This window comes from Maribacter zhoushanensis (genome assembly GCF_029350975.1).
GTDB classification, from domain to species: domain Bacteria; phylum Bacteroidota; class Bacteroidia; order Flavobacteriales; family Flavobacteriaceae; genus Maribacter; species Maribacter zhoushanensis.
This window is the reverse complement of record NZ_JARKMR010000004.1, coordinates 144,854-260,196: the sequence shown is the minus strand read 5'-3', so window position 1 is coordinate 260,196 and position 115,343 is coordinate 144,854. Positions and strand designations below refer to the sequence as shown.

The 115,343-nt window shown below is 35.0% G+C and carries 71 protein-coding genes (1 of these 71 cut by a window edge); 25 read left to right on the top strand and 46 right to left on the bottom strand.

Translation table 11 applies throughout. The features are described from left to right. The 4 genes from PXD56_RS14530 to udk form a co-directional block, all read right to left on the bottom strand. A protein-coding gene (locus PXD56_RS14530; protein WP_276494066.1) for a ParB/RepB/Spo0J family partition protein crosses the window boundary here: on the bottom strand, positions 1-525 show its 5' portion. 384 nt of this gene lie to the left of the window's left edge; 525 of the gene's 909 nt are visible here — the first part of the coding sequence; its start codon is at positions 523-525; its stop codon lies beyond the left edge, outside the window. Positions 526-527: 2 nt separating this feature from the next. Continuing rightward, positions 528-1,301 (bottom strand): ParA family protein, encoded by a 774-nt coding sequence (locus PXD56_RS14525; RefSeq protein WP_276494065.1) that lies wholly within the window; start codon positions 1,299-1,301, stop codon positions 528-530. 189 nt (positions 1,302-1,490) lie between these two features. Then, positions 1,491-1,823, bottom strand: coding sequence for an FtsB family cell division protein (locus PXD56_RS14520; protein ID WP_276494064.1), 333 nt, complete (start codon positions 1,821-1,823; stop codon positions 1,491-1,493). Beyond that, a complete protein-coding gene (gene udk / locus PXD56_RS14515) occupies positions 1,823-2,437 on the bottom strand; it encodes a uridine kinase (RefSeq protein WP_276494063.1) in 615 nt (204 codons plus the stop codon). Before udk ends, PXD56_RS14520 begins: the two co-directional genes overlap by 1 nt. Before the next feature lie 106 nt (positions 2,438-2,543). Between udk and PXD56_RS14510 the strand changes: the two genes are divergently transcribed. Next, positions 2,544-3,773, top strand: coding sequence for a multidrug effflux MFS transporter (locus PXD56_RS14510; protein ID WP_276494062.1), 1,230 nt, complete (start codon positions 2,544-2,546; stop codon positions 3,771-3,773). 133 nt (positions 3,774-3,906) lie between these two features. Here the strand turns inward: PXD56_RS14510 and acs are convergent, their stop codons facing one another. The 9 genes from acs to nagB all read right to left on the bottom strand — a co-directional run bounded on the left by acs (position 3,907) and on the right by nagB (position 16,256). After that, on the bottom strand, positions 3,907-5,814 hold the full coding sequence (gene acs / locus PXD56_RS14505; protein WP_276494061.1) for an acetate--CoA ligase: 1,908 nt from the start codon (positions 5,812-5,814) through the stop codon (positions 3,907-3,909). Between the two features lie 71 nt (positions 5,815-5,885). Next, positions 5,886-7,580 carry a sodium:solute symporter family protein gene (locus tag PXD56_RS14500; protein WP_276494060.1) on the bottom strand — a complete coding sequence of 565 codons (1,695 nt, stop codon included), beginning with the start codon at positions 7,578-7,580 and terminating at the stop codon, positions 5,886-5,888. Positions 7,581-7,613: 33 nt separating this feature from the next. After that, positions 7,614-7,874: a DUF4212 domain-containing protein gene (locus PXD56_RS14495; protein WP_276494059.1), complete on the bottom strand. Its 261-nt coding sequence runs from the start codon at positions 7,872-7,874 to the stop codon at positions 7,614-7,616. Between the two features lie 130 nt (positions 7,875-8,004). Then, entirely contained in the window at positions 8,005-9,081 is a 1,077-nt protein-coding gene (locus PXD56_RS14490; protein ID WP_276494058.1) for an anhydro-N-acetylmuramic acid kinase, read from the bottom strand. Then, complete coding sequence (locus PXD56_RS14485) at positions 9,068-9,922, bottom strand: CPBP family intramembrane glutamic endopeptidase (RefSeq protein ID WP_276494057.1); 855 nt, start codon at positions 9,920-9,922, stop codon at positions 9,068-9,070. The genes PXD56_RS14490 and PXD56_RS14485 overlap by 14 nt, the downstream gene beginning before the upstream one ends. Before the next feature lie 4 nt (positions 9,923-9,926). Beyond that, positions 9,927-11,483: a glycoside hydrolase family 3 protein gene (locus tag PXD56_RS14480; RefSeq protein WP_276494056.1), complete on the bottom strand. Its 1,557-nt coding sequence runs from the start codon at positions 11,481-11,483 to the stop codon at positions 9,927-9,929. After that, positions 11,476-12,750 (bottom strand): MFS transporter, encoded by a 1,275-nt coding sequence (locus tag PXD56_RS14475; RefSeq protein WP_276494055.1) that lies wholly within the window; start codon positions 12,748-12,750, stop codon positions 11,476-11,478. Before PXD56_RS14475 ends, PXD56_RS14480 begins: the two co-directional genes overlap by 8 nt. 1 nt (position 12,751) lies before the next feature. Then, on the bottom strand, positions 12,752-14,269 hold the full coding sequence (locus tag PXD56_RS14470; RefSeq protein ID WP_276494054.1) for a glycoside hydrolase family 10-like protein: 1,518 nt from the start codon (positions 14,267-14,269) through the stop codon (positions 12,752-12,754). Positions 14,270-14,327: 58 nt separating this feature from the next. After that, the gene (nagB, locus tag PXD56_RS14465; RefSeq protein ID WP_276494053.1) at positions 14,328-16,256 is read right to left on the bottom strand and encodes a glucosamine-6-phosphate deaminase; all 1,929 of its coding nucleotides are present in this window, start codon (positions 16,254-16,256) and stop codon (positions 14,328-14,330) included. Positions 16,257-16,461: 205 nt separating this feature from the next. Here nagB and PXD56_RS14460 point away from each other — a divergent pair, with 205 nt between their 5' ends. Then, the gene (locus PXD56_RS14460; protein WP_276494052.1) at positions 16,462-17,211 is read left to right on the top strand and encodes a DeoR/GlpR family DNA-binding transcription regulator; all 750 of its coding nucleotides are present in this window, start codon (positions 16,462-16,464) and stop codon (positions 17,209-17,211) included. A 4-nt stretch (positions 17,212-17,215) separates the two neighbouring features. Next, positions 17,216-18,028, top strand: coding sequence for an N-acetylmuramic acid 6-phosphate etherase (murQ, locus tag PXD56_RS14455; RefSeq protein WP_276494051.1), 813 nt, complete (start codon positions 17,216-17,218; stop codon positions 18,026-18,028). 89 nt (positions 18,029-18,117) lie between these two features. Here murQ and PXD56_RS14450 read toward each other — a convergent pair whose 3' ends face one another. Beyond that, positions 18,118-19,239: a PQQ-dependent sugar dehydrogenase gene (locus PXD56_RS14450; RefSeq protein ID WP_276494050.1), complete on the bottom strand. Its 1,122-nt coding sequence runs from the start codon at positions 19,237-19,239 to the stop codon at positions 18,118-18,120. Positions 19,240-19,365: 126 nt separating this feature from the next. On the opposite strand from PXD56_RS14450, the gene PXD56_RS14445 reads away from it, so the two are divergent. Both PXD56_RS14445 and PXD56_RS14440 read left to right on the top strand, forming a co-directional pair. After that, entirely contained in the window at positions 19,366-27,930 is an 8,565-nt protein-coding gene (locus PXD56_RS14445; RefSeq protein ID WP_276494049.1) for a T9SS type B sorting domain-containing protein, read from the top strand. Positions 27,931-28,119: 189 nt separating this feature from the next. Continuing rightward, the gene (locus tag PXD56_RS14440; RefSeq protein WP_276494048.1) at positions 28,120-28,833 is read left to right on the top strand and encodes a carboxylesterase family protein; all 714 of its coding nucleotides are present in this window, start codon (positions 28,120-28,122) and stop codon (positions 28,831-28,833) included. Positions 28,834-28,846: 13 nt separating this feature from the next. Here the strand turns inward: PXD56_RS14440 and PXD56_RS14435 are convergent, their stop codons facing one another. The 6 genes from PXD56_RS14435 to PXD56_RS14410 form a co-directional block, all read right to left on the bottom strand. Beyond that, a complete protein-coding gene (locus PXD56_RS14435) occupies positions 28,847-32,218 on the bottom strand; it encodes a VCBS repeat-containing protein (protein ID WP_276494047.1) in 3,372 nt (1,123 codons plus the stop codon). Positions 32,219-32,524: 306 nt separating this feature from the next. Continuing rightward, complete coding sequence (locus PXD56_RS14430) at positions 32,525-34,216, bottom strand: RagB/SusD family nutrient uptake outer membrane protein (RefSeq protein WP_276494046.1); 1,692 nt, start codon at positions 34,214-34,216, stop codon at positions 32,525-32,527. Between the two features lie 4 nt (positions 34,217-34,220). Continuing rightward, positions 34,221-37,391 carry a SusC/RagA family TonB-linked outer membrane protein gene (locus PXD56_RS14425; RefSeq protein ID WP_276494045.1) on the bottom strand — a complete coding sequence of 1,057 codons (3,171 nt, stop codon included), beginning with the start codon at positions 37,389-37,391 and terminating at the stop codon, positions 34,221-34,223. A 410-nt stretch (positions 37,392-37,801) separates the two neighbouring features. Next, a complete protein-coding gene (locus PXD56_RS14420) occupies positions 37,802-38,980 on the bottom strand; it encodes a THUMP-like domain-containing protein (RefSeq protein ID WP_276494044.1) in 1,179 nt (392 codons plus the stop codon). A 6-nt stretch (positions 38,981-38,986) separates the two neighbouring features. Beyond that, positions 38,987-40,087 (bottom strand): AI-2E family transporter, encoded by a 1,101-nt coding sequence (locus PXD56_RS14415; RefSeq protein WP_276494043.1) that lies wholly within the window; start codon positions 40,085-40,087, stop codon positions 38,987-38,989. Between the two features lie 3 nt (positions 40,088-40,090). Then, on the bottom strand, positions 40,091-40,741 hold the full coding sequence (locus PXD56_RS14410) for a DUF4159 domain-containing protein (RefSeq protein ID WP_276494042.1): 651 nt from the start codon (positions 40,739-40,741) through the stop codon (positions 40,091-40,093). A gap of 36 nt (positions 40,742-40,777) precedes the next feature. Between PXD56_RS14410 and PXD56_RS14405 the strand changes: the two genes are divergently transcribed. Then, positions 40,778-41,569, top strand: a complete 792-nt coding sequence (locus PXD56_RS14405) for a DUF1223 domain-containing protein (RefSeq protein WP_276494041.1) — start codon at positions 40,778-40,780, stop codon at positions 41,567-41,569. A gap of 2 nt (positions 41,570-41,571) precedes the next feature. Here PXD56_RS14405 and PXD56_RS14400 read toward each other — a convergent pair whose 3' ends face one another. Next, complete coding sequence (locus PXD56_RS14400) at positions 41,572-42,279, bottom strand: 16S rRNA (uracil(1498)-N(3))-methyltransferase (RefSeq protein ID WP_276494040.1); 708 nt, start codon at positions 42,277-42,279, stop codon at positions 41,572-41,574. A gap of 17 nt (positions 42,280-42,296) precedes the next feature. Continuing rightward, entirely contained in the window at positions 42,297-43,325 is a 1,029-nt protein-coding gene (gene tsaD / locus PXD56_RS14395) for a tRNA (adenosine(37)-N6)-threonylcarbamoyltransferase complex transferase subunit TsaD (protein WP_276494039.1), read from the bottom strand. 44 nt (positions 43,326-43,369) lie between these two features. Here tsaD and PXD56_RS14390 point away from each other — a divergent pair, with 44 nt between their 5' ends. From PXD56_RS14390 to PXD56_RS14375, 4 genes are all read left to right on the top strand, one after another. After that, positions 43,370-47,839 carry a translocation/assembly module TamB domain-containing protein gene (locus PXD56_RS14390; RefSeq protein ID WP_476703481.1) on the top strand — a complete coding sequence of 1,490 codons (4,470 nt, stop codon included), beginning with the start codon at positions 43,370-43,372 and terminating at the stop codon, positions 47,837-47,839. A gap of 162 nt (positions 47,840-48,001) precedes the next feature. Beyond that, positions 48,002-48,988: a 6-phosphofructokinase gene (gene pfkA, locus PXD56_RS14385; protein ID WP_276494037.1), complete on the top strand. Its 987-nt coding sequence runs from the start codon at positions 48,002-48,004 to the stop codon at positions 48,986-48,988. Between the two features lie 23 nt (positions 48,989-49,011). After that, on the top strand, positions 49,012-50,013 hold the full coding sequence (gene gap, locus PXD56_RS14380) for a type I glyceraldehyde-3-phosphate dehydrogenase (protein ID WP_276494036.1): 1,002 nt from the start codon (positions 49,012-49,014) through the stop codon (positions 50,011-50,013). Positions 50,014-50,100: 87 nt separating this feature from the next. Then, the gene (locus PXD56_RS14375; RefSeq protein ID WP_276494035.1) at positions 50,101-50,952 is read left to right on the top strand and encodes an N-acetylglucosamine kinase; all 852 of its coding nucleotides are present in this window, start codon (positions 50,101-50,103) and stop codon (positions 50,950-50,952) included. A gap of 4 nt (positions 50,953-50,956) precedes the next feature. On the opposite strand, the gene PXD56_RS14370 is transcribed toward PXD56_RS14375, so the two are convergent. Both PXD56_RS14370 and PXD56_RS14365 read right to left on the bottom strand, forming a co-directional pair. Further along, positions 50,957-51,337: a RidA family protein gene (locus PXD56_RS14370; RefSeq protein ID WP_276494034.1), complete on the bottom strand. Its 381-nt coding sequence runs from the start codon at positions 51,335-51,337 to the stop codon at positions 50,957-50,959. 18 nt (positions 51,338-51,355) lie between these two features. Then, the gene (locus PXD56_RS14365) at positions 51,356-54,118 is read right to left on the bottom strand and encodes a putative LPS assembly protein LptD (protein ID WP_276494033.1); all 2,763 of its coding nucleotides are present in this window, start codon (positions 54,116-54,118) and stop codon (positions 51,356-51,358) included. Between the two features lie 104 nt (positions 54,119-54,222). Here PXD56_RS14365 and PXD56_RS14360 point away from each other — a divergent pair, with 104 nt between their 5' ends. The 9 genes from PXD56_RS14360 (at position 54,223) to PXD56_RS14320 (ending at position 65,192) form a co-directional block, all read left to right on the top strand. Next, on the top strand, positions 54,223-55,539 hold the full coding sequence (locus tag PXD56_RS14360) for an N-acetylmuramoyl-L-alanine amidase family protein (protein ID WP_276494032.1): 1,317 nt from the start codon (positions 54,223-54,225) through the stop codon (positions 55,537-55,539). A gap of 47 nt (positions 55,540-55,586) precedes the next feature. Continuing rightward, a complete protein-coding gene (locus PXD56_RS14355) occupies positions 55,587-56,552 on the top strand; it encodes an MlaD family protein (protein WP_276494031.1) in 966 nt (321 codons plus the stop codon). Between the two features lie 111 nt (positions 56,553-56,663). Then, positions 56,664-57,989 (top strand): 4Fe-4S dicluster domain-containing protein, encoded by a 1,326-nt coding sequence (locus PXD56_RS14350; RefSeq protein ID WP_276494030.1) that lies wholly within the window; start codon positions 56,664-56,666, stop codon positions 57,987-57,989. A gap of 8 nt (positions 57,990-57,997) precedes the next feature. Beyond that, on the top strand, positions 57,998-58,789 hold the full coding sequence (locus PXD56_RS14345) for a (Fe-S)-binding protein (protein ID WP_276494029.1): 792 nt from the start codon (positions 57,998-58,000) through the stop codon (positions 58,787-58,789). Positions 58,790-58,805: 16 nt separating this feature from the next. Next, entirely contained in the window at positions 58,806-59,288 is a 483-nt protein-coding gene (locus tag PXD56_RS14340) for an ABC transporter ATPase (RefSeq protein WP_276494028.1), read from the top strand. 94 nt (positions 59,289-59,382) lie between these two features. Then, positions 59,383-62,292: a serine hydrolase domain-containing protein gene (locus PXD56_RS14335; RefSeq protein ID WP_276494027.1), complete on the top strand. Its 2,910-nt coding sequence runs from the start codon at positions 59,383-59,385 to the stop codon at positions 62,290-62,292. A gap of 19 nt (positions 62,293-62,311) precedes the next feature. Next, on the top strand, positions 62,312-63,451 hold the full coding sequence (gene bshA, locus PXD56_RS14330; RefSeq protein WP_276494026.1) for an N-acetyl-alpha-D-glucosaminyl L-malate synthase BshA: 1,140 nt from the start codon (positions 62,312-62,314) through the stop codon (positions 63,449-63,451). Further along, complete coding sequence (locus PXD56_RS14325) at positions 63,444-63,890, top strand: hypothetical protein (RefSeq protein ID WP_276494025.1); 447 nt, start codon at positions 63,444-63,446, stop codon at positions 63,888-63,890. The genes bshA and PXD56_RS14325 overlap by 8 nt, the downstream gene beginning before the upstream one ends. 120 nt (positions 63,891-64,010) lie before the next feature. Then, positions 64,011-65,192, top strand: a complete 1,182-nt coding sequence (locus PXD56_RS14320) for an OmpA family protein (RefSeq protein ID WP_276494024.1) — start codon at positions 64,011-64,013, stop codon at positions 65,190-65,192. Between the two features lie 117 nt (positions 65,193-65,309). Here PXD56_RS14320 and PXD56_RS14315 read toward each other — a convergent pair whose 3' ends face one another. The 17 genes from PXD56_RS14315 to PXD56_RS14235 form a co-directional block, all read right to left on the bottom strand. Beyond that, the gene (locus PXD56_RS14315; protein WP_276494023.1) at positions 65,310-65,987 is read right to left on the bottom strand and encodes a fibronectin type III domain-containing protein; all 678 of its coding nucleotides are present in this window, start codon (positions 65,985-65,987) and stop codon (positions 65,310-65,312) included. Next, entirely contained in the window at positions 65,984-69,367 is a 3,384-nt protein-coding gene (locus PXD56_RS14310) for a PQQ-dependent sugar dehydrogenase (protein ID WP_276494022.1), read from the bottom strand. Before PXD56_RS14310 ends, PXD56_RS14315 begins: the two co-directional genes overlap by 4 nt. Positions 69,368-69,565: 198 nt before the next feature. Then, a complete protein-coding gene (locus PXD56_RS14305; protein ID WP_276494021.1) occupies positions 69,566-70,543 on the bottom strand; it encodes an MraY family glycosyltransferase in 978 nt (325 codons plus the stop codon). Positions 70,544-70,565: 22 nt separating this feature from the next. Continuing rightward, positions 70,566-72,281, bottom strand: a complete 1,716-nt coding sequence (locus PXD56_RS14300) for a carbamoyltransferase family protein (protein WP_276494020.1) — start codon at positions 72,279-72,281, stop codon at positions 70,566-70,568. 27 nt (positions 72,282-72,308) lie between these two features. Next, entirely contained in the window at positions 72,309-73,220 is a 912-nt protein-coding gene (locus tag PXD56_RS14295; protein WP_276494019.1) for an NAD-dependent epimerase/dehydratase family protein, read from the bottom strand. After that, a complete protein-coding gene (locus tag PXD56_RS14290; RefSeq protein ID WP_276494018.1) occupies positions 73,217-73,990 on the bottom strand; it encodes a glycosyltransferase family 2 protein in 774 nt (257 codons plus the stop codon). The genes PXD56_RS14295 and PXD56_RS14290 overlap by 4 nt, the downstream gene beginning before the upstream one ends. An 18-nt stretch (positions 73,991-74,008) precedes the next feature. After that, entirely contained in the window at positions 74,009-75,088 is a 1,080-nt protein-coding gene (locus PXD56_RS14285) for a glycosyltransferase family 4 protein (RefSeq protein ID WP_276494017.1), read from the bottom strand. Between the two features lie 79 nt (positions 75,089-75,167). After that, positions 75,168-76,391 (bottom strand): glycosyltransferase, encoded by a 1,224-nt coding sequence (locus tag PXD56_RS14280; protein WP_276494016.1) that lies wholly within the window; start codon positions 76,389-76,391, stop codon positions 75,168-75,170. A gap of 5 nt (positions 76,392-76,396) precedes the next feature. After that, positions 76,397-77,428, bottom strand: a complete 1,032-nt coding sequence (locus tag PXD56_RS14275) for a hypothetical protein (RefSeq protein ID WP_276473081.1) — start codon at positions 77,426-77,428, stop codon at positions 76,397-76,399. Positions 77,429-77,654: 226 nt separating this feature from the next. Next, positions 77,655-78,815, bottom strand: coding sequence for a glycosyltransferase (locus PXD56_RS14270; RefSeq protein WP_276494015.1), 1,161 nt, complete (start codon positions 78,813-78,815; stop codon positions 77,655-77,657). Positions 78,816-78,837: 22 nt separating this feature from the next. Further along, positions 78,838-79,704, bottom strand: coding sequence for a glycosyltransferase family 2 protein (locus tag PXD56_RS14265; protein WP_276494014.1), 867 nt, complete (start codon positions 79,702-79,704; stop codon positions 78,838-78,840). 30 nt (positions 79,705-79,734) lie between these two features. Further along, on the bottom strand, positions 79,735-80,925 hold the full coding sequence (locus PXD56_RS14260) for a hypothetical protein (RefSeq protein WP_276494013.1): 1,191 nt from the start codon (positions 80,923-80,925) through the stop codon (positions 79,735-79,737). A 135-nt stretch (positions 80,926-81,060) separates the two neighbouring features. Then, positions 81,061-82,227, bottom strand: coding sequence for a glycosyltransferase (locus PXD56_RS14255; RefSeq protein WP_276494012.1), 1,167 nt, complete (start codon positions 82,225-82,227; stop codon positions 81,061-81,063). Next, a complete protein-coding gene (locus tag PXD56_RS14250) occupies positions 82,227-82,931 on the bottom strand; it encodes a CatB-related O-acetyltransferase (RefSeq protein WP_276494011.1) in 705 nt (234 codons plus the stop codon). Before PXD56_RS14250 ends, PXD56_RS14255 begins: the two co-directional genes overlap by 1 nt. Before the next feature lie 28 nt (positions 82,932-82,959). Then, complete coding sequence (locus PXD56_RS14245) at positions 82,960-84,399, bottom strand: lipopolysaccharide biosynthesis protein (RefSeq protein ID WP_276494010.1); 1,440 nt, start codon at positions 84,397-84,399, stop codon at positions 82,960-82,962. A 479-nt stretch (positions 84,400-84,878) separates the two neighbouring features. Next, positions 84,879-85,994 (bottom strand): GDP-mannose 4,6-dehydratase, encoded by a 1,116-nt coding sequence (gmd, locus tag PXD56_RS14240; RefSeq protein WP_276494009.1) that lies wholly within the window; start codon positions 85,992-85,994, stop codon positions 84,879-84,881. 233 nt (positions 85,995-86,227) lie between these two features. Continuing rightward, positions 86,228-88,159 (bottom strand): Ig-like domain-containing protein, encoded by a 1,932-nt coding sequence (locus tag PXD56_RS14235; RefSeq protein WP_276494008.1) that lies wholly within the window; start codon positions 88,157-88,159, stop codon positions 86,228-86,230. A 306-nt stretch (positions 88,160-88,465) separates the two neighbouring features. On the opposite strand from PXD56_RS14235, the gene PXD56_RS14230 reads away from it, so the two are divergent. Beyond that, on the top strand, positions 88,466-89,359 hold the full coding sequence (locus PXD56_RS14230) for a polysaccharide deacetylase family protein (protein WP_276494007.1): 894 nt from the start codon (positions 88,466-88,468) through the stop codon (positions 89,357-89,359). Between the two features lie 9 nt (positions 89,360-89,368). Further along, entirely contained in the window at positions 89,369-90,304 is a 936-nt protein-coding gene (locus PXD56_RS14225) for a nucleotide-diphospho-sugar transferase (RefSeq protein WP_276494006.1), read from the top strand. 78 nt (positions 90,305-90,382) lie between these two features. On the opposite strand, the gene PXD56_RS14220 is transcribed toward PXD56_RS14225, so the two are convergent. The 5 genes from PXD56_RS14220 to PXD56_RS14200 all read right to left on the bottom strand — a co-directional run bounded on the left by PXD56_RS14220 (position 90,383) and on the right by PXD56_RS14200 (position 106,379). Beyond that, a complete protein-coding gene (locus tag PXD56_RS14220; protein WP_276494005.1) occupies positions 90,383-96,733 on the bottom strand; it encodes a T9SS type B sorting domain-containing protein in 6,351 nt (2,116 codons plus the stop codon). Positions 96,734-96,948: 215 nt separating this feature from the next. Then, on the bottom strand, positions 96,949-98,274 hold the full coding sequence (locus PXD56_RS14215; RefSeq protein WP_276494004.1) for a UDP-glucose dehydrogenase family protein: 1,326 nt from the start codon (positions 98,272-98,274) through the stop codon (positions 96,949-96,951). A gap of 74 nt (positions 98,275-98,348) precedes the next feature. Beyond that, a complete protein-coding gene (locus PXD56_RS14210) occupies positions 98,349-99,623 on the bottom strand; it encodes a nucleotide sugar dehydrogenase (protein WP_276494003.1) in 1,275 nt (424 codons plus the stop codon). Positions 99,624-99,706: 83 nt separating this feature from the next. Further along, entirely contained in the window at positions 99,707-100,732 is a 1,026-nt protein-coding gene (locus PXD56_RS14205) for an NAD-dependent epimerase/dehydratase family protein (protein WP_276494002.1), read from the bottom strand. Positions 100,733-100,817: 85 nt separating this feature from the next. Then, positions 100,818-106,379 (bottom strand): PKD domain-containing protein, encoded by a 5,562-nt coding sequence (locus tag PXD56_RS14200; protein ID WP_276494001.1) that lies wholly within the window; start codon positions 106,377-106,379, stop codon positions 100,818-100,820. Between the two features lie 460 nt (positions 106,380-106,839). Between PXD56_RS14200 and PXD56_RS14195 the strand changes: the two genes are divergently transcribed. From PXD56_RS14195 to PXD56_RS14180, 4 genes are all read left to right on the top strand, one after another. Continuing rightward, entirely contained in the window at positions 106,840-108,780 is a 1,941-nt protein-coding gene (locus PXD56_RS14195; RefSeq protein WP_276494000.1) for a polysaccharide biosynthesis protein, read from the top strand. A gap of 35 nt (positions 108,781-108,815) precedes the next feature. Further along, positions 108,816-109,586, top strand: coding sequence for a polysaccharide biosynthesis/export family protein (locus PXD56_RS14190; RefSeq protein ID WP_276493999.1), 771 nt, complete (start codon positions 108,816-108,818; stop codon positions 109,584-109,586). Between the two features lie 20 nt (positions 109,587-109,606). After that, a complete protein-coding gene (locus PXD56_RS14185; protein ID WP_276493998.1) occupies positions 109,607-111,985 on the top strand; it encodes a GumC family protein in 2,379 nt (792 codons plus the stop codon). A 188-nt stretch (positions 111,986-112,173) separates the two neighbouring features. Continuing rightward, a partial coding sequence (locus PXD56_RS14180) for a galactose oxidase-like domain-containing protein (protein WP_276493997.1) occupies positions 112,174-115,343 on the top strand: 3,170 nt, incomplete at its 3' end.

Genomic DNA, 115,343 nt, shown 5'->3' with positions numbered 1-115,343 from the left:
GCGTAAATAATTGGCAATAGTAGATCTCTTTTTACCAACACGTTCACTAAGTCTTTCTTGTGTAAGGTTAATTTCATCAATAAGACGTTGGTAAGAAAGAGCAATTTCTATAGGGTCTAAATCTTGACGTTGAATGTTTTCAACCAAAGCCATCTCTAAAGACTCTTGGTCATTTGCAATACGTATATAAGCTGGTATAGTTTCTAAACCTAAAAGTTTAGAAGCACGATATCTTCTTTCTCCAGATACAAGTTGGTATTCGTTAAAGCCTAATTTTCTAACTGTAATTGGCTGAATAACCCCCAATTCTTTAATAGAGGCGGCTAGTTCTTTTATGTTTTCATCATTGAAATTAGAACGTGGCTGAAATGGATTTACTTCAATGTGTTCTAAATCTAACTCTATTATATTACCAACAACTTTATCGGCATTCTTATCTGATGCCGTGTTTATATCATTTTCCGGGTCTTTCAAAAGAGCCGAAAGTCCTCTACCAAGAGCTTGTTTCTTTGTCGCTTTTGCCATACTTAAACCGTCTGCTTATTTTTTTTGACTATCTCGTTAGCCAAGTTCAAATAATTTGTTGCTCCTTTACTGGCAGCATCATATTTGATTATACTTTCTCCATAACTAGGAGCTTCACTTAATCTAACATTACGTTGAATTACAGTTTCAAAAACCATGTCACCAAAATGCTTTCTTACCTCATCAACTACTTGGTTAGATAAGCGTAATCTAGAATCGTACATAGTTAACAGCATGCCTTCAATATCCAATTCGGCATTATGTAGTTTTTGTACACTTTTTATCGTGTTTAACAGCTTGCCCAATCCTTCTAACGCAAAATACTCGCATTGTATAGGTATTACAACAGAATCTGCAGCTGTCAATGCATTTAATGTCAATAGCCCTAAAGATGGGGCGCAATCTATTAAAATATAATCGTAATCATCTTTAAGCTCGGTAATGGCTTTTTTCATCATATACTCGCGCTCATCCTTGTCAACCAATTCTATTTCAATGGCAACAAGGTCAATGTGTGCGGGGATAAGGTCTACGTTTGGTGATGTTGTAGAGATGATGGTTTCTCTGGCTGTTTTAGTATGTTCCAATAATTGGTACGAGCCTAATTCAACGCCGTCAACATCTATACCTAACCCAGAAGTGGCATTCGCCTGAGGGTCGGCATCTATTAATAATACCTTTTTTTCCAATACACCTAGCGAGGCAGCTAAGTTTACCGAAGTAGTAGTTTTACCTACACCGCCTTTTTGGTTGGCTATAGCAATAATCTTGCCCATGTTCAAAGTAAGTTAGGTGGTAAAAATACAATTATTTATGGGGCTAATGAAAGCTTTTTGTTAACACTGAGTGAATAAGCCCTTTGTTTTCATTAATAAAGCGTTAAACTTTTAATTGTGAATTGATTAGAACCAAGCTTAGATTGTAGTATGTTAAAAGGGATAAACTTATTAAAAGGATATTAAAAACTATTCTTTCTCTTTAGTTTTTAAACTGTCCTCGTATTCAATAAGGTAAATTTCTTCGTTCTTTTTCTTTAAATAGTATTCCTCTCTGGCAAAACGCTCAAGTTCATCTTCATCAGATAGTTTTTCTATAATTTTTTTATCACGGGCAATTTCTTCCTTTAAAAAATCTTGGGTTTTTTCTAGTTTCTTGATTTCTTTTCTTAATTCTAGATGAATTAAAAGGGAGTTTGTATCAAAGAAAAGCATCCAAACAACAAAAACGGAGAGCACCAATACATACATATTGGTCATGATTTTAAACCATTTTTTTTGTTTTAAGTCTTTGAATGCCATTATGCTTGCATAAATTTTTCGTTGATAATGCTCTTGACTATTTCAACGGCAACAGTGTTGTATTTATTATTCGGTATTATAATATCTGCATACTCTTTTGTAGGTTCTATAAATTGCTCGTGCATGGGCTTGATTACAGCTTGGTATTTCTCTATTGTTTCATCTAGATCCCAACCTCTTTCGTTAACGTCGCGCTTTAATCTTCTAATCAATCTTTCGTCAGTATCTGCATGTACAAAGATTTTAATGTCGAACATTTTACGAATAGCACTATTGGTCATTATCAAGATACCTTCAACGATTATAACCTTTGTAGGATGTGTAGGTACAGTTTTGGCAGTACGGTTACATTCTAAAAATGAATACACGGGTTGCTCAATAGATTCACCGTTTCTTAATGCAATTAAATGTTGCTCAAGCAATGCAAAATCTATGCTGCTAGGGTGGTCAAAATTTGTTTTACGCCTTTCTTCTAAAGATAGATGAGAAAGATCGTTATAGTAAGAGTCTTGAGAAATTACACCTACTTCTTGATTTGGTAATTCATTAATAATTTGATTTACTACTGTGGTTTTTCCACAACCTGTTCCACCGGCAATACCTATAATCAACATACATTGTAATTTAATGCAAAAGTACATATTTGAATTTCAAAAAGCATAATCTCAAAAATCAACTTTTAATAACATTGCATGAATTGTTAAGCCGTATTTTTGCAGGATGCAGAATGAACAGGTAAAACCTAATTTTGAGTTTGTTGCCTTAATGGCTTCTTTAATGTCTATCGTAGCATTGACTATTGATGCTATTTTACCCGCAATGGCAGATATTGGCGTGTCTATTAATAGTTTGGATCCTACCCGAAATCAGTTACTGGTTACCATGATTTTTTTAGGATTGGGAGTAGGGCAGTTGTTTTTTGGTCCGCTGTCAGATAGTCTGGGTAGAAAGCCAATTGTATACTTTGGCTTTACCGTGTTTTTGATTGCTAGTATTATCTGTTTGTTGGCGCCAAACCTAGAGGTAATGTTAGTTGGTCGTATTTTGCAGGGTATTGGTCTTTCTGCACCAAGAACTATAAGTATTTCTATTATTCGTGATACTTACCGTGGTGATTATATGGCAAAAATAATGTCTTTTGTTACTGCATTTTTTATTCTAGTTCCTGTGGTTGCACCTGCTATCGGTAAAGCTGTTATGGGTATTACGGGTTGGCAAGGTATCTTTTACATGCAATTATTTTTTGCTTTGTTAGTGGGGTTATGGTTTTATAAAAGACAGGAAGAAACACTAAAGCCGGAGTATAAGGTTCCTTTTTCATTCAATGTTTTTATTAGAGGGACTAAAGAAATTTTTAAATACAAGGAAACAGTATCGTGCACCATGATATCAGGATTGATTACGGGATCTTTTTTAGTGTACTTGAGTTCTGCTCAACACGTTTTTGAAGAGCTATATGGGTTAACGGAAACATTCCCCTATGTTTTTGCCGGTTTGGCACTTTCTGTAGGTTTTTCTACACTAATGAACGGTACTTTGGTATTACGCTTTGGAATGCGAAATTTATCATTCACAGCTTTAGTGGCTTTTACCGTTATTGCCCTGTCGTATAGTTTATTGTTTTTGGGCTCTAAAAATCCAAGCATTACTATTTTATTGATATTCTTATCACTGCAGTTTTTGTGTTTAGGTTTCATATGGGGAAACATGCGTTCTATTGCAATGGAGCCTATTGGTCATATTGCAGGTATTGGTGCGGCAATTACCGGTTTTATTTCTACCATACTTTCTATTCCAATATCAATTTTTGTAGGTAGCTTTATTGAAGATTCAGTTTGGGCACTATTTGCAGGTTTGGGTGTCTGCGGGTTAATATCAATAATCTTATTTATGACTTTTAAAACTCGTCCGCTTTTTGCTAATAATCGTGCGTTTTCTAATCAGTCTTAGTACTTTCTTATCTGAATCTTTTGCATAGCATTATTTGAGTCTATGTTTCCAATAAAATAAAAATCCATCAAGTTCAATGTTATATAAACTTGATGGATTTCAAATAAAATATTATTGTAGATCGAACTCTTGATTACAAGGAGTTATCCATAATTTCTTGAACAATTTCCGGATTTAATAAGGTGCTTGTGTCCCCTAAATTACTTGTGTCGTTGCTTGCTATTTTACGTAAAATTCTACGCATAATTTTACCGCTACGTGTTTTTGGTAATCCGGATACGAACTGAATCTTATCTAGTTTTGCAATTGGCCCCACATGCTCTGTGATCTGTTGGTTGATTTCTTTTCTTAAGTTATCGCGATCTCTACTTTCACCTGTTTCCTTTAAAATAACGTATCCGTAGAGTGCATTTCCTTTTACATCGTGCGGGAAACCTACTATTGCAGATTCTGCCACAGCTTGGTGCTCGTTAATAGAATCTTCTATTGGTGCGGTTCCTAAATTATGACCGGATACTATAATTACATCATCTACACGACCTGTAATTCTGTAATAGCCTACAGCATCTCTTAAGGCACCATCACCTGTAAAATACATGTTTTCATATGCTGAAAAATAGGTGTCTCGGTAACGGTCGTGGTTACCCCAAATAGTTCTGGCTATAGATGGCCATGGGAATTTTACACATAATCTACCTTCAACCTGATTACCTTTTATTTCTTTCGCATTCTCGTCCATTAATGCTGGTTGAATACCAATAAATGGTAATGTAGCATACGTTGGTGTGGTTGGTGTTACATATGGTATTGGCGTAATCATAATACCACCTGTTTCTGTTTGCCACCAGGTATCTACAATTGGACTATTCTTTTTACCTACGTTATTATTGTACCAATGCCATGCCTCCTCGTTTATAGGCTCGCCTACAGAACCTAAAACTTTAAGGCTGGATAAATCGTGTTTTTCAAGAAAATCTAAATTTTCTTTAGCAAGTGCTCTAATGGCTGTTGGCGCCGTATAAAACTGATTTACTTTGTGTTTTTCGACAACTTCCCAAAAACGACCAAAATCTGGATAAGAGGGAACCCCTTCAAACATTAAAGTTGTGGCGCCATTTGCTAACGGTCCGTAAACAATATAAGAGTGTCCGGTTATCCACCCGATGTCCGCAGTACACCAATATACATCATGTTCTTTGTATTGAAATACGTTTTTAAAGGTGTAAGCAGTGTATACCATATAGCCTGCCGTGGTATGTACCATTCCTTTGGGTGTACCCGTAGATCCTGATGTATATAAAATAAATAACGGGTCTTCGGCATCCATAACCTCGGCAACACAATCTGCATATGCTTCATCTAACAATGGTTGTAGCCATTTGTCCCTATTTTCTAGCATATCAATTTTAGAACCGGTACGTTTTACGACTAAAACATTAGCTACACCTGGGCAACCTTCCAAAGCTTTATCCACGATACCTTTTAGGTCGATGGATTTATTTCCTCTAAAAGAACCATCTGATGTTAATACGACCTTACAATCAGAGTCGTTAATACGCGTTGCTAATGCATGTGAAGAAAAACCTGCGAATACAACGGAATGTATGGCTCCTATACGTGCACATGCTAAAAGTGCTACAGATAACTCAGGGATCATTGGTAAATAAATACATACACGATCACCTTTTTTAACTCCGTGGTCCAATAACACATTCGCCATACGACAAACACGTTCATGCAATTGCCTGTACGTTATGTGTAGTGCTTCTTCGTCTGGATTGTTAGGTTCAAAAATTATAGCTGTTTTGTTACCTCTTGTTGGTAAATGGCGGTCTAAACAGTTTTCTGTAATGTTTAGTTTTGCACCTTCAAACCATTTTATTTCTGGTTTTTTAAAATCCCAAGCTAACACATTATCCCATCGCTTACGCCAAACAAAATGCTCCTCTGCAATTTCTTCCCAGAAAGCTTCGGGATTACGAACCGATTTTCGATAGACTTGATAATATTCCTCCAGATGTTTAATGTGATAATTACTCATGGTATGCGTTAATTTAATATGCAAAGGGTGTTGATGTCCTTTGGTTGTTGTTGAATATTGATTTGTTACTGTTAATGTCCCGTAGCTTCACCTGCACCACTGGGTATTCTTATGTTTTCTACAATTTCTTGAACATCTGTAGGTGGTTCTGGTGTAAATTGAAGAACAATGATTGCTACAATAAAGTTAGCAATCATAGCAATACTACCAAAGCCTTCAGGTGAAATACCAAACCACCAATCTTCAGGGGTTCCGCCACCGAACCAGCCAAATTTAAATTTGGTCATGTAGAATAACATTAGAACTATACCGACTACCATGCCGCTAATAGCCCCTTCTTTGTTCATTTTTTTATAAAAGATACCTAGCACAATGGCAGGGAAGAAGGAGGCTGCTGCCAAACCGAAGGCTAATGCTACTACCGCAGCTACAAAGCCTGGCGGATTTATACCAAAATAACCTGCGATAACTACAGCAACTGTTGCTGCACCTCTGGCGACCCATAATTCTGCTTTGTCAGAAATATTCGGTTTAAATACTTTCTTCACTAGGTCATGAGAAACCGATGCTGAAATTACTAGCAACAACCCCGCTGCCGTTGAAAGCGCTGCTGCCAATCCGCCAGCTGCTACCAAAGCAATTACCCAAGCTGGTAAATCTGCAATTTCAGGATTTGCCAATACCATAATATCATTATCTATGGTCAATTCATTTTTAGATATATCTGCTACATATTGAATTTTACCATCATCGTTCTTATCCTCAAAAGAAAGTAATCCGGTTTCTTCCCAGTTTTTAAACCAAACCGGCATATTGGAATATTCTTCGTTGCTAACTGTGTTAATTAGATTTGTCTTTGCAAATACAGATACCGCTGGTGCCGTGGTATAAAGAATAGCGATTAGCAACAATGCCAACCCTGCAGATTTACGGGCATCTTTTACTTTCTTGACCGTAAAGAAACGAACAATAACATGTGGTAATCCTGCGGTACCTACCATTAACGCTAAAGTAATGGCAAAAATATCGGTTACAGATTTAGAGCCATTGGTGTACTCGTTGAAACCTAGTTCTGTTGATAGTCCATCTAATTTATCCAATAAAAAAGTACCGGATCCATCATTAAGAGTTGCACCCATACCTAGTTGTGGAATAGGGTTTCCTGTCATTTGGATGGATATGAATATTGCGGGAACCATAAAGGCAAAAATTAATACGCAATACTGAGCAACCTGAGTATAGGTAATGCCTTTCATTCCGCCTAAAACGGCATAAAACAAAACTATTATCATACCAATAATAACACCGGTATTAATATCTACTTGCAGGAATCTTGAAAAAACAACACCAACACCTCGCATTTGACCTGCTACATATGTGAAAGAAACAATTAGTGCACAAATTACCGCAACAATACGTGCTGTTTTTGAATAGTATCTATCGCCTATAAAATCAGGTACCGTGAATTTGCCAAATTTTCTCAAATATGGAGCTAACAATAAAGCCAGTAATACATAGCCGCCTGTCCAACCCATTAAGTATACAGAGCCATCATAGCCGGCGAAGGAGATAATCCCTGCCATTGAAATAAATGATGCTGCAGACATCCAATCCGCTGCTGTTGCCATACCATTTGCAAGTGGTGAAACGCCGCCGCCAGCAACATAAAAGTCTTTTGTAGATCCGGCTCTAGACCAGATTGCGATACCTATGTATAGTGCAAATGTGAGTCCGACTAAAATATACGTCCAAGTTTGAACAGTCATAAATTTGGTTTTTGGTGGTTGAAGGTTTTGGTGTTATTCGTCATATCCGTATTTCTTATCTAATTTGTTCATGAGCCTTACATAGACAAAAATCAAAATAACAAATACATAAATAGAACCTTGTTGCGCAAACCAAAAGCCTAGTTTAAAACCTCCAATTTTAATAGTGTCCAAAGATTCTTTGAAGAGTATTCCCGCGCCAAACGAAACAAGAAACCAAATTGCTAGTAAAATGAATAAGTACCTAACATTTTCTTTCCAGTAGGCTGATGCTTTCTTTTGTTTTTCTGACATTTTCGATACGATTTTAATGGCGTGAATACCCTTGTTTTTCAACAAGAGTGAATCAAATAAAAAATACTAAAGCAGAGGGGTACCTCTGGAATTTTAAATCTCGATTATCGAGTAAATTAGGTAAAAAACTTTAATTGGGTATGAACAATACTCCACTTGAAGAGTCTTTTTTTGCCCCGGTAACAGAAGAGAGTACATTTGTTAATTGCTCTACTCTTAATACACCCATTAATGCGAATACCAAAGCTTCTTTAAATTCAATAATTATTTTTTCTGGTACAACCACTTTTGTGGTAAAACCTAGTTTTTGTTGTAGCATCTCAATTAAAAAGGAGTTCAATGCGCCACCACCTGTAACCAATACTTGTTGTTCTTTTTTTATAAAATTTAATTGAATCTGTTGCGCAACTTTATCGCATATATGGTGAATACTGGTGTGTAATAAATTCTCAATAGTATCATCTGTATTTTCCACAATAGGTACCACTTCGTCTAAAAACCATTCATAACCAATAGATTTTGGGTGTGGCAATAAGTAGTATTTAAGACTATTTAATCGCTCTAACATTTCTTGGTTTATGCTTCCGGTTCTGGCGAGATTGCCATCTTCATCATATTCTAAATCTACCTTTCTGGTAATGTAATTTAGAATCATATTTGCTAAGCCTATATCATAAGCTATTCTTTTATCCTTAACATCAAAAGAGATGTTACTAATACCGCCTAAATTCAAACAGAATTCATAGTCATTAAAAAACATGCGGTCACCTATAGGTACTAGAGGAGCGCCCTGACCACCAAGCGCCAAGTCATTTGTTCTAAAATCAGCTATGACTTTAATTCCGGTTGTGTTTGCTATATGTTGCCCAGAACCTACTTGAAAAGTAAGTCCCATTTCTGGTCTGTGATGTGTGGTATGCCCGTGACTGGCTATATAATCGACCTCTAAATTATTTTGATTAATAAATAAAGAGGTTTGTTCACCAAGCCAAGTGCCGTAGGTGTTATGTAATTCAATAAGTTTTTCTCCGGATAAACTAATGGCATTCTTAAGCGTATTCAGCATTTCTGTTGAATAGTTCACACTTTTGGTTTCTTTGATATCAAAATGCCAAATGTGATCTTTCTCCCAAATGTGACAATAGGCTAAATCTAGACCATCTAATGATGTGCCTGACATAAGACCGATAATATTATATGTTTTCATTAGTAAGATGTTGCGTTTTCTTTTTTACTTGATAATAATAAATGATAACGGCCAATAACGTTGCTTCTGTGAGCAAAGAAAAAATTGAACCTTCAAAGCCAAATTGACCTCCGTTGATTTTGTTATTTTCTGGAATTGTAAATTCAATTATACTATAAATGTCTTGCCCACTAACATTGAACCCGAACAACGATTGAAACAAGTTCCAACTAAAATGAAATGCTATTGGGTACCATAAATTTTTTGTATACATATAAGAAGCACCCAACGCTAAACCGGCTAAGAAAAGCCCAAGTAAACTAAATAAACTTATATTAGGATTGGCGCCATGTACTAAGGCGAAAAGTGCAGAAGTAATTATTAATGCAACATATTTGTTAAATGAGAGCATTAGGTTCTTTTGAATATACCCTCTAAACAGCACTTCTTCTAAAATTGCTACTAATATAAATAATAGTATAGTGTAAACCAGTTCTAAAAAATCAAATTTAATTGCAGTAAAGATAATTTCTTCAGATACAATTAAACCTAAATAGGCTACGCCCATAATGACAATTCCAAGTAGGGTTCCTATTATAATATCTTTTTTTCTGTCTTTTATTTGAAGTCCAACTTCGATAAAATTCTGCGTATCCATATATTTCATGAAAAGCCAAACTAAAAAAAGAGTGCCTAAAAATGAGAAAAATGTCATTATCAATTGTTGAAGAGAGGTTTCTTGGAAATCTCTATCACCAAATGGAATACCGGCAACTAAGGAACCCGCAACTTGAAATATACTAAGTATTAGAATGTACGGAATTATAAGAGCGAATATTCTACTCCATCCATTATGATTCATATTTTTATTTTAATGTTACTGGCAATTTCCCTACTGCTTCAAGATTGCCTAAAAAATGTTCAGTTGCCACATCTTGAAACTCTTTGAAATTTTGATAGGCTATTACTGTCGCTGTTGTTCTTTCTGTATTGAAAAACTTTAACGCATACGGATTTCCAAAGTGATACATTACAACATTTTTAGTAGCGATTAGTTCGTTGATGAAATCTATTTCCTCATCAAAAAAGCCGAATTTGTTAGTCGGTTTTATTTGTGGGGGAGTTAAAAGCAAAAGAATCTCTGTTTCGTTTTTAACTTCCTTTTTCATCGCTACAATGTTTTCTAAAATGTCTTTTTTAGTTTGGTCTGTCCCAAATCTTTTAATAGTTAATGTGCAGAAAATTGTTCCCCTAAAATGTGCAATTTCAGTGGCAGAACCGTGATGTAAAGTGATTGATTTTTCGGCTATTTTTCTATTTAGAGTAGAAGGGGCGGTTAATTCTATTTCCAAACCTTCTTCAGTAATTGCTTTTTCCTTTAATTGCCAAATACGCTCTATACTTTTATTGATTTGTTCTTTTGATGCATTTTTTAATATGAATTGTATTCCTTCTTCAATATGCTCCGCAAAACATAATACGTCGTTACCGGCATCAAAAGCAAGCCATTCTAGTTCGCCTTTAGTCGGATAATTTTTAGAAACGGCATGCATATTTAAAGCGTCGGAAATTACAACTCCGTCAAAACCCATTTCATTTCTTAGCACTCCGGTTATAATATCTTTATTGATACTTGAGGGTAGTTCAGGAGTAGTAGTTAAAGCAGGAACGGATAAATGACCTACCATAACTGAATCTACACCTTGGTCAATTAATTTTTGAAATGGATAGAGCTCATTTTCCATTAGGTCAGTTTTAGACTTATCAATTACTGGTAAACCTAAATGAGAATCTGTTGCCGTATCACCGTGACCTGGAAAATGTTTAATGCTTGTAAGTAAGTTTTCTATCTGTGTGCCTTTAACAAAAGCAGTTGCCATGGCAACAACATTATCCTTGTCATCACCAAAAGAACGATAGCCAATAACAGGGTTATTAGGATTCACGTTTACATCTACCACGGGAGAAAGGTTCCAGTGTATACCGGCTGCTTTGCAATCTTTAGCTATCTGCTTGCCCACTTCAAAGACTAAATCTTTGTTTTCTGAATTTGCCCCTAAAGTTATAGCGTACGGGTATTGTGGAGTGTTTTCTATTCGCATAGCCAAGCCCCATTCTGCATCAATAGAAATTAATAGGGGATAGGTAGCTGCTTTTTGATATCTCTTGATGAGGTTTTTTAAAGTGTTGAAACTATTTTCATTGATAACTATTTTCTTCTTGCCTTCAAAATTGGTAGCAGCACTGGCTCTGGAGTGAAAAAAGCAGAGTCCGCCAACGTGGTGCTCAGATATTACTTTTTCTAATTGCTGAATATCTTCCTCAGTATCATTTATAAATGCAGCAGGCATAAATAGTTGTCCAACTTTCTCCGTTAGGGAAAGCTTTTCTATTGCTTCAATTGTAGGTATAAATTTATTCATTGGGGACTGTTGTTTTTTTGCCGAAATCTGCCGGGTAAGAAATGAATTTTAATAAGAATAGCGCTGGTAAGGCAGCAATGACTACCCAAACAAAAAAGCCATCATACCCCAGCCATTGTTGAATATAACCGCTTACCATACCGGGTAACATCATGCCCAATGCCATAAAGCCTGTAGCAATGGCATAATGTGATGTTTTAGACTTACCATCTGCAATATAAATGAGGTACATTAAAAAGGCGGCGAAGCCGAATCCATAGCCAAATTTTTCAAAAATTACGGTTGCCGTTACTGCGTAAATATTAGTAGTATTTGTGATTGCCAATACAGCATATAAAATGTTGGGTAGATTCAAAGAAAGTACCATTGGTAGCATCCATTTTTTTAATCCGTCTCGAGAAATAAGTATACCTCCTAATATTCCTCCTATGGAAAGAAAAATAACTCCCGCAGTACCAAAAATGGTTCCTAATTGTTCTGTTGAATATCCGAGACCGCCTTTGTCGGGAGAGTCCAGTAAAAACGGCGATGTCATTTTTACCAATTGTGATTCTCCTAAACGGTAGCTTAGAATAAAGGCTAGAGCAATACCGATACCTGGTTTTTGGAAGAAGGAGGCAAATACCTCTAAGAAACCTGCAGGTTTTTCTTTTTCTTCGGTGTTTTCTATTTCATATTTTGGAGTAACAAAGAAGTTGGCAACGGTCATAATCAACATTAAAAAAGCTGCTGCAGACATGGTTATACTCCAAGCTTTGGTATTGTCACCATATTTATTTTCTAAAAAACCGGCAAGTACCACTATTAATCCTTCGCCCGTAACCATGGCAAGTCGGTAAAAAGTACTTCGCATTCCCACGAAAAAAGATTGTTTTTTTTCGGTCAGCCCTAGCATATAATACCCATCTGAAGCAATGTCATTTGTAGCCGAGGCAAAAGCAGCTATCCAAAAACAGGCTAATGATGAAATGAAAAACATATTGGTTGGTAGGGTGAGCCCAACGCCTAGTAGCGCAATGGCGATTAAAAGCTGCATGCTTAAAAACCATTTACGCTTAGTACTTTTTAAATCTACAAACGGACTCCATAAGGGTTTTAATACCCATGGCAAATATAAAATACTGGTGTAAAGCCCAATATCTTCATTACTAACACCTAGTTTTTTATACATGATTACAGATACCGTAACCACCAATACGTAAGGTAAACCTTGTGTGAAATATAACACAGGTACCCATGCCCAAGCTCCTTTGTCTTTTTGTACCATATTATTTATTCACTTGTTTTAAATTGAAAATTATAGGTGTGGTTTCTTTACCATAGACGTCTAAAAAGGTAATGGCGTTATATTTTTTTCTCAATTGCTCTAGAGGAATACGTACGGTTTTTGAGTGGTTGTCCACATAAATTTTGTGACGTAATTTCTTAATGTCATAAGTTTTTTTTACTCGAATACCAGAAGTGTAAAACAATGCAAACCGTATCTCGTTTAAATCATTAAACTCAAGAATAAGCTCAGAATCTGTCTTGGAAGTGGCTAATAACTTTGGGGTTCTCGTAGTATGATTTTTTGATAATGTAGAAACAGGATTCAATGCCGGTTTTTTGTAATACTTTTTGTGCATATATTCAACCACATCGTCATTGTCTTTCATTAGCGACTTTGCACTAAACATTATGTTGCCTTGAATTTCAGGAGTTTCACGGGCAAGTTCAATCTGATTTGGAATTTCCTCAATATCATCCCATGCTTTGTCGCTGTTGTTTCTAATCTTGTATGGACCATTGCCCACATAAAGGTTGGTGTTGTAATTGTTTTTTGACCACCAGTCTACAATTTTTCTATGCGAGGCTACCGGTAATTCCATGCTCCAATAGACTTGGGGAGCTAGATAATCTATCCATCCTTTTTGCATCCAAAGTAATGGGTCTGCATATAAATCTTCATAAGTGGTTTGCCCTGCTTTGGTGTCAGAGCCTTTTGGATCTGTAGAATTGTTTTTCCAAACTCCAAACGGACTAATACCAAACTGAACCCATGGTTTAATTGATTTAATAGTTTCGTGAGATTGTTTTACGAGTGAATCAATATTGCTACGTCGCCAATCATCAATGGTCTGCCCTTGCTCAGCATAGGTTTCAAATGCTAGGGAATCATTAAAAACAGCATCTTGGATAGTGTACGGATAGAAATAATCATCAAAGTGAATGGCATCTACATCATAGGAAGAAACCAGTTCTTCAATGATTTTGGAAAAGTGATTACGAACTTCAGGTAATCCTGGGTTATAATAGTTCTTTTTCCCATAATGAACTATCCATTCTGGGTGAGTACAGTAGTCATGCGTTTCTGATAGAACTTCAAAATTCTCATCAAAAGTTGCTCTGTATGGGTTTAACCATGCATGGAATTCCATACCTCTTACATGAGCTTCGTTTATCATCCAATCAAGAACATCTGTATTCCATTTTGGAGGTGTACCTTCTTTGCCTGTTAGAAACCTAGAATATGGTGCATAGTCAGATTGATAAAAGGCATCACCTGCAGCTCTTACCTGAACTATTACAGCATTGTAATTCTCCTTTTCGTAAAAATCTAAAATTTTAAGGTAGTCGGCTTTTTGCTTATCTGCAGTGTCATTGCCATTTTTGGGCCAATCAATATTGACCACGGTAGCAATCCAAACCCCTCTAAATTCTCTCTTTGGATATTTCTCATATGATTTGAAAATTCCGCAAGAATTAAGAAGTAATAATAGTACGAGTAGCGTTAGTTGTTTAGTCATAAATATAAAAAAGACCCATTTTAAAACTAAAATAGGCCTTTTAATTCAAATTTAGTTGTTAGTTAAATTTATGTCTTACAAAGGCTTCCATTGCTGCATATGATGATAAGCCCATTGCTTTATATTTATTAGCGGTATCTCTGTTTCTTTCTTCTGCACGCATCCAGAATTCTCTAGAATCATCACCTTGGAACATTACGCCGTCCTTCTGAGATTGGTGACAGAAAATAGCATATCTTTTTTTCAATACTTGCCCCGGACTCATAGGTACTGCCATTTCAATTTCATTAATATCCCATTCATGCCAAGCCCCTCTGTATAGCCATAACCAGCAGTCTTTCATAAATGATTCTGATTTCAATTCTTCGCATGCTGCAAAGACAGCATCTAAACAAACTTTGTGGGTGCCATGTGGATCAGCTAAGTCGCCAGCAGCATATATTTGATGAGGTTTTATCTGTTTGATAATATCTATAACGATGTTAATGTCTTCATCAGATAAGTTCTTTTTCTTGATCGTTCCTGTTTCATAAAATGGTAAATCTAAAAAGTGAACGTTTTCATCTTGCAGCCCCATATATCTAGTAGCAGCATAAGATTCTCCTCTTCTAATTTTTCCTTTTAGATTTCTAACTTCTGGAGCATCTATGCGAGTTTCATTCTTTTCAGAAATTGATTTTATAATATTCTTTGCCTCATCTGACGGATTAATCTGCATAGCTATTTCTGCATATTTTCTAGCATCGGTGTCTGATACCGCAATGTTACCTGAAGTTTGGTAAACGATATGCACATCATGACCTTGTTCTACCAATCTATCAAAAGTTCCGCCCATGGAAATAACGTCATCATCGGGGTGTGGACTAAAAATAATAACTCGTTTTTTAGCAGGTGTTGCTCTTTCAGGTCTATGGGTGTCATCTGCATTTGGTTTGCCACCTGGCCATCCTGTAATGGTATGTTGTAGCTTATTGAACATTTCAATATTCAGATCATAAGAATCAGCTAAGGCCAATAGATCGGCCATACCGTTATCGTTGTAATCTTTATCGGTTAGGCTCAATATTGTTTTACCCGTGTTTTCACAGAGCCAAACCATGGCTTTCGCTTTTAGTTCCTCCGTCCATTCACAGGCATCTACCAGCCAAGGCGTTTTGTTTTTTGTTAATTGGCTTCCTGCACCGGTATCTAAAACAAAAGTACAATTGTCATGTTCTTGTAAATAGGTTGCTGGAACATGAGATGAGATATCGCCCTCAATGGTCTTTTTTATAATTCCTGCTTTGTTTTCACCCCATCCTAATAAAACAATTCTTTTTGCTTTTCTTACCGTAGCAATGCCCATGGTAATTGCCTTTCTAGGAACATTAGCTATGCCTAAAAAAGCAGGTGCGGCATCTACACGTGTAATGTGATCTAGCGTGATAACTCGTGTTCCCGAATTAAAATGTGAGCCAGGTTCGTTAAAGCCAACATGGCCTGTTCTACCAATTCCTAACAATTGAAAATCTAAACCGCCATATTCTTTTATTTTGCGATCATAACTTAGGCAATACGCAATTGTCTCTTTACTACTAACCGTACCATCTGGAATGTGGATATTTTCCTCTGGAATATCTACATGGTTAAAAAGATGCTCGTGCATGAAGTAAAAATAACTCTGTATGTTATTTGGCTCCATTGGTAGATATTCGTCTAAGTTAAAGGTGACTACATTTTTAAAACTTAATCCTTCTTCTTTATGCATTCTAACCAATTCTTCATATACTCTAATAGGGGAAGACCCGGTAGCTAAGCCTAAAACACAATTTCTTTTTTGCCCTTGTCTCTTTTTTATCAATGCAGCAATTTCATGAGCAACTACTATTGAAGCTTCATTGGAATCTTCGAAAATTACATTATGTATTTTTTCAAATCTTGTTTCTTCAAACTGACCAATGGGTTTGTGGCTGATGTCAAATTTGGATTTTTTTGCGGTATTTTTCATGAGCTAGTGGTAGGGTTTTGAATTTTTGAATCCATGCAAATATATGCGTTATTTTGAATATTTGCTGTTTTATGCCATAAATTATGCTGTATTTTGCTGTTAATTAATCTTTAAATTCTATTTACATTATATTAACGTCATAAAACAGCATGCGTTAAAAATCCCTATCTTTGTATGATTCATAAGTAAAAAAGAGGTTTTTTAAATGCTAAAAGAAGAACGGCAGCAGACTATATTAAGTGAGGTAGATTTGCATAATAGAATTCTTATAACGGATATAGCCGAGGCTTTAGATGTTTCTATTGATACTATAAGAAGAGATGTTAAGGAGCTAGACGCTGAAAAAAAACTGCGTAAGGTACATGGTGGCGCAATCTCTATGGGGTTTATGACCAATAGTGCCAGAAACACCAATATTTATAAGTTAGCCGATAAGGCTGCCATTGCTGCTAAAGCTGTTGGTATGTTGAGAGATGGTGCAGTTATTTTTTTAGACGGTGGTACTACCTGTATGGAACTTGCCAGGATTATACCTGAGAATTTAAACCTTACTTGCTTTACCATTAGTCTGCCAGTTGCTATGGAGCTTTCTCATAAAGCAAATATCAACGTAATTTCAATTGGGGGACAAATTTCTAAAGAAGCACAGATCGCTATTGGCGCAAATGCCATTCATCATATTTCTGAAATACGATTTGATTATAGTTTTATAGGTACAGGGTATGTTGATGCAACATATGGTCTAACGGAGTTTGATTGGGATATTGTTCAGATAAAAAAAGCGGTAATAAAGGCATCAAAGAAAACTGTGTTATTATCTATTTCTGAAAAACTAAATTCTCAACATCGTTATAAGACATGCGATATTAACTCTATCAATACAATGATTACCGAGTTAAAGCCCGATGATAACTTACTAAAGGCTTTTAAAAATCACGATATTAAAATTTTATAATTATATGGATTACAAAAAAATTACTGAGACTCCGTCTAATCATGACAATTTAGAGTTGATGGATACCACTACTATTCTTCAAAAAATGAATGAGGAGGATAAGAAAATAGCTGATGCCGTAGAAAAAACAATTCCACAGGTTACTAAACTAGTAGATGCTTTGACTGAAAGATTTAATAAAGGCGGGAGACTTTTTTACATTGGTGCCGGTACTAGTGGTAGATTAGGAATTCTAGATGCTTCTGAAATTCCGCCAACTTTTGGTATGCCACATGAACGTGTTGTGGGTTTAATTGCTGGTGGAGATACTGCGATAAGAAAAGCCGTAGAAAATGCTGAAGATGCTACTAAGCAAGCATGGTTAGATTTAAAAAAACATGATATTAATGCTAATGATGTTGTTGTAGGTATTGCGGCATCGGGTAGTACACCATATGTAATTGGTGGTTTGGAAGATGCTAAACAAAATGGAATTTTAACTGCAGCGATTACGAACAATCCAGGTGCGCCCATTGCTAGAATTGCGGATATTCCTATAGAAATCAATGTTGGCCCAGAATTTCTAACCGGTAGTACTAGAATGAAAAGTGGTACTTCGCAAAAACTGGTTCTTAATATGATATCAACTGCTTTAATGATAAAAATAGGTAGGGTTAAGGGTAATAAAATGGTGAATATGCAATTGAGCAACGACAAGTTGGTTGATCGTGGTACACGTTATATCATGGAGGGGCTCGACATAGAATATGCAGCAGCTGAGGCTTTATTAAAAAAGCATGGCTCTGTAAAGTTGGCTATTGATGCCGGTAGGGGATAAGTAGCTTTTCTAATAGATTGTATACCTTAAAAAGGTCTGTAACCAAATTCTCTGGTTACAGACCTTTTTTTATACTATTATGTTGGTGTCTAATTTTTCGGTATTAGTTTATAGATACCCTTACCTTCAACGGCTACATAAATATACCCATCAGGTCCTTGTTTTACGGCACGTACTCTACCTAAACCAGGCATTAGTTTTTCACGCAAAATTACTTTTTCTCCATCCAGGACCAATCGTTCTAAATATTGAAAAGCTAGGGACCCAACTAATAGGCTTCCTTTCCAATTTTTATATTTATCGGTTGTTACGAACTCCATGCCGCTAGGTGCAATAGACGGTACCCAATAATGTATGGGTTGTTCCATTCCTTTCATTTCAGTTTTATCTGTAATAGGTGTACCGCCATAATTGATTCCGTAGGTCACTAATGGCCATCCATAGTTAGCGCCTTTTTTAATACTATTTATTTCATCACCACCTCTTGGACCATGTTCGTTATCCCAAATTTCTCCGGTAACCGGGTGCTTTGTCAATCCTTGTGGATTTCGGTGTCCATAGCTGTAAATAGCAGACTTTGCACCCTTGACATCAATAAATGGGTTATCTGTAGGAATGCGCCCATCATCATGTAAACGGTAAATTTTACCACCGTCTCTTTTAATGTCTTGCGGATTAATATCTCTATCTCCTCGTTCACCAATTGAAAAGAATAGATATTCGTCATTATCAAAAGCAATTCTAGATCCAAAATGTTGCCCTTTGGTAGTATTGGGCGTTGCTTTATAAAGTACTTGTTTTTCGGTCAAAGAATTATTCTTCAATTTTGCTCTCATAATTGCTGTATGTCCTCCCTTTTCATCCCCTTCCGTTGATGCGTAAGTGAGGTAAATCCATCCATTTTTTGAATACTCTGGATGAAGGGCTACATCCAATAACCCACCTTGACCTCTATTATATACCTTAGGAATATTACCGATTAGAGTTTTTTTTCCGTTTGCAAAATGAATCAATTTCCCTTCTTTTTCGGTGATTAAAATACTTTTGTCAGGAAGGAAGGTGAAGCCCCATGGAATCTGTACCTCATCGACGAACAGCTCAGCTGTAAAAACAGACTTTTTTGGGGTAGTTACCTTGTTGTCAGTATTTTGTGCGCAAGAAAAATTTAGCGTTACAACGAATAAAAGGTTGACTATAATACTATTTTTCATATACAGGCGTTAGAAATATATTAGAGAACACATGATTATTTAAAAGTTAAAATATAAGCAAAAAATTACACCAAAGAACTAATTAGATCCCAAATCGACTTTGTTCTTAAAAACGAAACTTAACCTATGCTTCCAAAACAACAGCGGTATGCGCTGTATGTACTATTTCTGATTGTTCTTTCAGTAATTGGTACTACGGCTTTAGCCAACTCTAAAGTAACTACTTTATACGAAAAGGTGGCTCATGTAATCGAAAAGGCTGTTTCGGTTTCTACCAACAACCAAACAACATTAGAAAATAAAATTACATCCAAGTCTAGCTTAGCGGCTCCGGCAATGTTTACTACTGTTATAGTAGGAGCAGATGATACGGAAACTTGTAATGACAACGGATTTACGATTGCACGGTTTAATCTATGTGGTGATTATGATGATCGTTTAATTAGTTTGTCTGGCGGCCCGTATAGTTCGGTTTCATGGGAGGTACTAGGTGGTTCTTGTTCTTCAGATGTAAATACCGAATGTCCAAATACAACAAGTTCTTGTTATTCTTCAGTTGGTTCTGGTCAAACATTTAATATAGACGCTAGCTCTGTACCTTCAACTTCAGGTGCAGAATATAAAGTTGTTGTAGATGGACAACCATACTACTTTAAAGTAAAGAAAAGTACCATAACACAAACATATCAAAAACAAGATTATATCTGTGGTGTAGATGGTAGAATTCAAATTACCAATCTTTCTAGTGCTTATGAGTTTAGTATTGACGGAGGTTCTTCTTGGCAAGGTGCTATTTTTTCTAACTTAACTCCTGGTACATATAATATTTTAGCAAGATTAAAAAATACGGCAAATACTTGTGAGTATCCTTATGAACCTATAGTAATAGAAGAAAAGGAGATTGAAATTACTACTACTTTTACAGATGCTTTATGTAGTGGAGATACGGGTACTATTACGGTAACCGCTTCTAATGTTCCCGGACCTTATAAATATACATTATTGAATTCTAGTGGGGTTGCCCAAGAATTTACTGCATTTATTTCAACAAACCCTTATACTTTTTCAGCAGTAGGTTTTGGTACTTATACGGTACAAGTTGAAACCCAACAGTGCACTGGTGATCCTTTAAACGGTATAGATCCGCCAAGACAAAGTTTAGATATCAACGGAAATCCCATGACAATTGGTGCAGGTGCATCAGCTTTAGATGCTTCTACGGAGGTAAATAGTAGTTTTGGTTGTTCTAATATTTCTAGTGTAGATATTACTTTAAATACATCAGGTGGTTCTGCTCCCTATACCTTTACGGTAAATGGTGGACCGGTACAACCTTCATTTGGAGATGCCGCTACAGATTCTGGTTCAACAACGTATACGGTGAACACCGCAGGAACGTATGATTTTGTAATTACAGATAGTAACGGTTGTATTATTAATGCTTCTTCAGATGTAGAAGATTTATTACCACCGGATGTAAGTGTTGCCGGTATTGATGGTACTTGTAGTAACGGAGGTGCAAAATTAGAGTTTACTATAAATAATGGTAGAGGTTATAATATCTCATTTAGAGAAAGTGCTTCTGAACCATGGGTAAGTACACCACAAATTTCAGTAGCTGCAGGTACGTATGCTGATATTGAAGTAAGGTATCAACAAGGTGCGTTTGAGTGTACATTAGATTTGCCATCTGTAACGGTTGATACTGTAGGTTCATTAACGGGTAGTGCCACAAAAGTTTCTGATGTAACATGTTCTGGAGCAGGAAATGTAGGTGGACAAATTGATTTTGTTGGTCCTTTTTCCGGTGGTTCAGGTAGTGGATATGTATTTAGTATTGATGGAGTTAACTTCTCTACAATAACTTCTTATACGGATTTAGCTGCGGGTACTTATACTCCTATTATTCGTGATGCAGGTGGATGTAGATTAGAATTGACAGCAATTGAAATTTTAGATGTTGATCCACCTACAGACTTAGATTTTGCACAGAGCAATACTAGTTGTGCTGCGGGTACTACAGATGTTCAGTTGACACCAACAAGCAACGCTGCAATCAATAGATATGAAATTATTAGTCCGGCTTATGTTGATAACGGTACTAATGATACATTTACTGGGTTAATGACTTCTCAGGCATATATTTTTCAGATTACTGATGTTAATGGATGTTCTTACACAGAAGGTTTTAGACCTGTAGAAATCAGTTCTATTAGAGTTCAAGTTAAATCAGGTGGAGACTTAAGAGTGTGTAACGGTGCTACCGATGGTAGTGGAACTTTTATAGTTGACGGTTTCGCAAACAATTATACTTTTGATATTAATGGTGGTGCAACTAGTGCTCCACAAAGTGATCGTGAAGTAGACTTGCCATTATCTGGAGCAGATACTTATACAATTACGGTAACTGATGCTGATACAGGTTGTACAGATACTATTTCTTTTGATATAAATGAAGCGCCGGTTTTAGATTTATCTACTAGTACGGTAACAGCTATGAGCTGTGCCAATGGAAATTTAGGAGCGGTAAGAGCGGAAGCAATTGGAGGTTGGGGTACATATAGATACACTTTAATCCAGCCTGTAGGACCACAAATAGGACCAAAATCAGGAAGGACTTTTAGTAACCTTTCTGCAGCGGGAACATACACATTAACTGTTGAAGATGCTGAAGGTTGTACAGATACATTCACATTTGATTTAAATCCTATTGATGCACCAAGTATAGCATTAGATGGTCCGTCTTCAGATTTTTGTTTTGTTGCAGGTACTGGAGCAACTGTAGCGGTTACTTCTACAGCGGGTACAGCAGCAATTGGAACACATCAATATAGAATTAATGGAGGGGCACTTCAACCAACTCCAACTTTTGCCGGACTTTCTCCTGGTAATTATACGATTGAGGTTGTTGATGGTAATGACTGTTCAGATAGTCTTTCGGTAACAATTGCCCCACAACTGAGAGTAAATACAAGTATTGTAGCTGAAATACCTTGTGGTGGAGCTGATGGTAGAATTGAAGTAAGTGTTAATGGAGGTTACACTTCTGGTGCTGGGGCTAAACAGTATGAAGTTAGTTCTGATGGTGGTGCTACTTTTGGTGCGGCAATTCCACTTACAACCAATACTTTTGATTATAATACTAATGTACCTGGAGATTATGTTTTCAGAATTACGGATAATAATACGACAAGTAGTGGTTGTGTAGCACAGTCCGTTGCTATCACCTTAAATCCTCCTCAAAATATTGCTGCTGCATCTTATGTTGCTAGACCGGTTAGTTGTAGTTCAACAAATAACGGTTCTGTAACTATTATACCAGATGCTACTAGCGGAGTACCACCATACGAAGTTAATTTCAACGGAACGGGATGGGCTTCAGAAACGGTATATTCCAACTTAACGGTAGGTACATACTCATACTTGGTTAGAGATGCCAGAGGTTGTGAAACCCCGGCCGATACTTTTGATATTGTATTGGATAACACCCCACCACCTGCAACTACGGTCTCTGAAGTTCAAGCGGTTTGTGGCGGTAGCGGACCAGTTAGTGGTGGTGTCAGTATTGATGCTGTAACTGACGGTACGGCAAATTATACATTCATAGTTGAAGATAATACAGGGGTAGAGATTACGAGAATGGAAGATGTTGATCCTACTGCATTACCTGTACAAATTTTAGATCCACTTCTAGTAACAGGAGATTATACGGTAATAACAATTGATGCAAATGGTTGTACGGATATTGATACTGTTTCTATTACTTCTAACGAAGTAGTAATTACGCCAATACCACCACCAGCACCGGCAGATTGTGATGATACTGCTTTTACGTATGCAGTTACCGTAAGTGGAGGTTCTGGGACCTATCAAATAAGATTAATAGATCAACCAGGTTTTTATAACTTGAATGATACGCCAACGGTTAACGATCATACTTTTAGTAATACTTCAGATGGTATTCAGTACGGAGTAGCTTATACTGTTGTTGTTTTAGATGTTGTTACAAACTGTACGTATGAGCAGGAAATTCCTCCTGTAGATGCGCCTTCAACATTAGATGTTACAGCAACTTCAACGCCGGGGGCATGTGATGTAAACAGAAATGGAGAAATAGCTTATGAAATAATAGGGTATACAATTGGTGATAATTTAAGAATAGAATTAATAGATAATTCAGACGGCTCAAGTATTATACTTGAAAATTCTGTAACAACGACAGCATTACCTTATACAGGTACATATGCAGAATTACCGGGTAGCTATCAGATATTGGTTGAAAACTTAACCGATACTTGTACAGATGCCTCAGGCGTAATCATAGAACAAAATTTACCTGATATTGATATTTTGCAGGAAGTTCCTGCAAACTGTAATGCATTTGGTCAGGTAACCGTTCAGGGTAGAGGTGGTTCAGGTGGACCATACGAATTTGCCTTTATGGATACAGGTGTGCCTCCTTCTGGTTGGACGACGGATACAACGTTCTCGGCAGCTGATGGTACTTATGATGTTTATGTAAGAGACGCAAGTGGTTGTACTTCTTTTGATATAGCTACTATTATTTCATTAGATCCAGATTTACCAATTCCAACATTTGCAGTAGTAAATCAATGTGATCCTACGTCAACTGCTTTTGATATTACGGTGAGAGTACCTAGTTCTGTTAACACTCCAAGATTCACTTTGGGTGGTGATGAGCAATTACCAACTGTAGTCGGTTCATTTTGGGAATATACTTATGTTGTTAGTAGCCCTGGTGATTATGTAGTAGATGTAGTAGATGCCAATGGTTGTACTAGTGAAGGTATTGCTACGGTTTACGATTTCTTATCGGCTACTGGTAGATTTTCAACAGATAGTACTTGTAATGACGCAGATGGGGAAATTACAATTTCAACTACTGGAGGTAGTGGTGATTTTGAATTTGAGTTAACAGGTGTTGATTATAATTCAAATGCCGTTGGACCCTTAACACAAAATAATAATCCAGTTTTTACAGGGCTTGCTCCTGGTACTTATGAGGTTTTAATAACTGACAATATAGTTAACGATGGTGCTGGTTTCTGTGAAACTACGGTTACAAACATTGTTCTAAATCAAGCTGCACAACCAGTAATTGTTTCAGAAGAAGCAATTGATATTAGTTGTAGAGATGAAAATGATGGGTCTATAGAGGTAGTAGTTGGTCCGGCAAATGCGTTGGTGCCATTTACATCCCAAGACACTCCTATAACTTATATCTTAAATGATGTTAGTTCGGGAACTACAGAGGTGACAAGAAATAATACTGGTGCTTTTTCAGATTTACCAGCAGGTGATTATCAAGTTCAGGTGGTAACGGCACGTAATTGTGAGGTGCTATCTGCTGTACATTCAATTACAAATCCTGATGCATTTAGCATTACGGCAAGTGCTGCAGATTTTGCTTGTGAGCCAGGTGCAAATAGATATAGTTCTACAATCATCAACGTAAATGTAGTAGATGCAGGTACTGTTGGTTCAGGATATCAATATAGTATCACTGGTTTTGAAAATTATCAACCTGGTAATACATTTGAAATTATTGATGACGGTAGCGCACAAAATATCACTGTTTATGCTATTGATGGAAATGGTTGTCAGACTACATTTGACGTTCCTACTATCAATCCACCTACAGATGTTGTTCCAACTATTGTTGAAGTAGATATTTTAAATTGTAGAGATGATGAGCGTGTACGTATAGAAGTAGCGGGTACAACTGATTTTACGGTGAATACGGTTTCGGTTACTGCGGTTGCTCCAGTAACGAATACAGCAGGTAACAACTATGTTGATGTGTTCTTGCCGGATGTAGGTGATTACTTGTTCGAGATTGTTGATAATACCGTAGGTTGTACCTATCCAATGCCTGTGCATACGGTAAATACTCCTATTGCTCCTACAGTATTAATTAGCGAGGCTAAACCGGTTAGCTGTGCGGTACCTGGTAATGATGGTGCTTTGTTCATTACGGTTAGCGATTATGTAGGTGTATTTGATTACATCGTTTATGAGGCTACCGATGATGCTAGAACAACACCTTTGGCTTCAGGAACTTTTGATACCAATAATTTCCCTGATATCAATGGTGACGAAGCTAGAATAGATAATCTAATAGGTGGTAACTTAATTGTTGATATAATTTCTATAGATACACCGTTCTGTTCAGGTACCAGTAATGTTACCAATATCAGAACTCCTAATGGTGAACTTCAAGTTACTGCAGAATCTATAGGTAATGTTAGTTGTACTAATAATACCGGTGAAATTATAGCTACCGGTACTGGTGGTTGGGATACTACTGCATATGAGTACAGATTGTTAATGAGCACTGATGGTGGTTCTAGTTATACTACTGAAGTAGCTACATTCTCTAACGATAATGAGTTTACAGGTTTGTCTTTCGGTTTTTATGAAGTAGAAATCAGGGATGTGGAAGGTTGTACAAATACTGTTGAAATAGAATTGGAAGAAGTTCCTCAAATTATTGCAGGTATAAGAGAGCCACAAACTTTAGATTGTCCTAATGGTAACAATGCAGTATTAGAAGCTTATGATACTACTTCGGGTGATGCTATTACTGCTACGCCTGGTGCAAGCGGAGGTTTTCCTGGTGCTGGTTACAATTACACTTTATTATATTTAAGTGGTGATGATAACACAGCTGTTGTGTCTGAAAGTGGATTGCAAAATACACCAACTTTCATTGGTGACAGTGGTGGTTATATTAGTGCTGGTTGGTATGCAATAGAAGTATCTTCTAGTTTTGGGTGTTCATTTGTAACTGATGCTTACTATGTTGATCCCCCACCACCAATTCAACCATTATTGGTACAAACAAGAGTACCTGGTTGTGGTGGAGATGGTGAAATGAGAATGACTGTTGAGAATCCTGATCCTTTATTTACTTATGAATATTTAAGAGTTGAAAATGGAGTGACCATTGGTACTTATCAGCCTATGACGAGTAATTCTGTAACTATTACAGGAGTTCAGGGTATTACATATCAGTTTGATGTAAGAAAAGTAAATGGTGCGGGTGCTTGTCCTGCAATTCGATCAAATGGTATTACCATGACCGATGCTACAGGTATTACTTTACTTCCAAATTTGCCGGATGATATTTCTTGTGCATCTGAATTAGATGGTAGAATAGAGTCATTTGTTAACGGTGGTGTAGGTGCAGATTTATTTTACCTGTATGAAGGTGATCCTGTAGATGCTTTTAATCCTGCTGCAACAGCAACGGTAATTAGAGGTCCTCAAGATAACGGAACATTTGAAGGTCTTCCTGAAGGTACAGAATATTATATAGCGGTAACTAGTGGAGCTACTTGTATGGATATTGCTGGTCCTTTTGAAATAATTAGACCTGATCCTATTATCTTCGATGCAGTTCCAACAAATGTTACTTGTAACGGTGAAGAAGATGGTACCATAACAGTATCTGTAAGTGCTGGTGGCGAAGGCTTAATTCAATTTGCAATTGCACCAAACTTCAATGAATTCTTTAGTGATGCCGATAATCCGGGTACGTATACTTTTGATGAACTTGCGGCTGGTACTTATGAGATTTTGATTAAAGATGACAATGGCTGTTTTGAAAAAGATTTTATTACGGTAGAGGAGCCAGACCAATTACAAGTAATCAATATTGAGACAACAGATGAATTATGTATTGGCGCCAATGATGGTACCGTAGTTTTTGATATTGTTGGTGGTACTCCTTTTGATGATGTTTTAGTTAATCCTACTCCTTATTTTGAGTATAAAATTGAAATGATTGATCCGGTAGACGAAACGGGAACGGCAGTTTTTGCTCCTTATAACGGAGAAATTATAGAGGATTTACAGGGTGGAGCGTCGTATATTATATATATACAAGATGCCAACTTGTGTACAGCATCAGAGTTGTTCACTATTGATATTGGGGTAGATTTAACTGCAGAACCACAAGTACAATACGGTTGTGAGGGTATTTTCCCGAATAGTACAACAACTATTCAGTTAGATAATACCAATTTGCTATCTGAGTTAATGTTTGCATTAGATCCTATTGATCCTACCGATGCGATAACCGCAAATGCAAATGATGAGTATGTATGGGGAGATTTACCGGCAGGTGATCATACGGTTTATATTTATCACGAAAACGGATGTACTAATTTTGTGGAGTTCAGTATTGATGCATACGAGCCTTTAAGCTTAGTAGTTGATAAAACAGGACCAAATGAAGTTCAAGCTTTTGCAGAAGGTGGTTATGGAGACTATGAATTTTTCTTTAACGGACAATCTTACGGTGCCGAAACTACATTTACAACCAATGAAAGCGGAATGGTAAATGTTCGTGTAAGAGATGCAAGAGGTTGTGAGCTAGAATTGAGTGTACCGTTCGAATTTACAGGTATGCTAGAATTCCCTAATTTCTTTACTCCTGATGGAGATAACCTTAATGATATTTGGTCACCAAAGAATAGAGATCTTTTTGATGGTGTTGAGGTTAGAATATATGACCGTTATGGTAGAGTAGTGGCTGTATTAGATGAAGTTAGCGGTTGGGACGGTACCTATGAAGGTAAAGAAGTGCCAACAGGAGATTACTGGTACGTGGTAAATGCTAATAGCAATGAGCTGAAGTATGTAGGTCACTTTACTTTATACAGATAAATAAAACAGAAAAATATATTTGAAAAAGAGGATGCATTTTGCATCCTCTTTTTTTGTTTAAAAATGTAACGATTAAGTTTTTGAAATCTTTACCGTCTAACTTTCTGAACGCGAATTAACCTAAAACTACAATTACTTTTAAGGAACTTGTTTTTAGGGTACATTTGATAGCAAATTAAGATTTCACAGATGAGGGCAATTGCATATATTATTTTATTGGTTATTTTTCAAAGTTGTGCATCTCAAGCAAAGCCTGTTCTAATAGATTCAGCTATGCAAACGAACGTAAAAGAGAATCTTGCCTATTATCTTTATTACCCTGAAGACTATGAAGAGGAACCTGAAAAAGAATTTCCAATTCTATTGTTCTTACACGGTGGTGGTGAGTCTGGTGATAGTTTGGTTACTGTAAAAAGAAACGGTCCGCCAAAATTAATAGTGCAAGGTAAAAAATTTCCTTTTTTGATATTGGCACCGCAGAACCCTAATGCGAAAAAGTGGTGGAATACAAGAGCTGTAAAACAGTTATTAGATTCTATTGTGGAGACTAATAGGATAGACAAACGTAGAATTTATTTAACCGGATTAAGTAGAGGAGGAGGAGCTGCCTGGGAATTGGCAGTTCAATATCCTGATACTTTTGCCGCTATGGCGGTAGTATGTGGCATGGCACCTTTACCTTATGCCTCTTGGATAAATAGGAAAATGCCTATGTGGGTTTTTCATGGAGAGAAAGATAAATCTATTCCCTTTTCCGAATCAGAAAATATGGTCGCCAAATTAAAGGAAATGGGCTATGAGGTCATCTTTACTAGATATCCTAACGTTGGTCATAACGCATGGATTAAAGCCTATGAAACCGAAGCTTTATATGATTGGTTTGTTGATCAAGAGTTGAGGTAAAGCCCTATTTTTCTTAATTCTTCTGAAATACCTTAATTGAATCTCTATTTTGAGTGACTATATAATATGGCTTTTCTTTAATGTCACTGTTGACCTTTACAATACTTTTTGAATCTCCAGGTACCAAAAATCCGCTTTTAGATGTCTCAATAGATTTGAACTTTCCCTTTCCATCATTCTCTAATAATAGCCCATTAAATGCATCATTTCTACCTATAAAAACTTCATTTCCAAAATTGTTGCCAACCAACAAAAGATCTTTGTAGCCATCATTATTATAATCCAAAAATGTAATTCCGTTTATTGGGGCTACTTGAGCTTCAATAGGCAGTGGACTATACTTAAATGTACTATCGCCATTATTTTCTATTATTATACTATTATCAAAATTTCCAATCAATTTAGTAGAACCTTCTAATTCATCATCAGTGAATAAAGTAGAAATCGTTGCTTTAGAATATGCCTTGAATGTGTTGAATTTTGCTCTAAAAATTGGACTTTGTCCGTTTAAGTCTCCCCAAAAATTTACAGGAAATGCTTTGTAGGTAGGTTTATCAAAACTGTCTTTAAAATAAGCGAACATTACGGGGTCTATAGTGCCGTTGTCATCAAAATCTTTTGCGACTACGGTAACTGGTCTTTCTTCCGAAGGTTGATAAAAATTATTCATACCTAAATTACCTACTACAAAATCTATATCGCCATCATTATCTATGTCGGTTTGTGCAATGCTTTCCCACCAACCCGAAAGTTTTTCAATACCTGTTTTATCCAGTTTTTTGAAATTGGCACCATTATTTTTAAAAATAGAAATGGGCATAAATTCACCAATGACTATTAAATCATCATAACCATCTAAATCAATATCTGCCCAAACAGCATCTGTGACCATACCTACGTTACCTAAATCAGGTGCCATACTTTTAGTTACATCTTCTAGTACACCATTGTGGTTTTTTAATAGAAAGCTTTTTTCGGTATTAGGGTATTGTGAATAAGGAGTTCTACCACCAACAAACAGATCAACGAATCCGTCTTTATTAAAATCTGAGACGGTTACGATTGATCCGCTAGTATTAATTGTAGGCATCTTATTCGTTGCAACCTCAAAGTTTCCTTGACCATCATTTACTAATAAACGATGATTGTAATTAGTACTCCCTTGATTAAATTCATTACTACCAGAGACTAGGTACATATCTAAATCACCATCGTTCTCTAAATCGAACAATGCAATACTTTCCTCTTCATATGTTTTGTTTTCTTCATCATCAAATAAGTTTTGTTGAGTGAACTTACCTGTTGAGTTTTGAAAGAATATTTGAGGTGACTTACCGGAAGAACTACCAATGATAAAATCTTCAAAACCATCTCCATTCATATCTCCCACGGCTGTTATAGGACCATTTTGAGTTAATTTATGTGGTATTGTTCGTTGAATATTGTAATCAATGAAATCTTTTTCTTCATGTATGTATGACAATCCTAAATCGCTTGAAACCTCTTTAAAAATGGTATTTTCTTTTTTAGGAACAAATGGAAAACTTAATTTTTCTTGGGCTATTGAAATTGCATCTTCGTAGTCAAGAATTATTCTTTGATTTGCTTTAACATTAGATATTTTTTGAAACTTATAATCTGGCCATAGTATTTCAATTGATGTTATTTGTTTTATGTTTCCTAGACCAAAATGCATGATATCTTCAACGGTAGACATATAGCCTCTATAGGTATGATGTTCCTTATATTGAAATGTATTATCATCAAACCTTAAAACAATTTTTGCACCTGTTTTTTGAGATTTTGAAGGGGAATCTTTAAGGTCTACACTTAAGTAATTATGTTGACCATCTTTTAGGTCAGTTTTGTTTTGAAAGATTAATGCTTCGTCGTTTATATTATTGACGATATAATCTAAATCACCATCATTATCTAAATCAGCAAATGCAGCGCCATTAGAAAAAGATGCTATTCCAATGCCCCAATCTTCACTAACATCTGTGAATTGATTGTTGGTATTGTTTTTATATGCGTAATTAGGAATCTTTATTTTTGGAATGGAATCTAAAATTTGAGCAGGACTTAAATATCTACTAACGTTAAATTTGAAGTCACCAAAATCTAAGTCCGTGATATCTCTTGGGAACCCATTTGTAATTAATAAATCTTCATAACCATCATTGTCCATATCAGCAAATAAGGGAGACCAGCTCCAATCTGTTTTAGATACACCTGCCATTAACCCAATTTCACTAAACGGTACGTTGTTTCCATTACCTTTTTGTAACATGTTTCTGGTATGTTGGTATTCATAACCAAAACGGTCATTTAGAATATACTCTGTGTATTTATTTCCTGCTAATGTTGTTTTTAACCTTTCATTAGTTTCACCAAGCATATCTAAGGTGATGATATCTAAATACCCATCATTGTTGTAGTCAGAAATATCATTGCCCATAGAAAACTTACTTTGGTGTTTAATGTTTTCTTTTATCTTGTTAGAAAATGTACCGTCTTGATTGTTAACGTATAGAATATCATTTGACAGATAATCATTACTTACATAAATATCTGGCCAACCGTCATAATTTAAGTCAGCAATCGAAAGCCCTAGTCCATAACCTTCTATAGTTATACCTGCCTCTATAGTAACATCTGAAAATGTACCATCACCATTATTTTTATATAATTTATCATTGCTTAATGCAGAACCGTCAGTAATTTTTTTTCTAAAATTAGAAGGTAAAATATGTACATCAACATTGTTTAAAACATACAAATCTAAAAGACCATCTTTGTTGTAATCTAAGAAAGATGCACCCATACTATTGCCAGATTCTTCAAGACCATATTCTTTGCCCATATTTTTAAAAGACGGTATACCGTTATCATCTAAACCTTGATGTATAAACAGTATATTTTTCTTTTCTTGTTCACTGTTCAACATTGCAGAGCATACGTAGATGTCTAGAAAACCATCATTGTTTATATCTGCCAAAGCAACACCAGTATTCCATTTGTTAAGGGCTTCTATTCCAGATTCTTTAGAAATATCTTTAAATTTAAAATTGCCTTCATTTAAATAAAGCTTATTTGAAACTTGATTTCCACTGAAGAATATATCTGGTTTTTGGTCATTGTTAAAATCACCTATAGCGACACCACCTCCATTAAATATGTATTCACTTGTTAATATATTGAAGCTATCCGTTTCTACAATTTTATTATTGAAGTCGATTCCGGAATTTGAACTTGGTACAACCTCAAATAATGATTCGCTTTGTTTCTTACAATGTGTCGCATTTAGTAGAAATATAACTAATAATACGGCTAATAAAATACGTACAGATTTTTGTTTTAAAGTAGTAGTTATAGGTGTGTTCAATGTTTGATGAGTTAGTTGAAATAAGAGTTAAAAAAATGGTGATTGATTGTAGATTGCCAAATTAAATCCAATCATTTTATCAAGTACCAAAGTAATATTTTTGAATAGAAAATCATAGTAGTAAGCCTATTTACTTAAAGCATTTACGACTAGTTTTATTTGATTTTAAGTGATTTTTTGGGAGGTTGGTCTTTATTGTTATTTTAGAAATTCGAGATAATTATGATAAGCATTTGGTATGTTTAAAATAAAAAAAGCAGGACATTAAAATGTCCTGCTTTTAAAAATAATAAGAATAAATATTATTTAGTATCCAGGGTTCTGTTCAAGAATACCACCACTTAAATCTATTGCAGATAAAGGAATTGGTAAAACTTCATTTTTAGCTTCAAAAGCATTAGCCTTTGTGCCGAAGTTCGCAATAGTACGGCTTTCATTTGAAATATACTCATTGATTACTTCCACTCCGTTACCCCATCTGTATAAATCGAATAGGCGATGACCTTCCATACCAAGCTCTAAACGTCTTTCATGACGAACCGCTTTTCTTGCAAATGCTTGATCGGCAAAACTTGTGTAAGGTTCAATAACGTAATTGGCAGCATCAGCATCACCTGCTTCATTCTGAACATAGGTCATGTTTTTAGCTCTATTACGAACCATGTTAACCCATGTTAGGGCAGAAGCCAGGTCATTAGTTTCTACAGCTGCCTCAGCACCCATTAATAGAACATCTGCAAAACGAATTATATGATAGTTGATACCTGCATGTTGTTGTCCCCATGCACCCGTACCTTGGTTGTCTGTATCACCAGATTGGTAAACGTTCTTAGCTGGTAAGTATGGGCCTGAGATATCTGAAAAAGTTGCACGTATCCATGAATGTCCAGGGAAAGTACCATAACGGTTATAATCAACACCTCTTCTACCAACGGTATAATCTAACCTTGGATCTAATGGACCGGTATGAGGAGTAAATGCGTCTTCATCTTCAATTCCGTAATCATTAGCTACGTCAGATTGGTTGAAAGTATCTAATAAAGGAAGACCAGTAGTTCCGTCAGTTTGGAAAGCATTCACCAAATCTTGAGACGGTTGGTAAAAACCACAACACGAACCAAATGGCCCTGGGTTAGGGAAATTCAATACCCCTCCAATATTACCGTTGAATGATTGACCATCATCAGCAGTAAACTGAATTGCAAAAACTGCTTCAGAACTATTTTCTCCTGTACTTTCAAAATTAGCTACAAACTCAGGGTTTAAGCTATAAGGGCCATTGTTGATGACATCTTCTAATAAAGCGAAAGCTTCAGCCCATTCAGATTGTTGTAAATGAACCTTACCTAAATATGCTTGTGCAGCCCAAGAAGTTGGTCTTCCTGATTGTGCTTGTGTAGCAGGTAAATTGTCCATTGCAAATTGTAAATCAGCTTCAATTTCATCCCAGATTGGTCCTGGGTTAGGCTGGTTAAATTCTGTATTTGCATAGTTTTCTTCAGAAATGTAAGGTACATTTCCGTAAATTCTTTGCAATTCAAAATTAAAATGACCTCTTAAAAAACGCGCCTCTGCTAATTTGCCAGTTAAATCTGCATCTTCAATAGTAGCTATTAAGGCAATTACTGCGTTAGCTCTGTTTACACCGGCAAAAATAGATGACCATTTTCCTAAAACGTAAGGGTTACCTGTAGTCCAGTTGTAAACTTCCATCTCAAATAGGTCAGCTTGATCACCATCAGTACTACCTTTGTGAGCGTCATCTGCAACAACGTCAAACCACCAGTTATCTCCACTTGCTGCAAAACCATTTCCTGCAAGGTTGTTACGTATACCATCAAGAGTAGAATATGCTCCAATTAAAAGGAGTTCAACACCATCTTCATTTTGTACTGCAGCGTCACTAAGAGCACCAACTGCAGGCTGCTCTGTAAAATCATCACTACATGCGCTTATAACAGCGAATAGTGAAAATAAATAAATTAATTTCTTTTTCATTTTTTTACAATTTTAAATTAAATCCAAGTGTAAGAATTCTTGATTGTGGTACAACCTGACTATCTACACCTAATGTTAAGTTATTACCGGTAACTGATGAAATGATCTCTGGATCAAAGCCATCATATCCTGTAACAGTAAGTAAATTTGTGGCTTGTACGTAAACACGTAATAAGTCAAGACCAATCTTATTTGTTATCTTATCAGGAAAAGCATAACCTAATTGAACATTTTTTAAACGTAAGTAAGAACCATCTTCTACAAAGTATGAATTTGGTTGTGTTTCACTATTCTGGATAGAATTACTTAATGCTGGTAAAGTAGCATTCGTATTTGTTGGTGTCCAAGAATCTAAAACTCTTACACTTCTGTTACCGTCAACGAAAGTTGGGAAGTCAGTAAATATTTTAGTGTAATTATAAATATCATTTCCTTGAGAACCTTGTAAGAATAATGAAAGGTCAAAAGCTTTATATCCTAAGTTAAAGTTGAAGCCATAAGTGAAATCTGGATGTGGAGAACCAATAAAAGTTCTGTCATCATCGTCAATTACTGTGTCACCGTTTACATCTCTGTATTCAAATCTACCTTCGTCTGTAAAACCAATTACTTCTCTACCAAAGAAAGAAGAAATAGGCTGACCAACTTGCGTTCTAGATACAGCACCACCACGGAAACTGTCATCACCAGTTTGGAATTCACTGATCCAATCAGTTACTTCATTTTTGTATTTAGAAAAGTTTACATCGAAACCATATTTCCATCCAGATGTAGTTTCATCTTTATAACGAAGATTGATATCAAAACCTGTGTTTGTTACATTACCTGCATTTACATATGGTGCACCTGCATCGATAGCTGTTGTACTAATTAAACTGTTATCTTGAACAATTAAATCTTTGGTTTTAATGTTGAACCATTCAAAATCCAAGTTCAATTTGTCATTGAAAAAACCTAGTTCAATACCTGCATTAATCGCTTCACTAGTTTCCCATTTTAAATTTGGGTTACCAACTGCGGATAACAATGCTCCCGTTGCTATAGAACTACCATCAATGGCGTAATTAGATAAACTTTCATTTAATGAAGAAATGTTAATAGTAGGGTTACTAGCTGGTAAAGATTGGTTACCTAATTGACCCCATGATCCTTTTAATTTGAACCAGCTTAAAGCTGAGTCAGAAGAAATGAAATCTTCTTTACTAACTACCCAAGCACCACTTATAGAAGGGAAGGTGTCACTTTTGTTATCTCCAGCAAAACGTGAAGATGTATCGTTACGTAAAGTACCTGTAATAAAATATTTGTCAGCATAAGAATATGTTGCAGATCCAAATAAAGAATACAAGCTGGTAGTTGCGTCATATGCATTGTCAATATTAGGTGTTCCGCTACCATTGTTTAATAAGTAGAAATCTGGTGTTTCAAATAAGAAACCGGTTCTACTTACTTGCTTTCCTTTTACACCATCTTCAACAGATTCAATACCTACTAAAGCATCAATTTTACTGTTTTCAAATGTTTTTTTATAGTTTAAGGTATTTGTAAAAGTCCATGAGTAACCATCTTGGTTTAGTTCTGTAAGTTGGTTTGTTCCTAATGGCTCGCTGTGCTCAGGGTCTAATGCTTGAAAACTACGAGTATTGAACGAGTTTATAGTACCACCAAAATTAGTTTTGAACGTAAGTCCATTTGCTATTTCAGCAGATAAATAAATATCACCTAAAACCCTAAGTGTTTTGTTGAAGTTGTCACTTGCTCTACCTAATTGTGCTAAAGGACTTCTAGAGTTACCTGTACCTTGCGCCCCAGTACCTGCAAAATTACCGTTATCATCATATAATGGTATTAACGGGCTACTTCTTACTGCTTCTTCATATCTAGCTCCGGCTCCACCTTGGTTTCCGTTAGAATAAGCCGTACTAAAGTGTTGACCAACACGAACTTTGTCTCCAAGTTTAAATTCTGAGTTTAATCGAATTTGACCTATTTTATAAAATGTATTTACAAGATTACTTGGATTGTTCAAGAAATTAGCAGAAAGTGAATATTTACTATTTTCTTCACCATTCGCAACAGAGAAAGCTACACTTTGAATAATTGAAGTTCTTGTGATAGCATCTATCCAATCTGTACCATTAGGGTCTACAGAAGCAGAAGCATCACCTCTTACGATAGGATCATAAGAAACTACTCTGGTGTAACCATTTAATGATGAAGGAACAACTGCAGATGAACCATTACCATATTGAGGATGATCAAATACTGTTCCATCGTTTGCCGAACTTTGAAACAAGACATCTCCTAATTGTTGTGCATTTAAAAATTCAGGAGTGTTCGCTATTGAAGAAAACCCAGTATATGTATCAACAGATACTATTGGTTTATCCATATTATAACCACCACCTTTAGTTGTGATAATTACTACCCCGTTAGATGCTCTTGCACCGTATATAGCAGCAGCACCATCTTTTAAGACGTTCATTTGGTCAATATCATTAGGGTTGATACTGTTCAATACAAATGGGTCATCTGTTTGTAGACCGTCAATAATAAACAATGGGTTGGTATTGTTACTAGTACCAAAACCACGAATGTTAATTTTTGGTGGGCTACCTGGTGTTGCGTTTTGTACAACAGTTACACCACTTACACGACCTTGTAATGCAGATGCGGCATTAACCACTGGTGCTTTTGTTGCTTCAGATACATCTACAGATGCTACTGAACCGGTTAGGTCACCTCTAGTTTGCTGAGAGTACCCTAGTACAATAACTTCGTCAAGGGCTGCAGCATCTTCGGCTAAAGTTGCGTTTACGCTTGATTGACCGTTTACAGCGATCTCTGTACTTTTAAATCCTATATAGCTAAATACTAATGTGGCACCATCAGATACGTTTAAGCTATAGTTACCATCAAAATCTGTTTGTGTACCATTAGTTGTACCTTTTTCTACAACATTGGCTCCAGGCAGGGGTTGGCCAGTGTCATCTAAAACGGTTCCCGTAATAGTAGATTGAAGTGTTTTTACTTCAACCTCTTTTGAAGTACTTGTGTTTTCATTTGCTTGTACCATTTGGGTACCTAAGCAAACAAGCATTGATAAAACTCCAGATTTAATAAAGGATGACCTTTTACTGGATTTCATCAACGTGTAATCACGTTTTTGACTCATAATTGTTGTTGTTTGTTAGTTTAAATTAAATGCTTGGAAATTGAGCTTCTAAAATTTTTAGTTGCAGTCTTTAAATGTTAAAAAAATCAAAATCCGGTATAATAATAGCACTTTTCCTTTAAAAATGAATAATTCAACAGTGTTAATTTTCGAAGGTCATAAAACTAAACAAGGCTATTGTTATTGTAATAATCTGTATTAATAGCTGTAATTAATAGGATATCAATAATTTAGAGCTTCAATAATTTGAAATTTGCTAAGTTAATTTTTTAACAATTTAATTACATTGTGTAAGAAAAAAACTACATAAAATTTCAAATTTACAACGTTGTAGTAGGTGGTTTTTTGTACTCAAAAATTGCTTGAAAGCAAAGCCTGGTAAAAATATATGGATGTACTTTTTAAAGCGTTTAAATTTGAAAAGAAGAAATTACTATTAAATTTCCATCTAATTTTGTGGTACAGAATAGGTAGTTTTTTCCACCGTCTTTAAGTGCGAGTTTTTTTCTGATTTCGGCTACAGAATCTGGGAAATTCCTTGTAGTGATATTGGCTTTTTTAATGCCTGATTTTTTTAATGATTTTTTAGAGTAATCATAAATATGTTCAACTTTGAATGTTCGCCCTGGGAACTCAATTAATTTTTCTGATGTGTAAAGGTGAGAATTGGGGTGAATTTTATTTAGGTTGAAGTGATTTCCTAAATACTGAAACGAGCCAGATTTTAAAATAGATGCATTTGGCTCATATATATAGCTTAATGGTTCTGAATATTTAGGTATTGCATTTACTTCATCGCTTAAATAGAAATTAAACTGCTGTACATTACTTGACTTAAAATTCATTGTTTTTATAAAAGCTTCACTACTAAAGTCTTTTTCAATTAACCATAAAATTTCCTTTACATCATTGTTGATAGCTATAATGTGTATCTCTTTTACATGGTTTAATTCTTTTAATCCACTCTTAATATCTAATAATGGTCCGGTTTTAATAATTAGATTAGAAGATTTTGACAATAAAAGGTCCATGTTGCTTACTACGTTTGGTTCGCAATCAGACAAGTAATATACTTTTTTGTTGTCTTTGTCTCTTCTAGATGGGTCAATATAAAGCCAATTATAGGTTTTAGATGTGTTGTTTAAGAAGGTTAATCCATCGTCTGCAACGCATTTTATGTTTGAAATACCCATTTGGGTAAAATTATAATCGGCAATTTTTGATAGTGTTTTGTTTTTTTCGATATGGAAAACTTGGTTTACTTTTTTGGAAAATGCTAATGAATCTACGCCAAAACCACCAGTTACATCAATCAAAATATCTCCTTCTACTAACGACGCTTTGTAATTTGCTGTAATTTCTGATGAAGTCTGTGAAAGATTAAGTTTGTTGGGGTAGTATATGTTTTTTGCTTTATACCATGTAGGTAATTTTGTTTTTGCTTTTAATTTCGACTCAATTTGTTCAACTAATTCTTTCTGGGTTATATTTTTGAACCTTGGTTTTGAAAGGATAATTTTGTGAACATCGTTCTTTAGATTAGTATCTATAAACTTTTGTGCTTCACTGGTTGTAATTTCTAAATTCACGACAATCTAGAGATTATGGGTCAAAGATTTTACTATTTGGTTATCAGAAAGGAATTCTTTCAAAATAACTTTTAATGCAGTATAGCCAGGAACAGCAACTATCATACCTACGGTGCCAAATAATAAACCCGCAATGATAATAACTAAGAAAATCTCTAGAGGATGAGATTTTACACTATTGGAAAATATAAAAGGTTGAGAGAAAAAATTATCTACTAATTGCCCAATTAGCAATCCTATAAATACATAGCCCGTTTTTGGTAATATTACTTCGCTAAAATCTGAACCTAAATTACTCGTCATGGTCAATGTCAACATAATAACACCACCTATTATAGGTCCTATATAGGGAATGATATTAAAAAGGGCGCAAAGAAATGCTATAACTACAGCATTTTCAATACCAACAATTAATAAAACTATGGTGTAGATTACAAATAGAATGAAAATTTGAAGTAGTAGACCAACAAAGTATCTTGACAATAATCCATTAATTTTTCCAATTGAATTGGTGGTGCCTTTCTTCTTGTCTAATGGCACGAATATTAATAAGCCATGTTCAAATAATTTACTGTCCTTTAAAAAGAAAAATGAAATAAAGAGTACTGAAAACAATCCAATACTTGCCGTGCTCAAGATATTTAAAAAGGAATTTAAAAAATTTGGAATAAAGCCTATATCTAAGCCTTGTAGTATATTTTGTTCTAGACCAGAATCATCAATTACATCTTCAACTATATGTGATGAAAGCCCTAAGTAATTTGTTATTTGATGATTTAATGTGTTTAAGCTTTTTTGTAGTTCATCTATGTCAAGTAAAGAAAGGTTCTTGCCTTGCTCGGTTAACAATGGTATAAACAAGGCTACAATACCCACCAAGATCCCAACCATTAAAAGCATGGTTATAATGACGGCTAGAATATTTGGTAGTTTAAGTCGTAATCTAAAAAAACGAACTAAAGGGCTGCCTATTAACGCCGTAACAGCGGCAATTGCCAAGTAGGCTATAACAGATTGTATAGTGTATAAGAAGTATAATAAAAGAGTAATGCCAACTAGTACTCCTATTGCTCTTAGTATGCCTTGCGATATGGTTTTTGAGGTCATTGATTAATTTTTAAAGGCATAAGTTATGATATTAGCTCCCATTTGCAGCGCTTTTTCTCTAACCTCTACAGGGTCGTTATGTACAGTAGGGTCTTCCCAGCCATCACCTAAATCTGATTCTGATGTAAATAATAATACAATTCTATTGTTTATTGATATGGCAAATGCTTGCGGGCGCTGCCCATCATGCTCATGAATTTTTGGTAATCCTTTTGGAAAAGAATATATGTTTTTAAAAATTTGATGTTCTGCACCTAACTCTTCCAAAGGGGTATCTGGAAAAAGCCTTTTAATTTCTCTGGTGATGTAAGGCTTCATACCATAATTATCATCAATATGTAAAAAACCGCCAGATAATAGGTAATTTCTTAAATTGTCTAATTCCTCATCTGAAAATACAACATTACCATGCCCGGTCATATGTAAGTAAGGGTATTGAAAAATGGAACTACTGCCAACTTCTACAGTTTCAGGTTTGCTGTTAATGGTTGTGTCAATATTATTATTGCAAAATTTAATTAAGTTAGGTAATGCAGTTGGGTTGGCATACCAATCTCCACCACCTTGATATTTTAAAATAGCTAATTCTTGTGATGACATCTGAAAACAGAAGAACAACAGGGTTAAAGCAAGATAAATTGTAAGTTTTTTCATTTTAATTCGAATAATAGAATACCTAATTATACTATTATGTTACATAAAAAAATAATTGTTCTATTGTTTATGGGAGCAGGTCTTTTATTAACCTCCTTTATTAAATCTCAACCGAGTAAAGATAATAAAGTTGATGATGCTTTTTCTTCAAAGTATTCAGAAAATGTATTGAACGGAATGGTAGTGTTAGAGCTCTTTACCTCACAGGGTTGTTCTAGTTGTCCGCCAGCCGATGATTTGTTGCAAGAAGTAAAGATTAAGTATCCTGAAAATGTATTTGTACTTAGTTACCATGTTGATTATTGGAATTATATAGGTTGGACTGATCCATTTAGCAATAAAGAGTTTACTGAAAAGCAAAGCAGTTATAATAGAAAGTTTGGGTATAGAGGTAATTATACGCCAGAACTGGTGGTTAATGGGAAAGAACATTTGGTAGGTTCAAATAGGGGCAAGGTTATAAGCGCTATCAATAAATATTCTGCTGTGAAATCAGAAAACCAATTTATTGTTCAAAATTTAAATAGAGGAATTGATAAAGTAAATTTTGATTATAGTATTGTTGGGGATACATCAGGTAAAACTGTAAGAGCTGTTTTGGTATTAAACGAAAGAACTACACAAGTAAAAAGAGGAGAGAATAGACAAAGAACATTAGTGAATTCTAACATTGTGGTAGCAGAAAAGAGTGTAAAAATTGAGGATAATAGTCTTGTTGGGGGCATAAATATTCCTTCAATTGTTAAAAACAAAGAAGCGCTTGTGCTCATGTTGCTTATAGAAAACAGAAATGGTGATATAATAGGAGCGGTTAATGCAGTTATATAAAATTAGCCATTATTTATTGTCGCTATAATGGTACAGGCTACAATTGCAGCTGTTTCTGTTCTTAATCTTGTTTTGCCCATGGCAACAGGTGCATAGCCTTTTTGCATTGCATTCTTTATTTCTTCGGGAGAAAAATCACCTTCAGGACCTATTAAAATGGTAACATCTTTATCTGCTGCAACCCTTCTTTTAAGTTCATGCCGCTCTGTGTCTTCGCAATGCGCAATGAATTGTAGTTCAGCTGCTGGTTTTTCTAAAAATTCAGAGAAACTAATGGGTTCGTTTAGTTTAGGTAAATATGTTTGTAAAGATTGCTTCATAGCTGATTCTAGCACACGCTGCATACGCTCTAGTTTTAATACTTTGCGTTCTGATCTTACACAAATAATGGGTGTTATTTCATCAATGCCTATTTCGGTAGCTTTTTCTAAAAACCATTCAAAACGATCATTCATTTTTGTTGGTGCAACTGCTATGTGTAACCAATGCGATTTTGGATGAGTTTTCTTTGAGGATACAAGTTCAACCTCACATTTTTTTAAATTATCGCCAATTATTTTTGCTTCAAATAAGTAGCCATTTCCATTTGTAATCCACAACTGATCACCATTTTTTTTTCTCAAAACTTTGATGATGTGCTTACTTTCGTTACTATCAAAAATGAAAGTAGCATCTGTGGGTTTAATATCTGAATTGTAAAATAATTGCATGTGGGTTGTTTTAAAAACTAGGATATAACATACCTGGCTTTAGCAGTTACATCTTGTTGAGAAAATTTCTCGTTTTTATATTTTTGATAGCCTACAATGCCTATCATGGCAGCATTATCAGTGCAATACTCAAATTTAGGGGTATAAGTTTTCCATCCGTACCTTGACTGTGTTTCAGTTAGCGCATTTCTAATTCCGGAATTTGCCGATACTCCGCCGCCAATGGCAATTTCTTTTATGCCTGTTTGCTTTACGGCTTTTTTTAATTTTCTCATCAATATAGTGATGATCGTATACTGAATAGAGGCACAGATATCCTCAAGATTGTCCTTTATGAAATTTGGATTTTCTTTCGTTTGTCTTTGTATAAAATATAAAATATTAGTTTTCAACCCGCTGAAACTAAAATCTAAATCTTTAACATTGGGTATGGTAAATTCAAATTTATTAGGGTTGCCTGTTGCGGCATATTTGTCTATCAAAGGTCCGCCAGGGTAGGGTAGACCTAAAATTTTAGCACTTTTGTCAAATGCTTCACCAACCGCATCATCTAAAGTTTGTCCAATAATTTTCATGTCAAAGAAATCGTTGACTTGAACAATCTGTGTGTGACCTCCACTTATGGTGAGTGCCAAAAAAGGAAATGACGGTGCCTTCATAGTTTCGTCATCTATAAAATGAGCTAAAATATGGGCTTTCATGTGGTTAACCTCAATGAGTGGTATTTGTAAACCTAATGATAAAGATTTTGCAAATGAAGTGCCTACAAGTAATGAGCCCATTAGTCCAGGTCCGCGTGTAAATGCTATGGCTGATAATTGTTTTTTATCGATATTTGCTTTGGCTATGGCTTGATGAACGACAGGGACTATATTTTGTTGATGCGCTCTTGAAGCAAGTTCTGGTACAACCCCTCCGTATTCTTCGTGAATAGCCTGGGTAGCCACAACATTACTGAGCACTTTATCGTTCATTAAAACTGCCGCAGAAGTGTCGTCACAAGAAGATTCTATAGCAAGTATATAAATTGTATCGTGTTCAGACATATTTGGAATAAAATTTGAGCAACAAAGGTAAAACATAAAGACCTATCAAAAAACTGAGAAAAATATTGGTGAGAACATTATTGGTGCTTGTGCTGATATGTGTTTTAGGTACCATCATTTTTTCATTGCCAGTGGTACAGACCTTGCTGGCGCAGTTTGCTACGAAAAAAATTAACGATCAATATGGTACGCATATCAATATTGAGCGATTAAAAGTTTCTTTAATTTCATGGAATACAGGTTTAGAGGGTGTTTTTATAGAAGATTACAAACAAGACACTTTATTCTATGTAAATGAGCTTAAAACTTCTGTTTTAAGTATTAATAATTTGGTACAGGGAAATTTAGAATTTGGAGATATTGAAGTTGATAAATTAAACTTTAAGCTTAAAAGGTATTTCGGTGAAACCAATACTAACCTTGAGGTTTTTGTAGATAAACTTGATAGTGGCAATCCTAGAGCTCCTGGTACACCACCATTTAGACTTTCATCATCCAAGGTTGACATTGAAAATAGCAGGTTTAAATATATTGATGAAAATTTAAATAATGCGACTGTCTTAAATTTTGATAGTCTTAATATTAATGCAGGAGATTTTTTAATTCTAGGTCCTGAGGTTTCTGCAGATATTCAAGAAATGTCTTTCTTCAGTAAAAGAGGATTAAAAGTAGATAGATTAGCGACAAATTTCAAGTATACAAAACAACAAATGCGTTTTGATTCTTTGAAAATAAATACTCCGCTTTCTGCTTTAGACGGTAACTTGGTGTTTAACTATGATCGTAAAGATTTTGCAGATTTTTTGAACAAGGTTAATGTTGTAGCAGAGTTTAAAGAGTCTAAGGTGGCTTTTGATGAAGTCAATTTGTTGTACAATGAATTTGGTAAAGGAAAAGGAGTAACGTTCAATGCCAATGTAAACGGGGTTTTAAATGATCTTAATACTGATGATCTTTTTCTGTTTTCTGATGATACCGGTATACGTGGCGATTTTAATTTTAAAAACTTATTTAATAAGCAAAAGCCTTTTAGCTTAAATGCTGAAATGAAAAACGTAACAAGTAGTTATTATCAATTAAATGCTTTGTTGCCTAATTTAATCGGTAAATCGTTGCCATCATCTTTTAGTAAACTTGGACAATTTACAATACGTGGTAATGCGTTTATTACCAATTCTTCTATAGCTGCAAAAGTAAACTTAAATACTGCCGTTGGTAGTAGTTATGCTGATATCGTTTTAAGTGATTTCAATAATATTGACAATGCAACTTATAAAGGATTTATTTCTTTGATAGATTTTGATTTGGGTGATTTTGCAGAGAATAAAAACCTTGGTAAGACAACTTTAGATTTTAATGTGGAAGGTAAGGGCTTTGTAAAAGAGAAGCTAAATACTGAGGTTATAGGGCAAATATATTCTATAGAATTTAATAAGTATAATTACCAAGATTTACGTGTTTCGGGTATTATTAAAGATCAGTTGTTTGATGGGTCTTTGATCAGTAATGACGAGAATTTCAAATTTGATTTTAAAGGTCTTGCCAATGTTGCGGAAGCTAGAAATAATTTCAACTTTATTGCCTCTGTAGATTATGCTGATTTAAAGAAGTTGAATATCATCAATGACAGCGTTTCTGTGTTCAAGGGTAATGTAAGTATGGATATCACAGGTACTACGCTAGATAATATTACGGGAGATATAAATTTTACACAAACAAGCTATCAAAACGTAAATGACACCTATTATTTTGAAGATTTTGCGGTGACTTCTAGCTTTGGCGAAGATCGCGAACGAACTATAAATATCAACTCACCTGATATCATTACCGGTTTTATGAAAGGTAATTTTAAGGTTAAAGAGTTGGGTAAACTCGTGCAAAACTCTTTGGGTAGTATTTACACTAATTACAGACCCTTTGAGATTTCTGATGGTCAGAACCTTTCCTTCAATTTTAAAATATATAATAAGATTGTAGATGTGTTTTTTCCTGAGGTTCGTTTTGATCCAAATACTTTTATAAAAGGTAATATTGTGGCTGATGATGGTGATTTTAAGCTCAATTTTGCTTCTCCAAGTATAGAGGCTTTCGGTACAGCTGCCGATAGTATAGAGGTTAGAATTGATAATAAGAACCCGCTGTTCAATACATATGTTTCCGTAAGTGAGTTAGATACACCTTATTATAATTTTAAAGATTTTAACCTAATTAATACCACATTAAAAGATACGTTATTCTTTAGGTCTGAATTCAAGGGTGGTAGTGAGTTTAACGATTCTTATAATCTTAACTTCTATCACACATTTAATAAGGATAACAAATCTGTAATAGGTCTTAAAACATCAGATGTAAATTTCAAAGGCAACAAATGGGTGTTGAATAAAGATGGTGATACAAAGAACAAGGTTATATTAAATAGGTCTTTAGATAGTATTACAATTCAAGAAATTGTAATGAACAACGAAGAGAAAGAGCAAATTAGATTAAAGGGGCAATTGGCAGATTCAACCTATAAGGATCTGCAGCTTCAGTTTAAAATTGTATCCTTGGATAAAATAACACCTGTAATAGATAGTCTTAAATTACAGGGAGAGGTTAACGGTACTTTGAACGTCCTTCAAAAAGATGGTATCTATTTGCCATCATCAAATTTGAATATTGTTGATTTCGGTATTAACAGTATTCCTTTAGGAGATTTGGCAATTAATATTATTGGGAATAAAGATTTATCTGAGTTTCAAGTAAATTCACAATTGTCAGACAATAATGTAGAAAAATTCAGTGTAGTAGGTAGTATTGAAAATAAAGGAGAAATACCTAAAGCTAACCTGATAGCCAATTTTAGTAATTTTAGTTTAGACCCGTTTAGCCCATTGGGTGAAGGGGTTATAGATAATATACGTGGAGATATTGATGGTAGGGTTCAGATAGAAGGCAATGTTGACAATCCTGATTTTAACGGATTGCTGACTCTGGATAATGCGGGCATTGCTGTACCCTATTTAAATGTTGATTATGGTTTTGCTCCACGCTCAAGAGTAATACTTAAAAATCAGACTTTCGACTTTGAAAATATAGCATTGGAAGATGTGGCAAAGAGTACACGCGCAAATCTTGACGGTACTATAACCCATAGTTTTTTCAAGGATTGGGTTTTGGATCTAAATGTAGATACCAAGAATGATAGATTCTTAATTCTGAATACCGAATTTAAGGAAGGTGATTTGTATTATGGCGACGGGTATTTAAATGGAACAGGTCGTATTTATGGACCTACTACTGCTTTGAATATAACTGTAGATGGGTCTACGGCTAAAGGAACTTCTCTGAAAATACCTTTGAGTGATGTTGCCAGTGTTGGTGATTACTCGTTTATTAATTTTTTAGAAAAGAAGGATAAGCAACGTATTGAAAGCAAACTTCAGTTAAAAGATTACCAAGGTCTGGAACTGGAATTTAACCTTGACGTTACTCCTGATGCCGAAGTTGAAATTGTGACCGATACTAAAACAGGTAGCTCTCTGAAAGGTACAGGGGTGGGTATTATATTAATACAGATCAACACTAATGGCAAATTTGAAATGTACGGTGATTATGTTGTGGTTACAGGTGAATTCAATTATAAGTTTGGTGGCATCATTGATAAGAAATTTAAGGTGGAACCCGGTGGTACTATAAATTGGGATCAAAAGCCGTTAGAGGCAATTTTAGATATGGAGGCGGTATATTCCTTAAATGCGAACCCTGCACCTTTACTTGATGATGCAGGATTTACGAGAAGAATCCCTACAGACGTAATAATCAGTTTAACGGGACAACTTCAAAAACCTGATATCGATTTTGGTATTGATTTTCCGGGTACGAACTCTATTGTTAAATCGGAATTAGAATATCGTTTGCAGGATCCAACCGTAGAAGAGAAAAATGCTATATTCCTATTGGCTCAAGGTACTTTCGTAAATTCTCAGAGCGGTATTAACCAACAGGCAATTACAGGTAATTTGGTGCAAAGTGCATCTAGTATATTAAATTCTATCTTAAGTGGCGGTAACGATAAGTTTAATCTTGGTCTATCTTATGAGCAAGGTATATTGGATCGATCGGCAGATATAGAAACAGATGATAGAATAGGGGTAACGGTATCCACCCAAATATCGGATAGGATACTGTTCAACGGTAAAGTAGGCGTGCCGGTTGGTGCATCTAGTGAAACTTTAGTGGCCGGTGATTTTGAAATACAGGTTTTGTTAAATGAAGAAGGTACCTTAAGTGCGAATTTCTTTAGTAGGCAAAGTGAGATACAGGCGTATTTGTCAGATCAACAAGGTTCCACTCAAGGTGCGGGAATTTCTTATGAGGTAGATTTCAATAATTTTAAGGAACTCTTTCAAAAGATTTTGGCTACTAAACCTGAGGTTGAAGAAGCGCCTGTAAAAGAAATTCAAAACCCATCTTCGGTCATGGGTAATGATAGTTTAATTCGTTTTTACGATAAGCCTAAATCATTAAATTAACAGATAAACACTTCTCTCTTTGTGAATAAATAACAAATTTTAAGAATTTGACTATTAATCTGTTACAGCGAAATCCTTTTCGTTGATTTTTTCTTAAAATGCGACTCCGTTTTATTCCGTTTTTAAACAAGATTTCTTAATTTCGTTGGCTTAAATTTTTCAATGTCTTCAGAAATAAAAAAAATAGCAGTACTGACTTCAGGGGGTGATTCACCAGGTATGAATGCAGCCATAAGATCAGTTGTTCGTACGTGTGCCTATATGAAGGTAGATTGCGTTGCGGTCTACAGAGGGTACCAAGGTATGATTGAGGGGGATTTTAAACCTATGGATGCGCGTAGCGTAAACAATATTATTAATAAAGGCGGTACTATTCTTAAATCTGCACGTTGCGATGATTTTAGAACGCCCGAAGGAAGAAAAACTGCTCACGAGCAACTAGTAAAGGCTGGTATAGATGCATTTGTAGTTATTGGTGGTGATGGTAGTTTTACAGGTGGTATGATTTTCAATAGAGAATATAACTTCCCCGTAATTGGTATTCCTGGTACTATTGATAACGATATTTTTGGTACTACCTTCACTTTAGGGTTTGATACAGCATTAAATACTGTTGTAGAGTGTATTGATAAAATTAGAGATACGGCAAGTTCCCATAATAGACTTTTCTTCGTAGAAGTTATGGGTAGAGATGTTGGGCACATAGCATTAAATGCAGGTGTTGGTGCAGGTGCTGAAGAAATTTTGATTCCTGAAGAAAATTTAGGATTGGATAGATTGCTAGAGTCTTTAAAAAGAAGTAAAGAATCTGGTAAATCTTCAAGTATCGTAATTGTTGCCGAAGGTGATAAATCTGGTAAAAATGTATTTGAACTAAAGGAATATGTTGAAGAACATTTACCAATATATGATGTACGTGTTTCTGTACTAGGTCATATGCAAAGAGGAGGTGCGCCATCTTGTTATGATCGTGTTCTTGCTAGTAGGATGGGAGTAAAGGCGGTAGAAGCGTTATTAGAAGGTAAGACCAACCTAATGGTGGGTATTCAAGATAACAAGCTTACGTTGACCCCTATTAACAAAGCAATTAAAGGACATACAAAAATTGATAAGGAACTTATAAGAGTTTCAGAAATAATGACGACTTAATAATAAACGATAAAAATAGAAAAATGTCAAATATGAAAATAGGAATAAACGGATTTGGTAGAATTGGTAGATTAGTCTTCAGAACTACGATTAAGCGTGGTGATGTTGATGTAGTTGCAATCAATGATTTGTTAGATGTTGAGCACTTGGCTTACTTGTTAAAGTATGATTCTGTTCACGGTAAATTTGATGGTACTGTAGAGGTTAAAGATGGTAACTTGGTAGTAAATGGTAAAACAGTACGTATTACTGCAGAAAGAGATCCAAAAAATATTAAGTGGGATGCTGTTGGTGCAGATACTGTTGCAGAATGTACAGGTATCTTTACAACTTTAGAAACGGCTCAATACCATATTGACGGTGGTGCTAAAAAAGTAGTTATTTCTGCTCCTTCTAAAGATGCACCAATGTTTGTAATGGGTGTAAATCATAAAGAGGTAAAAGCATCTGATACAATTGTTTCTAATGCATCTTGTACTACAAACTGTTTGGCTCCTGTTGCTAAGGTTTTAAACGATAACTTTGGTATAGAAGAAGCGTTGATGACAACAATTCACGCAAGTACTTCTACTCAGTTTACTGTAGATTCACCTTCTAGAAAAAACTACCGTTTAGGTCGTTCTGCAATGTTGAACATTATTCCTTCGACTACTGGTGCTGCAATTGCGGTAACTAAAGTTATACCTGCTTTAACGGGTAAGCTTACAGGTATGGCATTTAGAGTGCCAACTGCAGATGTTTCTGTAGTAGATTTAACTGTAAGAACTAGTAAGCAAACTTCTTTAGAGGAAATTAAAAAAGCTTTCAAAGCTGCGTCTGAAGGTGAGCTTAAAGGTGTATTAGGTTATACTGATGAAGCTGTTGTTTCTCAAGATTTTGTAAGTGATCCAAGAACTAGTGTTTTTGATGCAGAGGCTTGTATAGAGCTTAACTCTGGTTTCTTTAAATTAATTTCTTGGTATGATAACGAAGCTGGTTTCTCCAACAAAATGGTAGACTTAATGCAGCACGTTAATACACTATAACCTTCATTTTAGTATAACAAAGATATATCCTGAAAATGAGGCGGTTTTTCCTTATTTTCAGGATTATTTTTTAAAGACATTCGGTATATGATTTTAATAGTAGATAGTGGTGCAACCAAGTCAGATTGGATTGCATTAGATGAAAGTGGCGAACAACTTTTTTTAACACAGACTTTAGGTCTTAGTCCTGAAGTATTGACGAAAGATGTTATTGAAGATCGTTTAGCGAATAATTTTGAAATTTCTAAGAATAGAGAAAAAGTAACTCATCTTTATTTTTACGGTGCAGGTTGTGGAACCGATCGTATGAAGTTGTTCTTGAAAGCAATTTTTAAAGACTTTTTTCCAAATGCCAAAGCAGATGTAAAAGAAGATACGTATGCTGCCATATTTGCTACAACAAAAGTTGGTCATCAAGGTATCGTTTGTATTTTAGGTACAGGTTCTAATTGTAGTTATTATGATGGTAACCAACTGTTTCAAAAAGTGACATCATTAGGGTATATACCTATGGATGATGGTAGTGGAAACTTTTTTGGCCGTAAATTAATACGTGACTATTACTTTCATAAGATGCCTGCAGATTTAGCGCATAAATTTGCTAAGCAACATGATTTGGATGCCGATGTTATTAAAGAGAATTTATACAAGCAACCTAATCCAAATACCTATTTAGCAACCTTTGCTCGTTTTTTAATTGAGAACAAAGACCACCCTTATTCTAAAGGGGTTATTGATAAAGGTTTTCAGCAGTTCATCAATAATTACGTAATGCAATTTGAGCTTGCTACAAAAGTGCCTATCAATTTTGTGGGTAGTATAGCTTATTATTTAAAAGAAGAATTAACCACTGTATTGCTTAGAAACGATTTAATAGTTGGCGTAATTAGACAAAAGCCTATTGAAGGTTTGGTAGAATTTCATAAAGCTAATATGTAAAATACTACTTTACGGCAATCATAGAAATTTCAACATTTACAAACTTAGGTAAATTTGCAACTTCTACTGTTTCTCTTGCCGGTGCTGTTTCTGCATTAAAATAAGATGCATAAACTTCGTTTACTTCAGTGAACTGATTCATATCACTAAGAAAAATAGACGATTTAACAACATTGTCAAAGGTCATTTCAGCTTCGGTTAAAATGGCCTTTAAATTTTCCATAGACTGCTTTGTTTCTAATTTTATATCTCCAGAAACCAATTCTCCACTTTTAGGGTTTAAAGGAATTTGACCGGAAATATATAAAGTGCCATTACTCAATGTTGCTTGATTGTAAGGTCCTATAGGTGCTGGAGCGTTCTCTGTGTTTATTGTTTTCTTCATTTCTTTAGAATTTAGGTGTTAGTTTTGGCTTCTATTTTCCCACTTAAGGTCTTTAAGTATAGATGAATCTATACCTATGAAGAAGTACCATCTTTTGTAAGTTCCAAACGGTGTCCAATTAAAGCGCATGGTAAAACTCTTTAAATCTCGTTGAAAACGTAGTTGTGTTAATGTAAATCCTTGGTTTTTGAAATCATAACCAGAAGAGCCGCCAACAGACCAACGTGGTGCAAGTTCTATGTCTCCGGAAAACATTAAAGAGTGACTGCTAAATTCATTTTGACGTGCAGAATTACTGTAGTTTGCAGAATAGGCAAGCCTAAAGTTCCACGGAATTTTGGTTCCGAATATGGGATTTTCAACGTCAGAACCCTTATCATCCTTTTTGATGGGGTTAGAATTAAAATCGTCTGCCCTACCAAATAGGTCATCTTCTCTACCGCCACTTTGAGCTACGTAATCAAAAGGGTCTTGTTCTTCTTCTTCGTCTTTGTCCTTTTTGTTCTTTTTGCCGAACATTTCACTGCTAATGGAGTATGAGACATTGGCATTTGCTCTCGTTAATCTAAAAAGACTACCGCCATTGTCAATGTTCCAAGTGTCTATTCTGGTTCCGTTATTGTCAATAGCATACGGATCTAAACCTGCTGAAAAGTTAATTGACATTTTGTTGTCAAGTATATTGGTTCCTCCATTAATGCTTAACGGGTTAAGTCGTAGAGAATCAGATTCAAAATTATATCCCGTAGAAATATTGAAATTACTCAATAGTGATATTTTCTTAGGTTCTGTTTTGGTAGAATCCTTATCCCTCACTTTTGCTTCTAAGGTATTGGCTAAAGAGAAACTTAAACTATTAGATTTTCCTAAAGAAGGTGCGCCATTGAGAGTTCCTGTAAAGCGGCTGTATTGGACTTCAACTCCGTCCTCACCAAGATACTCATCATAAAACTGTTCAAAAGAAGGGGCGTAGCCATAGCTTAATGATGGTCTCGCAGTATGTCTTATAGCTTGAATTCTTTTGTCCTCGCCAAAATTGAAAGTACCGTATAGGGTGGTACCAATACTTGCACTAAAATTATAGGTGTTGTAGCGATCAAATCCACTAACGGTATCTATGACAACTTCTTCTAGTTCATTATCGTAGCTTCTGTTGTAGGTTTCTAATGACCAAACATCTTCATAGCTACCGCCCATACTTACACTAAAAAATTTAGCTACTTTAAAGTTTGTTGCTACCGGTATGCTATGGCTTGCACCAACTCTTGCGTTGTCGAACATTTTTGAAGTAAAAAAATCGTCGTCGTTCGTTGTTAATCTATTCTGGGCGTTAACACTGTATTGAAAATTAATATTGTCAATGATTCCCTTTTTAACACCGTCTTTTTTTACGAAAGGATATATACGCTCAACACTTGCTTGAAATGTTGGTAAGGTCATGTTAATGTTGTCGTCGTCATCTTCGTCGTCTGTTGCCGCTGTTGTTAGCTGTGAATGCGTAGCGGTTAAACTCATGTTTACAGACGGATAATTTGGAAACGTCTTTGAGTAGGAAATAGAGGAGGATAAAGTATTATTTTGGGTGTTGGGTAAATTACGTTGTTGTAATGAATTTTGAAAATAATCACTACTACCCAAGTTAACAGAGGCAGAAAACCTAGAGTTAGGACTTGCTTTGGTATCTTGTGAGTGAGAGAACTGAATATTATAATTTTGGGATAGACTATAGTCACTAAACCCTTTTTGGCTATTTACAATATTTTCAAACCTGAAATTAACATTTCCTCTGTATTTATAGCGTTTTGTATAAATAGATGCAGTTCTAAACCCATAACTACCATTGGTATAAAAATCACCTGAAAGTGTAATGTCTGCATAATCACCCAGTGGAACATAGTATCCCATATCTTGCAGAAAATAACCTTGGTCCGGATCATTACCAAAAGAAGGCATTAATATACCTGCAGACCTGCCTTGAGAAAGTGGAAAATATGCGAAAGGCATGGCTATAGGCGTAGGTACATCTGCAATGTATAAATTACTGAAGCCAGCAATTACTTTTTTCTTGGGTACAAATTTTGCTTTTCTTACACGTATGTAATAATCAGGGTTTATAGTATCTGTAGAAGTGGTTAATTTTCCTTCGCTTAAAAAATAAACCGAGTCATTTTCTTTCTTTGTAATCTCTGCATACACTTTCATGGCATCACTACCAAGTGATCCAGCAGCTGCTTGCTGTTCTGTTCTTGAGTTCCAGATTAGAGCTTTCTGTGTGTCGAAATTAAAACGAATAGAATCTGGTATAACAATATTTTCGCCTTGTTTAAAATAAGGGAGCTGACTGTAGTTACCCAAAGAATCTACCATTCTACCTGCATAGACTTCATTTTTAATGTAATCCATGATGATGATACCTGCCTTAAGTTCGGTATCTTGATAATAGATTTCTGCTTCGTTATACAGATAAATTTTATTTTCTTTTTGACTTAGCTTTACGTAATCTTTTGCTTTGTATTTTATCTTGTCTAAAAGTAAAGGTGGCTTTTGATTTAGTGAGTCGGCAACTAAAGAATCATTGGCTATAGAGTCTCTGAGTGCGGTTGGTGGGAACAATGGCGCGATTATTGAATCTCTATCTGCTTTGATATTAAGAGTCGTAATTTTACCTTCTTGACCAGTGGCGTAAAAAGCACTGGCAATAACCACGAATAGGAAAAGTAAGTATTGTTTGTTTGATTGCAAGGCTATATATCCTATTTTTGTAAAGGTTTGGCGGTCCAATGAGCCGTTATTTAAGATGTCAAACTTACATATATTTTTTAATCCGTATGTAGGGTCTTACAATAAATTTAACCATTAAAAGGGCGATATAATCCCTAACACATATGAAAATAAAATTGTTTAGCATTTCTTTAGTATTAACAACAGCGTTATTACTACTGTCTTTTACACCGTCTGACGAGAAAATTCAATCAGACGATCCATTTATTGTTGTTCTTGATGCCGGGCACGGTGGTCATGATCCTGGTAACTTAGGTAATGGTTACTTAGAAAAGAAAATAGCCTTGAATATAGTTTTGAAAGTAGGTGAGATTCTTTCAAAGAATAAGGATATCAAAGTCATTTACACGCGTAAAGACGATACGTTTATAGATTTATATGTTAGGGGAGAAGTGGCAAATAAAGCCAATGCTGATTTATTTGTATCTGTACATTGCGATTCTCATACCTCTGATGCACACGGTGCGGGAACCTTTGTTTTAGGACTTCATGCCAATAAACAGAATTTTGAGATTGCTAAGAAAGAAAACTCGGTGATTTATTTAGAGGACAATTACGAGAATAGATATGCTGATTATGATATTAATTCACCAGAATCTGTTATAGGACTTACCATAATGCAAGAAGAATTTTTAGATCAAAGTGTAGCGTTAGCTTCTATGATTCAAGAAAATTTCTCTAGTCAACTTAAAAGAACAGATAGAAAAGTAAAGCAAGCAGGATTTATTGTGCTGCACCAAACCTTTATGCCTAGTGTTTTAGTAGAAACAGGCTTTTTGACCAATAAGGATGAAGGTGCTTATTTGAATTCTACAAAAGGTCAGAATGAAATGGGCGATGCAATAGCTAAAGCAATTTTGCATTATAAAGAAGGTGTTCAGCCAACCACACAAGATATTGAAACTGTAGTAACAAAACCAGTAGCGCCGCCAATTAAAGAAGAAATTGTAGAAAAGGTAGAAGCTAAAAAAGAAGTGGTTGTTGAACCGGTAAAAGAGACTGTTGTTGAACCTGTTAAAGAGGTAGTTGCTGCAGTAGAAAAACCAAAAGAAGTTGATACACCGTCTAAAAGTGAAGCGGTCAAAGAAGTAGTTGATGTATCTGTGGTCAAGGTAAAAGAAGCAATAAATGAAAAAGAAGTTGCAAATTCTATTGTTTTTAAAATTCAATTAATGGCAAGTAGTAAGAATGTTGCACTTAATTCTAGTAACTTTAAAGGATTGTCAAACTTATCGCAAGAGCCTTATAAAAATTTGTATCGCTATATGTATGGGGAGACAAGGTCGTATAGAGAGGCTAAAATGATGCAGACCCAGGCTAAAGAAATAGGATATGCAACTGCTTATATTGTTGCTTATAAGTTAGGAGAAAGAATTCCTATACAAAACGCAATTGACGAGGTTTCTAATTTTAGACCATAAAGTGTCAATATTATTCATAATTTTGAGAGGACTAAAAATAAATTTGCTTGAAACTATCTAGAGAATTAAAAACAGGAATTATCGTAATTGGTGGCATATTACTGTTCATCATGGGATTCAGCTATTTAAAGTCGACCCCTATTTTTGATAATAGTAAAACGTTTTTTGCCGTATACCCTAATGTAGGCGGCTTACAATCTGGTACTACTGTTTCTATAAACGGATTCAGTGTTGGTAAGGTCAATGATATCAAATTTTTAGATGAGAGGGGAAATTTATTGGTAACTTTTACCGTTGGTAATGAGTTCAAATTTTCAAAGAATAGTACCGTTGAATTATATGATACAGGTATTATAGGTGGTAAAGGATTACAAATAAAACCCGTTTTTGACGAGGCTTTAGCACAATCTGGCGATACATTACGTACAGAAACTAGACCGGGTATTACTGACTTGGCACAGCAGAAGTTAAATCCTTTAGTACGTAAGGTTGAATCTGCTATTTCTGGAGCAGACTCTGTTTTGGTCAATGTGAATTCTGTTTTAGATGAAAAGACTAAAAAAGAATTGAAGGAAGTTATAGGAGGTTTAAATACATTAATAACTAGCCTTAATGGCAGTGCAACGCAACTTAATTCAGTTTTAGATACAAATAAGGATAAGTTGAACAACTCTTTCGAAAATTTTGAGCAGTTGACTGCTAATTTTGCAAAGCTTTCAGATTCTTTAAATTCAGCAGGACTAGGAAGAACTTTAGCGAGTTTAGAATCTACAATGGCTAGTTTGGATCAGGTTACGGCAAAAATTGAAAATGGTGATGGGTCTCTTGGTTTGCTTATGAATGATAAGGAACTATATAATAACTTAAATAATGCATCGCGTGAGTTAGACTTACTGTTGCAGGATTTTCGTTTAAACCCAAAAAGATATGTAAATGTTTCTGTTTTTGGTAAAAAGCAGAAAGACTACGAGTTACCAGAAAATGATCCAGCAACAAATAGGATAGAGAACTAAATTAGCTCCAGGCAAGTTCGATAAACATTGAATTGAAAACATAATTATAAATTCGACGCAAACGTCGGCGTATTTTGAATCTCGATTATCGAGTAAAGAAGATTAAATTATATGCAATATCTCCCTAATGTAATTTTTGTAATACTGCTAATAGCAGGTATTGGTTTTTTTGTAAAAAATGTTTCAAAGTTGAAAAGAAACATCTTTTTAGGAAAAGAAGAATCATTGACAGATGATAAGCCACAACGATGGAAAAACATGGCAAAGATTGCCTTAGGCCAATCAAAAATGGTAGTGAGACCCATTGCAGGAGCTTTGCATATCATTGTTTATGTTGGTTTCGTGATCATAAACATTGAGGTTTTAGAAATTATTTTAGATGGTATTTTTGGAACCCACAGAATGTTTGCGGTTTTAGGACCTGTATATGACTTTTTAATTGGTTCTTTTGAAGTACTTGCATTATTGGTTATCGTTGCCGTAGTTATATTCTGGATTAGAAGAAATGTAATTAAATTAAAGCGATTTTTTAAACCGGAAATGGAAGGCTGGCCGAAGAATGATGGTAATTTGATTCTTTGTATAGAGCTGGTCTTGATGGTTCTTTTTTTAACAATGAACGGTGCAGATTATCAATTGCAACAAATGGGTGCTGATCATTATGCAGAGGCTGGTGCATTTCCTATTAGTAGTATAATTGCCCCTATGTTTGAAGGTATGTCCATTTCTAGCTTGGTACTATTAGAAAGAACGGCTTGGTGGTTGCATATTGCAGGAATCTTGTTTTTCCTTAACTACTTATATTACTCAAAGCATTTACATATTTTACTTGCATTCCCAAATACGTATTATGGGAAATTGACACCAAAAGGTCAATTCAAGAACTTGCAATCAGTAACTGATGAAGTAAAAATGATGATGGATCCTGATGCTGACCCTTATGCAGAACCTGCGGAAGATGCTGCTGTTCCAGATAAGTTTGGAGCATCAGATGTGCAAGATTTAAGTTGGGTACAATTGTTAAACGCTTATACGTGTACGGAATGTGGGCGTTGTACAAGTGAATGCCCTGCAAATCAGACCGGAAAAAAATTATCTCCTCGTAAAATTATGATGGATACTCGTGACCGACTAGAAGAAGTTGGTAAGAATATCGATGCTAATAAAGGCGAGTTTAAAGATGACGGCAAGCAATTGTTGAACGATTATATTACACCAGAAGAACTATGGGCATGTACATCTTGTAATGCCTGTGTTCAAGCCTGTCCAATTAGTATTGACCCTCTTTCTATTATTATGGATATGAGACAGTATTTGGTAATGGAACAATCTGCTGCTCCTACAGATTTAAATAATATGATGGGTAATATTGAAAATAATGGAGCACCTTGGCCATTTAACCAAATGGACCGTTTAAATTGGAGTAAAGAATCTTAAAGATAGATATGGCAAGTGAATTAAAAGTGCCTACAATGGCAGAATTTTTTGCGTCGGGGACTGTACCTGAAGTTTTGTTTTGGGTAGGTTGTGCTGGTAGTTTTGATGATAGGGCAAAAAAGATAACGAAGGCTTTCGTTAAGATTTTAAATAAGGCAAATGTTTCTTTTGCGGTATTAGGTACGGAAGAAAGTTGTACCGGTGACCCTGCAAAGCGTGCTGGTAATGAGTTTTTGTTTCAGATGCAGGCAGTAACGAATATAGAGGTACTGAACGCTTATGAAATTAAGAAAATAGTGACGGCATGTCCTCACTGTTTTAATACCATTAAAAATGAGTATCCTGGTTTAGGTGGTAATTATGAAGTGGTACACCATACACAGTTTTTAAAAGATTTACTATCTGAAGGTAGAATATCTATGGAAGGTGGAACCTTTAAAGGTAAGCGTATTACTTTTCATGATCCTTGTTATTTGGGTAGGGCAAACGGCGTATATGAAGCTCCTAGGGATTTAATTAGAAAATTAGATGCTGAGCTAATAGAAATGAAAAGCTGTAAGCAAAGAGGTCTTTGTTGTGGTGCTGGTGGCGCGCAAATGTTCAAGGAACCTGAGAAGGGTGATAAAGACGTGAACATTGAACGTACAGAGCAGGCTTTAGAAACCAAACCTGAAATTATTGCGGCAGGTTGCCCATTCTGTAATACGATGATGACCGATGGGGTGAAGAACAAGGAAAAGGAAGATGATGTTGCAGTAATGGATATCGCTGAAATGATTGCAGCTGCAGAAGATTTATAATTTAAAAAAGTAAAATTTGCTAGTAGAATTTAATACGTTACCAGAGACTGCAAGAGTTTGGATTTACCAATGTAATCGGTCGTTTTCTGAAAAGGAGATTGCTGAAATTGGGTCGGACTTAGATACTTTTTTAACCTCATGGACCGCACACGGTAATGATTTAAAAGCCGGTTATGAGATAAAATACAAACGATTTATAGTGATAGCCCTTGACCAAACTGCACAAGGTGCTACTGGTTGCTCTATAGATGCATCGGTACATTTTATTCAGGCTCTAGAAAAGAAATATGATGTTCTGTTGCTTGATAAAATGAATGTTTCTTATAAACAAGGTGAATTTGTAGCCTATAAAAGCTTAATTGATTTTAAGGCAATGGCCAAGCAAAAAGCGATTTCAAAGAACACTATTGTATTTAACAATCTGGTAGCCAATAAGGGAGAGTATTTGGAGCACTGGGAAGTACCTGCTTCTGAAAGTTGGCATGCTCGATTTCTTTAACATAATTTCTTCTTAAGTATCAGAATTTATTGGGTTTTATCGATGAAATGCAATAATTTCAATCCATAATAGTTATCTCAGTACATATTTTTTTATGCGCTATATTTTTATTCTTATTTGTGGGTTGTTTTGCTGTTCAAGTATATTAGCTCAAAACCCTTTAGTAACTAAAGACAGTACCGATCAAAATAGATGGGTAGATGCTCAGTACGCTCAAATGAGTTTAGATCAGAAACTTGGTCAACTATTTATGGTGAGTGTTGCTTCTAACCAAAGTAAACAAGCTACAGATTTAATTAAAAAGTTAATAGTTCAAGAGCATTTAGGAGGAGTTATTTTTTCTAAAGGCGGACCTGTAAGACAGGCAAAACTTACCAATGATTATCAATCTGTATCAAAGCTTCCATTACTTATTGGTATGGATGCTGAATGGGGTCTTTCTATGCGATTAGACTCTACATATGCTTTTCCTTGGAATATGACCTTGGGTGCTATTCAAGACAATTCTATTGTAGAAAAAGTGGGCTATCAAATAGGTAAGCATGCAAAAAGATTGGGTGTCCATATAAACTTTGCGCCTGATTTAGATATCAATACCAATCCGAAAAATCCAATTATTGGGAATCGTTCCTTTGGTGAGGACAGGGATAATGTAGTTGCAAAGGGAACTGCTTTTGTAAGAGGAATGGAGAGTGCCGGTGTACTTGCAAATGGAAAGCATTTTCCTGGTCATGGTGATACAGAAGTAGATTCTCATCACAATTTACCGGTAATTCCGTTCTCAAGAAAAAGATTGGATAGCCTTGAACTCTATCCGTTTAAAAAATTAATTAGTTCTGGCTTAAGTAGTATTATGGTGGCTCATCTAGAGGTGCCTACGCTTGAAATGAAAAAGGGAATGCCTTCTTCTTTATCCGAACAAATTATTTCAGGTATTTTAAAAGAAGAATTAGGTTATGAAGGATTAATATTTACCGATGCCCTAAACATGAAAGGGGTTTCTACAAAAGGTAAAGATGGTAGTGTAGAGTTAGATGCGTTTATGGCCGGTAATGATATGTTATTAATGCCAGAAAATATAGTTAGTGCCAAAGCAAAATTGGCAAAGGCTTATGAAAAAGGTAAATTGACCGAAGAGCGATTGGCTTATTCCGTCAAAAAGATTTTAATGGCAAAATACAAAGCTGGGTTAAACAAATACAGACCTATTGCTATAAACAACCTTTATGAGGATTTAAATAGTCTTGAAGATGATATCATTTATGAGCAAGCAATTGAAAATGCAATTACGGTAGTTAAGAATAAGTTAGATATATTATCTATAAAGAATTTAGACAATAAGAAGGTAGCTTATGTAAAAATGGGTGATTCTGATAATGAGGCATTTGTTAAAGGATTAAAGAACTATGCTAACATTACTGTAGTTGAGGCAAGTGATATTAATACTTTAAAAGCCAAATTAAAAGATTTTAATTTGGTTATTGTGGGGCATCATAAGAGCAATGAAAGTCCGTGGAAATCATATAAATTTTCAACTAAAGAATTAAACTGGTTACAAGCCATTGGTAGTGAACGTACATTAAATCTTATACTTTGTGTATTTGCCAAACCCTATGCGTTGTCAGATATCAAGTCATATGATATGGTCGATGCTGTGGTAATGTCATATCAGAATAGTAGTATAGCACAAGAGAAGACGGCAGAAGTGCTGTTTGGAGCTGTTGGGGCTAAAGGGAAATTACCTGTTACGGCCCATCAAGAATTTCCAGTACAGACTGGTGTAGAAGTAAAATCTTTAAGTAGATTGGGCTATAGCATACCTGAACGTGTTGGTATGAGCTCAAAAGGACTTAAAGAAATAGATGAACTAATGAGCCATGGGTTGGATAGTTTAATGTTTCCTGGAGCTCAGGTGCTAGTAGCCAGAAAAGGAAAGGTTATTTATCAGAAAAGTTTTGGTAAGCCTACCTATGACAGTAAAGAAAAGATTACCAACGATTATATATATGATCTTGCCTCATTAACCAAAATATTGGCAACATTACCAATGGTAATGAAGATGGAGGAAGAAGGTAGAATAGGGTTGAATAATACTTTTGAAGAATTGGTGCCAAATTACTCCAATACTGAAATTAAAAATGTCACCGTTTTAAAGGCGTTATCTCATTACGGTCGTTTGCCGGCGTGGATTCCTTTTTACATTAATACGCTAGACGAAAATAAAAAACCCTCAGGTGAGTTTTATAGAAACAGGCCGCTGCCTGGTTTTTCAACAAAAGTGTATGATAATCTTTATTTGGCAGATGCTTACAAAGATTCCATTTATAATAGAATTGGTAGGCAAGATCTAAAGTCTAATAGATATCGTTACAGTGATGTACCTTATTATGTGATGAAAAAGGTCGTAGAAGAAAGCTACGGTCAAAGGTTAGACGACTTAACCAGTAATTTTCTTTACAAAAGAATAGGGGCAAACCGTACTACATATAACCCGCTAGAGAAGTTTGATAAAGCTATGATCGTACCTTCAGAAGAGGACAATTATTATAGATACGGTACCGTGCAAGGTTACGTGCATGATATGGGAGCGGCAATGCAAGCCGGTGTTGGCGGTCATGCGGGTCTTTTTAGTAATGCCAATGATATTGCTAAAATTATGCAGATGTATCTTCAAGACGGTTATTATGGCGGCACTAAGTTTTTTGATTCTAGAACTGTTAAAAAATTCAACACCTGTTATTTTTGTGATAATAATGTTCGTAGGGGTGTAGGTTTTGATAAACCTCAGTTGCAACATAGCGGTCCTACTTGTGGTTGTGTATCTAGAAAAAGTTTTGGTCACAGTGGTTTTACCGGTACCTATACTTGGGCAGATCCAGAAGAAGAAATTGTGTATGTATTTTTATCGAATAGAACATATCCTTCCGCATCTAACACGCTTTTAGTTAAATCTGGGTTAAGAACAAGAATTCAACAAGCCATTTACGATTCAATTCTGAATTAAAAAAGGTAATTTTGTTGTAATGAAAATAGCAATAGTATGTTACCCTACTTTTGGTGGTAGTGGTGTTGTAGCAACAGAATTAGGAATTGCATTGGCGAACAGAGGTCATGAGATTCATTTTATTACTTACAAACAACCCGTTCGTTTAGAACTGTTGAGTAACAAGATATTCTTTCATGAAGTTCATGTACCGGAATATCCACTCTTTCATTATCAACCTTATGAACTTGCATTGTCAAGTAAGTTGGTAGATACGATAAAGCTTCATAAAATAGATCTTTTACATGTACACTATGCCATACCTCATGCATATGCAGGGTATATGGCGAAAAAGATGTTAGAAGAAGAAGGTATTTATGTACCTATGATTACCACATTGCACGGCACTGATATTACTTTGGTAGGTAAGCACCCGTTCTATAAACCGGCAGTTACGTTTAGCATCAATCAATCTGATGTGGTAACCTCTGTTTCGGCCAGTTTAAAACAAGGAACGTTGGATACTTTTGATATTCAGGGTGATATTGAGGTCATTCCCAATTTCATAGATGCAAAAAAATACAGCACTACTTTTACAGATTGTCAACGATCTAACATGGCTACGGAAGAAGAGCGTATTGTAACACATATTAGTAATTTTAGAAAGGTAAAACGTATACCTGATGTTATAAAGATTTTCAGTAAAATACAATTAGAGATACCTTCAAAATTGATAATGGTTGGTGAAGGTCCTGAAAAGGCTGTTGCTGAGCGATTATGTGAAGAATTGGGTATTTCTGATAAAGTGATTTTTCTAGGTAATAGTAATGAGATAGATAAGATTTTATGTTTTTCTGATTTGTTTCTCTTACCATCACAATCGGAAAGTTTTGGACTAGCAGCCTTAGAAGCTATGATAAATAAAGTTCCGGTTATTTCTAGTAACGCAGGCGGTATCCCAGAAGTAAATACAGAGGGTGTTAGCGGATTTTTAAGCGATGTTGGCGATATTAATGATATGGCGGCCAAGGCAATAACCATTTTAAAGAATGATAGTGTTTTAGAGCGCTTTAAGCTGAATGCATTAAAAGAAGCACAGCGTTTTGATATTCAAAAAGTAGTACCACTTTATGAAGAGGTATACGAAAGAGCTTATAACGGAAGATTAAAAAATGTTTAAATATTCTATTTGCTTTTTTTTAGTTGTGTTGATTCAATTAAATTCTTGTAAAAGTACTGCACAAAGTAACTTTCAAGAATCTAATGATTTGGGTATGGAACTTCTATTAAATGAAAATTATAGCGGCTTTGAGCATGAAGAATATATTCTTATCAAAAATCAGAAAGAATTGAATGCTTTTTATGGCAAAATAAACCGTACTAGAAAGCCAGGTTTGACTCCGCCTTCCATAGATTTTACCACGGAAATGGTACTTATTTGGTGTGGTAATAGTAGTGCATCTAGTTTTGCTAATCTAAAGTTGAGTGAGGATGAAAACTTCCTAGAAATACATAAGCTTAAATCCAAAACTTCTAAAGAAGAAAGTAAGTTAGTGGTCAGCCCTTTTAGTATGTATAAACTACCGCTAAGCGCAAAAAGTTTAAAAATAGAAAAGTAATTAGTCGATAATTCTTCTACATTCAACTATCGGACGATTTTAATTGCTGTATATAGTAAATGTTTGATAACTAGTTAGCTTACAATTAATTTTGTTTTTTATAACCCCAAATTGTTCATTATGAAAACTACAACTCATCTTAGTTTTTTGCTGCTATTTATGCTTTCTTCAGTCACTTTTGCCCAAGATGAACTTCAAATTACGGCAAAAGATAGTATTGTTCAAAGCTCTTGGATTTTCGGAGTTGGCTTAAATGCAGTTGATGATTCCGGTAATGTATTTGATGAACTTTATAACTTTTCAGATGAATGGAATATTGTTCCTTATCCATCAAGAGTAAGTGTTGGACGCTATTTTAAAAGTGGTCTGGGTCTAGAAGCAATTGGTACTTATAACCAATATAAGGAAGGTAAAAATGTTGATGGGGAAATTTTAACTGAAAATATCAATTATTTTGCCCTAGATGGTAGAATAACGTATGATTTGAACAAAATAATTGGTGAAACTGGCTGGTTTGACCCTTATGTTGGTATAGGTGCGGGTTATACAGATGCAAATAATAGAGGTAGAGGTACCTATAATGCTATAGTAGGTTTTAGAACATGGTTTTCAGATAGATGGGGATTAGATCTTAATGCTACAGGTAAATGGGCTATGAGCGAAAGTGAAGGTGTTTCAAATCACTTACAGTATGCAGCAGGTGCCGTTTATCAATTTGGAATTGAAAAAGGTCTTTCTAAACGTGGAGAAGAGAAGTTGGAACTATTGGCGGCCATTGCCAAAGAGAAACAACGACAAACAGATTCTATTAATGAGGTTAACCGTTTAAAAGACGAAGCTTTACTGGCAGAAAGACTTAAGAAACAAAAAGAAGCAGAAGCCTTGGTTGCTGCCGAGAAAGCAAAAATTGATGCAATCAATAAGCGTAAAGCAGAAATTAAATCTAAAATTGAAGATTTAGGTTATGTTTATTTTGATTTGAATTCATCTTATCTAAATTCATCTTCTAAAAAAGTGTTGGAATCTTTAGCAGATGTATTGATCGAGATACCTACTTTAAAACTAAAGATAACCTCACATACAGATTCTCGAGGAACATCTAAATATAATGATTGGTTATCTCAACGTAGAGTAGATAAAACAAAGGAGTATTTAATATCTAAAGGTGTTTCAGAAGAAAAACTGACAACCGAAGCCTATGGAGAGTCTATGTTACTTAATGATTGTAATGACGATACGTATTGTCCAGAAGAGAAACATGCGGTAAACAGACGATCAGAGTTCATTATTCAAGAATTCTAAAAGATTATTTTATAAAAAAAGCCCGATAAATGTTTATCCATTTATCGGGCTTTTTTGTTTATGTTAAATTAAGCAAGAGTACCTTTTTCTTATGTTTTAACTTAAGTTTCTCTCCTTTTATCCTACGCTAAAATTAAAAACTTCAGAAGTTGATTCATTTCCTACACTATCTTTAGTTACAACTTTCCAATAGTAAACTTTCCCAGCCTCAACCGCAATGTCGTTGAATCTAGTTTCCGTAACATCTGTTCCATAAAGTTCAGGATCTTTTACTTCACCAAAATATAGATCGTAAGAGACTATATCGTCATCTGGGTCTTCTGATCGCCAAATTAGATTTATTGATGTACTCGTTTGTGATATTGTAGCACCACTAACTGGTGATATTGCCGTGGCAGGATACGGTATAGTAGATTCTAGACCGGGACCTTCATTATAAAAAGTCCAAATTTCACTACTACTATTTACTTTACCGGTTACATACCAGGAATAAGCAACACCACGTTCTAAAGTAATGGCAACTTCTGTAGCATCGCTTAGTATAAATTCTGTTTGTGAACTCAACAGGTTTGTTAAATGAACGGTGTACGGACTATTGTCATTGTTATCTTCCCATTTAAAAACTAGTTCGCTCTGTGTTTCGGAAACGATAACGCCTTCGGTACATTCAGAATCATTTTCGGGAAAAATAAGCGTAATGTTTATTTCGTCATTGGCATATTCCAGAACATCTGAATCTACACCGCATGACTGAATTAATAAAAATAGAAAAACTAAAAATCCGCTTTTTTTCACTGTTTTATTAGTTTGAAGGATTTATTAAAACCATCATTCTTCAATTTTAAAAAATAAATACCAGAACTTAAATAGCTGGTGTTTATTTCAATAATAGATTGTTCAACTTTAAGATTGCTAGAATGTAGTAAAACTCCCGCTTCGGTAAAAATAGCTATTTCAAGCTTATCTATTGTAAGAGATTTTAAATCAATTGACAGTATGTTGCCCACAGGGTTGGGATAGATTATTGGCGTATTTCTTAAATATATAGTTTCTTCAAATTTGCCTTGGCAAAGTTGACCTGAACTAACGCTAATATTGTTGATGTCTTCAAGAAGTGGCAGGGTAATTTGAGATTCTTTAGTTTGAAAACTTTTACCGTTAACTTGAACAGTATATTCTTCTGCACCAATCATATGAATATTGGCTTCATTTGTTAGAGCATTAAAATCTAAAAATACACTCAAGGGTAAAGGCTCGGTTATGACTATTTTAGAACATGTTTGATAATTTGAAGAATTGATAGGGGATATGCATAAATTATAATCCCCGTTCGCTAAATCTTTTATAGATAGGGTTTCGGTGAAGGGTATTGTACTATTTACGCCCTCACCGGTAATAGTTGCCGAAAATTCTTCAGTAGTTATGGATTCTATTAAAACTGAGCCGTTTTCGGAACCAATACAAGAAGTACCGGTAGAAGTTATCTTAAACTGATTGTTAGGGTATGAAGTTGCTATGCATCCATTTTCATCCACAAATTCCCCGCTGGGTGTATTAGGGCAAAAGTCATCAGAATTCAATACTCCGTCGCCATCATCATCGCCATCATCGCCATCATCAATACTAATAGTATCAATGATCAATGTAAAATTTTTGGTACATCCTTCTACCGTAGTAAAGGTGTAAGTACCAGCCTGTGCTTGGCTTACGTTTTCTATTAAATAATCATTTTCAACAATATCGCCCCCGGGAAGGGTGATTGTAAAAGGGGTATTGTTGGGTAAAATGCTTAAGGTAATATCCTTACCTTCAGTAATCGTTAAGTTGTCACTGCCACTATCCCAGCTACCATTTATGAAATATTCTGGAATTACGTTTTCATCAGTACAAAAAACTTCTGCCCATATAGCAATATTGTTGGCGTTCACATTTCCCGCTACATCAAAGTTACCGCCAACTAGAAGCTGGGTTTCATCCTTTATAAATTGTAAGGTGTTTACTCTGGTATTTACACCTACATTGGTATCTGTTCCTAAAGCTTCCCAACCACTTTGTTCGCTCCAGCGGGCAATATTGTTCATTACTTTATCAATGGATCCATTATCACTTGCAGTATCAAATGTACCTCCTACGTAAATGTACGGTCCACTATGGGTAATAGCATTTATGTTTCCACTTACCCCTGTTCCCATAGCTTGCCATGTACTACTGTTTTTATCATACCTGGCTATTCTATTTACTGTTTTGTCCCCGGCAATGGCAAAGTTGCCTCCAACATATAAATAATTACCTAAAGATTCTATTGCTTGTACAAATCCGCTGGTGCCAGAACCCAGGGCAGACCAATTAGTACCGTTCCATAGAGCGATTCTATTTGCGGCAATACCACCGGCAGTGTCAAAATTACCACCCACATAAACCTGACCGTTGTCTTCTATATGAATGGATCTTACTTCATTATTAGTTCCTGAAATAGTAGTTGTAGCATCTGTAAGCAGGCTCCAGGTATCATTTTCCCATTTTGCTATATTATTGGCATTTAAGACACCAGCAGTAGTAAATACACCGCCAACGAACAAAACTCCATCTTCATTAAAATCTATTGTAGAAACTTGACCGTTGGTTCCGGAACTCAAAGATGACCAAGTGGTACCGTTCCATTTTGCTATATTATTGGCTTCAATACCATTTACTGTTGTAAAATCCCCGGCTATATATAATGTCCCGTCCGTTGCCATTGCAGTAGTTAATATAGTTCCTTCTACAGCGACACCCAATGTGGCCCATTGTTCGTTTGTACTTAAAGTGGCCAAATTGGATACATTTATTCCTCCGGCACTTGAGAATGAACCTGCTATGTAACTTAAGTTATTTGAAGAAGTTAAAATAGTTTCTACAATTCCATTTGTTCCTGAGGATAGTGATTTCCATTCACCAATTCCATTTACAGGTGTTGTCACGGGACCGGTTACAGTTTCCGTAATTTTAAAAATTTTTGCATTTTCTCCGTAATCGGAGAAATATAACTCACCAGCTTCATCTTCACCAAATGAGGAAATGAACTCTCCATTGGTTTTGAAAAGTAGTTCATTGGATATGGCGCCGTTCAATGGATTATATTCAAGAGCCCACACACGCCCTGAAACATAGTCGCCATAAATATATTTGTTTTTTATACTGTTGCTAGTTAAGGAACCATTGTAGGTATAGCCGCCGGTTATGGAAAGGTCAGATGCATTGTGGTCATAGAAGAAAATAGGCTTAATATCAGGTGATGTAGCAAGTAAGGTTTCACTTCCATAGCTAGGTTCTGTATTAGCTTCAAATTTGTTCCAGCCATAGTTGCCGCCTTTGGTAATAATATTAATTTCCTCATAGGAATTTTGACCTACGTCCGCTCCCCACAGATTACCGGTAGGGTCAAAAGAAAATTTCCATGTATTCCTTATTCCCCAAGCATAAATTTCATCTAATCCTGATAGGTCCACTCTTGGGTTGTCACTTGGTATTTCATAATTGCCATTAGGTAATTCTGGGTTTGATTCAATTGGGTTGTTTCCATCCAAATCAATATCAATTCTAAGTAAGCTGCCAAAAACTGTGTTTAAATTTTGTCCATTTCCTTGTGGATCGCCACCACCCCCGCCATCACCAATAGAAATATATAAGTAACCATCAGGACCAAAAGCAATTTTACCGCCATTATGGTTGGAGTCTGATTGATTTTTGGTGTATTGTGCAATAATTGTTCTAGATGAATAATCGATCAAATTAGGATTGGAACTATCTACGGTATAACGCGCAATATTAATTCTGTAATTACTGGGTTGATCAATATAGTAAACAAAAATATAACCGTTAGTAGCATAATTGGGGTGAAAAGCTAGACCTAAAAGTCCAATTTCCTGGCCGGAGCTATACGCTACATTAGATGAAATATCTAAAAATGTAACCAGTTCTTGGGTGGTTACATCTTCTTTATTTGGAAAAACTTTTATGAAACCTGGCTGCTCTACGACGAACATACGATCGGTACCGTCCACACTAGCTTGGATTTCAGTAGGGAAATTGAATGTAATGTTCGGGAAAGCCTCTTTATAAGATAATTCTTGGCTATGAGCGAAAAAGAATACTAAACAGAAAATAAAAAATAAAAAGTGCTTGTGATTAACCATGAAATATTCGGGGGTATTGATATTAAAATCACTAATTAAAACTGCAGCTTAGTTTATGATTATCAATAAGCTATGCGAAAGTAATAAATAATTGAATTTAAAGAACCAATTTAACCGAAGCGGTCAAAAAAAACTGTTATAGCATACTAGAAAATATGCTAATGAAATAGGACTTTTAAAGAAGTTATGATTTGTAAATTATGTGTTTTGTTCTATAAAACTAGGTTTCATTTTTTTATTTAAAAAAATGTGAACTACTATTAATACTAAAATTAATGGTACGGCCGTAAGTAATTGTAGACTTAAACTTTCGTGTATTACCAATAGCACAATGATGTTGACTAAAATTTGTGCTATAGCGTAACCACCAGCAACGGTCAAGTGATTAACAGATCTTATATGTACAAGGTTTTGATAAAGATGACTTTTGTGTGGTTTAAGAATATTCTCCTTTTTTATTAATCTAGAAATAATGGTAACACCTCCATCAACCAAATAAACGGCAATGAACATAAATGGTAGGGGCGTATTCAAATTAAAAGAGAATAGAAATAGTAAGAAGGCGATGAAAACTCCAATAGAAATACTACCAATATCGCCTGCAAAGAAAATGGCTTTTTTCCTGAAATTAAAGAAGCCAAAAACCAAGATTCCTAAAATTCCAAAAACTAAAATTTGATAGTCAATTAGATTAAATGAGTAGTTCAATACCAAAACGGAAAATAAAACAGCTAAGGAATAAAAGCCTGTAATACCGTTTATGCCGTCCATGAAATTATAGATATTTATAATTCCAAGACAGAAAATTAGTAATGGCAATATCCAGAAAATAGCATTGTCAAAAAGGTTTAGTTGATAAAAAACTAAAATAACAGCAATTATCTGTGCCCCCAATCTGCTTAGTGTACCAAGAGTTTTTAGATCATCTACAAAGCTTATAAAGGCAACTAAAAATATTGCGGCAAATAAATAGGGTAGTGGTAGAGATTGCGTAAAAAAATAAATGAATAAGGATATTACGAAAAGTATACCGCCCCCTCTAATAGTATTTAGCGTATGTGAACTTCTATGATTGGGCACATCTTCAATCCCAAATTTTTGCGCTATTTTAATGTATAAATAGGCGCAAAAAAATAGAATTAAAAATGTGATTATAAAAAGAGTAATTGAACTCATTTATTTTCCTTGTGGTTGAATGTTATCTTTCTACTACGATATTTTCCATAACCAAAACATCCATAGCCGTTCTTTCAAAACAAGCGTAGGCTTCAGCTGGCGTGTTCACTATTGGCTCATTTTCGTTGAACGATGTATTAAGAAGAATAGGAACACCTGTCTTCTGTCTAAAGGCTTCTATTAAGTTGTAATATCTAGGTGAAACCTCTTTATCTACACTTTGTAATCTACCTGTACCATCAACATGTGTAACAGCGGGTATTTCTTTATATTTTTCTTTTTTAATAGGAAAAACTTTTTCCATGAAAGGCACATTTGAATCATATTCAAAATACTCACCCACATATTCCTTTAAAATGGACGGAGCAAAAGGTCTAAAACTTTCTCTACGTTTTATTTTAAGGTTCAATAATTCTTTAGCTTTCTCATTTCGCGGATCGGCAATAATAGACCTGTTACCTAATGCTCTTGGACCAAATTCTGCCCTACCTTGATACCAGCCTACTACAGAAGGTACAATTAGCTTATCTGAAATGTAATCATACAATTCCGCGTCTTCCATTTTTTTATACGAAACACCTTTGCTTTTTAAATATGCTTCTATTTCATCATTATTAAAATGAGAACCTGTTGAAGCAGATTTTTGCTCTCCGGCTCTTGGAAAGTCTAAAGTTTGATTGTAATGGTATAGTGCCGATCCCATAGATATACCGGCATCATGACCTGCTGAAGGTATATATAGGTTATCAAAATCTGTATTTGCAATTATTTTTCCGTTTGCAACAGAGTTTTGGGCAACCCCACCTGCAATACAAATATTTTTACTGCCCGTAGCTTTTTGCAAATGGTTTGCCATATGGAAAATTACATCTTCAGTAGCTGTTTGAACGGACTTCGCCAAATCTTTATGATATTGCGTTAACTCTTCTTTTGCACCTCTAGGTGTTCCAAAAAGCTCTTCGAATTTTTTGGTGAAGAATGGCTCAACTATAGGTTGATTGTTTTCATACAACGCTTTGATCTCTCCAAAATATTGTTTTTTCCAAGTCCAAAGGCCTTTTTCTTTGAATTTGATCAATTTCTTTACCTTGTCTACGTATTTTGGTTCGCCATATGGTGCTAGACCCATTACTTTATATTCGTCTCCATAATGCGGGAAACCTAAAAAGTGAGTGAATGCCGTATATAAAAAACCTAATGAAACCGGATAATCTATAGAATCTAATACTTCAATTTTATTGCCTTTTCCATAAGCGAACATTGTAGTTGTAAAATCACCTGAGCCATCAATTGATATAATGGCAGACTCTTCATACGGGCTAGCAAAAAATGCCGATGCTAAATGAGCCCTATGATGTTCTACGTTAACTAATTTGGCATTGATAATATCTTGGGGAATATTAAATGCATTTTCAAATTGTTCGGCCATAGAAGAAATATCCTTTCTATTCTCCCAACGGTTTTTTAATAATGATGTTCCGGTCTTTAAATTGGTAAGGGCATATAAAGCCTTCTTGTCAATTTTAGCTTTAGGGTCCCTACCTAAGGTTATATAATCTACCTGCTCTAAGGTAGTATTGGCCTCTTTCAAACAAAACTTAATGGCCTCGGCAGGAAAGCCGGCCCAATGTTTTATTCTTGTAAAACGCTCTTCTTCTGTAGCGGCAATTAATTTACCATCAACAAATATGGCTGCTGAAGAATCTGCGTGGTGTGTGTTTAATCCTAAAATTATCATTATTTATAGTTTTAAAAAAGTCTTATTTTAATTTATCCATAATTCAACGTTCGTCACTACTTTTTTTGGCCGCCAACCTATTGCAGTAGCCTTATCTGAACTGAACGTTAAATCAGTTGTCATTTGTTTTAATTTTTTTGTTGAAAAAGGAGCTTCTTTTTTTAAAATCATTTCAATAGAATCTCCAATTTTCGCAATTCCCTTGGCTAACCAAAGAGGCATATTTTTAACTCTTTTTTTGTTCTTCTTTTTAGAAATTACATCAGATAATTGATGAAAACTTGCATCAAAACCATCCGTTAAATTATATACGCCACCAATAGTAATTAACGCTGTTGAAAATTCTGCTAGATCTTCCGCTAAGACTACCGATCGTTTTGCATTACCGTCCGCAATATTAAAATATCGTCCCTTTTCTATCCCGGTAATCATCTTACCTAAATTTCCAGGAGCATTTTTTCCTATTATTAAAGGTGGTCTTATAATAGATACAGTAATCTTTTGCTCTAAACTCCATTCCGTAATAATTTTCTCAGCTTCAATTTTTGTTTTTCCGTAACTATCCGTGGCTTTTAATTCGTTTTCTTCTGTTATGTTTGATCCATCTTTAGCACCGTAAACTGCTACACTGCTAATAAACATTAATCCTTTTATTCCTTTATTTTCTAAACCTTTAAGAAGATTAACTGTTCCATTTACGTTTACATTATAAAAATCTTCTTCATCGGCCTTCGTTTTTGGTACACTATGCGCTTTACCGGCAATATGAATAACATAATCTATATCCTGTTCAATTTTAGGTACTTCTGCCTTAATATCACATCTTATATCACTATTGTCTCCTCTGCCCAAGGTTAGCACATCATTCCCTTTGCCGCTCCAGTGTTTAACAAAATAGCTACCTAAAAAACCGTTACCACCAGTTATTAGAACTTTCATTTAAGAAATTGTTTTAATTTGGGTAGTAATCTATATACGGGGTAGGCCGCTGAAACTTTCAAGTCATTAGCTTTAAACGCTTCTACGCACTCTTTATTTCCTTGTAAAATATTTTTTAAACTTTTATTTGTAGCACCACCAAGTCTCATTCTAACCATAGGTGAAGGTATGTACTTACCTTTTATCTTATTACCTTCTAAAAAGCGTAACATTAATTCAAAGTCGGCAGCAAGACCAAAGTTTAGATTGAAATATCCTAATTTTTTATAAACTGAATTTCTTACAAAAAATGATGGGTGTGCAGGATGCCAGCCTTTTCTAAATGCATTTTCTTTATAAGGTCCTGTGATCCAATTTCTAACTACTTTGTCCGTATTTAATTGCTCCACATAAACTAGATCACCGTAAACACAATCTATGTTAGGGTCTTCAAACGCTTCAACCACATTTTGTATTACTTCCTCAGAATTATAAAAATCATCAGAATTTAAAATACCTAATATTTCACCATCGGCTAATTTTAAACCTTTGTTCATGGCATCATAAATGCCATCATCTTTTTCTGAAATAAGTTTAGAAACCCTATTGGGCATATGCTCTATTATAGAAACTGTATTGTCCTTAGAGTTACCATCTATAATAATATGTTCAATATTTTTATAGGTTTGGTCATTAATACTTTTTACACAGTCACCAATAAATTTAGAGCTGTTATAAGTACCTGTTACAATACTTACCAATGGTTTTATATCTTGCTTTTCTGTATTCATTACAACATTTATATAAACTTATTGGTTTATTAATTCCTTATAGAAATCAAATGTTTTTTGAAATGTATTTTTCCAAGTAAACCTTTTGACATTTTCTAATCCCTTTGTTACTAAATCGTTTCTATAGTCTTCATCCAGTAACAATTTTATGTGACTTGCTATTAGTTCCGGAGACTCTTCTTCCAATAGAATACCGCTTTCTTCTACAACTTCTGGTATGGAAGAGGTATTCATTGCAATAATTGGGCAACCAGCGCTTTGAGCTTCTAACAACGGAAGTCCAAAACCTTCATACGATGATGGGTACACCAAACAAAGTGCTTTATTATAAAACTCGTTCAGTTCTGCATTGGATACACCATTAAAATGGACGTAATCATCTGTCTTTAATTTAGAGTTTATATAAGTTTGTTCTTTCTCTGTCAAAGGGCTACCACCAATAATGGCCAAAGGTAAGCCGCTTAATTTACTGGCCCTAACCGTTAGGTTGAAATTCTTGTATATGGCTTTACGGTCTCCTACATATAAAATAAAGGGCCTGCCATTAAAATAGTCTTTGCTACTTAACTCTTTTTTATCAATCTGATAAAAATGTTTTCCAACACCGTGCGGAATAACTACTGTCTTCTTTTCAGCTAGTTCTGGAAAGAAGTGGAGCATATCTCTTTTTGTATTTTCCGACACGCAAATAATACCATCTGAATGCGCTAAAGCTTTTCTCTTTTGATTGGTATGTGCGTACAATTGAATACCGGTGAAAAAATGTTCATACGTAAAATCATGAACAGTGGTAACATTTATATGTTTAGAATTCTTTGAGTATCTATAATAGCTAGAATGAAATATAGCTTGTTCACTTAATTGAGCAAGTTTTGGATTGGTGTATCTACCAACTAATCCAGGACTTTTGCCTAATTGTTTAAATTTTGAAAGATTCAATTCTTGCCTAAAAATATTGGAAGATTTTTCTGAATCATCAAATAAGTATATGCTTAAGCCCTCTTCTTCTTTAATTCTTTTTAAGATCTGATACCAATAATTTGATATACCCCCTGCATCTTGTAAAGAAAATATAATGTTATCTAAAATTAAGTTCATTAAAGGACTTTTTCAATTTTCGATTATTGATTTTGAAAATATTAGTTTTTATTATAAGGCTAATACGTAATGTCTAACGTTAATTTAAAAGAGATTGGTATAGTTCGTCGTACTTTTTTAACTGAAAACTTTTGTCGAACTTTTTAATTGCGTTATTTCTAATGGTTTGCGAATGCTCTTTTTTAAATGTAGCGCCCATTTTGTCAAATACTTTATATGCTTCTAAATAATTTCCTTGTTCTATAATAGCGCCGTTATAGTCTGTTATTTCTTCTACACTTCCCCCCGTTTTATAAGTGATAACCGGTGTACCACAAGAAAGTGCTTCTAGGTTTGTGGTGGGGTAGGTGTCCGCATATGTTAAGTTCATAAATACATCTGCCAATGAGTATAACTGAATCAATTCTTCTTTAGAATCGGTTCTTTCTATTCCAATAATATTTTCAGGTAATACCTCTATCTGTTGTTTTGATAGACCTACAAGAATAATTTTTTCGTCGTCTTTTAAATGTGGTGCAATTTTTATAAAATCTTCCCATCCTTTGGTTTTGTCCCACACACTTGCAACACCTAGTATAATTTTAAAATTGTTCCAGCCTCTTTCAACTTTATAAGCTGAAGTATTTTTAGGCTCAAAAGTTGAAACGTCTATGCCATTTGTTATGGTATGGATAGGGTAGTGGCGTAAAAAGGATTGTTCTACCTTAGTGCCCAACCATTCAGAAACCGGTACTAACGTTAAGTTTTTTACTCCCGTAAAAGAAGCTTTCTTTTGTGCGAAATTTTTTGAAGAGCGATCTACCGACCAACTTTTAGGATACGTATACGTTAGTGGACATTTGGTACAGGCCGTTTTGTATTTTTCACAATCAATATATTCAAAATGGGTACAGTGCCCAGTAAATGACCAACAATCATGTAAGGTCCATACTACTGGTATATTTGTTTCTTTTATAAATTCAAATAACAATTCATAATTAATATAATATCCGTGAATATTGTGCAGATGAATTAAATCTGGTTTTAAAACTTTCAGCTTATTTAAGAAATCCTTTGTAGCTTTTTTAGAACCAAGCCCATGTTTGTCAAAAATTCGGGTATTTAGTATGTGCAGATAGTAGTCCAGCTTTGTTCCTATTTGGTAGGTGCTGTTACTGGTGTCTCTATGTATGGGACCATGTGCAATATGAGGTTCATTTTCATGAGACTTTAGGTAATCGCTAATGTTCACACAAATTTTACCTGTAGAACCAAAATTAGATTCTACATTTATTTGAACTATATTTTTTTTGCGTAATGCCAAACGTTCTATTTAGTTTTTAGACCCACCATCATTAAAAACTTTGATCCAAAATCTTTGAACATGGCAATGTAGTCTTTCTTGTAGTTAGATTTTCTTAGTAATGCATCGTGTACCGTTTTCAAGTATTCGTCTTCTGGTAATAATGTAAAATCATTTCCATTGGTAAGCATACCAAATAATTTATCTAAACCGGTATTCTTTTCATTAGGTAGGTGCCAAATGGCAAGATTAATGTCATCTGGCTGTACATTTCTAAAATAGTTTCTGTTCGTCCACAAACGTTTTATGTACTTATCCATGCCGGCCATTAATGCTTTGTGTTTGTAAAAGTAATAACTAAGTACGTGGGCTTCTTCATTAAATTTTATTCTTCCTTCTTTGTGTCGCTTTAACATATCGTCAAAAAGTTGAGGAAAATCGTTTGAAACATTTTTTATAAAGGCTCCTTTGGCAAATAGAAGCTCACCGCCGCTATAATATGGATTTTGGTCTACTACCACGCCAAAGTCCTTAAAAATCTCTTTCATATTATCACCGCTGACCCCATGGATCATATAATCGGTTTCATGGTCTACTACGTAGGTAATGGCCATTTCTTCTGCCTCTAGTTCTTTAAAGGCGTTATCCATTGGTTGGGTAAAAATACAATCGGAGTCCAATAGTAGAAAGCCATCCTCATCTTGCATACGGGTAGCCATATGATCAATAATGGAGAATTCAAAATATTGGTTTCTAAATTTACCAAAGTAGTTATTTGGTAATGGATATTTATTACTTAATGTAATAACCTCAATATTATTTTCTTTAAAAAAGATGCTTAAATCCATACCGTCAATGGTAGGTATATCAGCAGTATTCGTAAAAATTAAATGGGTAGCATTTTTATTGAAGCGTAAAGAAGTTTTAAAAAATAGAACAATACAACGCCAATAAACCGCTTGGAATTCTGGTGTAGTAGAATCTCCTTTATTGTTTGGATATTTTGATTTTTCAGATGATGAATCTAAATAAACCCAGGTGGCTATATATTTGGTCATACTTTTATTTTGAGACAAATTTTAGATAAAAAAGACGAATACTAAGTATTAATCGGTATATAGAATATATAATAGATGTAAAGCTTTTATAGTATCTGTGGATTAATTTTCTTACAATGTATACATCATTACGCTTTGCATATTTTGCTGATATTGGCTAGGAGAATTAGACGAAATACTTAAGTTTTTGTTATTGATTTGTCCCGTATAAATTTAATTCTGTCACCTAAATCAACGGTTTATTGCCATCAATTAGATTTTCTATAACTTTTTTCTGATAATTTGGATTGTAATATGTATCAATAACTTTATAACAATTTTCTCTGACCTTTTTTCTGTCCTTCGTATTACTTATCCACCACATTATGGAATTTTTTAAACTCTCCACATTATCTTGTTCAAACAAGATGCCATTAACTTTATGGGTTATTGCCTCGGCCTCTGGCATTTGTTCCATAAGATTGGAATGCGTACAAACTGGGGTGCCATAACTTAAAGAATGTATGGCGGTCAAGCCTACATTGCCAGGTGAAACACAAAGGTCACTTACTGCAATTAAATTGTTATTAACAGCTTCGTCATAGTTTTCCCCATAGAAATGATAACAATCATCATTCAGGTTTTCCGAAGCTAATTTTTCTAAGCTATCCATTTCACTGCCATTACCAACTATCAACAAGTTGACAGGAGTGTCTTTTTGAATTAACGCGATTGCTTCTATAAGTAATTCTAATTTTTTGACCTTAGTTAATCTACCTATGAAAATTAAAGTAGGAAGTTCAGATTTAACAAAAAAATGTAGAATTTCCGATTTGTTCATTGAAGGTATTAATTCTCTATATTTTTTCTGTTTTTCATAATCTAAGGAATTAAATAAAATATGAATACTGTCTGGATCTATACCATTTTTGCTTAGAATACTTTTTCCATGTTTTTCATAAACTAGGTGTTTATTACAGATTTTTAAAAATGATTTTCTGGCCAATAGTTTTATTCCCTTCTCATTACCATACATTCCATGACCTTTAGAAACAATTTCTATATTATTGATTCTTGCAAACAAAGTGATAAGCCAATTACTTAGAATGTTGAATTCACCTAATAGAATAATGGTTTGTGGCTTCTTTTTAATCCAGTTGAAAATATTGAAGTTCTGCCATACTAAGTACTGTTTAATATAAACATTTTTTAATATGTTAATTTTATGGGCATGAGGTCTTAATTTTTGCTCATTAAAATTGATTGTCTTTATACCACTTGAAGATTCTTTGCCGAAAAAAAAGTTTAAATCCATTTTTTCGGATTCTAAATATTTGGTCCATACATTTTTTCGGTATAAAGGAGCAATATTATTTAGAAAAAGAACCAGAGGCTTTTTGTTTGACATCTTAAAATTTTAATTGATCAAATTACCTTAGGTTAGATAATTTAACATATAAGTTGGGTAGTAGTAATTTAAAACCCGCGCTCAATAGAACAAAAGGTACTCTTAAAGGAAAGTGCCTTTTCATTAAGTTAAAATTTGAGCCAAAATCAAGAGCTAAAGGACTTTTTAGTAGTGCTAACCTTTCTTTAAAAGTTTTTTCTGGAAAAACTTGGTAAATGTCAGAATGGTCATCTGTACACGTTCCACAATAATCTTTGGTAATTAGAACGGGGATATTTTTGTCAACGGCCTTAAGTGTATAATCATAATCTGCTACACCGTGAACATAGCCCTCAGATAAGATACCTATTTTAGAGACTACATCATTACTTACCATCATAATATTGGCATTGCCTAGATCACAGCTTTGGAAATTTCCATTAGGTTGAACAAATTCATATTTAAACAAAAATTTGTTCGTTAGTTTGGCACCACCATAACTTAGTAAACCCGTGTCCATATCTTTTGTTGACCCCAAGTAAATACCGCCCATACCAAATTTTTCTTTGGAATACTCATGGGTTTCTATTAATTGTGAAAACACATTGGAAGACACAAAGGTGTCATCATTTAACAATAAATAAGCATCGTAGTCCTTTTTAACTGCTTCGCGCCAAGAATTACGCATACCACCTGCCCAAAATAAATTTCCATTACCCTGCAGTACTGTTGCTTCAGGATATTTTTCCTTGACTGCATCTCCTGTGCCATCTGTAGAACCATCATCAGTAAGGTAAATCTTTAAGTTTATACTTTTTGAAACAGTGTTTAAAGCCTGCATCAAATTTTCAAGTGCATTTAAAGTTTTTTCCTTTCTATTGAAACAAGTAAGTAAGACAGAAATTTTCATTTAATTATTTGAACTGATTGTTATTTACAATTAACTATTTTGTTCATTGTTTATTGTTTCATCGTTGAGAATATATTGTGTGACAATACCAAGAAAAAAACAGTAAAAAACGAACAGAGGAAAATACCCATCAAATATTGGCTCAACAAAGAACAATAAATAAAAAGAAAGCCCATAACATATAAATGCAGTATTCAATAATGCGTTTTGGGGAATGAGAAAGATTGCTTTTTTAATATTTACCGCATTTTTTATGGTAAATATTAATAGTAGAATAAAAGACAAAGTACCGCCAACCCTGGCAATATCAAACCAAAGATTATGTGAAAATCCAAAATCTGCTACATCCCAACCTAATGGTTTTTCCCATAAGTTAATTATTGATTTTGACCAGCGCTCTGTTCTACCGCCAGCCGTAGCCGCACCATATTTTTTACTCTCCATTCTACCTGCAAAGGCACTCATAATATCAGAGTCTTTGTCAAAGGAAACATAACTAATAAATACATTGAAAATTAAAAAGAGTACACCAAATAAAGCGGCATTTTGTTTAACTGTTTGTCTACGAATTAAATAAATCAATGAAATTACGAATGTTATAAAAAATATAGAAAGTTGTGTTCTACTGCCTAGTCGTAGTACACTTACAACTGATAATATAAAAGTAGTGATCATCAAAATTTTCAAGGGTAAATTAAACTTTTTGAACCCTGCTACTAAAAAGGCAGGTATACTCATGTTTAATACAAAGTATGCAGCCATATTGGTTGCTGGTATCGAATCACCTCCCCAGATCATTGGTATATCTCTTTCAATTACTACAAAACCTTTGTCGTAAATAGAAGTTAAAACAGAAGCCATTGCGGGCAGGGAGAAAATTAAACCACTTGCAAATAGCAAATAAAAAAGTCTTTCGCTGTCCATAATCTTATTATTAAATGTTTTACCAATTAAATAAAATCCAGCGGGAAAAAGCGCATATATTAAAATGAATTGTGATCCTAATTCTAGGTTGAAAATATAAAATGTTGCATAGCAAATTGAAAATAGCAATAATAAAGAGAAATTAGAATCTAATTTCTCTTTAAAGAACTTATCGGTAATAATACTAATTATCAATACCACTCCAAAAAGATATCCATAGCTAAATGGGTCTAGTAGATATATCAAAAATAGTATTACTCTTAAATATCCTATAGATTTTACAATTGAGTTTGACATTATAATAATAGTTACCTAGTTTGTAATAAGGTTTGTTTTAAATAATAGAATTTTTTCCTAGTTCTAAAAATATTAAAAAATAGTACTTGTAAATTTTGCTTAAAATGATAAGTATATTTTTTAATAAAAGTTGAATTATTTGCCGAAAAAAATTAGAAGCCTCTGTATAAATTTATGTTTAAATATAATAAATGACTCTGTAAGAGATATAGTTTTTTTATTGTAGTCAATTATCTCAAACGGCTTTACCTTATGTTTATTAATGGACTTTACATTAGTGTCATATAGAAAAAAATCTAACCCCTGTATATTTTTAATGATATTTAAGTCATGTGGTTTAAAATTTCTACCAAATGATTTTATAATTTTATAATCGTATTTTAAAGAAGTTAGAAGATATTGTTTATCGCTTACTAATGGTTTAATTCCATATAAATCAATTGTAATATCTTTTTTGTCTAAGTTAAGCTCGTTGCTGATACTTAAATTTTCAAAGTATACGTCGTAGATAGAACGTGTTTCAATTAAGGTGCTAAAATTATATTTTTTGCCAGAGCTTAAAAGTATGGGGACTTGGTAATAAGTATTTGAAACATCCATGTTTGCCCCTTCATCGCCAAAATTAGTGGTCAAGGATATTTTTGGATAGATGAAAAATTTATTTTGGTTTACTGTATATGCTATAAAGTGTTTTAACCAAGATTTTTCAGACCAATTTGTAACATAAGCGGGTATTCCTTTCAAATTATTTATGTCTATTTTTTGATTGTACCATTCTAAGAAACAATCAATTTGTTTTGCAGTCCAAGCTTGACCCCAAGACGATGCAAATTGAAAATAGTAATTATCGTAACCATCTTCTATAGCTGTGAAATTTTCTTGTTTATGAACATTGTATTGATGGTTGTAAAGTGATATACCGGCTATATTTTCATTATTTTCAGAAAACTCCAATGATTGCTTGGAATAATTATAGTAATCTGGCGATACAAACAAGTCATCTTCTAACATAATCATACTACCATATTCACGGGCAAATAACATACTTTTTAGTATATGTTTTCTTAGACCTAAATTTTGTGATTGATATTCAACCTTCTTACATCCATTTTTCCAGTTAAAATTATTAGCGACATCAAGTACATTTTGATTATTATGAGATTTATCAATGCTTATAATAAGATCTACATTTTCATTAGGATATTTAGCTTCACTTATTGAATTTAAAATTCTACTTAAAGAGTCTGGTCTATTGAAAGCAATAATTACGATTACTGGTAGGAGGTTATGTTTAGATGTCATTACTTATCAGTATTAATTATGAACTTTTTTATATTAGAAAAAAGTAAAGAATTTGATTTAATCCATTCTTCAGGTTTTTGCCACCATTTAAAGTCCAATAAAAATTCAATTTCATTTTGTTCAAATCTGTAACGGATATGTTTTGCTGGCACTCCACCAACTATGGAGTAGGGCTCTACATCTTTGTGAACCAATGATCCTGCTGCAACTATGCATCCGTTTCCCAATTTAACACCTTCAATAATATTGACAGAGGCTCCAACCCATACGTCGTTTCCAATAAAGGTCATATAAGGTTCGTTTTTGTTAATTGGTTCAGGCTTTTCTTGAAATAATTGTTTTTTTGTATATGAGTTTTTAAAATCTGTAGAAAAGAATGCAGGATGAGTACTTACAAAATCTTTGGTAGGATGCGTACCATGAATGCTTATTACATTAGGTCCAATAGAGCAATATTTTCCAATTTTAACATTTTGTAAATGAGTGTTTTTTGAAATATATGATGCAAAACCTAATTTACTTCCAATAAAACTACAATTTTCGCCTATCACGTTTTTACCTTCTAATTTAGAAGAAAGACCTATCTTGGCATTCCTGCCAATTGTCTGTTTTTTTGAATATTTTAAATATAGCCTTATCCCAAAAAAACTTAAATTTTTAAGAAAATTATTAGACAAAATAAACTGTTTAATTCTAGCTGGCATTTTTACAGATGTTTCATTTTATTTGTTGTTATTTTTTTAGCAAAGATGTAACTCTTTTAATTAACATCTTATATTCCTCTATTTTTAAAACTCTTAACATTAAATAATAAGTAATGAAACAAGTACTAATGGTTAAAATAATTTTAACTATTTCTGAAAATGAAGTGAAATAAACAATCCATAAACCTGGTATAGACATTACTAATCCACTAATTAAAATTGGGAAGATGTCTCTTATTTGGTCTTTTGCTCCATATGTCATCATTTTCCCAGGATAATAAGTGTTTATGAAAAAATGAATAACTGTAGAAACTAGTTCTGCAATTGCAATCATTACTATTCCGTATCTTAACGCAAAAATTAATAGAATTATTCTTATCGCAATTTTAAAGTATTGTTGTTTTAAAGCTAAATCGCTTCGTCCAAGTACGTAAAGTAAGTTTATATTAATTCCAGATATTATCGTTATTAATCTTGATAAACAGATTAATTGCATAATTGGAATAGCTAAAGCCCATTTATCTGTTAACAATAAAATTATCAATGGTTTTGAAATAATTGTTAATCCAAAAAATAATGGGACAACTAGTAGAGCTGCTGTTTTGATAATTTTTTTTGTGCCTTCTATAAGTAGTTCTAATTGATTTTGAAGAGGAGCTAAACCTGGTAGTAATACATTGTCTATTATTGAATTAATTGTACTAAATGCAGTATCTGCATTTTGTGTTCCCCTAGTGTAGTAACCTAATTGTTGAGCACTTATAATTTTTGCAATAAACAGAGATGCAAAATTGTTTACAAGGTTGTTCATTATACTATTAACTAATAGCTTTGATCCAAATCCAAATAAGTTTTTAAATGAATCTTTAGAAAATATAAAAAGAGGTTTCCATTTAGTGGAGAACCAAAATAAAAGAGCCATTAATACAGATTTGATTAAAGTCTGATACACCAATGCCCATTCCCCAAAATTTTCGTACGCTAAATAAATTGCAGCTAGACCGCTAATAACAGTAGATATGAAATTAACTTTAGTTATAGATTTAAAATTCATTTCAATACTTAACAGCGTGTTTGGTATTGCAAATAAAGCATTGAAAAACAACGATATTGATAGAATTTTTAAAAGATTATCTAGTTTTGGAATACTATAAAAATCTGAAATAAAAGGCGCGCAAATCCATAATGCTAAATAACAGATTAAAGCTACTATTAAATTAAAATAAAATACAGTGGATATATCCTCATTTGTTCTGTTTTGTTTTTGAATTAGGGCTTTGCTAAAACCGGAATCAATAAAGACTTGTGAAAACGAAATGAACACAATCAATAGACCAACTGTACCATATTCTTTAGGTGTCAGAAGTCTTGCAAGAACAATGGTTAATGCGAATGATACTAATTGAACAGAAAGACGTTCCACAGTGCTCCAAATAGCACCTTTGAACATCTTATTTCCTATACTCATATATTATAATTTATGAATGAGAATATTAATCTATGTTATATTATGTGAAAATTTCAAAACCTCTACAAGTTTTTATATTAAATAATTATGGCTTGTTGCTATGAAATATATTTTTGATTTTGTAAAAAAAACTTCTAAAAGATTAAATCCTATTTTATTGAGTTTAACTGTCAGCAGAATTTTATACTATAAAAAAGTTAAGCAACATGATTTTTTAAAGTAATAGCTGTGAAGGAAATCTCTTGATGATATTTTAATATTTGCTTAGCTCTTCATGTTATAGGCGTTGATTTATTTGTTTATACAGTTAAACTTAATAATGTTTGTAATTATATTTTTAAGCTATATTTTCAATTTTCAAATGCTAATCGTATCAAAATTTCAGTCATTTTAAATTAAAAAATCCCTAAGCGGTTGATTAAATTATAATAATTAATTACCAACTTAGGGAATAATGATTAAATGCTTATTATTCGGGTTTATTCGAAATAATTTAAAATGCGATAACCTCCATCTTTAAGATATTGATGTTTCTGCATTAATTTTACATCGCTTTGCATCATGTCTTGTACTAAATCCTTTAGTTCGTATTCTGTATCCCAACCTAGTTTAGTTTTTGCTTTAGTTGGATCCCCAATTAAAAGGTCAACTTCCGTCGGTCTAAAGTATTTTGGATCAACACCCAAAACCTCTTTTCCAATTTCTAATTGAAATTCTGGGTTGTTACATGCTTTTACATATCCTTTTTCATTGACACCTTCGCCTTTGAACTCTAATTCAATACCGACTTCCTGGAAACTCATACGGACAAATTCTCTTACCGGTGTAGTTTTACCTGTTGCAATTACCCAGTCTTCTGCTTCATCTGCTTGAAGAATCATCCACATCATGCGAACATAATCTTTGGCATGCCCCCAGTCTCTTTGTGCATCTAAATTACCAAGGTAGATTTTATCTTGAAGACCTAGAGCTATTCTAGCCGTTGCACGAGTAATTTTTCTTGTAACAAAAGTTTCCCCTCTAATTGGAGATTCATGATTAAATAAGATGCCATTACAGGCATACATGCCATAAGCTTCTCTATAGTTTACTGTAATCCAATAAGCATACATTTTTGCTACAGCATATGGGCTTCTTGGGTAAAATGGTGTAGTTTCTGATTGTGGTACTTCTTGCACTTTACCGTACAATTCTGATGTAGACGCTTGATATATTCTTGTCTTTTCAGATAAACCTAACATTCTTACTGCATCTAAAATACGTAACGTACCTATACCATCTGCATTAGCGGTGTATTCTGGTACTTCAAAAGAAACATGAACATGGCTCATGGCCGCTAGATTATAAATTTCATCTGGTTGCACTTCTTGAATTATTCTTATCAAGTTTGTACTATCGGTCATGTCCCCATAATGTAATATGAAGTTTCTATGTTCTACATGAGGATCTTGATATAAATGATCTATTCTGTCAGTATTAAAAAGAGATGATCTTCTTTTTAAACCATGAACAATATATCCTTTCTTTAAAAGAAACTCACTTAAATAGGCACCATCTTGTCCGGTAACCCCTGTAATTAATGCAACTTTACTCATTATGTTAATTTATTTGTACTTGATATTTTTATTTAAACTTCTAAGCTTGATATGAATAACGTATTAAGTTGAAAAAACTTATTCAAAACATTTAAAAAGTAAGTAAATCTCTTAAATTTTATTTTAACTGATTAATTTTCAGTGAGATTTGAGCACTCATATTTGCGTGTCAAATAAAAAAATCCGTAGCTAAATAAATAACTACGGATTTCTTGTATTATATGTTGCTTAATTTAATTTGGAGGGGTAAATCCAATATTTATCCAAGACATATTTTCAAAAATAGTGTTTGTATTTAATGAATAGTTATAACCGTTGCTAGTTGCTGATAACTGTCCTACGTTTTGAACTGTTGTATTTTTAAATGCATTATTTGAATTTGGTCGATTTACTTGAAATAGCCTTTCCAAATCTTTAAAAGAACAATTATTGAACGTATTGCTCCAAGCTACTCCTTCAAGCTTATCAAATTCGTCGAAATGAACACCGATTTGAGAATTCGAAACATTTATATTGTTGTAAACATTATTATTTCCTGCATCTTGGGCATCGTTAGCTTGACCAGATTGATCTCTCCAGTCTCTAAATTTAACTGCACCCCAAACTCCTTGTATGGAAATATTTTCAAAAGTATTATGGTGCGCACCATTTGCAACTTCAAGTGAACCTGCCGTATCTCCATTTTCATAAAATGTACCTACAATACTGCAATCTCTTATAGTGTTTTCATAAACGTTTGAAAAAGACATTTCAATCGTGGTATTTATTACAGTTGAATTTTTAATAAGATTATTGTATGCATTTGCTTTTGCTACTAAACCATGACCGTAATGAGAAATACCACTCTTTCTTGTAATGGTAACATTATCCACAGTTGAGTTCGTTGTTCCTGCGGTTAATAGTAAATAATAATCTGTAGGATTGGTGTTGTTCTGTGACGAAACCTCAGTATCGTTAACTGAACATGTGTTACAACCATGAAGAACAAGTGCTTCGGCACCACAATCAAGAATGAAGCTTTTTGTCACAATAGAATTATTGCCTTCTACTCTCATCCCAATGCCACTATAATCTCCAAAACCTGAAATATTAGAGCGAAAATCACCCATTTCATAGATGAAAATGTTATTTAATTTTACACCTTCTCCTCTTGATAAAATTCCCAGTTCAAAATTAGTAATTTGAAAATTATTTAGTTCTACATAGTTACCGTCTATTAGTAAAGCTTGCCCTGTTGCAAGACCGTTATTGACATTACCAGATAAAACTGGAAGAAAAGAACTGTTTATACTACTACCATTAGAAAAACTAGAATTTTGAACAGATTGTATGTCACCAGGATTATTTTGATAACCATTAAAAATTATTGGGCTGCCTTGATTTCCGTTTTTAGATTGTGTAAATTCAGAACTACCGTAATTACCAGCTTTTACGTGTACAATACTTCCTGCAGTTGCCATATTGAGTGCATGCTGTAAACTCCAGGCAGAATTTTCCGATTTTCCATCATTGTATGAATTTCCACTTGTAGTTACGTAATATACATTTTCTCCTGATGTCGCTAAAGTTGAATTTGTTACTATTACAGTTACTGTAGCTTCTTCTGTCGTTGTTGTATTGTCTTCAGGGTTAGTTACTTCTGTAGTATATGTAAACGTATCTTCAACAGTTTCTGTGCTTGTTTCCGGTTCTGGAGTTGTTTCTGGTTCTGGAGTAGGCTCTGGTTCTGGAGTTGGTTCCGGAGTAGGCTCTGGTTCTGGAGTTGTTTCCGGTTCTGGAGTAGGCTCTGGTTCTGGAGTAGTTTCCGGTTCAGTTGTAGGTATTTCTTCTGAACTACTTGTAGTGTCCAAAAATCCATCTGGTATATACGTTAACGTTTTGTTGTCATTTAATATCACTTCACCATTTGTTGGCGAAGAAACACTAATGATTCTTACATTTTCCCAATTAGCATAGTTGTCATTAGACAGAACATCAATAACAATACTGGTGTTGGGTTGGGTGGTTACAAAATCATTTTGTATCAAAAGATCATTTTCTAAATATTGCTCCGTGTCGTTAATGACGTACTCTGACAATAAATCTGCATCTTTTGAGCAAGATGTTAGAATGATAGAAAAAAGGATGACCAAAGACAATTTGGGAAATCTAAGGTTTACATTCATAGGTAAAGTAGGTAAATTGGGTTAATGTTTTTTCTTTCTCATTTCAAAAATTCAACTTTTTATTGAATTTGTCGATTAAAAACTCTTTTATTCGATGAAATGCACAAAAAATATTTCTTTTAGGATTAAACGTTCTAAAAGTAAGTTTGGATGTTCAAAAGACCTTTTTTTCGTTAAACTACCTTCTTTTTAACATTTAGCTATTATTTCATCCATCAATACAATTTTAGAAAGTATATCTAGTTTATATTTAAGATTCAAGCAAAATACTATATCAACTATCTTTGAAAAACGAAATTTCCTTAAATGAAAGATAACGTGCTTATTGATACTTATGCCCAAATTAAAGATGGTCAACAAGGTCAACTTAGGTCTAAAGTAAGATCATCTGTTTTAGACGTATTAAGCTTAAAACATCATTTTTTTGGTGATGAAGAGAAATTGAAAAAACCAAGGGTTCAGTTCTTGTATTTTCATCACATTTTTAAAGATGAGTTAGAAAACTTTGAAATTTTATTAGAATATCTTTCTAAAGACCACGTGTTTATTAGTCATTCAGAAGCTGTTGATAGATTGCTTACAGATAGAGTAGATAAGCCTTACATAGCATGGAGTTCTGATGATGGCATTCAGAATAATATGTTAGCGGCAAAAGCATTAAATAAGTTTGGTGCTAGTTGTTGCTTTTATGTCAACCCAGCAAGTATTGGCTTGACCGATGTTGAGAAAATAAAACATTTCTGTAAAGAAAAATTAGAAATGCCACCTGTGGCATTTTTGAGTTGGAAAGAAGTTGAGCTTTTACAAAGCCAAGGGCATGAGATCGGTAACCATACGTTTAAACATGATATGGTATCCCAATTGACTCAAGATCAATTTGAAGAAGATTTCTTAAAGGCTGATACTATTTTAACTCAAAAGTGTGGCCCTATTAAACACTTTGCGTATACTTATGGTAGGTTTGAAAATTTTACCAAACCTGCGTTTGAATTTGTTATGGACAGTGGATATGAATCTTGTATATCAGCTTCTAGGGGGTGTCATATAAATGGTCAAGGTATGCTTGACAAGAATAAAGTATTCTTAAGAAGAGACCAGATTATTGCAGATTGGAAACTTTCCCATATTAAGCACTTTTTAATCAAAGGTGTTCAAGAGCTTGATTATAACACCAATTTTTTACCTAAGTCATTAGCTTAAAATTTAAATATGTTAGATACACCCATACTTTTTATAATCTTTAATAGAAAAGAGGTAGCCTTAAAATCTTTGGCCGCTATTAAAAAAAGTAAGCCAAAAAGAATGTATATATCAGGGGATGGTCCTAGAAATACAGTAGAAAAAGATAAAGAAAAAGTTAAAAGTACAAGAGAAGCTATCATTGAGGCTATTGATTGGGATTGTGAAGTAAAAACATTATTTCAAGAAGAAAATCTTGGCTGTGGCCCTGGCGTTTATACTGCTATTAATTGGTTTTTTGAACATGAAGAACAAGGAATTATATTAGAGGATGATTGTGTTGCCAGCGAAAGTTTTTTTCTGTTTTGTGAAGAGTTGTTAGAGAAATATGAAGATGACGAGCGTATTGGTTTAATATCGGGTTTTAATCAAGTTGGTTCTATTCCTGTAAATGATTCCTATTGCTTTTCTAAGTATTCAGTATGTTGGGGTTGGGCTACATGGCGTAGGGCGTGGAAAAATATGGATTATGATATGGTTTGGAAGTCTGGTAAATATGAAGATTCTATCTTATCTAATTGTGGCTATTTAGGAAAAGATTATACCTATTGGAAACGAAGAATTAAAGCTGTAGAAACAGGTTTAGTAAGTGCTTGGGATTTTCAATGGTGCTATAGCGTTGCAGGTCAAAACCAATTAGGTGTTTTTCCAGAAGTTAATCTAATTAGTAATATAGGTTATGGAGAAGATGCTACTCATAGTTCTAAAAGTCCTTTTATGAATTATGATAAGAGAGAAGAGCTTGCTTTCCCTTTAAAGCACCCATCTTATATTTTACCGCAAATTGATTTTGATAAAGCTTTTTATAAAGAACGGAATACATGGATAAATTCTCTTGCCTGGTTTTTTCCGAAATCAGTTAAAGATGCGGTTAAAAGTATGCTAGCTGTTTTCTACAACAAGTAAATCGCTATAATCTAAAACTAAAAAAGCGTCAGAAATTATATAATTTCTGACGCTTTTTTAATGTACAATTTTTAATACTTACCTAATTAAACTAAAGTGACCTTTAAATTGTATGTTTCTATTATTATCAATAGCATCGGTATATTCTATAACGAACCAATAGTCAGATTCAGGTAATGATTCTCCATTGTAAGTACCGTCCCATCCAGATCCAAATATGTCTAAATAATGAACTAACTTACCATGTCTATCATATATTTCAGCAACTACATTTGTGGTCAAGTTAGGATCTGCCAACCCTAATGGAAACCAAGTATCATTTGATCCATCTCCGTTAGGTGAAAAATAAGTAGGGTAATTTACTATTAAGAAAGGGTCACTTTCTAAAGTAGTACCGCAATTTCCAATGGATCTAACAAATATAGTGTGTAAGCCACCAACTACATTTTGAAAGAAATTATCCGTTTGATATGGCCCGTCTGGGTCATCTAAGCTATATTCAAAATCAGTGTAAGCAAAGATATCATTGTTTACTATGGCTCTTACTCTATTGCCAGAATTTAATTCAAAACCTTCGCTAGTAATTTCTATTTCAATATCTTGTGGTAGTGGAGCTTCGGTAACATTAACTACATATTCTAAACTTCCTCCGCAATTAATGGTGTTGCCTACGGTAAATATCCTTAAGCTATATTCCCCTGCTTCGGTAACGTTAAAAATCGCTTCTTCAATACCATCACCGTTAGTATCATTGTTTGGTGTCCAATCATAAATATAACCAGTTCCTAAATCCACACCTACCGGCACCGAGCTGGCACCACCACTTGCGTTATTACAGATAGATATTTCAAATGGTAAATCTATGATAGGTTCCTCTAATATAGTAACCTCAAATTGAGATTCAGAAGAACAATCTTGATTGTTAGGAGATTGGGCAAATATGTAAATGGTCTGGCTTTGGTTTACTTGGCTACCTTCGGCCAACAATTGTCCTGTACCGTTCATACCGGTATAATAACTGTTATTCGCATTCAGATTAGGTAGTACGTAAAATTCGCAACCTTCAACATCGTTTAAGGTGTCCGCTACTGGTATTGGTTCAATTGTAAATGTAACAGCAATTCTATTATCACTTGTGCAGCCAGTAATGTTATCGCTTGCTTCTGCGTAATAAGTATAAGAGCCAATAGTTGTATTTGTTGGTGTAAAGCTTAATCCATTAGCAATGCTAGTACCGCCAATTTCTGTATTGAACCAATTAATGGTATCTCCTGTGGCTCCTAATGAAACTTCTAAATTAGGGTTTGGTGATCCTTCACAGATAGTTTGGTCAATTGGGTTTACGGCATCATCAATGACAGGGCACGAACAATCTGGGGACAAGGTAGTCGATGTTGCTATACAGCCATTATTATCTGCAGTAATCGTTACAGAACCTGTAGTCGATGGAATGTCAATAATACTATTACCGCTAATGGTTCCGGCAGATGTTGTAAGTATTGCCGTAGGTGCGCTATTAGAAAATTGTACGGTGTAGGTATTCAAGTCTGCACTACATGTAGCTGAAATAATATTCACCACCGGAGTTTCATTGATAGTGACTACAAAGCTATTTTCATCAAAACAATTTGGTGTAGAACCGGATTCTGAATAAATATATACGGTTTGTGTACTAGTAATATCAGAGCCTTCCAATAGATTGGTTCCTGAGCCATTAGGGGCCGTGTAATAAAAATTGTCAGCAGACAAAGCGGGTAGGGTGTAAGGACCACATTCATTAATGTCCGTACTTGTATCAGCAACAGGCATTGCATTTATGGTTAGTGTAACCGGAATTCTATTACTTGTACAGCTAGAAGCTGTTTCAATGGCTTCTGCATAAAATGTGTAGGTGCCAACTGCAGTTTCCCCAGTAGTATATGTGTTTCCACTGCCTAATAGGGTGCCTGCGGTACTTGCATCATACCAATTTATGGCATCACCACTTATCCCTAAATCTACGGATAGATCTGGAGTGGCGGTACCAAAGCATATAGACGGGTTATTTGCGTTTACAGGGATGTCAATAACTGGGCAAGAACAATCTGGAGCGGTTATGTCCAGGTCTCTAATACAACCATTGTTATCTACTGTAATTGTAATGTCATTACCTGCTGTAATTCCTGTAATGGTATTACCTGTTAATACTCCTTCACTTGTATTTGTAATGTTGCCGGCGTTTACTACCACATCAACATCATAGGTCGCCAAATCTGTAGAACAGGTGGCGGTAGTTGTTGGGTCTAGTACTGGAGCTGTGTTGACGGTAACGGTAGCAGAGGTTGCTGGTACTAAATTTAATGTACATGTACCGCTTTCTATACTGCTAATTTCCATAGTAACATCTGCAGTAGTAGTTGTCTCGGTTACCGTTGATATACCTGTGGCATCTAAAGTTACCGAAATAGATGTAGTTCCTCCATTCAAGGAATATGTTATGATATCTCCTGGAGTACCGGTTATAGTAAACTCGGCATCTTCTCCTTCGCAAATGTTTGTTGTAGTGGCTACAGGGGTTATTGCTGTTGGACCTGCCGTTACATTTAACGTGGCTATTGATTCTTCATAACAAAGGTTGTCATCTCCCATGACACGAACGCTGTACATGTATCCGTTCTCAGCATTGGTGACCGCAGCTATGGTAAGTTCGTTCGTTGTGGTTCCTGTATAAGGTGCTCCCTCAACCAACAATGTAAATGTTGTACCACTATCAGTGCTCTCATACCATTCGTATACAATGTTTGTGTTAGGAGCAGGTCTCGATGCAGCTACTGTAAATACAGCGTCTTCTCCTTCACAAACTGCGGTTGGATCTGTGAGACCTGTGTCTATTACTGCAGGTTCTGAAACTATGCGCACTCCCGCATTTAAAGGGAATGTAGTGTAGCCAACTTCACTAGTAACTAAGCCGTTTCCATCAACGGTCGCGACACCCGTTCCTAAGATGCCATCTCTGTCTTCATCTATATATCCATTTTCTATACTATCTGGGCAACCGTCATTGTCTGAATCAAAATCTAGACAGTCAGGTATTAGGTCACCATCGGTATCGCGGCTAATTCTAAAATGATCATAATTTCCTGCTTGTTGATTTAAATTTACATCTATTGTATGTGTAATTTGAATTCTTATGTCATTACCTATAGCTGGTGACCCCGCTGGTATTGTATAGCTGATTGAAAAATCTGTCCAAGTACCGTTTGGTGTTTCTTCAGGTAAAATAGTTAAATCAAAGCCTAAAGGATTAAAGTTGTTTGTAGCATCAGCATAGCCGATTTCAATATAACTAGTCCCGTCATTTCTAAATTGATCTTCATAATCTAATCCATCACCAACAGCTAAAGTAAGTATATAAGTGCCTTCTTCTAAAGTAATTCTAGATTCCGTTTGAGTAATAGTTACATCACCATGAAGAGCTAAAAATGCATCATAAGCGCCATCTGGTTCAGGGAAATCTTCCAAAAATGTACCATCGGTTGCAAAATTAACACTATAAGGGTCAGGATTAGGTCCGAAGAAATTATCAGCATTTGCTAAATGCACAAAAGCATCACCTGCTCCAGTTTCCGTATACCAGTAATCTACCACGGAAGTAAAAGGAGTATCGGTTCCGCCTAATAGAAAATTGTTTGTCGGAATTTCAAAATCCCATGGTTGACGCAGAAAAGCTGTGTTTATAAGTTCGCAGTCCTCATCAATATCTAAAATACCGTCATTATCATCATCTTCATCAATGTTTGTTTGTAAAGTATTAGTTGCATCATAACGAAAGTAATTACCATCCTCAACTAAATCTCCATCAGTATCTAAGGGATTACAGGTAATGTTTTTTGAGTCATCCCACATTTGGTGTCTAGGCCCTGTATAACCCGTAGCTGCTCCAGTAACTAATCCATCTCCATCAATTGTAGTACCTAGAACGCCGCCACCTGCATCAGTATGTCCAGCTTCCACGACATCAAAACATCCATCATCATCACTATCTAAATCTGTACAATCTGGCTCACCATCACCATCAGTGTCAATTTTTAAAATAAAATTATCAAATGTAGTTTGTGAGGTGTTATTCAATGAAATGTCATCATGTGTTATACGGATAGAAACTCCTTGCCCAAAACCTGGTGTTGCAGTTGTAACTGGCACAGAAATACTAAACTTTGACCAAGACCCGTTGGGTGTGTCGTAACTTTCAACAATATAATCTCCAGCGGCAAAAGCTGTGAAGGTTGTACCGTTAGAATATCCAAGTTCAACAATAGTACGACTATCATTGGAAAATTGAGGAGCGAAAGGGATCGGGTCTCCAATTGAAAATTCTAAAATATAGGTTGCTTCTCTATCATAAGTAGCCCAAACTTCGTTTAATTGTATGGAACCATCACCATTTATAAAGCCAAATGAATTACCTTCTTGGGCAGCTGTAAAATTAGTTCCGTCTATTGTTTCTATTCCATAGTTTGTTCCTGTAACCACTTGCCAATTTTGAATAGGGTCTGCAGGTAAATTATCAGTTTCAAAGCTAAAATTTGGTACAGGAATTTCGCATTCATACCTATCTAAAATACCGTCATTATCATCGTCCAAATCTACAATGTCATCTTCGCCATCATTATCAAAATCTAAATCTTCAGTACAAATGTTTATGTTATTACTTAATACTGCTTGATTTATTCCAGTATAACCTGTTCCTGTTGGAGTGACTGTACCATCTGCATTTGAACCTGAATTTGCTAAAATTCCACCACCTCCGTCGGTATGACCTGCTTCAATAACATCGGCACAGCCATCATTATCAATATCATTTTCAAAACAGTCTGGAATACCATTTGAGTTTCTATCTAGACGGACTTGAATAAGATCGTAATCGCCACCGCGTTGGTCCAAGTCTTGGTTTTCTGTATGTGTGATCTGTATAAGTATACCTTCGCCAACAGCCGGACTCCCGACTGGTATATTAGTAGAAAACACTATTTCTGTCCAAATTCCATTAAGGGTCTCATGAGCTTGAACGGTTCTTGCTCCTATAGGTTGAAATCCGGTTCCATTATCATAACCTATTTCAATCGTAGACTGTCCATCATTACTAAAGACATTTGCAGTTTCTATTCCGTCTCCAATTTCAAGACTTGTGATATAATCACCAATTTCAAATGCAGCACCAGGATTATTTAAAGTTATTGTTCCGCTACCATTTATAAACGCTATTGCATTGCCATCTGGTATATTATTATAATTAGAAATTGCTGGTACTTCTATGCCCCAGGCAATATTGTTGGTAGCATCTGTAAGACTCCATTCAGTAATTGGGTCTCCTGCGCCGTTATTCTCAAAACTATAATTTGAAATTGGAACTGAACACTCGTTTGAATCATAAATTCCATCATTATCATCATCTAAGTCGTCTTTGTCTAATACATTATCGCCATCGTTATCTTTATAGTTTAAAATACATGCTTCATAAATTCCCGCAAATAAAACTTCTTGTGTATTACCAGTATAACCTGTAATAAATCCTGTTACCAAACCGTTTGTAGGGTCAACTCCAGATCCTGTTAAATTACCTGTACCATTTGCTATATGCCCTGCCTCTGTAGTATCATAGCAGCCACTACTGTTAGTTGGGTCGTCAGAATCTAAGTCGATACAATCACTTAAACCATCATTGTCAGTATCTCTAACCAATCTTATGTTGTCAATATTTAATTGAACATCCGTCGCAGCAATACCTTCATGTAATATTCGAATAAGAATACCTTCCCCTAATGCCGGAGCAGAATTTACCATGTAAGAAAAAGAGAAAGTCATCCAGCCAGGGGTTGGTGTATCTGTAGGTCCGTTAATTATTTGTTCTGCACCTGGAATTGCTGTAAAACTAGCTGCATCATTTCCATAACCCAATTGTACAGTAGTTATACCGTCATTTTCAAATGGTCCTGTTCCAATTTTGTCTCCAATGTCAACCGAAAAGATATATGCGCCTTCTGAATAAATTCCAGCTGGTGTGTCTAAAGTTAGTTGAGTTGTTTCTAAATATGAATTAATAGCCAAGTATTGAGTGCCCTCGGTAATTGTTGGTTGTTGGGCGCTAGAGGTTTCAAAGGCGTAACTGTTAAAGTTTATAATGTCCCATGACGATGTAAAGTTTGCTTCAAAACCACTAAAGGGTATAGGTATTTCACATTCATTACTATCTAATATACCATCATTATCATCATCTAAATCACATATATCACCAACGCCATCACCATCAGAATCAGCATTAGTTGGATCTGCAGTATTTGGGCATAAGTCAACGCCATCTAAAATTCCATCAAAGTCAGCGTCCTGAGCAACGGCTATAAATGATAAAGAAAAAAATAGAAGTGCTAAATATAGTGTTCTGTGTAGCATAGTGGTTATTTATAAAAACAGTATCATTTTATGGGGTTAAACACAAAGATATGTAGTAAAAATAGTCAGCGGATTACCTAATAAAATCATTAATCGCTGAATCGCAAAATTACTAGATAAGAGCCTATATATACCATTAATTTTTAATTGATTATCAACAAAAAAGGTCAAGAACAACGTTCTTGACCTTCAACTACTTCTTATGTAAAAAGTTGTTATTTCTTACCAATTTGGTAATATGTAAACCCTTTTTCAGGCATATTTAATGCTGTATATTGATTTCTACCGTCAAAAATAATAGGTTGGTTCAATCTTATTTTTAACTCTTCGAAATCCGGAGATCTAAATTCTTTCCACTCCGTTAATAATAACATCGCATCAGCATCTTTTAGCGTATCGTATTTAGAATCAAAATACGTTACGTTTTCCACATCTTTTAAATAAAAGCTCTGAGCTTCATGCATCGCCTTTGGGTCGTAAGCATTAACGGTTGCGCCTCTTTTTACTAATTCTTTAATAATGTAAATGGCCGGAGCTTCTCGCATGTCATCAGTTTCTGGTTTAAAAGCAAGACCCCATATAGCAAAAGATTTTCCGGTAAGGTCTTCTCCAAAATGACTAACCACTTTATTTGCAATAACAAATTTTTGGTCATTGTTCACCTTTTCAACGGCATCTATAAGTCTAGGTGTATAGCCATGTTGTTGTGCAGAACGTTTTAAGGCTTTTACATCTTTTGGAAAACATGATCCACCGTAACCACTACCTGGGTATATGAAACTATAGCCAATTCTGCTATCTGATCCAATACCAACTCTAACTTTATTTACATCTGCACCTACCAATTCACATATATTGGCAACCTCGTTCATAAATGAAATTTTAGTTGCAAGCATAGCATTTGCCACATATTTGGTCATTTCTGCAGAACGTACATCCATAGAAATCATTCTATTTTGTGTTCTAAAGAATGGCGCGTATAAAGTTCTCATTTGCTCTTCGGTCTCAGGAGTTTCTACCCCGATCACCACCCTGTCCGGCTTCATAAAGTCATTTATGGCATCACCTTCTTTTAAGAATTCTGGGTTAGATACCACTTCAAAAGGAATGTCTACTCCGCGTAAGGCCAAACGTTCTTGAATTTTAGCTTTTACTTTGTCCGCTGTACCCACGGGTACCGTAGATTTATCCACAATGATCAGCTTTTGCTGCATATGGTCACCTATGTCTGATGCAACTTGTAATACATATTGTAAATCTGCCGCACCATCTTCACCCATTGGCGTACCAACGGCAATAAATGCTATATCACATTTTTTAAGTGTTTTGGCTAGGTCTGTGCTAAAATGTAGTGTTTTGTTTTCAAAATTTCTCAACACCATTTGGGTAAGACCTGGCTCATATATAGGTATAATACCTTTCTCTAGGTTCGTGATCTTTTTTTCGTCTATATCTACGCAGGTAACCGTGTTTCCCATTTCAGCAAAACACGTTCCGCTAACTAGACCTACATATCCTGTTCCTATTACTGTTAAATTCATTTGGTAATTTTATTTTCTGGCGATAAAGTTAATATCTATATTTTGAATATTGAAAAATATATCGTTTTATGGATTTATAATCGTGCTGTGTAACCACTTGTTAGTTTGCCTTTTATATCATAAACCAATGTGCTCTCCTTTTTAAAACTAGATAAGTCCTCTTTTAAAAACTTATCATGAGCTACGGCCAATACAATGACATCATATGTATCCGTAGGTCTTTGCTGTGTTGTAATTAATCCGTATTCATGTTCTACTTCTTCTGGGTCTGCCCAAGGGTCATATATAGTGGTGTTTACCCTATAATCGTTCAAATTTTTTACCATATCAATAACCTTTGTGTTTCTGATATCCGGGCAATCTTCTTTAAACGTTACGCCTAGTATCAAAACTTTAGCATCTTTGACCTGTAAGTCGTGCTTTAGCATTAGCTTAATGATTTGCAGACTAACATACTCGCCCATACCATCGTTAATTCTTCTGCCGGCCAAGATCAGATCTGGGTTGTACCCATTTTCTTGCGCTTTTTGAGCTAAATAATAAGGGTCTACACCTATACAGTGACCACCAACTAGACCTGGTTTAAACGGTAAAAAATTCCATTTCGTACCTGCTGCCGCTAAAACATCATTTGTATCAATATCCAACAGTCCAAAAATTTTGGCCAGTTCATTCATGAAAGCGATATTAATATCCCTTTGGGTATTTTCAATGACCTTGGAGGCTTCCGCAACTTTAATAGTAGGAGCAAGGTGAGTGCCCGCCGTAATTACAGATTTATATAACTCATCTACCTTTTTACCGATTTCCGGAGTAGATCCCGACGTTACTTTTAAAATCTTCTCTACCGTATGCTTTTTATCTCCCGGATTTATGCGTTCTGGAGAATAACCTGCATAAAAGTCCTTGTTGAAGACCATATTACTTGTTTGCTCTATAACAGGAATACATACTTCTTCCGTGGCACCGGGGTATACCGTTGATTCATATATTACGATATCTCCCTTTTTTATAATTTTACCTACCGCTTCACTGGCTTTGATCAATGGCGTAAAAACTGGTCTTTTTGTGTCGTCAACCGGGGTAGGTACCGTAATAATATAATAAGTGCAATCAGCCAGGTCATTAATTGAGGTTGTGCAAATTAACCCCTTCTCTTTTTGGTTTAAATCCGTTGTTAAAACTTCTTCAAGGTCTAAATCTGAAAGTTCAAGAGTAGTATCCTTTCCTGATCTTATTTCATCAACTCTTTTTTGACTTATATCATAACCTACAACTCTGTACTTTTTTGCAAATAGGGCAGCCAATGGAAGTCCTACATATCCTAATCCTATAATTCCTATTTTCATTCCTTAGTTTTATATAAATGTTCTGTTCTTTGTTTCTTTCTTACTTTATAATTAAAACTGGGGAACTTTAAATTTATAGAACGTTATAAGGGTTTAAAGAAACTCGTATACCACTTTGCAAATTGATGAATGCCAAATTCAATATCTATTGCAGGTAGGTAATTGTAATTTTCTTTTAACTCCTCAATATCCGTCCAGGTTTTATAAACATCTCCATCTTGCATGGGTAACATGTTATAAGTTGCTTTTTTATTCAATTCCTTTTCTAGTATAGCAATAAAATCCATCAGTTTAACCGGTTTGCCATTTCCAATATTATATATGGCATTATTGCTGTTTTCTGAATTGCTTATAAAACCTTTTTCTACTATTTTATTGATTCCACCAATGATATCATCTATATAAGTGAAATCCCTTTCAAGCTGCCCATTGTTGAATACTGGGATACTTTCATTTTTTAAAATAGCTTTCGTAAATTTAAAGTAGGCCATGTCCGGTCTACCCCACGGTCCATATACGGTAAAAAACCTCAATCCGGTTGTCTTAAAGTCATATAAATGACTATAGGTATGAGCCATTAGTTCATTGCTTTTCTTTGTAGCGGCGTATAAACTTACGGGACTATCAGTAAAATCTGATGTTTTAAAAGGGGTAGTAGTGCTATTGCCATATACACTTGAACTACTTGCATATATTAAATGAGGAACTTTAATTGTCTTGCAACCTTCTAGAATATTAAAAAAACCTACAATATTGCTATTTATATATTTATCAGGATGTTCTAGACTGTAGCGTACACCGGCTTGAGCTGCTAGGTTACAAACTATGTCAAATTTATTTGTTTGAAATACATTACTTATCGTAACTGTATCTTCCAAATTACACTTGATGAATTTGAAGTTTTCGTAAGCGGTACTTTGAGTATAATTGTAGTCGTCTTTTATTTTGTCTTCTGGAATACCTAGCTCCAATAACCTTGCAAATTTTAGGTTAACATCGTAATAGTCGTTTATATTATCTAAACCAATTACATGATGACCAGATTTTAGTAAGGAAAGGGATAAATGATAGCCGATAAAGCCAGCAGCGCCAGTTACAAGTATTTTCAAAACCTTTAAATTTTGTGAGATACAAATGTAACTATTGCCGTAATAAAACCCTTTATTACGGCAAGATTAATAGAAGTTAAATGTTTTAATTGGCTTTTATGATTTTCTTATATGTAAATTCATTTGTTTCCACTCTTGTAATTTCAATTAGATAAAGCCCATTGGATAAGAATGAAACATCAATCGCAATCTCTTCAGGATGATCTTCATTAACAATATTTTGAAATACCAATTTGCCATAAGAATCATAAAAACCTAATGCTATAGATTCACTCATGAAATCTGATAAGTTGATATTTAGATTTTCATTACCTACCGGATTAGGGTACACTAAAATATCTTTTAAATCTGCATTGTTAAGTGTTGTATTTGATGCTGTAACAATTATAGTGAGATTGGTAGTAGCTGTTGCCCCTTCTTCATCCGTAACTGTTAATGTTACTTCATAAGTATCTGGTGTAGTAAAGGTATGTGTAGTAGTTATTCCATTACCAGTTGTACCATCACCATAATTCCACACATACGAGCTAATAGCATTATCATCAGACGATCCAGATGCGTCAAAAGTTACAGGCAAAGGTGTCTCACCATTTAATGGGTCGGCAGTTGCCAATGCTGTTGGTGCTATATTGGTAGGTTGACTGCTAGTGACAACAATTTCAAGGTCAACAGTATCGGTAAGACCTTCTGTATCGGTTACGGTTAAAATTACATTATAAATACCCTCTGTTTCAAATGTGTGTGATGTTTCGATTCCAGTACCTACTGAAGAACCATCACCAAAATTCCATGAATATGAACTGATTTCATTATCATCAGAGGAAGCTGAAGCATCAAATTCAACTAATAATGGAGCTTCTCCGTTCAAGGGCGTAGCCGTAATCATAGCAACAGGAGGGTTGTTTCCTGAGGAGATTTGCGTTACCGTGATATCTATGGTGGCAGTATCCGTAAGTCCTTCCGAATCTACTACTGTTAATGTAGCTATAAAGGTATTTGCGGAGGTATAGGTATGTGAAGGATTTACTCCCGTACCCGTTGTACCATCACCAAAATCCCAAGAATATGAGGCAATGGCATCATCGTCAGAAGACTCCGAGGCATCGAATTCTACCAACAAAGGAGCTTCTCCGTTCATAGGAGTAGCAGTTGTCATGGCAATAGGAGGCGTGTTGCCCGATGAGGGTTGTGTTACGGTAATATCGATGGTGGTAACGTCTGAAAGTCCTTCCGAATCAATTACTGTCAATGTAGCGGTAAATGTATTTATGGACGTGTACGTGTGTGAAGGATTTATACCTGTTCCCGTAGTACCATCGCCAAAATCCCAAGAGTATGAGGCTATCGCATCATCGTCAGAAGATCCAGATGCATCGAATTCAACCAATAAGGGAGCTTCTCCGTTGATAGGTGTAGCCGTCATCATGGCTATAGGAGGTGTGTTTCCCGATACAGGTTGCGTTACGTTTATTTCAATGGTGGTAGAATCAGAAAGCCCTTCCGAGTCAACTACAGTTAATGTGGCAGTAAAATTATTTACAGCGGTATAGGTATGAGAAGGATTTATACCTGTTCCGGTAGTACCATCGCCAAAATCCCAAGAGTATGAGACTATCGCGACATCGTCAGTTGAGCCTGAAGCATCAAATTCAACTAATAGTGGCGCGGTACCCGTCATAGGGCTTGCTGTTGCTGCAGCTATAGGAGCTGAGTTGGTTACAGTACTTGGTGAAACTATAATTTCAATTGTTTCTGTATCCATTAATCCTTCGGCATCGGTAACAGTTAAGATAGCGTCATAAGTACCTTCATCAGTATAAATGTGTGATATTACCGCACCAGTTTCAATTGCAGTACCGTCGCCAAAATTCCATGAATAAGAAAAAATACCATTATCGTCGGTGGATCCAGAACCATCGAAACTCACTTCTAACGGTGCTTCGCCATTTAGTGGCGTTGCATTAGCAACAGCAGTTGGTGCATTGTTCAATGGTGCTTCTACCGTTATTAAAATGTTTTCAGTGTCCATTAAACCAGCCGAATCTGTTATAGTTAGTTTTGCAGTAAAATTACCAACCAAGGTATAAGTATGGGTCGAAGTTATTCCAGAACCCATTGTTCCATCTCCATAATCCCAGGCATAAGAGACGATGGCATTGTCTCCAGAGGAACCAGATGCGTCGAATGATACATCTAATGGTGTATCTCCTGTTTGAGGTGTCGCAACTATATTAGCAATAGGTGCACCACTAGAAATGATTTCAATTGCTTCGGTATCCGTACCGCCGTCATTAGCGGTAATAGTTAAAACTACATTGTATGTTCCAGAATAGATAAAAGTTTTGTCAACATTTACACCTGTGGCAGTTGTACCATCTCCAAAGTCCCAACTGTATGATGCTATACCCGAATCATCAGTGGAATTGGAACCATTAAAATTAACTTCTAATGGAGCACTACCGTTAGTCGGTACAGCAGTTATGGCTGCAACTGGTGGAGTATTTCCACCATTTTGTGATAAATTTATTACAGAAAGGTTGTCGTAAAATACAGTTCCAGGGTTATTTGAAGCGTAATTCGTGTAAAGCCAAATATTTAAGGTAGAAATTCCACTTGGTACAATGAATGAATCTTCAAAATTTGTCCAGCCCGTGCCGAACGTTTGGCTTATAAGTGCGCTATTTGTTTGATTATTTTGATTTACTTCAATTCTAGGTATTCCATCTGTACCATAGGCGTCAAGGGAAACAAGTATCTCATTACCGGCAGCTATGCCTAAAGTTGTTAAATCTAGCTCAATTTCATGTCTAGCATAAAGTTCACCATTATCAACATTTACCAATCTAAGTGCACAGTCCGATCCATTAGTATTATCTGGTGAGCCAACAGCAATTTCAACTTGGCTAGATGTTCCTTTTGGTAGCGTTATAGCACTGTCCTCATTAATCAATTGGTTTGGACAACCGTCCGTTTCATCGATTACTGTTACTTTTAAATCAAAAACCGCTGTACATCCTTGTTCTGTGGTCATTACGAATTGGCCTTGATTTGTTATATCTACCCACCCGTTGTTTCTTTCAGGATTACCATAAGGAAAAACATCAGTGTCTATACGGTACTCGTAACCTGCACTTCCTTCAGAATTGAACGTAGGTCCATTTTCTTGCGGGGTAGTTACGTAATATTGATTACCTGCTGTTATTGCTCTAATGTAAATGTCGCCACCTTCTTGTACCGTTAACGAATTTCCGGTAAGCCAAGTGCCTGTTTCTCCAATGCGGTACTGTGCTATGATATCGCCTTCATTGCAATTAACTACTTCTGGATTGCCTGTATTTATGCCTTGTTGATAGTATTCGTAGATTTCAGTCTCTCCAAGCACTTTGTTAAATACTTTTAGCTCATCTATTTTACCGTTAATCTCATCAGTAATGCCACTGCCGTTTGCATAACTAGGTAAATTTGCAGCTGACCTTTCATCGTAAAAACCTGAAGATGTAAAGTGTGACTGAAGGCTGCCATCATCTTTAAAAGGAATTGTACCGCTAAGTTCTTTCCAAGAAATTAATTTGCCATTAGCATAGAGTTTTGCAGTTCTTCCATCATAGGTAGCTGCCATATGTACCCAAGTGTCCATAGGGGCACGACCGGCATAAAGATCCACAGGACCGTTATTGGTTACAAATGCCCATTTGTACATAGTATTATGAAATCCGAAAAATAGGGTACTTACATAATCGTGACTAAACAGTCCAACGTTAGCAACCTTTCCGGTATCAGGTATTGTACTTCCTGCAGAATTTCTATACGCCCATGCCATTACGGTTATTTGGTCGTCCAAGGTTTGTAAAGAAGGGGAGCTAGGGATATCTATGAGAGCATTGCTACTATGCTCAAGCCCATTAAATTCTATAGCACCATCTATAATTCCTGTTGTCCAATTGTAATTACCGCCATTTGTTATAATATTTCCGTTATCATCATGCTCAACAATGTTAGCGTTGTTATTGTAAGAACTTGCGTCTGTTGCTGTGGAACCACTATTTTCATCGAACTTCATGTCTACCACCAAATTCGTATTTGTTATTTGTAATGGCTCAGCAGTACCTATTCTTAGCGTTCTTGAAACACTAGGAGTGCCATTTGCGTCAAGAGCAAAGAGCATATAGTAACCTGGAGGTAAAAGATTTCTATCCGGTATTGTTAAATTATGGCTAGTGCCGGGAGTTGTAGCTAAAGGAATTCTTCTTTGTTCATTATTTGTTGAATGGGTAGCTGCGGAGAATCTTACCAAACTAAATGATTCCACTGAAACATCGGTATTTACTTGTAAAACATCCGTATAATCTACTAATGGGTTGTTGTAAGGTCCTGTGCCTAATGTATTGCCCGTAACATTGGTTATAACGGGTCTTGATGCTAAATTGCCGGAACTGTTAAATAGGTATGGAGGGCTGTAGATTTCGGCGCTGAAGTGGTTTTTACAATCCAACGTACCGTCACAAAGTCCACCACCACCAATGAATACACGACCATCGGTCATTAAGATGGCAACGCTATGATATGTCCTTGCCTCTTGCATTGCCGCTACCGTTTCCCAATTTCCTGAACCTCCGCTTGAGGAAGGAGTGTATAGCTCCGCTACATAACGAGCACCTACATCTGTAAAAACGGCGCCTCTATCAAGGCCGCCCGTAACCAAAACTTGACCATTTGGAAGAACCGTGCTGTTGTGCATTGTGCGGCTTTCCGCTAAGGTGCCTGCACTGGTTACTTGAGCTTGGCTTGCATAAGGAACATTTATATCGATAACAAATGAATTGTTTTTAGCAGGTGTGGTTGTAGTAGAACTTTCTCCATAAGAAGTGGCACCACCAACTTTTAAGATTTTTCCAATATCGAACATTACTGTTGTGCCTTTCATGGAGTAAGTATCATCCGCCCTAAATCCGGCTGAGGTAATATCACCGCCTGATACATCTGGGTCTATCCAATGCATCTCTTCGCTAGGACCCGCATGAAATAGTTTGCCATTAGGTGCAGGCCATAACCAAACGTGGTTGTCGACCCTGTATAAAGGGTTAGTCTGCGTTTCAAGACCAAGGTCATTGGCAGTATAGATGTCCTCTCCTGTAATATTAGGAAGATTTATCCACCCTGATTCCGGTGTCCATAATTCCGCTGCTTTACCTCCATTGTTACCAGCTCCTCCACTCCAAGAACCACCAACTGTAAAAACAGCGCCATTTGATAGTGTAGTATTGCCCTGATAGCCTCGTGGAATATTCATGTCCGCAGCACGAGACCAAACACCTGTTAACGGGTCATAAATACTTGTGCGTTCACTAGTAGTACCACCTGCCGATAAAATACGGCCATCGGCAAGGTTGTTTATTCCGGGACAGAACATGTCATGATCTGTTTGTGTTACCTTTTCACCAAGAGCTTGACCAAGTCCGCCATTAGCATTAGGGTCAAAAAGCTCCGTATACGTCATACCATCACCAATCTCAATAAAAGTATTGCGGAATTGAGATGACCAGGTTATTAATCTTCCGTCAGGTAGGTTTGCCACGGCAACAGGTACAATCCCAAATGGAATAGGGTCTCCCCATTCACCAACTTCTCCTCGTGTTTGTGATTGCATTGTTGAGCTACAACACAAAACAAATATTAATATATATAAATTGTAAAATTGTATGCGCTTCATTTTTTTAGTAGAATCTAATATAGTTACATTCCGGGGACACTTTTGTTATAACAAAGATACTTTTGTATATACGAATTGAACGAACAAAACGCTGAAATCCATCAAATTGTCGATTAAGTACGTCAGTCTTTTTTAGTCCGCTTAAGTAGAAAAAACTTACTTGTCACTTTTATGAAATATAGTTGGAGAATATTCGTTTATAGAATGGATTTAGTAAATTTGCCTGATTGTCAGTAATTAAAGCAAAGTTATTAATGGTAGTACCTTGTTATTTTCTAACCTATCAATCTGTTAGACGATGATAAATGCGAATTAAACGAATTTAAATAGGTTTTTTTTATTTTGAAATAATCCCATTTTATATTCGTATTCCACAAGTCCAATAAAAAACAACATAATGACCTACTTTAACTTATCTAATAATATAAATCGATTTGCATCTAAATGGATAGTTCTTGCTATTGACATTTTAATGATCGGTATTTGTTTTATATTATCTTATTGTATAAGATTTAATTTGACATTCAACTTTGACGTTAATCAATTATTGATTCAATTACCGGTAGTTTGCTTGATTACGGCAATTTCATTTTTAATCATTGGTTCCTACAAAGGTGTTATAAGACATACAGGTGTACGTGATGTCTATAATATATTTAATGCCGTTTGTTTGTCAAGTATTTTGTTGATAACCATGGTGTTGATCAATAAGGAGCTGAACATTTTTGAAAACTTCACCATACCTCTTTCCATTATAATTATATATAGTTTACTTTCTTTTATAGGTTTAACGGCTTCACGTTTTGCATTTAAGTCTATGTACAATGCCGTATTGACCAAGGACATAAAATCTCACAAGAATGTGATTATTTATGGTGCAGGGGAGTCTGGTATCTTAACACACAATGCTTTGACCCAGAATACGGTAAACAAGGTTAGAGTTTTAGGTTACATTGATAATGATAATAAAAAGGTTGGTAAGCAGATAAACGGAATTGATGTTTTTAGTAGAAGAATTCTAACGGAGGAATTCATATTGAAAAATAACATCAGTGAAATTATTTTTTCCATCAATAAAGGAATCTCACAAAAGAAATTAAGGATTTTGGTTGAGAGATTGGTTGATTATCCCGTTAAGGTTAAAATAGTTCCACCTGTTGAAGATTGGATAAATGGAGAGCTTAAAGTATCACAAATTAAGCAAGTGCAAATTGAAGATCTTCTGGATAGGGCACAGATCAATATAGATAACAGTAAAATAGCCAATGAGCTTAAAGACAAAACCGTTTTGGTTACAGGTGGTGCAGGATCTATTGGTAGCGAGCTGGTTAGACAAATTTGTACCTACGATTATAAGTCGTTAATTGTAATTGATCAAGCTGAATCTGCGCTTTATGATTTGCAACAGGAGCTAAAACAAAATGGCTTTCATAATTTTATTCCTATTGTAGGCGATGTTAGGGATAAAAATAGATTGAATTCAATTTTTGAAGAACATAAACCGAATATGGTATTTCATGCCGCAGCATATAAGCATGTGCCGTTAATGGAGTACAATTCTTATGAGGCTATAAAAATAAATATTGCCGGAACAAAAAATATTTCTGACCTGTCTATCATGCATGGAGTGGAGAAATTCGTTTTTGTATCTACGGACAAGGCGGTGAATCCAACTAATGTGATGGGAGCTAGTAAGAGAATTGCCGAAATGTATATTAGCTGTATGCAACAAGAAGGCAAAACAAAATTTATTACCACCAGATTCGGTAATGTTCTAGGATCTAACGGATCGGTAATTCCATTATTTAGAAAACAAATTGAAAAGGGTGGTCCAATTACGCTTACACATAAAGATGTTACAAGATACTTTATGACCATACCTGAGGCTTCCCAATTAGTTCTTGAAGCTGGTTCAATGGGGCAAGGAGGAGAAATTTTTATCTTTGATATGGGAGAATCTGTTAAGATTTTTGATTTAGCCAAAAATATGATCAAATTATCTGGGCTGAACTACCCTGAAGATATTGATATTAAGATTACTGGATTAAGACCGGGCGAAAAATTATATGAAGAACTTTTGGCCAATGGAGAAAGTACGATGCCAACATATCATAAAAAAATAAAAATTAGTAAGGTAAGAGCTTTGGATTATCCATTAATTAGAACTAGAATTGATGAACTATGTATTACCAATATGTTCTTTGCGGGAGATCCAGTGGTTCTAATGAAGAAAATAGTACCAGAGTTCGTGTCAAATAATTCAGAATTATGTAAGCATGATGATGCGAACAAAACTAATGAAGAAATGGCGCCATCATTAAAAATCGTAAAATCTTAAATAGTTAATCAACCTTTTTATTATACAATCTAGACATGATCAGAAAATCAGTAGTTAAACTTTGCAGTTTATTTATCATTAGTTCTTTACTTTTAGTTTCTTGTGCATCTAAAAAAGATGTCGTTTATTTTCAAAATGCCGGTGATTATGAGACGATAGTTTCAGATAATTCACACACCAATAAGTTTAAGATAGATGATGTGATCAGTATAAATGTTTCTACTTTAGATCCACAGGCCAGTATGCCCTTTAATCTTTTTAAAGGTGCTGAAGAAGGTGGTATTCGTCCGGAGCAATTAGATTATATTATTGATAAAAATGGAGATATTGATTTCCCTGTACTTGGAGCTATAAAAATTGTTGGTCTTTCTCCTGAAGAAACAAAACAACTATTGACTGAAAAATTAAGTAATTATTTAAAGGATCCTATCATCAATATTAGATTAAAGAACTTTACCATATCTGTTTTAGGAGAGGTGGCCAGACCTGGTACATATCCTGTTAATGGAGAACAGATTACTGTATTGGAAGCTATTGGATTGGCAGGAGATTTGACAATTAAGGGTATACGCCAAAACGTTATGGTAATAAGAGATTTTAACGGTACGAAGGTTTATACCAGAATAGATTTGACACAAAAAGAATCTTTGAACTCACCGGTTTATTACTTGACCCAAAATGATATTGTTTACGTTGAACCAAATAAATCTGCAATTACTTCTTCTGCATTGGATAATCGTGCATCAATTTGGGTGTCTATAGCATCTGTACTGATTACATCTACAGTCTTGGTACTAACTAGGTAATAATATTACTTTTTAATTTTATGGAAAAAAATAAAAGAATTTCTCTAGGAGATAGTTCTGATCTGTCAGACCTGATTAAAGGATATTCTAAACATTGGAAATGGTTTTTATTATCGGCCATTTTCTTTTTAATGCTTGGGGTTTTGTATTTACGTTATGCAACACCTAAATACAAGGCGGCTGCAAAAATTCAAATTCTTGAGGATAAATCTGCTTCGTCAGAATTATCGGTATTTTCAGATTTAGATTTTTTAGGTAAAGGTCAAAATAATGTTGAAGATGAACTGGAAATTTTAGGATCTCGTTCAAATTTGGTCGAAGTTGTAGATAATCTAGATTTGAACGTTGTTCTAACCGAGTTGGGTAATGTAAAGAGTAGGGAAATATACTCGAATAAGCCATTTAAGGTTAATTTTTTAGAAAATGATTCTATTGTAAATAACTCTAAATTAGAGTTTTTTGTAGAAATCTCAAATTCAACAACATTCGGTTTCAGCTTGGATAGAGATACGCCTTCTAAAATTTACTCTTATGGAAAAAATATTCCAACGGAGATTGGGGATATTGTAATTACGCCTAATTTACCTTATTTCAATAATTATAAGGATAGCCAGATAAAAGTTTCTGTAAATCCTTTGTATGTTGTTGCCGAAGGGTATCAGGAAAGAATAGTAGTGAATCCTGCTACCGAGTTCTCAAATATTCTCAATATTTCTTTAGAGGATGCAAATCAAGAAAAAGCAAAAGATATATTAAATAACTTAATTGCAACATATAACAACAATGCCATAATTGATAAAAAGGCAATAGCGGATAAAACCTCTACTTTTATCAATGAAAGAATTAAGGAAATTTCTTCCAACTTAACTACTGTTGATCAAACTGCACAAGATTTTAAAACGTCTAAAGGTGTAACCGATATACAAGGAGAGGCTAACATAGCTTTAAACGTTGGGGCGGCCAATAGACAAGAATTGGAAAATGCCAAAACCCAGTTGAATATAGCTAGTGGAATGAAAGATTATGTCAATTCCGAAACTGGCTATGAAGTATTGCCATCAAATGTTGGTTTATCTGACCCAACCATAGCAAATACCACGGCTAAGTACAATGAGTTGGTTTTGGAAAGAAATAGATTGCTTAAAAGTGCCGATGAACAAAACCCGATGATTGTTAACCTAGATCAACAATTAGATGGTTTAAAGCAAAGTATGCAGTCTAGTTTAAACGGTATGGAGCGGAATTTGGGTCTTCAAGTAAATAGTTTGTCGAGCCAGATGTCTAGAATTAACTCTAAAATATATTCGGCACCTAAAAATGAAAGAGAATTTCGAGATATTACTAGACAGCAACAAACTACAGAATCTCTTTATTTGTATTTATTACAAAAAAGAGAGGAGTCTCAAGTTACTTTTGCATCTAGTTCACCGAAGTCAAAGGTTATCGATTACGCCTATCAGGTGGGCGATGCGCCAGTTTCTCCACAGCGGCCTAAAGTATATTTAGCATTTTTGTTTGTAGGTTTATTATTGCCTTTTTCTGTAATATATGCCAACCAATTGATGGATAATAAGATCCATAACAAGATATCATTGGAAAAACTAATCAATGAAGTTCCTATTTTGGCTGAACTTCCTAAGATGGGGCGTAAAGAAGAAATGTTAATTAAGACTGATGATCGTTCAGTACTAAGCGAGTCTCTAAGAATATTAAGAACAAACTTAGATTATTTAATAAAGTCTAAAAGTGACAAAAAGAACAATGTTATTTTTGTGACCTCTAGTGTGCCTGGTGAGGGTAAAACATTTATATCTTCTAACTTATCAATGATTTTTGCCAATACTAATAAAAAGGTTTTATTAATTGGTGGAGATGTTAGAAATCCTAAATTATATACTTACTTCGCACAGAAAGATGTAGATAAAATAGGTGGACGTTCAAGGGGTAATGTTGATATAGGTTTATCTGAGTATCTTCATGATCCCAAGATTCAAACTAAAGATATCATTAACTCCATGTTAGTCCATTCAACTACTTTTGATGTTATTTATTCAGGTAAAATACCACCAAACCCTGCCGAGTTATTAATGGGTGATAGAATGGAAACCTTATTGTCCGAAGTATCTGAAATGTATGATTATGTTATTGTGGATACGGCACCGATAATGGTAGTTACCGATACTATGTTGATAACAGACCTTGCAGATCATATTATATATGTAACTAGAGCTGGGGTTACTGAAACAAAAGTATTGGAGTATCCTATTAACCTATGGGATCAAGGTAAGTTAAAAGGACTGGCATTTGTTGTCAATGATGTAAAAGAATCTAACCTTGGTTATGGTGGTAAATATGGTTATGGCTATGGAAAATCGGTTAAAAAATGGTGGAAGTTTTAATTACGTAAAACCTTGTCAACACTTTTAGTAAACTCAATTAGAATAATTTATATATCCTCGCAGTTCTTCTGCGGGGATTTTTTTTGTTCATCGTGTAATAGTGTAGTTCATCGATAATTTATAATAAAAAAATACAATAATTAAATACTATGCTTTCTTTTGTAATTCCCCGATTATAAAAGAGCAATATGTGTAAATATCATTTAAATTGGGGGCGTTTTTCAATTAGTTTTATCTTCTTATTTTATATTTCCTCTTGTTTTTCACAAGCCTTAAACGAAGTTGGTGAATGGGGCAACCCAATTCCATTTGAAATTGTTCCTGTAGCTGTGGCAAATCTTCCTGATGGTAGATTGTTAACATGGTCTTCCCAGTTTCCTAATACTTTTGATGAAATAGGTGATGGCTATACATATACAGAACTATTTGATCCTAGCGGTAATAATGGATTAGGAAGTGCTTTAGGTATGACCTTGACAGATACGGATCATGATATGTTTTGTCCTGGTATTAATAATCTAGCGGATGGACGTATACTATCTGCCGGTGGTACTACGAGCGAACGTACCAGTATTTACGATCCTAAAACCAATCTTTGGACACGTGCCGCCGACATGAACATTCCACGTGGTTATCAAGGTAATGTTACACTTTCTAATGGAGCGGTATTTACCGTTGGCGGTTCTTGGAGTAATGGTACCGGTAATAATGGTGGTAAAGCAGCTGAACTATGGTCTCCTGAATCTGGATGGATCAATCTTCCTGGCATCACTGGTGAAAGTATCTATAATTCTAATGATCTTAATTTGGAAAGCCAAACAAACCCTTTATATAGGGTAGATAATCATGTATGGCTATGGCCGGCACCTAATGGAAAATTATTTCATGCAGGTCCTAGTGAAGAAATGCATTGGATAGATATAGATGTGCCGGGTGGCTCTATAAGTTCTGCAGGATTTAGGGCAGATGATACATATTCAATGAAAGGGACTACCGTAATGTTCGACATTGGTAAAATTTTAAAAGTTGGTGGTGCCACTTCTTATGGTGAGAGTTACAATAGTACTGCGCCAGCAAAAAATAATTCATATGTTATAGATATAGATGTACCTTATCCTCAATCACCAACGGTTATTAGTGCAGGTCATTTGTCTGAAAGTAGAACAATGCATAATAGTACGGTTTTGCCCAATGGTCAAGTTTTAGTTACTGGTGGTCTTGATAGGGGAGCAGTATTCACGGATGTGGGCGCTCGTCATGTAGCGGAACTCTATACACCGTCTTTAAACGGGGGTTCGGGTACTTGGGAAACCGTTGCGGAGATGCAGGAGGCCAGAACCTATCATAGCGTGGCCATTTTAATGACGGACGGTCGTGTTTTTGTTGGTGGTGGCGGTCTTTGTGATAATCTCCTAAATGGATGTAACAACCATTTTAGTGCCGAGATTTATAGTCCTCCTTATTTATTTGATTCTTCTGGTGATTTAGCTATTAGACCTATTATTTCCGATGCTCCAGAAAGTTCAGATTATAATTCAAACATTACTGTTACGGCAAGTACAGGAATTACGGAGTTTAGTCTTGTTCGGTTTTCTGCTGCTACCCATTCAACAAATAACGAGCAAAGAAGAATTCCGGTTAGTTTTACGGGAAATGGTACTTACAATATAACTATTCCGAACCGAGAGCTGTTGCCTCCAGGATACTACATGCTATTTGGCCTTGACCATAATGGTGTACCAAGCAAAGCCGCTACCATTAAAATTGGTTCCGCCCTTTCATTGGAAATAGCCAATGAAAATTTAATTGTTGATATGCAGTTTGAGGATGTAAGTGGAAGCAATGCATTGGATAGTAGTATATATAGTAACGATGCATCTATTGTTGAATACGATGATCAAGGAAGCCCAGTAGCTAATGCTGGAAATTATAGTTGGACATCTGGCATTATTGGTGGCGCTATCGAATTCAATGGTCTTGAACACAGCAGTAATGCTTTGATCGATATTCCTAGTTCAGCATCTTTACAATCGTTGGATGAACAAATAACGGTTATGGCTTGGGCTTATAGAAATTCTGCCGGTAGTACTATACCCGAAACTGGAAAAGTAGCAAACGTAGGTCTTTTTAGCCATGATTATGTAAGTACCTTATTTTTTGGCTTTCATAACACATTATATAAATGGGCCTTTGTAACCAATAACGGACCGGTAGATCTTTATGCTGGGCGTGCTCCAATGGATACTTGGGTACATATGGCGGCAACCTATGATGGTAACACCGCCAAACTTTATGCGAATGGTAAATTGATTGCATGGAAAGAATTAAGTGGTACCATTCCTTTTAAAGATGATGGAAGCTTACAATCGCATTTTACATCTTCTGGTTTTTATGATGAGAGAATTGCTGCTGAATTGCCAAGCTATGCTAATGGAAGTGGTATAACAGATGAAATAAACGGTAAAATTGATGAGCTTAAAGTCTTCAATAAAGTGTTAGGTGAATCTGAAATAAATGAATATTATCAACAGGGTATCAATACGGGTAATCCAGATGTTGTAATCTGTACTACTGAAGATATCATTGCTCAATATCGTATAGGCATCAATGGTCATTGGCAAACAGGAAATGCATTAAGTATAGAAGAAGGTGTGGATATTTACCTTAGGGCTCAAACTCCAAGCAATCAATATTATATTACTACTCCTCAAGAAAACGGACCTACATTCAATTCTGGAGGTAGTGAAAGCTATGTTTATAAAATAGATACCGGAGTATTTCAAGGGAGCAATCCAAAAAGAAATGACGGTTTAATTGATATTTCTAATCAAGGGCAATTTGTGATGACTACAGCGAATGGTTGTGCTACCGTTTTTGATTTGCAAGTAATTATAGTCGATGAAACAGATGGTTGTTCTAACCAATTGAAAAACGATTCGGCCGGCATCGTCCTGCCCTCCGGGACTATGGTCGGCGGTCCCGATACGGTATCGGGCACCTCGGGTGTCACGAACGGATCTGAGTGTGCGCTGGAGATATCCAACGTTGACGGTGGCCAGCCCTGGGGCCGCTACCGCGTATCGCTGGACCTTGACGTGTTGGGAATAGATGTGGGCGACGAACTATCGGTCTCCTTGGATGCCGAGGGGAGCACTGGAATCCCCAGGATAGAGGTGAACCGCAACAACCAGGCGAACACGGCATTGCTCTCGCATACCTATGGCAGCGGTTGGAACAGTTATAGTGGAACTTTCACGGTCCCTGCGAACCTTACCACGCTTGATATCTGGCTGTTCACGAACTATGCCTCGCAAAACCCGGGAACGGTCTATTACGATAACCTTAGTATCGTGAACCT

Coding starts and splice junctions, on each gene's coding strand:
- gmd (WP_276494009.1), bottom strand. CDS start 85,994: ATGAGTAAAGTTGCATTAATTACAGGGGTTACCGGACAAGATGGTGCC.
- PXD56_RS14305 (WP_276494021.1), bottom strand. CDS start 70,543: ATGAGTTCAATTACTCTTTTTATAATCACATTTTTAATTCTATTTTTT.
- PXD56_RS14310 (WP_276494022.1), bottom strand. CDS start 69,367: ATGGTTAATCACAAGCACTTTTTATTTTTTATTTTCTGTTTAGTATTC.
- PXD56_RS14190 (WP_276493999.1), top strand. CDS start 108,816: ATGATCAGAAAATCAGTAGTTAAACTTTGCAGTTTATTTATCATTAGT.
- murQ (WP_276494051.1), top strand. CDS start 17,216: ATGGATTACAAAAAAATTACTGAGACTCCGTCTAATCATGACAATTTA.
- PXD56_RS14300 (WP_276494020.1), bottom strand. CDS start 72,281: ATGATAATTTTAGGATTAAACACACACCACGCAGATTCTTCAGCAGCC.
- PXD56_RS14245 (WP_276494010.1), bottom strand. CDS start 84,399: ATGAGTATAGGAAATAAGATGTTCAAAGGTGCTATTTGGAGCACTGTG.
- PXD56_RS14370 (WP_276494034.1), bottom strand. CDS start 51,337: ATGAAGAAAACAATAAACACAGAGAACGCTCCAGCACCTATAGGACCT.
- PXD56_RS14425 (WP_276494045.1), bottom strand. CDS start 37,391: ATGAGTCAAAAACGTGATTACACGTTGATGAAATCCAGTAAAAGGTCA.
- PXD56_RS14495 (WP_276494059.1), bottom strand. CDS start 7,874: ATGTCAGAAAAACAAAAGAAAGCATCAGCCTACTGGAAAGAAAATGTT.
- PXD56_RS14430 (WP_276494046.1), bottom strand. CDS start 34,216: ATGAAAAAGAAATTAATTTATTTATTTTCACTATTCGCTGTTATAAGC.
- PXD56_RS14200 (WP_276494001.1), bottom strand. CDS start 106,379: ATGCAATCACAAACACGAGGAGAAGTTGGTGAATGGGGAGACCCTATT.
- PXD56_RS14375 (WP_276494035.1), top strand. CDS start 50,101: ATGATTTTAATAGTAGATAGTGGTGCAACCAAGTCAGATTGGATTGCA.
- PXD56_RS14460 (WP_276494052.1), top strand. CDS start 16,462: ATGCTAAAAGAAGAACGGCAGCAGACTATATTAAGTGAGGTAGATTTG.
- PXD56_RS14215 (WP_276494004.1), bottom strand. CDS start 98,274: ATGAATTTAACAGTAATAGGAACAGGATATGTAGGTCTAGTTAGCGGA.
- PXD56_RS14210 (WP_276494003.1), bottom strand. CDS start 99,623: ATGAAAATAGGAATTATAGGATTAGGATATGTAGGACTTCCATTGGCT.
- PXD56_RS14360 (WP_276494032.1), top strand. CDS start 54,223: ATGAAAATAAAATTGTTTAGCATTTCTTTAGTATTAACAACAGCGTTA.
- PXD56_RS14410 (WP_276494042.1), bottom strand. CDS start 40,741: ATGAAAAAACTTACAATTTATCTTGCTTTAACCCTGTTGTTCTTCTGT.
- PXD56_RS14480 (WP_276494056.1), bottom strand. CDS start 11,483: ATGAATAAATTTATACCTACAATTGAAGCAATAGAAAAGCTTTCCCTA.
- PXD56_RS14335 (WP_276494027.1), top strand. CDS start 59,383: ATGCGCTATATTTTTATTCTTATTTGTGGGTTGTTTTGCTGTTCAAGT.
- PXD56_RS14225 (WP_276494006.1), top strand. CDS start 89,369: ATGTTAGATACACCCATACTTTTTATAATCTTTAATAGAAAAGAGGTA.
- PXD56_RS14325 (WP_276494025.1), top strand. CDS start 63,444: ATGTTTAAATATTCTATTTGCTTTTTTTTAGTTGTGTTGATTCAATTA.
- bshA (WP_276494026.1), top strand. CDS start 62,312: ATGAAAATAGCAATAGTATGTTACCCTACTTTTGGTGGTAGTGGTGTT.
- gap (WP_276494036.1), top strand. CDS start 49,012: ATGTCAAATATGAAAATAGGAATAAACGGATTTGGTAGAATTGGTAGA.
- PXD56_RS14185 (WP_276493998.1), top strand. CDS start 109,607: ATGGAAAAAAATAAAAGAATTTCTCTAGGAGATAGTTCTGATCTGTCA.
- PXD56_RS14255 (WP_276494012.1), bottom strand. CDS start 82,227: ATGACATCTAAACATAACCTCCTACCAGTAATCGTAATTATTGCTTTC.
- PXD56_RS14510 (WP_276494062.1), top strand. CDS start 2,544: ATGCAGAATGAACAGGTAAAACCTAATTTTGAGTTTGTTGCCTTAATG.
- PXD56_RS14260 (WP_276494013.1), bottom strand. CDS start 80,925: ATGTCAAACTCAATTGTAAAATCTATAGGATATTTAAGAGTAATACTA.
- PXD56_RS14415 (WP_276494043.1), bottom strand. CDS start 40,087: ATGACCTCAAAAACCATATCGCAAGGCATACTAAGAGCAATAGGAGTA.
- pfkA (WP_276494037.1), top strand. CDS start 48,002: ATGTCTTCAGAAATAAAAAAAATAGCAGTACTGACTTCAGGGGGTGAT.
- PXD56_RS14220 (WP_276494005.1), bottom strand. CDS start 96,733: ATGCTACACAGAACACTATATTTAGCACTTCTATTTTTTTCTTTATCA.
- PXD56_RS14230 (WP_276494007.1), top strand. CDS start 88,466: ATGAAAGATAACGTGCTTATTGATACTTATGCCCAAATTAAAGATGGT.
- PXD56_RS14470 (WP_276494054.1), bottom strand. CDS start 14,269: ATGACTAAACAACTAACGCTACTCGTACTATTATTACTTCTTAATTCT.
- PXD56_RS14270 (WP_276494015.1), bottom strand. CDS start 78,815: ATGTCAAACAAAAAGCCTCTGGTTCTTTTTCTAAATAATATTGCTCCT.
- acs (WP_276494061.1), bottom strand. CDS start 5,814: ATGAGTAATTATCACATTAAACATCTGGAGGAATATTATCAAGTCTAT.
- PXD56_RS14320 (WP_276494024.1), top strand. CDS start 64,011: ATGAAAACTACAACTCATCTTAGTTTTTTGCTGCTATTTATGCTTTCT.
- PXD56_RS14520 (WP_276494064.1), bottom strand. CDS start 1,823: ATGGCATTCAAAGACTTAAAACAAAAAAAATGGTTTAAAATCATGACC.
- PXD56_RS14265 (WP_276494014.1), bottom strand. CDS start 79,704: ATGAAAATTTCTGTCTTACTTACTTGTTTCAATAGAAAGGAAAAAACT.
- udk (WP_276494063.1), bottom strand. CDS start 2,437: ATGTTGATTATAGGTATTGCCGGTGGAACAGGTTGTGGAAAAACCACA.
- PXD56_RS14405 (WP_276494041.1), top strand. CDS start 40,778: ATGTTACATAAAAAAATAATTGTTCTATTGTTTATGGGAGCAGGTCTT.
- PXD56_RS14285 (WP_276494017.1), bottom strand. CDS start 75,088: ATGAACTTAATTTTAGATAACATTATATTTTCTTTACAAGATGCAGGG.
- PXD56_RS14290 (WP_276494018.1), bottom strand. CDS start 73,990: ATGAATACAGAAAAGCAAGATATAAAACCATTGGTAAGTATTGTAACA.
- PXD56_RS14500 (WP_276494060.1), bottom strand. CDS start 7,580: ATGACTGTTCAAACTTGGACGTATATTTTAGTCGGACTCACATTTGCA.
- PXD56_RS14445 (WP_276494049.1), top strand. CDS start 19,366: ATGCTTCCAAAACAACAGCGGTATGCGCTGTATGTACTATTTCTGATT.
- tsaD (WP_276494039.1), bottom strand. CDS start 43,325: ATGTCTGAACACGATACAATTTATATACTTGCTATAGAATCTTCTTGT.
- PXD56_RS14345 (WP_276494029.1), top strand. CDS start 57,998: ATGGCAAGTGAATTAAAAGTGCCTACAATGGCAGAATTTTTTGCGTCG.
- PXD56_RS14525 (WP_276494065.1), bottom strand. CDS start 1,301: ATGGGCAAGATTATTGCTATAGCCAACCAAAAAGGCGGTGTAGGTAAA.
- PXD56_RS14475 (WP_276494055.1), bottom strand. CDS start 12,750: ATGGTACAAAAAGACAAAGGAGCTTGGGCATGGGTACCTGTGTTATAT.
- PXD56_RS14195 (WP_276494000.1), top strand. CDS start 106,840: ATGACCTACTTTAACTTATCTAATAATATAAATCGATTTGCATCTAAA.
- PXD56_RS14350 (WP_276494030.1), top strand. CDS start 56,664: ATGCAATATCTCCCTAATGTAATTTTTGTAATACTGCTAATAGCAGGT.
- PXD56_RS14235 (WP_276494008.1), bottom strand. CDS start 88,159: ATGAATGTAAACCTTAGATTTCCCAAATTGTCTTTGGTCATCCTTTTT.
- PXD56_RS14400 (WP_276494040.1), bottom strand. CDS start 42,279: ATGCAATTATTTTACAATTCAGATATTAAACCCACAGATGCTACTTTC.
- nagB (WP_276494053.1), bottom strand. CDS start 16,256: ATGAAAAATACCGCAAAAAAATCCAAATTTGACATCAGCCACAAACCC.
- PXD56_RS14250 (WP_276494011.1), bottom strand. CDS start 82,931: ATGCCAGCTAGAATTAAACAGTTTATTTTGTCTAATAATTTTCTTAAA.
- PXD56_RS14295 (WP_276494019.1), bottom strand. CDS start 73,220: ATGAAAGTTCTAATAACTGGTGGTAACGGTTTTTTAGGTAGCTATTTT.
- PXD56_RS14485 (WP_276494057.1), bottom strand. CDS start 9,922: ATGAATCATAATGGATGGAGTAGAATATTCGCTCTTATAATTCCGTAC.
- PXD56_RS14450 (WP_276494050.1), bottom strand. CDS start 19,239: ATGAAAAATAGTATTATAGTCAACCTTTTATTCGTTGTAACGCTAAAT.
- PXD56_RS14490 (WP_276494058.1), bottom strand. CDS start 9,081: ATGAAAACATATAATATTATCGGTCTTATGTCAGGCACATCATTAGAT.
- PXD56_RS14440 (WP_276494048.1), top strand. CDS start 28,120: ATGAGGGCAATTGCATATATTATTTTATTGGTTATTTTTCAAAGTTGT.
- PXD56_RS14275 (WP_276473081.1), bottom strand. CDS start 77,428: ATGACCAAATATATAGCCACCTGGGTTTATTTAGATTCATCATCTGAA.